91 protein-coding genes and 1 pseudogene (1 of these 92 running past the window's edge) are annotated in these 115,343 nt (G+C 74.4%); 30 read left to right on the top strand and 62 right to left on the bottom strand.

Features of this window, described 5'->3' with window-relative positions:
- Window positions 1-14: the end of an LLM class flavin-dependent oxidoreductase gene (locus ACF1AK_RS29940; RefSeq protein WP_391501964.1), read on the top strand. It extends 1,030 nt beyond the left edge of the window; the window shows 14 of its 1,044 coding nt (coding positions 1,031-1,044); its start codon lies off the left edge, out of view; its stop codon occupies window positions 12-14.
- Window positions 15-81: 67 nt separating this feature from the next.
- Here ACF1AK_RS29940 and ACF1AK_RS29935 read toward each other — a convergent pair whose 3' ends face one another.
- The 7 genes from ACF1AK_RS29935 to ACF1AK_RS29905 form a co-directional block, all read right to left on the bottom strand.
- Window positions 82-1,107 carry an LLM class flavin-dependent oxidoreductase gene (locus ACF1AK_RS29935; protein ID WP_391501963.1) on the bottom strand — a complete coding sequence of 342 codons (1,026 nt, stop codon included), beginning with the start codon at window positions 1,105-1,107 and terminating at the stop codon, window positions 82-84.
- A gap of 70 nt (window positions 1,108-1,177) precedes the next feature.
- Window positions 1,178-2,335: an NtaA/DmoA family FMN-dependent monooxygenase gene (locus tag ACF1AK_RS29930; RefSeq protein WP_391501962.1), complete on the bottom strand. Its 1,158-nt coding sequence runs from the start codon at window positions 2,333-2,335 to the stop codon at window positions 1,178-1,180.
- A complete protein-coding gene (locus tag ACF1AK_RS29925) occupies window positions 2,332-4,020 on the bottom strand; it encodes a dipeptide ABC transporter ATP-binding protein (RefSeq protein WP_391501961.1) in 1,689 nt (562 codons plus the stop codon). Before ACF1AK_RS29925 ends, ACF1AK_RS29930 begins: the two co-directional genes overlap by 4 nt.
- 34 nt (window positions 4,021-4,054) lie before the next feature.
- The gene (locus ACF1AK_RS29920; RefSeq protein ID WP_391501960.1) at window positions 4,055-4,873 is read right to left on the bottom strand and encodes an ABC transporter permease; all 819 of its coding nucleotides are present in this window, start codon (window positions 4,871-4,873) and stop codon (window positions 4,055-4,057) included.
- 9 nt (window positions 4,874-4,882) lie between these two features.
- On the bottom strand, window positions 4,883-5,806 hold the full coding sequence (locus ACF1AK_RS29915; RefSeq protein WP_391501959.1) for an ABC transporter permease: 924 nt from the start codon (window positions 5,804-5,806) through the stop codon (window positions 4,883-4,885).
- Window positions 5,806-7,545, bottom strand: coding sequence for an ABC transporter substrate-binding protein (locus tag ACF1AK_RS29910; protein WP_391501958.1), 1,740 nt, complete (start codon window positions 7,543-7,545; stop codon window positions 5,806-5,808). Before ACF1AK_RS29910 ends, ACF1AK_RS29915 begins: the two co-directional genes overlap by 1 nt.
- Window positions 7,546-7,876: 331 nt before the next feature.
- Window positions 7,877-8,842, bottom strand: coding sequence for an alpha/beta hydrolase (locus tag ACF1AK_RS29905; protein WP_391501957.1), 966 nt, complete (start codon window positions 8,840-8,842; stop codon window positions 7,877-7,879).
- 103 nt (window positions 8,843-8,945) lie between these two features.
- Between ACF1AK_RS29905 and ACF1AK_RS29900 the strand changes: the two genes are divergently transcribed.
- Window positions 8,946-9,608, top strand: a complete 663-nt coding sequence (locus ACF1AK_RS29900) for a TetR/AcrR family transcriptional regulator (RefSeq protein ID WP_391501956.1) — start codon at window positions 8,946-8,948, stop codon at window positions 9,606-9,608.
- A gap of 72 nt (window positions 9,609-9,680) precedes the next feature.
- Here ACF1AK_RS29900 and ACF1AK_RS29895 read toward each other — a convergent pair whose 3' ends face one another.
- On the bottom strand, window positions 9,681-9,833 hold the full coding sequence (locus ACF1AK_RS29895; RefSeq protein ID WP_380288978.1) for a hypothetical protein: 153 nt from the start codon (window positions 9,831-9,833) through the stop codon (window positions 9,681-9,683).
- Window positions 9,834-10,151: 318 nt separating this feature from the next.
- Between ACF1AK_RS29895 and ACF1AK_RS29890 the strand changes: the two genes are divergently transcribed.
- A complete protein-coding gene (locus tag ACF1AK_RS29890) occupies window positions 10,152-10,787 on the top strand; it encodes a phosphatase PAP2 family protein (protein ID WP_391501955.1) in 636 nt (211 codons plus the stop codon).
- Window positions 10,788-10,878: 91 nt separating this feature from the next.
- On the opposite strand, the gene ACF1AK_RS29885 is transcribed toward ACF1AK_RS29890, so the two are convergent.
- From ACF1AK_RS29885 to ACF1AK_RS29745, 29 genes are all read right to left on the bottom strand, one after another.
- Window positions 10,879-12,228 carry a glutamate-1-semialdehyde 2,1-aminomutase gene (locus ACF1AK_RS29885; RefSeq protein WP_391501954.1) on the bottom strand — a complete coding sequence of 450 codons (1,350 nt, stop codon included), beginning with the start codon at window positions 12,226-12,228 and terminating at the stop codon, window positions 10,879-10,881.
- Between the two features lie 7 nt (window positions 12,229-12,235).
- Window positions 12,236-12,787: a dTDP-4-dehydrorhamnose 3,5-epimerase family protein gene (locus ACF1AK_RS29880; RefSeq protein ID WP_391501953.1), complete on the bottom strand. Its 552-nt coding sequence runs from the start codon at window positions 12,785-12,787 to the stop codon at window positions 12,236-12,238.
- On the bottom strand, window positions 12,784-14,040 hold the full coding sequence (locus tag ACF1AK_RS29875; protein ID WP_391501952.1) for a polysaccharide pyruvyl transferase family protein: 1,257 nt from the start codon (window positions 14,038-14,040) through the stop codon (window positions 12,784-12,786). Before ACF1AK_RS29875 ends, ACF1AK_RS29880 begins: the two co-directional genes overlap by 4 nt.
- The gene (locus tag ACF1AK_RS29870; protein ID WP_391501951.1) at window positions 14,037-14,984 is read right to left on the bottom strand and encodes a glycosyltransferase family 2 protein; all 948 of its coding nucleotides are present in this window, start codon (window positions 14,982-14,984) and stop codon (window positions 14,037-14,039) included. The genes ACF1AK_RS29875 and ACF1AK_RS29870 overlap by 4 nt, the downstream gene beginning before the upstream one ends.
- Window positions 14,981-16,327 carry a hypothetical protein gene (locus tag ACF1AK_RS29865; RefSeq protein ID WP_391501950.1) on the bottom strand — a complete coding sequence of 449 codons (1,347 nt, stop codon included), beginning with the start codon at window positions 16,325-16,327 and terminating at the stop codon, window positions 14,981-14,983. The genes ACF1AK_RS29870 and ACF1AK_RS29865 overlap by 4 nt, the downstream gene beginning before the upstream one ends.
- Before the next feature lie 5 nt (window positions 16,328-16,332).
- Complete coding sequence (locus tag ACF1AK_RS29860; RefSeq protein ID WP_391501949.1) at window positions 16,333-17,616, bottom strand: DUF4910 domain-containing protein; 1,284 nt, start codon at window positions 17,614-17,616, stop codon at window positions 16,333-16,335.
- The gene (locus ACF1AK_RS29855) at window positions 17,604-18,629 is read right to left on the bottom strand and encodes an NAD-dependent epimerase/dehydratase family protein (RefSeq protein WP_391501948.1); all 1,026 of its coding nucleotides are present in this window, start codon (window positions 18,627-18,629) and stop codon (window positions 17,604-17,606) included. The genes ACF1AK_RS29860 and ACF1AK_RS29855 overlap by 13 nt, the downstream gene beginning before the upstream one ends.
- 3 nt (window positions 18,630-18,632) lie before the next feature.
- Window positions 18,633-19,280: a PIG-L deacetylase family protein gene (locus tag ACF1AK_RS29850; protein WP_391501947.1), complete on the bottom strand. Its 648-nt coding sequence runs from the start codon at window positions 19,278-19,280 to the stop codon at window positions 18,633-18,635.
- Window positions 19,277-20,107: a glucose-1-phosphate cytidylyltransferase gene (locus ACF1AK_RS29845; protein ID WP_391501946.1), complete on the bottom strand. Its 831-nt coding sequence runs from the start codon at window positions 20,105-20,107 to the stop codon at window positions 19,277-19,279. The genes ACF1AK_RS29850 and ACF1AK_RS29845 overlap by 4 nt, the downstream gene beginning before the upstream one ends.
- Entirely contained in the window at window positions 20,104-21,339 is a 1,236-nt protein-coding gene (locus ACF1AK_RS29840) for a class I SAM-dependent methyltransferase (RefSeq protein ID WP_391501945.1), read from the bottom strand. The genes ACF1AK_RS29845 and ACF1AK_RS29840 overlap by 4 nt, the downstream gene beginning before the upstream one ends.
- On the bottom strand, window positions 21,340-22,614 hold the full coding sequence (locus ACF1AK_RS29835) for a glycosyltransferase (RefSeq protein ID WP_391501944.1): 1,275 nt from the start codon (window positions 22,612-22,614) through the stop codon (window positions 21,340-21,342).
- Between the two features lie 2 nt (window positions 22,615-22,616).
- On the bottom strand, window positions 22,617-23,870 hold the full coding sequence (locus ACF1AK_RS29830; RefSeq protein WP_391501943.1) for an O-antigen ligase domain-containing protein: 1,254 nt from the start codon (window positions 23,868-23,870) through the stop codon (window positions 22,617-22,619).
- Window position 23,871: 1 nt separating this feature from the next.
- A complete protein-coding gene (locus tag ACF1AK_RS29825; protein WP_391501971.1) occupies window positions 23,872-25,401 on the bottom strand; it encodes a right-handed parallel beta-helix repeat-containing protein in 1,530 nt (509 codons plus the stop codon).
- A 47-nt stretch (window positions 25,402-25,448) separates the two neighbouring features.
- A complete protein-coding gene (locus tag ACF1AK_RS29820; RefSeq protein WP_391501942.1) occupies window positions 25,449-27,398 on the bottom strand; it encodes an alginate lyase family protein in 1,950 nt (649 codons plus the stop codon).
- The gene (locus ACF1AK_RS29815) at window positions 27,395-29,590 is read right to left on the bottom strand and encodes a bi-domain-containing oxidoreductase (RefSeq protein ID WP_391501941.1); all 2,196 of its coding nucleotides are present in this window, start codon (window positions 29,588-29,590) and stop codon (window positions 27,395-27,397) included. The genes ACF1AK_RS29820 and ACF1AK_RS29815 overlap by 4 nt, the downstream gene beginning before the upstream one ends.
- Window positions 29,591-29,639: 49 nt before the next feature.
- Window positions 29,640-31,574 (bottom strand): asparagine synthase (glutamine-hydrolyzing), encoded by a 1,935-nt coding sequence (gene asnB, locus ACF1AK_RS29810; protein WP_391501940.1) that lies wholly within the window; start codon window positions 31,572-31,574, stop codon window positions 29,640-29,642.
- 3 nt (window positions 31,575-31,577) lie between these two features.
- Entirely contained in the window at window positions 31,578-33,107 is a 1,530-nt protein-coding gene (locus ACF1AK_RS29805; RefSeq protein ID WP_391501939.1) for a polysaccharide biosynthesis protein, read from the bottom strand.
- Window positions 33,104-34,537 (bottom strand): polysaccharide biosynthesis protein, encoded by a 1,434-nt coding sequence (locus ACF1AK_RS29800; RefSeq protein WP_391501938.1) that lies wholly within the window; start codon window positions 34,535-34,537, stop codon window positions 33,104-33,106. The genes ACF1AK_RS29805 and ACF1AK_RS29800 overlap by 4 nt, the downstream gene beginning before the upstream one ends.
- Window positions 34,534-35,799, bottom strand: coding sequence for a glycosyltransferase family 4 protein (locus ACF1AK_RS29795; RefSeq protein WP_391501937.1), 1,266 nt, complete (start codon window positions 35,797-35,799; stop codon window positions 34,534-34,536). The genes ACF1AK_RS29800 and ACF1AK_RS29795 overlap by 4 nt, the downstream gene beginning before the upstream one ends.
- Window positions 35,789-37,102 (bottom strand): nucleotide sugar dehydrogenase, encoded by a 1,314-nt coding sequence (locus tag ACF1AK_RS29790; protein WP_391501936.1) that lies wholly within the window; start codon window positions 37,100-37,102, stop codon window positions 35,789-35,791. Before ACF1AK_RS29790 ends, ACF1AK_RS29795 begins: the two co-directional genes overlap by 11 nt.
- 175 nt (window positions 37,103-37,277) lie before the next feature.
- Entirely contained in the window at window positions 37,278-38,795 is a 1,518-nt protein-coding gene (locus ACF1AK_RS29785) for a sugar transferase (RefSeq protein ID WP_391501970.1), read from the bottom strand.
- A gap of 639 nt (window positions 38,796-39,434) precedes the next feature.
- Window positions 39,435-40,517, bottom strand: coding sequence for a glycerate kinase (locus ACF1AK_RS29780; RefSeq protein ID WP_391501935.1), 1,083 nt, complete (start codon window positions 40,515-40,517; stop codon window positions 39,435-39,437).
- On the bottom strand, window positions 40,514-41,368 hold the full coding sequence (locus tag ACF1AK_RS29775; protein WP_391501934.1) for a sugar phosphate isomerase/epimerase family protein: 855 nt from the start codon (window positions 41,366-41,368) through the stop codon (window positions 40,514-40,516). Before ACF1AK_RS29775 ends, ACF1AK_RS29780 begins: the two co-directional genes overlap by 4 nt.
- Window positions 41,365-42,513, bottom strand: a complete 1,149-nt coding sequence (locus ACF1AK_RS29770) for a dihydrodipicolinate synthase family protein (RefSeq protein WP_391501933.1) — start codon at window positions 42,511-42,513, stop codon at window positions 41,365-41,367. The genes ACF1AK_RS29775 and ACF1AK_RS29770 overlap by 4 nt, the downstream gene beginning before the upstream one ends.
- A 99-nt stretch (window positions 42,514-42,612) precedes the next feature.
- Window positions 42,613-43,764, bottom strand: coding sequence for a Gfo/Idh/MocA family protein (locus tag ACF1AK_RS29765; RefSeq protein ID WP_391501932.1), 1,152 nt, complete (start codon window positions 43,762-43,764; stop codon window positions 42,613-42,615).
- 98 nt (window positions 43,765-43,862) lie between these two features.
- Window positions 43,863-44,843 carry a hydroxyacid dehydrogenase gene (locus ACF1AK_RS29760; RefSeq protein WP_391501969.1) on the bottom strand — a complete coding sequence of 327 codons (981 nt, stop codon included), beginning with the start codon at window positions 44,841-44,843 and terminating at the stop codon, window positions 43,863-43,865.
- A gap of 143 nt (window positions 44,844-44,986) precedes the next feature.
- Window positions 44,987-45,892 (bottom strand): carbohydrate ABC transporter permease, encoded by a 906-nt coding sequence (locus tag ACF1AK_RS29755; RefSeq protein ID WP_391501931.1) that lies wholly within the window; start codon window positions 45,890-45,892, stop codon window positions 44,987-44,989.
- Window positions 45,889-46,836 carry a carbohydrate ABC transporter permease gene (locus tag ACF1AK_RS29750; RefSeq protein ID WP_391501930.1) on the bottom strand — a complete coding sequence of 316 codons (948 nt, stop codon included), beginning with the start codon at window positions 46,834-46,836 and terminating at the stop codon, window positions 45,889-45,891. The genes ACF1AK_RS29755 and ACF1AK_RS29750 overlap by 4 nt, the downstream gene beginning before the upstream one ends.
- Window positions 46,833-48,182, bottom strand: coding sequence for an ABC transporter substrate-binding protein (locus ACF1AK_RS29745; protein WP_391501929.1), 1,350 nt, complete (start codon window positions 48,180-48,182; stop codon window positions 46,833-46,835). The genes ACF1AK_RS29750 and ACF1AK_RS29745 overlap by 4 nt, the downstream gene beginning before the upstream one ends.
- A 324-nt stretch (window positions 48,183-48,506) precedes the next feature.
- On the opposite strand from ACF1AK_RS29745, the gene ACF1AK_RS29740 reads away from it, so the two are divergent.
- Window positions 48,507-50,438: a DUF2264 domain-containing protein gene (locus tag ACF1AK_RS29740; protein WP_391501928.1), complete on the top strand. Its 1,932-nt coding sequence runs from the start codon at window positions 48,507-48,509 to the stop codon at window positions 50,436-50,438.
- Between the two features lie 336 nt (window positions 50,439-50,774).
- The gene (locus tag ACF1AK_RS29735) at window positions 50,775-51,557 is read left to right on the top strand and encodes a sugar phosphate isomerase/epimerase family protein (protein ID WP_391501927.1); all 783 of its coding nucleotides are present in this window, start codon (window positions 50,775-50,777) and stop codon (window positions 51,555-51,557) included.
- 1,199 nt (window positions 51,558-52,756) lie between these two features.
- Here ACF1AK_RS29735 and ACF1AK_RS29730 read toward each other — a convergent pair.
- Window positions 52,757-53,839: a substrate-binding domain-containing protein gene (locus ACF1AK_RS29730; protein WP_391501926.1), complete on the bottom strand. Its 1,083-nt coding sequence runs from the start codon at window positions 53,837-53,839 to the stop codon at window positions 52,757-52,759.
- Between the two features lie 262 nt (window positions 53,840-54,101).
- Between ACF1AK_RS29730 and ACF1AK_RS29725 the strand changes: the two genes are divergently transcribed.
- Window positions 54,102-55,901: a beta-galactosidase family protein gene (locus tag ACF1AK_RS29725; protein ID WP_391501925.1), complete on the top strand. Its 1,800-nt coding sequence runs from the start codon at window positions 54,102-54,104 to the stop codon at window positions 55,899-55,901.
- Window positions 55,902-56,120: 219 nt separating this feature from the next.
- Window positions 56,121-57,221, top strand: a complete 1,101-nt coding sequence (locus ACF1AK_RS29720; RefSeq protein ID WP_391501924.1) for a substrate-binding domain-containing protein — start codon at window positions 56,121-56,123, stop codon at window positions 57,219-57,221.
- Window positions 57,222-57,278: 57 nt separating this feature from the next.
- Here ACF1AK_RS29720 and ACF1AK_RS29715 read toward each other — a convergent pair whose 3' ends face one another.
- The 5 genes from ACF1AK_RS29715 to ACF1AK_RS29695 all read right to left on the bottom strand — a co-directional run bounded on the left by ACF1AK_RS29715 (window position 57,279) and on the right by ACF1AK_RS29695 (window position 61,986).
- Complete coding sequence (locus tag ACF1AK_RS29715) at window positions 57,279-57,776, bottom strand: GNAT family N-acetyltransferase (protein ID WP_391501923.1); 498 nt, start codon at window positions 57,774-57,776, stop codon at window positions 57,279-57,281.
- Window positions 57,773-59,125: a DUF6271 family protein gene (locus tag ACF1AK_RS29710; RefSeq protein ID WP_391501922.1), complete on the bottom strand. Its 1,353-nt coding sequence runs from the start codon at window positions 59,123-59,125 to the stop codon at window positions 57,773-57,775. Before ACF1AK_RS29710 ends, ACF1AK_RS29715 begins: the two co-directional genes overlap by 4 nt.
- 572 nt (window positions 59,126-59,697) lie before the next feature.
- Window positions 59,698-60,864, bottom strand: coding sequence for an amidohydrolase family protein (locus tag ACF1AK_RS29705; RefSeq protein ID WP_391501921.1), 1,167 nt, complete (start codon window positions 60,862-60,864; stop codon window positions 59,698-59,700).
- Window positions 60,865-60,950: 86 nt separating this feature from the next.
- Window positions 60,951-61,178: a hypothetical protein gene (locus ACF1AK_RS29700; RefSeq protein WP_391501920.1), complete on the bottom strand. Its 228-nt coding sequence runs from the start codon at window positions 61,176-61,178 to the stop codon at window positions 60,951-60,953.
- A 76-nt stretch (window positions 61,179-61,254) separates the two neighbouring features.
- Window positions 61,255-61,986 carry an SDR family NAD(P)-dependent oxidoreductase gene (locus ACF1AK_RS29695; RefSeq protein ID WP_391501919.1) on the bottom strand — a complete coding sequence of 244 codons (732 nt, stop codon included), beginning with the start codon at window positions 61,984-61,986 and terminating at the stop codon, window positions 61,255-61,257.
- A gap of 95 nt (window positions 61,987-62,081) precedes the next feature.
- On the opposite strand from ACF1AK_RS29695, the gene ACF1AK_RS29690 reads away from it, so the two are divergent.
- The 3 genes from ACF1AK_RS29690 to ACF1AK_RS29680 all read left to right on the top strand — a co-directional run bounded on the left by ACF1AK_RS29690 (window position 62,082) and on the right by ACF1AK_RS29680 (window position 64,588).
- Window positions 62,082-62,987, top strand: a complete 906-nt coding sequence (locus ACF1AK_RS29690; RefSeq protein ID WP_391501918.1) for a LysR family transcriptional regulator — start codon at window positions 62,082-62,084, stop codon at window positions 62,985-62,987.
- Between the two features lie 66 nt (window positions 62,988-63,053).
- Window positions 63,054-63,392, top strand: coding sequence for an ArsR/SmtB family transcription factor (locus ACF1AK_RS29685; RefSeq protein WP_391501917.1), 339 nt, complete (start codon window positions 63,054-63,056; stop codon window positions 63,390-63,392).
- On the top strand, window positions 63,389-64,588 hold the full coding sequence (locus ACF1AK_RS29680; RefSeq protein WP_391501916.1) for an MFS transporter: 1,200 nt from the start codon (window positions 63,389-63,391) through the stop codon (window positions 64,586-64,588). Before ACF1AK_RS29685 ends, ACF1AK_RS29680 begins: the two co-directional genes overlap by 4 nt.
- A gap of 165 nt (window positions 64,589-64,753) precedes the next feature.
- Here the strand turns inward: ACF1AK_RS29680 and ACF1AK_RS29675 are convergent, their stop codons facing one another.
- The 5 genes from ACF1AK_RS29675 to ACF1AK_RS29655 form a co-directional block, all read right to left on the bottom strand.
- Complete coding sequence (locus ACF1AK_RS29675; RefSeq protein ID WP_391501915.1) at window positions 64,754-65,092, bottom strand: hypothetical protein; 339 nt, start codon at window positions 65,090-65,092, stop codon at window positions 64,754-64,756.
- Between the two features lie 356 nt (window positions 65,093-65,448).
- A complete protein-coding gene (locus ACF1AK_RS29670; protein ID WP_391501914.1) occupies window positions 65,449-66,150 on the bottom strand; it encodes a FadR/GntR family transcriptional regulator in 702 nt (233 codons plus the stop codon).
- Between the two features lie 75 nt (window positions 66,151-66,225).
- On the bottom strand, window positions 66,226-67,437 hold the full coding sequence (locus ACF1AK_RS29665) for an MFS transporter (RefSeq protein WP_391501913.1): 1,212 nt from the start codon (window positions 67,435-67,437) through the stop codon (window positions 66,226-66,228).
- Window positions 67,434-68,873 (bottom strand): amidase, encoded by a 1,440-nt coding sequence (locus tag ACF1AK_RS29660; RefSeq protein ID WP_391501912.1) that lies wholly within the window; start codon window positions 68,871-68,873, stop codon window positions 67,434-67,436. The genes ACF1AK_RS29665 and ACF1AK_RS29660 overlap by 4 nt, the downstream gene beginning before the upstream one ends.
- A 304-nt stretch (window positions 68,874-69,177) precedes the next feature.
- A complete protein-coding gene (locus ACF1AK_RS29655; protein ID WP_391501911.1) occupies window positions 69,178-70,164 on the bottom strand; it encodes an alpha/beta fold hydrolase in 987 nt (328 codons plus the stop codon).
- A 130-nt stretch (window positions 70,165-70,294) separates the two neighbouring features.
- On the opposite strand from ACF1AK_RS29655, the gene ACF1AK_RS29650 reads away from it, so the two are divergent.
- The gene (locus tag ACF1AK_RS29650) at window positions 70,295-70,900 is read left to right on the top strand and encodes a helix-turn-helix domain-containing protein (protein WP_391501910.1); all 606 of its coding nucleotides are present in this window, start codon (window positions 70,295-70,297) and stop codon (window positions 70,898-70,900) included.
- A gap of 109 nt (window positions 70,901-71,009) precedes the next feature.
- Here ACF1AK_RS29650 and aceE read toward each other — a convergent pair whose 3' ends face one another.
- The 4 genes from aceE to ACF1AK_RS29630 form a co-directional block, all read right to left on the bottom strand.
- Entirely contained in the window at window positions 71,010-73,664 is a 2,655-nt protein-coding gene (aceE, locus tag ACF1AK_RS29645) for a pyruvate dehydrogenase (acetyl-transferring), homodimeric type (RefSeq protein WP_391501909.1), read from the bottom strand.
- 209 nt (window positions 73,665-73,873) lie between these two features.
- Window positions 73,874-74,539, bottom strand: a complete 666-nt coding sequence (locus tag ACF1AK_RS29640; RefSeq protein ID WP_391501908.1) for a GntR family transcriptional regulator — start codon at window positions 74,537-74,539, stop codon at window positions 73,874-73,876.
- A gap of 245 nt (window positions 74,540-74,784) precedes the next feature.
- Complete coding sequence (locus tag ACF1AK_RS29635; RefSeq protein WP_391501907.1) at window positions 74,785-75,453, bottom strand: GntR family transcriptional regulator; 669 nt, start codon at window positions 75,451-75,453, stop codon at window positions 74,785-74,787.
- Window positions 75,450-76,922 (bottom strand): chlorohydrolase family protein, encoded by a 1,473-nt coding sequence (locus tag ACF1AK_RS29630; protein ID WP_391501906.1) that lies wholly within the window; start codon window positions 76,920-76,922, stop codon window positions 75,450-75,452. Before ACF1AK_RS29630 ends, ACF1AK_RS29635 begins: the two co-directional genes overlap by 4 nt.
- Before the next feature lie 394 nt (window positions 76,923-77,316).
- Between ACF1AK_RS29630 and ACF1AK_RS29625 the strand changes: the two genes are divergently transcribed.
- The 7 genes from ACF1AK_RS29625 to ACF1AK_RS29595 all read left to right on the top strand — a co-directional run bounded on the left by ACF1AK_RS29625 (window position 77,317) and on the right by ACF1AK_RS29595 (window position 86,252).
- Window positions 77,317-78,324, top strand: a complete 1,008-nt coding sequence (locus tag ACF1AK_RS29625; protein ID WP_391501968.1) for an ABC transporter permease — start codon at window positions 77,317-77,319, stop codon at window positions 78,322-78,324.
- A gap of 78 nt (window positions 78,325-78,402) precedes the next feature.
- A complete protein-coding gene (locus ACF1AK_RS29620) occupies window positions 78,403-80,124 on the top strand; it encodes an ABC transporter substrate-binding protein (RefSeq protein WP_391501905.1) in 1,722 nt (573 codons plus the stop codon).
- A gap of 87 nt (window positions 80,125-80,211) precedes the next feature.
- Window positions 80,212-81,213, top strand: a complete 1,002-nt coding sequence (locus tag ACF1AK_RS29615; RefSeq protein ID WP_391501904.1) for an ABC transporter permease — start codon at window positions 80,212-80,214, stop codon at window positions 81,211-81,213.
- Window positions 81,213-82,226, top strand: coding sequence for an ABC transporter ATP-binding protein (locus ACF1AK_RS29610; RefSeq protein WP_391501903.1), 1,014 nt, complete (start codon window positions 81,213-81,215; stop codon window positions 82,224-82,226). The genes ACF1AK_RS29615 and ACF1AK_RS29610 overlap by 1 nt, the downstream gene beginning before the upstream one ends.
- Complete coding sequence (locus tag ACF1AK_RS29605) at window positions 82,223-83,194, top strand: ABC transporter ATP-binding protein (RefSeq protein WP_391501902.1); 972 nt, start codon at window positions 82,223-82,225, stop codon at window positions 83,192-83,194. Before ACF1AK_RS29610 ends, ACF1AK_RS29605 begins: the two co-directional genes overlap by 4 nt.
- Before the next feature lie 22 nt (window positions 83,195-83,216).
- Window positions 83,217-84,428: an amidohydrolase family protein gene (locus tag ACF1AK_RS29600; RefSeq protein WP_391501967.1), complete on the top strand. Its 1,212-nt coding sequence runs from the start codon at window positions 83,217-83,219 to the stop codon at window positions 84,426-84,428.
- 771 nt (window positions 84,429-85,199) lie between these two features.
- Window positions 85,200-86,252: a polyprenyl synthetase family protein gene (locus tag ACF1AK_RS29595; RefSeq protein WP_391501901.1), complete on the top strand. Its 1,053-nt coding sequence runs from the start codon at window positions 85,200-85,202 to the stop codon at window positions 86,250-86,252.
- On the opposite strand, the gene ACF1AK_RS29590 is transcribed toward ACF1AK_RS29595, so the two are convergent.
- Complete coding sequence (locus ACF1AK_RS29590) at window positions 86,140-86,754, bottom strand: terpene synthase family protein (RefSeq protein WP_391501966.1); 615 nt, start codon at window positions 86,752-86,754, stop codon at window positions 86,140-86,142. The genes ACF1AK_RS29595 and ACF1AK_RS29590 overlap by 113 nt on opposite strands.
- Before the next feature lie 167 nt (window positions 86,755-86,921).
- Between ACF1AK_RS29590 and ACF1AK_RS29585 the strand changes: the two genes are divergently transcribed.
- Complete coding sequence (locus ACF1AK_RS29585) at window positions 86,922-87,890, top strand: pentalenene synthase (protein WP_391501900.1); 969 nt, start codon at window positions 86,922-86,924, stop codon at window positions 87,888-87,890.
- Window positions 87,891-87,909: 19 nt separating this feature from the next.
- Here ACF1AK_RS29585 and ACF1AK_RS29580 read toward each other — a convergent pair whose 3' ends face one another.
- Together ACF1AK_RS29580 and ACF1AK_RS29575 are read right to left on the bottom strand one after the other, a co-directional pair.
- The gene (locus ACF1AK_RS29580; RefSeq protein WP_391501899.1) at window positions 87,910-89,250 is read right to left on the bottom strand and encodes a cytochrome P450; all 1,341 of its coding nucleotides are present in this window, start codon (window positions 89,248-89,250) and stop codon (window positions 87,910-87,912) included.
- A gap of 94 nt (window positions 89,251-89,344) precedes the next feature.
- Window positions 89,345-89,656 carry a hypothetical protein gene (locus tag ACF1AK_RS29575; protein WP_391501898.1) on the bottom strand — a complete coding sequence of 104 codons (312 nt, stop codon included), beginning with the start codon at window positions 89,654-89,656 and terminating at the stop codon, window positions 89,345-89,347.
- 61 nt (window positions 89,657-89,717) lie between these two features.
- Here ACF1AK_RS29575 and ACF1AK_RS29570 point away from each other — a divergent pair, with 61 nt between their 5' ends.
- Together ACF1AK_RS29570 and ACF1AK_RS29565 are read left to right on the top strand one after the other, a co-directional pair.
- On the top strand, window positions 89,718-90,743 hold the full coding sequence (locus ACF1AK_RS29570) for a pentalenene synthase (protein ID WP_391501897.1): 1,026 nt from the start codon (window positions 89,718-89,720) through the stop codon (window positions 90,741-90,743).
- A gap of 31 nt (window positions 90,744-90,774) precedes the next feature.
- A complete protein-coding gene (locus ACF1AK_RS29565; RefSeq protein ID WP_391501896.1) occupies window positions 90,775-92,082 on the top strand; it encodes a cytochrome P450 in 1,308 nt (435 codons plus the stop codon).
- Window positions 92,083-92,106: 24 nt separating this feature from the next.
- Here ACF1AK_RS29565 and ACF1AK_RS29560 read toward each other — a convergent pair whose 3' ends face one another.
- The 3 genes and pseudogenes from ACF1AK_RS29560 to ACF1AK_RS29550 form a co-directional block, all read right to left on the bottom strand.
- Window positions 92,107-93,252: a hypothetical protein gene (locus ACF1AK_RS29560; RefSeq protein ID WP_391501895.1), complete on the bottom strand. Its 1,146-nt coding sequence runs from the start codon at window positions 93,250-93,252 to the stop codon at window positions 92,107-92,109.
- Window positions 93,253-93,582: 330 nt separating this feature from the next.
- Window positions 93,583-94,479: a mevalonate kinase gene (gene mvk / locus ACF1AK_RS29555; RefSeq protein ID WP_391501894.1), complete on the bottom strand. Its 897-nt coding sequence runs from the start codon at window positions 94,477-94,479 to the stop codon at window positions 93,583-93,585.
- A 35-nt stretch (window positions 94,480-94,514) separates the two neighbouring features.
- Window positions 94,515-95,708: pseudogene (locus ACF1AK_RS29550) on the bottom strand (hydroxymethylglutaryl-CoA reductase, degradative); the annotation flags it as partial.
- A gap of 168 nt (window positions 95,709-95,876) precedes the next feature.
- Here ACF1AK_RS29550 and mvaD point away from each other — a divergent pair.
- Both mvaD and ACF1AK_RS29540 read left to right on the top strand, forming a co-directional pair.
- Complete coding sequence (gene mvaD / locus ACF1AK_RS29545) at window positions 95,877-96,887, top strand: diphosphomevalonate decarboxylase (protein WP_391501893.1); 1,011 nt, start codon at window positions 95,877-95,879, stop codon at window positions 96,885-96,887.
- Window positions 96,888-96,890: 3 nt separating this feature from the next.
- Window positions 96,891-97,958 (top strand): mevalonate kinase, encoded by a 1,068-nt coding sequence (locus tag ACF1AK_RS29540; RefSeq protein ID WP_391501892.1) that lies wholly within the window; start codon window positions 96,891-96,893, stop codon window positions 97,956-97,958.
- A gap of 267 nt (window positions 97,959-98,225) precedes the next feature.
- Here ACF1AK_RS29540 and ACF1AK_RS29535 read toward each other — a convergent pair whose 3' ends face one another.
- Together ACF1AK_RS29535 and ACF1AK_RS29530 are read right to left on the bottom strand one after the other, a co-directional pair.
- Entirely contained in the window at window positions 98,226-99,164 is a 939-nt protein-coding gene (locus ACF1AK_RS29535; protein ID WP_391501891.1) for a hypothetical protein, read from the bottom strand.
- 399 nt (window positions 99,165-99,563) lie between these two features.
- On the bottom strand, window positions 99,564-100,691 hold the full coding sequence (locus ACF1AK_RS29530; protein ID WP_391501890.1) for a hypothetical protein: 1,128 nt from the start codon (window positions 100,689-100,691) through the stop codon (window positions 99,564-99,566).
- A gap of 468 nt (window positions 100,692-101,159) precedes the next feature.
- Between ACF1AK_RS29530 and ACF1AK_RS29525 the strand changes: the two genes are divergently transcribed.
- The 6 genes from ACF1AK_RS29525 (at window position 101,160) to ACF1AK_RS29500 (ending at window position 111,180) form a co-directional block, all read left to right on the top strand.
- A complete protein-coding gene (locus ACF1AK_RS29525; RefSeq protein ID WP_391501889.1) occupies window positions 101,160-101,363 on the top strand; it encodes a DUF5988 family protein in 204 nt (67 codons plus the stop codon).
- A 64-nt stretch (window positions 101,364-101,427) separates the two neighbouring features.
- On the top strand, window positions 101,428-102,894 hold the full coding sequence (locus ACF1AK_RS29520; protein ID WP_391501888.1) for an FAD-dependent oxidoreductase: 1,467 nt from the start codon (window positions 101,428-101,430) through the stop codon (window positions 102,892-102,894).
- A gap of 37 nt (window positions 102,895-102,931) precedes the next feature.
- Window positions 102,932-103,354, top strand: a complete 423-nt coding sequence (locus ACF1AK_RS29515; RefSeq protein WP_391501887.1) for a hypothetical protein — start codon at window positions 102,932-102,934, stop codon at window positions 103,352-103,354.
- A 61-nt stretch (window positions 103,355-103,415) separates the two neighbouring features.
- Complete coding sequence (locus tag ACF1AK_RS29510; RefSeq protein ID WP_391501886.1) at window positions 103,416-106,583, top strand: type I polyketide synthase; 3,168 nt, start codon at window positions 103,416-103,418, stop codon at window positions 106,581-106,583.
- Entirely contained in the window at window positions 106,580-110,578 is a 3,999-nt protein-coding gene (locus ACF1AK_RS29505; RefSeq protein ID WP_391501885.1) for an SDR family NAD(P)-dependent oxidoreductase, read from the top strand. The genes ACF1AK_RS29510 and ACF1AK_RS29505 overlap by 4 nt, the downstream gene beginning before the upstream one ends.
- Window positions 110,579-110,592: 14 nt before the next feature.
- A complete protein-coding gene (locus tag ACF1AK_RS29500) occupies window positions 110,593-111,180 on the top strand; it encodes a carboxymuconolactone decarboxylase family protein (protein WP_391501884.1) in 588 nt (195 codons plus the stop codon).
- Window positions 111,181-111,396: 216 nt separating this feature from the next.
- Here ACF1AK_RS29500 and ACF1AK_RS29495 read toward each other — a convergent pair whose 3' ends face one another.
- Both ACF1AK_RS29495 and ACF1AK_RS29490 read right to left on the bottom strand, forming a co-directional pair.
- Window positions 111,397-113,556 (bottom strand): phosphocholine-specific phospholipase C, encoded by a 2,160-nt coding sequence (locus ACF1AK_RS29495; RefSeq protein ID WP_391501883.1) that lies wholly within the window; start codon window positions 113,554-113,556, stop codon window positions 111,397-111,399.
- A gap of 293 nt (window positions 113,557-113,849) precedes the next feature.
- Complete coding sequence (locus tag ACF1AK_RS29490) at window positions 113,850-114,347, bottom strand: winged helix-turn-helix transcriptional regulator (protein WP_391501882.1); 498 nt, start codon at window positions 114,345-114,347, stop codon at window positions 113,850-113,852.
- A gap of 91 nt (window positions 114,348-114,438) precedes the next feature.
- Here ACF1AK_RS29490 and ACF1AK_RS29485 point away from each other — a divergent pair, with 91 nt between their 5' ends.
- Window positions 114,439-114,936 carry a hypothetical protein gene (locus tag ACF1AK_RS29485; RefSeq protein ID WP_391501881.1) on the top strand — a complete coding sequence of 166 codons (498 nt, stop codon included), beginning with the start codon at window positions 114,439-114,441 and terminating at the stop codon, window positions 114,934-114,936.
- The last annotated feature ends 407 nt before the right edge of the window (window positions 114,937-115,343 follow it).

Raw genomic sequence — 115,343 nt, 5'->3', positions numbered from 1 at the left:
CCGTGCGCCGCTGAGTCCGGGTACGCCGGAGGGGGTGGGACACCGTCACGGTGTCCCACCCCCTCCGGCGTACCCGGACGGTCAGCCGCGGTCCAGACCGGCGAGCTCGGCCAGCCGGCTGTAGGACTCCCGGCGGTCCTGCGGGTCGTAGGTGTTCGCCACCACCATCACCTCGTCGGCGCCGGACTCGGCCACGAAGGCCTTCAGCTTCGCCGCCACCGTGGCCGGGCCGCCGACCACCTCGGACCGCAGGTCGTTCAGCGGCGGGGTGCGCTGGGCCACCTGCTCCGCCGGGGTCGGCCGGTAGGCCAGGGCCTGGTCGACGGGCAGCAGCGGCGAGGGGTTGCCCGTCGCGTGCTGCGCCAGCGCGAGGCGCCACGGCGTGGCCAGCTCGTCGGCGTGCCGGTCGTCCCGGCCCACCACCACGGTCAGCGCCAGGATCGCCCACGGCCGCGCGCCCTCGTGGGCCGGGACGAACTGCTCCCGGTAGCGGCGCAGCGCGGTGAAGGCGTTGACCGGGTTCTGGTAGGCCGCCAGGTACCCGTAACCCAGGCCCAGCCGGGCCGCCGTGCCCGCCGAGGCGGGGCTGCCGCCGAGCAGGAACACCTGCGGCAGCGGCACGTCCCGGGGCACCGCCCTGACCCCGGCCAGCTCGTGGCCCTCCGGGAGCGGGGTGCGCCCCCCGAACGCCAGCAGCTGCGCCAGCTGGCCGTTGAAGACCTCGGGGGCGAGCGAGGACCGCTGGAGCACGGCGGCGGTCGGCCCGTGCTCGGTGCCGGTGGACCGTCCGATGCCGAGGTCGATCCGGCCGGGGTGCAGCGCCTCCAGCGTCTGGAACTGCTCCGCGACGTGCAGCGGCGAGTGGTTGGGCAGCAGCATGCCGCCGGCGCCGATCCGCAGCCGGGTGGTGCGGGCCGCCAGGTGGGCGATGACGATCTCGGGCGCCGAGATGCCCACCGCCGCCTGGGCGTGGTGCTCGGCCACCCAGTACCGGCTGAAGCCCAGCTCCTCGACGTGCACGGCGAGCCGGGTGGCCTCCTGGAGCAGCTCGGCGCTGCCGGTGCCGGCCCGCCGGGGGCCCTGGTCGAGGACGGAGAACGCGGTCATGCCTGTTTCCTCAGGAGTCGGCCCCCGACGCGCCGGGGGCGGATGGATCGGGTGCGGGGAGTGCCGGCGGTCACACGACGGCCGGCGCCGGGTAGGGGTGCGGCACGCCGAAGTGCTCGCGCAGCGTGCTGCCCCGGTAGGCGGAGCGGTAGACCCCGCGCTTCTGCAGGATCGGCACCACCAGCTCGACGAAGGCCGGCAGGCCGTCGGCGAACACGTCCGGCATCAGGGTGAAGCCGTCCGCCGCGCCCGAGACGAACCACTCCTCGGCGACGTCGGCGACCTGCTCGGGAGTGCCGACCGCCTCGATGTGCGCCCCCCGCCAGGGCGCGTGGCCCGCCAGCTCGTCCAGCCGCCGCAGCCGTTCCAGCGCCTCGCGCCGGCTGTCGGCCACGGTGGTCATCAGGCCGGGCAGGATCTTGACCGACCGGGGGTCCCGGCCGTGGCGTTCGGCCCGGGCCCGGACGTCGGCGGCGTAGGCGTGCGCGACGTCCGGCGTCTTGGCCCCGGAGAACACCACATCGGCGGTCCGCCCGGCCAGTTCGCGCCCCGGCTCCGAGGCACCGGCCTGCACCACCAGCGGGTGGCCCTGGGCGGAGGGCGGCAGCGGCAGCGGACCGCGCACGCTGAAGTGCGCCCCCTGGTGGGATATCGGCCGCAGCCGCCGCGGGTCGGTGAAGCGGCCGGTGCGCACGTCCGCCACCAGCGCCTCCGGCTCCCAGCTGCGCCACAGCGCCTTGACGATGTCGACGAACTCCTCGGCGCGCGCGTACCGGTCGGTGCGCGGCGCCAGCCCGGTGCCGCCGAAGTTGGCCGCCACCTGCGGGATGTAGGTGGTGACGGCGTTCCAGCCGGCCCGGCCGCCGCTGAGCACGTCGAGCGACTTGAAGCGGCGGGCGATGTTGTACGGCTCGTTGGAGGTGGTGGAGGCGGTGGCGATCAGGCCGATCCGGGAGGTGGCGCCGGCGATCGCGGTGAGGAGCAGGGTCGGCTCGTGGTAGTACGCGCCGTGCGGGCTGAAGTCGACGTCACCGAAGACCCCGGGGGTGTCGGAGAGGAACACCGCGTCCATCAGGCCGCGTTCGGCGAGCTGCGCGGCGGCCACCCAGGTCTCCACCCGGGCGAAGCCGTACGGATCGGAGCCGGACACCCGCCAGGCGGCGGGGTGCACGCCCATGGCGCTGCCGACCATGTGGAGGTTGAGGTGGAGCTCGCGTTCGGTGCTCATGGGGCCTTCCCGGGTTTCGGGCCGTCCAGTCGGGGGACGGCGTCCAGCAGCTGGCGGGTGTAGGGGTGACGCGGTGCGGTGAGGACCTCGGTGACGTCCCCGGACTCGACGACCTCGCCGTCCTTCATCACCAGCACCTCGTCGGCGAGGTGGCGCACCACGCCGAGGTCGTGGGAGATGAACACGTAGGCGACGCCGAGCTCGGCCCGCAGCTCGGCCAGCAGGTCGAGGACCTGGGCCTGGACCGAGACGTCCAGGGCCGCCACCGGCTCGTCGAGCACGATGATCCGCGGGCGGGGGGCCAGCGCCCGGGCGATCGCCACCCGCTGGCGCTGTCCGCCGGACAGCGCGCGCGGACGGCGGTGCAGCAGGTCCGGGTCCAGCCCCACCTGGGCCATCAGCTCGGCGACCCGGCCGGCCCGCGCGGCCCGGGGCACACCGGTGGCGGCCAGCGGTTCGGCGATGATCCGGGCGACCGGGTAGCGCGGGTCGAAGCTGCTGAGCGGGTCCTGGTGGACGACCTGGATCCGCCGGTGGAGGGCGCGCCGCGCGGCGCCGCGCAGGCCCTCCCAGGACTGCCCGTCCACCTCCACCCGTCCGGCGTCCGGCGCGGCCAGGCCCAGCAGCAGGCGCCCGGTGGTGCTCTTGCCGGAGCCCGACTCGCCCACGATGCCGAGGGTGCGGCCCTCGCGGAGGGTCAGCGAGACGTCCCGGACGGCGGCCACCGGGGCGTGGCCGGGCACGGCGAAGGACTTGCCGAGGCCCTCGGCGCGCAGCACCACCCGTTCGCCGGTGCGCGGGCGGGGCAGCTCGCTGCCCGCGCGCGGCCCGGAGAGCCGGGTGCCGCGCGCGTGCGGCCGGGGCACCGCGGCGAGCAGCCGCCGGGTGTACGGGTGCCCGGGCTCGGCCAGCACCTGGGCGGTGGGGCCCTGTTCGACCACCTCGCCGTCCTTCATCACCAGCACCCGGTCGGCCACCTGCGCCACCACCGCGAGGTCGTGGCTGATCAGCAGCAGGGCCCGGCCGGCCCGGCGCCGCTCGGCGAGCAGCTCCAGGATCTGCGCCTGGACGGTGACGTCCAGGGCGGTGGTCGGCTCGTCGGCGATCAGCAGGGCGGGGTCGGCGGCGAGCGCGGAGGCGATCAGCGCCCGCTGGCGCAGGCCGCCGGACAGCTGGTGCGGGAACTGCCGGGCGCGCAGCTCCGGTTGGGGCACCCCCGCCTCGGCGAGCAGGTGCAGGACCCGCGCGGGCACCTCGGCGCGCGGCACGGTGCGGTGGGCGCGCAGCGCCTCGGCGATCTCGTCGCCGACCCGGCGCAGCGGGTCGAGCGAGACCAGCGCGTCCTGCAGCACGAAGCCGATCCGGCGCCCGCGCAGCGGCCGCCACTGCCGGCCGGTCAGCGCGCCGGCGTCGCGTCCGTCGATCCGGAAGGTCTCGGCGGCGGTGCGCGCGCCGCTCCCCGCCAGCCCGACGAGGCTGCGCGCGGTCACGCTCTTGCCGGAGCCGGACTCGCCGACCAGGGCGACGCTCTCCCCGGCGCCGACGGTGAGCGACAGGCCGCGCACGGCGCTGACCGGGCCGCGCGGGCCGGGGAAGGTGACGGTGAGGCCGCGCACCTCGACGACGGGCGGCGGCGGTGCCTGGGTGCGTCCGGCCGTGGGCTCCGGCCGCAGTTCGGTGCTCATCGGTGCCTCCGGGGGTCTTGTGCACTGCGCCCGTTCATCGCGCCACCCGGCCCTCGGCCCGGTCCTGGAGCCACTGCCCGGCGGCCGAGACGGCGAGCACCGTGACGGTGATCGCCGCGCCCGGGAAGACCGCCGTCCACCAGGCGACCTCGACGTAGTCGCCGCTGCCGGCGAGCATCGCGCCCCACTCGGCGGTGGGGGGCTGCGGGCCGAGTCCCAGGTAGCTCAGCGCGGAGCCGGTGACGATCATGCCGCCGACGCCGATGGTGGCCAGCGCCAGCAGCGGTCCGACGGCGTTCGGCACGATGTGCCGCAGGACCACCTGGAGCCGGGACCAGCCGAGCACGGTGGCCGCCTCGACGTAGTCGGTGCCGCGCACCCGCAGCACCTCGGCGCGCACCAGCCGGGCGTAGCCGGGCAGGGTGACCAGGGCGAGGCCGGCCACCAGGTTGCCGGTGCCGGTGCCCAGCACCGCGACCACCAGCAGCACCAGCAGCACGCCGGGGATGGACATCAGCACGTCCAGCGCCCGGGCGACGACCCCGTCGACGGCCCGCCCGCCCTGGGCGGCCAGGACGCCGACCAGGGTGCCGGCGGCCAGCGCCAGGGCGGAGGCGGACAGGCCGATCAGCAGCGAGGGCCGGGCGCCGTGCACCACCCGGGAGTAGACGTCGCGTCCGTTCTCGTCGGTGCCCATCCAGTGCGCGGCCCCGGGGGGCAGCAGGCTGTCGGCGGGGTCGGCGGCGTCCGGACCGGTGCCGGTGAACAGCCCGGGGGCGAGCGCGGCCAGCAGGAGGAGGGCGCACAGCACGAGCCCCAGGGCGGCGCCGGGCCTGATGCGGGGGATGACCACGGTTCCTCCTCAGCTCTCTCGGGTGCGCAGGCGCGGGTCGATCAGCCGGTAGGACAGGTCGACGGCGGTGTTGACGACGGCGCAGACCAGCCCGGCCACCAGCACGATGCCGATGACCAGCGGCAGGTCCTTGTTGCGGACGGCGGTGACCGCGAGCGTGCCCAGCCCCTGCCGGGAGAAGACCGACTCGACCACCACCGCGCCGCCGATCAGCGAGCCGGTCAGCCAGCCGACCAGGGTGGTGACCGGCAGCAGGCCGTGCCGCAGCGCGTGCCGCAGCCGGACCGCCGCCTCGCCGACGCCCCGGGCGCGGGCCGTGGTGACGAAGGGTTCGTCCAGGGTCTGTTCCAGCCCGCGCCGCAGCACCCGGGCGATCACGGCGGCGGGTGCGGCGGCCAGCGCCAGGGCGGGCAGGACGAGCCCGTCCACCCCCGGCGCCCCGAGCGCGGGGAACCAGCGCAGCCGGAAGGAGAACAGCGCGAGCAGCAGGGTGCCCAGCCAGAAGGCGGGCACCGCGACGCCCAGACCCTCCAGCAGGGCGGCCGGGGTGCGCACCGCGCGCGGGCGCCCGGCGGTCAGCAGGGCCGCCGCCAGGGCCAGGACGACGGTCACCAGCACGGTGGCGGCCAGCAGTTGGAGGGTCGGGCCGAGCTGCTGGCCGATCGCGGTGCGCACCGGCAGGTGCAGCACGTAGGAGTCGCCGAGGTCGCCGCGCAGCACATGGCCGAGGAAGGTCGTGTACTGGAGCGGCAGCGGCCGGTCCAGGCCGTACTCGCGGGTGATCTCGGCGCGCAGCTGGTCGCTGGTGCCGCGCAGGCCGGTGAGCAGGTCGACCGGGTCGCCGGAGGTGAGGTGCAGGGCGAGGAAGGCGACCGTCACCGCGCCCCACAGCACCAGGACGGCGCTGCCGAGGCGGCGGAGGGCGGCGCCCATCACGGCGCGAGCCAGGTGTCGGCGAAGTTGGGGAAGCTCTGCTGCTCGAAGACGACGCCCCGCACCCGGGCCGAGGTGCCGAGCACGTAGGTGTTGTTGAAGACGGGCAGGATCGCCGCGTCGTCGCCGATCTTCTGCTGGACGGCGGTGTACAGGGCCTTCTGCCGCTGCACGTCGGTGGTCGCGAGCGCCTCGGCGAGCTGGGCGTCGACCTGGTCGTCGCGGTAGCGGGCGGCGTTGTTGTCGATCTTGGCGGTGGGGACGTGGGCGCTGCCGAAGACCAGGCGCAGCGCGTCCGGGGAGGAGTTGTTGGCGCTGCTGTTGAGGAGGTCGTAGTCCCCGGCGAGGACGCGCTTGACGTAGGTGCCGGTGTCCAGGTTCTGGTTGCGGATCTCGATGCCGAGGTCCTTGGCGGCGGCCTGGATCTGGGTGGCCAGGGCGGTGTACTGGCCGAAGTACTCGCCGATGTACAGGAAGTCCAGGCTCAGCCGCTTGCCGTCCTTGGTGCGGTAGCCCTCGGCGTCGCGCGCCGTCCAGCCGGCGTCGGCCAGCAGCTTCCCGGCGGCCGCGGCGTCGTAGCCGTACTGGCCGGCGACGCTCGCCGCGTACTGCGGGGTGGAGGGCGAGAGCGCGCCGGTGGCGGCGGGGGAGACGCCGAAGTAGAGCTTCTGGACGATCAGGTGCCAGTCGATGCCGTTGCGCAGCGCCTTGCGCAGCCGGACGTCGGTGAGCGGGCCCTTCTCGGTGTTGGGGTTGAGGCTCCAGGGGACGCCGGGGGAGACGGCGCTGTGCACGCTGAACTTGGGGTCGGCCTTGAGCTTGGCCACGTTGACCGGGGCGATCGCGGCGGCGGCGTCGGCCTGGCCGCTGGTCAGCGCGCCCTGGCGGGAGGCGTTGTCCGGGACGATCCGCACGGTCAGCCGGTCCAGGTGGGCGGCGCCCCGGTTGACGGCGCCGTCGGGGGCCCAGGCGTAGTCGGCGCGGCGCTGGTAGGTGATGCCCTGCTGCGGGGTGAAGCCCTCGGCGCTGGTGAAGGGGCCGGTGCCGACGATCTTCGAGCAGAGCGCCTTGGGGTCGCCGGCCAGCGTGGCGGGCGACTCGATGCCGAGGCTGGGCGAGGCCAGGCCGGTGAGGAAGGAGGAGGCGGGCGCGGCGAGGGTGACCTCGACGGTCTTCGGGTCGACCACCCTCGCCGAGCGGTAGTTCTCGATCAGCTGGGCGGCGCCGGCGGACTTGGTGGCGGGGGCGACCACGTGGTCCAGGTTGGCCTTCACCGCGGCCGCGTCGAAGGCGGTGCCGTCGCTGAAGGTGACGCCCTCGCGCAGGACGAAGGTGTAGGTCTTCTGGTCGTCGGAGATCGTCCAGGACTTCGCCAGCCAGGGCTGGATGGTGCCGCTGTCGTCCTGCCAGACCAGGGAGTCCAGCGCGGCCCGGGAGAACAGGGCGTCGGCCTGGCCCTGGTGGGGGTCGAGGCAGGTCGGGCCGTAGGGGACGGCGAGGGTGAGGGTGCCGCCGTCCACCGGCTTGCCGCCGTCGGCGGCGCCGCTCGGCGTGGTCGCGGAACCGGCGCAGGCGGCGGTCGCCGGGAGCACGGCCAGGGCGGCGGCGAGGCCGAGTCTGGAGCGGAACCTCCGGCTGCGGACGGTGGTTCGGGACCGGCCGCCGGGGGCGGCCGGGGGGCGCGGTGCGGTGCGGGGGAGTGCGGTGGCGGATGTGGCGGTTTCGGGGTGCGACGGCATGACGGGGCTTCTCTCCGAGGCGCGCGGACGGCGGCGGGGCCGCCGGGGACGGGTCGGGGGCGCCGCGAGGGCCGCCGCGCGGCCCGGCCGGTCAGAACGGGCCGGTGGACCGCGCGGGGGCGCAACGCGGCTGGGGACACAGCGCGCTGTCGGTACGGGAGAGGTCGATGGCCCGGCGGGTGGCGGCAAGCAGCAGGCGCATGCCTGGCAGGCCACGCGTGGCGGACACCCCGTACTCCTCGAAGAGCGGCTCCGGAACCGGAGCACCGATGAACGATCGGTTCTCGCCCCTGGAATGACGCGAACGATCAATACTGACCCTGATAGTTAATCAGACTGAACTGGCTTGTTCAATGATTGTCCGGTCCGCGGGATGCAGCGCTCGCCGCAGCGCGTCCGCCTGAGTTGCCAGCGAGTGCCGGCTGATCCCCGCCTGCGGGTCCTTGATGTCGAAGCCGTGGTACGCGCCGGGGAAGACGTGGAGCTCCAGCGGGACCCCGGCCTGGGACAGCCGCAGGCCGAATTCGATCACCTCGTCCCGGGCCACCTCCAGGTCCCCGACCGAGAGGTAGACCGGCGGCAGGCCGTCCAGCCGCTGGGCCCGGGCCGGCGCGGCGTACGGCGGCACGTCCGGGTGGCCGGGCGGCAGCGGGTGCAGATAGGCGGCCCAACCGGCCAGCGAGGAGCGCCGGTTCCACGTCCGCCGGTCCTGGACCAGCCGGCTGGAGGGGGTCAGGTGCCGGTCGTCCAGGACCGGGGCGTGCAGCAGCAGGAGCGTCGGCAGCGCCTCGCCGGTGTCGCGCAGCGCCAGGGTCAGCCCGGTCACCACGGCGGCGCCGGAGCTGCTGCCGGCCAGGGCCACCCGCTCGCCGTCCGCGCCCAGGCCGGCGCCCTCGCGGCGCAGCCAGCGCAGCACGGTGCGGCAGTCCTGCTGGGCGGCGGGGTAGGGGTGGCGCGGCGCCAGCCGGTAGCCGACCGAGACCACGACCGCCCCCGCGCCCTCGGCGTACAGCTCGCACAGCGGGTCGAACCACTCCAGCTGCTCGCCCGCGGTGAAGCCGCCGCCGTGCACGAACACCACGGTCGGCAACGGGAGTCCGGCGGGGGCGGCGTCCGGCCGGGCGGGCAGGTAGACGCGCACCGGCACCGGCGGGGCGTCCGGGTCCTGCGGGTCGTGCGCCACCAGGTTCCGGCGCTCGGGCCCCGCCGCGTCGGGGCGCAGCGGGGCCATGCCCGGCACGGGGGCCACGAAGCCCGCCAGCAGCTCCCGGTCGAGCCGGGGGGAGATGTCTTCCATGAGCGCGCGGTCCTCTTCCTGTCCGGCGGCCGGCGGCCGGCATCAAACTGAACTAAGCAGTTCAGATCAGTTCTACCAGGAGGAGTGCGCTACTGTGAGGAATGTGAACGAACGTGAACTCCCGATGACGGGCCGTGGCCGGATCGACAAGCGCAGCGCCATCCTTGACGCCGCCGTCAAGGTGTTCACGCGCGAGGGCTACGCGCAGGCGGGCATCGACGCCATCGCCGGGGCCGCCGGAGTGGCCAAGCCCACGCTCTACAACCACTTCGGGGACAAGGAGAACCTCTTCAGGGTGGTCATGCGTGACGGCGCCGAGCGCACCGCCAACCGCATCGTCGCCGCGCTGGCCACCCTGCCCGACGACGGGCAGGACCTCGAAGGCGAACTGGAGCGGGTGGCGCACCGCGTGGTGGAGTGTCAGCTCAGTGACGAGGGCTGGGCGCTGCAGCGGCTGCTCTACGCGGAGGCCTCCCGGCTGCCCGACCTCTACGACCAGGTCGTGGCGCGCGGCTCGCAGCCGGTGGTGGACGTTCTGGCCGGGCGGCTGTCCAGCCTGGCGAACCGGGGCCATCTGGAGCTGGACGACCCGGCCGTCGCGGCGGCCCAGTTCATCGCCCTGGTCTCCGGGAACCTGCCCGGGCTCTCGGCCCTCGGTACCCGCCCGGTCGCGCCGTCGGACCTGGACACCGCCGTCCGGACCGGTGTGCAGACCTTCCTGCGGGCCTTCGGTACCGCCCGCCGCCGGTCCGGCCGGCGGGGCTGAGGCGCCCGGGGGTACGGGAGCGCGGCCGGGCACCTGTGCGGTGCGCGCCGGCCGCGAGGTGGCTCCGGTGTGTCAGCCGCCGAGGCGGGCGAGCAGGATGCGTGCCCGGCGGGACTTGGCCTCGGCGCGGTTCTTCAGGTGCAGCGCGTGGGCGAGGCGGTGCTGCTCGGCCTCCCGCATCCGCTCGTTGATGATGGCGCGCGCGGTGTCGAGGTGGTGGTTCATGGCGTTGTTCCCCCTGCCTGCGGGTGACCCGCCGATGGCTTCGGCATCGGCCTCAAGGCCCCCTTGCGCCTATGATTCTACACCAATTTCTGAACGATGGCCGACATTTCACAGCCGTGACGGGTTGTTGTCCTGCTGTTTAAAGGCATGTCGGTTGGTGAGGATTGGGTGTGCCGGGCGTGACCGGCCGTCGTCCTGCGCCGGTAGCATGGGTCCGGCTCCGGGGGGCCGCGAAGTGGGGTGCCGCGCAGGGTTCATGACGGTCGGTCAGGCCGGCGCGGCCGGACTCGATGGGGGGCTCGGATGGGATCGCCTGGAGTGAGCGGCCGGTCCGGGGTGCTGGCCCCGTCGCTGCGGCTCTGGCTCGCGCTGATGGCCGCCTTCGGGGCGCCGGGGGTCGCCCTGCTCGGGGTGGTGTACGGCGGCGAGGGCGGACCCGGCGCGGTGGACGCCCGGATCGGCGCCGCCGTGGACGGCGTGGGGGCGCCCTGGCGGGACGTCGCGCTGGCCGTCGACGCCCTGGGGGAGCCGGTGGGGGCGGTGGTGCTGGTCGCGGCCGCGGTCGCGGGCTGCCTGCTGCTGCGGCAGCCGCGCGCCGCGGTCTTCCTGCTCACCGGCGTCGGCCTGAGCGTGGTGGCGGCGACGCTGCTCAAGCACCTGGTGGGGCGCACCATCCACGGTGCGAACCTCTCCTACCCGAGCGGGCACACCGCCTTCCTCACGGCGTTCACCCTCGTGCTGGCGGTGCTCGCGGCCCGCGACAGGACGGCCGGCCCGCTGCTCGTGGTGGCGGCGGCGCTGCTGGCCGGCGCCGTCATGGGCTGGGCGGAGGTCGCGCTGGGCGCGCACTACCCGACCGACACCCTCGGTGGCTGGTGCACCGCGCTGGCGGTGACACCGGCCACCGGGTGGCTGGTCGACCGGACGACCGGTCGGTGGTACGCGCCGCACTGATCCCCTGCCGAACCGGGCGGCGCGCCCCGGGTGCCGTACCGAGCAGGCCTCACCACAACCGCTTCACGGCGGGTGGTTCACCCCGGACGGCTCAGGCCCGGCGCCGGAAGACGGGCTTCACCGGCCGGCCGGCCAGCCAGGGGGTGGGGTCACCGGCGTCCAGCGCCTTCCGGTAGACGGCGCAGGCCCCGGCCACCACCTCGACGGTGTGGTCGATGTCGGCGTCGTCGAGCGCGCTGCTCACCACGAACGACGGCGCCAGCACGCCGCCCAGCAGGAGCTGGCGCAGGAACAGCGTGCGGTAGGGCTGAGACGGCTGCCGTTCCTCGTCGAGGGTGGCGAAGACCAGGTTGCTCGCCCGGCCCCGGACGACGACGTGGTCCGCGACACCGGCGGCCGCGGCGACTGCCCGGACGCCCGCGGCCAGCCGCTCGCCGAGGGCGTGCAGCCGGGCGGTGACGCCCTCCTCGGTGTAGGTGGCCTGCACGGCCATCGCCGCGGCGAGCGAGTGCGTCTCCGCGCCGTGCGTGGTGGACAGCAGGAACACCCGGTCGCCGGGGTGGCGCAGCCCGCCGCGCTCCATCAGCTCGCGGCGCCCGGCCAGCGCGGAGACGGCGAACCCGTTGCCCAGCGCCTTGCCGAAGGTGGACAGGTCGGGGACGACGCCGTACAGGCCCTGGGCGCCCGCCTCGGACCAGCGCAGGCCGGTGATCATCTCGTCGAAGACCAGCAGGCAGCCGTGCCGGTCCGCCAGCTCGCGCAGCCCGGCGAGGTACCCGGGCGGCGGCTCGCTGTGGCCGGCGGGTTCGAGGATCAGACAGGCGATCTCGTCCCGGTGGCGGGTGAGCAGCTCCTCCGTGGCGGCCAGGTCGCCGTAGGGGAACGTCACGGTGAGCTCGGTGGTCGCGGCGGGGATGCCGGCGGACATCGGCGTGGTGCCGATGAACCAGTCGTCGACGGAGAAGAACGGCTGGTCGCCGCAGACGGCCACCCGCGGGCGCCCGGTGACGGCGCGGGCGAGCCGGACCGCGGCGGTGGTGACGTCGGAGCCGTTCTTCGCGAACTTCACCATCTCGGCGGTCGGCACCGTGGCGAGGAAGCGTTCCGCGGCATCGATCTCCACGACGGACGGCCGGACGAAGTTGCTGCCGCGCTCGATCTCCCGCCGCACCGCCTCGATCACCCGCGGGTGGGCGTGGCCGAGGCTGACCGAGCGCAGGCCGGAGCCGTACTCGACGTAACGGTTGCCGTCGACGTCCCACACATGGGCGCCGCGGCCGTGGCTGATGACCGGGGCCAGGTCCTCGGGGTACTGGTCGTCGCCCTTGGCGTAGGTGTGGGCGCCGCCGGGGATCAGGGCATGCAGCCGCTCGTTCGCCCGCCGCGACGCGGGCCGGCCGGACTCCCCGGAGTGCCGGGCGTGGGTGTCTCGGATGTTCATGCCGGCCTCATCCCTTCCCGTGCCGCAGCACCTCGGCGAGGCTCGGCGCCTCCCGGTCCCGCTTGGACACCGAGGTGGGCGGCAACGGCCAGGGGATGGCGAGTTCGGGGTCGTCGAAGGCGATCGTCACGTCCTCGGCCGGGTCGTGCGGGCGGTCGATCCGGTACGAGACGTCGGCGGTCGCGGTCAGCGCCTGGAATCCGTGGGCGCACCCGGCCGGGACGTACACGCTCGCCTGCGTCTCGCCGGACAGCTCGAAGAAGGCCCGGCCGAGGAAGGTCGGCGAGCCGGGCCGCAGGTCCACCACCACGTCGAAGACCTCCCCGGAGGAACAGCGCACCAGCTTGGCCTCGCCGGCGCCGGAGCGCAGGTGCAGGCCGCGCAGCACGCCCCGCACCGAACGGGACAGGCTGTGCTGGACGAAGGCGCCCGGGTCGAGGCCCACCGAGCGGATCACCTCCGCGTCGAAGGTGCGGCAGAAGAAGCCGCGTTCGTCGGCGTACGGCGTCGGCCGGAACAGGTACGCACCGGCGATCGCCGGGACTTCGGTCGCCCTCATGGAGCCTCCCCTGGAGAGTGGTTGTGGGTCAGGTCGTGGTCGAGGCCGTGGCCGGCCGCCGGGAAGAGGGCCGCGGTCAGGGCGCCGAACTGCCGTTCGAGCTCCCGGGTGGCGGCCAGGTTGCGTTCGGCGAGGGTCCGCCGCAGCTCCGCCGACTGCTTCTCCAGCGTGCGGAACTGCTCGATCAGCCGGTCGGCGTCGACCTCCCGGGCCGGGTGGCAGTACGCGCCCAGCCCCATCCGGGCCATCAGCGCCTCGCTCTTGGCCGCGTAGCTGAGCGCGAGCGTCGGCGTACCGGCCTTCAGCGCGCAGATCAGGTTGTGATACCGGGTCGCCACCACGGTGTCGGCGGCCGCCGTCTCCTCGATCAGGTCGGCCAGCGAGGCCGGCGAGGCCGCGGTGAGCAGCGGCGAGTCCACGGCGGCGAGGATCGAGGCGACCACCGGTTCGTCGACGTCGTCGCCCCACAGCAGCCGCACGGGTCTGCCCTCCTCGACCAGCGCGCGGACGAAGCGGGTCGTGCCGTCGAGGTAGCGCCGGTGGATCTCCTCCGCCCGGGCGCGGTCGTCGTTCCCGCCGTGGAACGCCATGACGCCGACGCAGACCGGTCCCGGCGGGCCCTGCGGCGCGCCCGCCGCCGGCGCCGGCAGGGAGAAGGCGAGGTCCGGGTAGACCTCGTCGCGCCGGGTGTCCACCCCCATCGCCCGCATCGCGTCGCGGGACGGGGCGTCCCGGTACGAGCGGTAGGCGGCCAGCCGCGCCGACCAGCGCACCAGGACCCGGGTGGGCCGGCTGCGGATCCCGGCGGCGCCGACGCTGACCAGCGCGACCCGGGTGCCGAACAGCCGCCCGGAGGCGCAGAGCAGGAACAGCGCGTACGGGAAGCCCCAGGGCCGCAGCGGCAGGGTGGCCTCCAGGACGCCCATGCCCGGCACGATCACCACGTCGTGCCGGCGCACCCAGGCGGCGGTGCGCACGGCGTCGACGATCTTGCCCAGCCCCTTCGCCGCCATCGAGCCCGCCCGCGACGCGGTCCGGTACTCCCCGCGGTACCAGTGCAGCCGGGTCGCGGGGATCCGGAACCGGTCGGTGACCGCCTCCGGTCCGCCGCACAGCGCGTCCACGACGGCCTGCGGATGCTCGGCGCGCAGGTAGCGCAGCACGGCCTCCAGCGAGCCGTCGTTGCCGAGGTTGCCGGAGCCGAGCAGGCCGAACACCCCCACCCGCACCGGGGTTCTGTCCGCCGAGGTCATGCCTGCCTCCCCTCGCGTCCGGCGACCAGTGCGTCCACCGGGACGGCGAGCCGGTCCGGGTCGACGGGCGCCCGGTCCTCGACCCGCTCGCCGGCGCCCGGCCGGACGCGGCTGGCCGCCCAGGCGGCCAGGTGGCGGTAGCAGGCGCGCCGGTCGGCGGGGGACAGCGGCACCCGCCGGATCGTCGCGACGAACCCCCAGACGTACTCGGCGAGCAGCCGCGGCGTCGGGTGCAGCGGGCCCGCCCGGCGCGGGTCCAGGTTGACGCACCGGGAGCGCTTGGAGGGGTTGGCCCGCTCGGCGCGGGTGGGGTGGTCGCGGCGGAAGTACAGCAGCTCCGGCACCTGGTGGAAGGGGCCGCGCAGGCCGATCTCGGCGACGAAGGTGCGGTCCGCGTGGTGGTAGCTGTCGAGCGGCTTCACCCGGCGCAGCACCTCGGCCCGGATCACCCCGTAGAAGTCGTCGCCGCCGGGCTCGAACAGCATGCTGCGGAAGCGCTCCGGCGCGTGCGGCGAGGCGGTGGCGAGCCCGTACTCGTAGGGGACCTTCACCCGGCCGTCGCCGTCGATGACCGCCTGGTCGGCGTGCGCGAGGATCACCTCCGGCCGCTCGTCCAGCGCCTCCACGCAGCGCCGCAGCAGGTCCCGGGCGTAGAGGTCGTCGTGCGAGGCCCACTTGAACAGTTCGCCCCGGCACTCGGCGAACACGCGGTTGTGGTTCGGCGAGGCGCCGATGTTCCGCGGCAGCCGCAGGTAGCGGATGCGGGAGTCCTGCGCGGCGTAGCGGCGGCAGATCTCCTGGGTCGCGTCGGTCGAGGCGTTGTCGGAGATGACCAGCTCGAAGTCCTCGTAGGTCTGGCCGAGCAGGGCGTCGAGCGACTCGGCGAGGTACTCCTCGCCGTTGTAGACGGGCAGCCCGATGCTCAACCGGGGAACCGCGGTCATGGCGTCCTCACTTCGGGGATGTCGTTCTCTGGTTCGGTCATGGGGGCGCGGTGGTGTTCGCGCAGGGCGGCCCGCAACTGCTGCCACCACACGGCCGAGCCGCAGGCGGTGGCGGTGGCCACGCCCCAGGCGGAGCCGGCCGTACCGGCCAGGGCGGCGCCGCCGAGCCCGCCGCCGAGGTAGCAGGCGGAGGCGAACAGCTGGCAGCGCAGGCTGCGCCGGGCCGCGGCGAGCGCCCGCAGCCCGGCCGCCGCGCCGGTGCCCAGGCCCGCGCCGGCGACGCCGAGGGTGGCCGGCACGATCAGTTGGGAGGAGGAGTGCCAGACGTCGCCGAGCACCAGCTCGCCGAGCCGGTCCGGCATCAGCAGCAGCGCGCCGCCCCACAGCAGCGCGGCGGCGGCCTGCCCGCCGCCCAGCCGCAGGCAGAACCCGCCGAGCCGGTGCGAGGCCTGCCGCAGCACCCGGGCCGCCTCCGCCACGGTGACCAGGGACAGGCCCATCAGCAGGGCGAGGAAGGGGCCGAGCAGCAGCTCGGCGCCCCGCACCGTCCCCACCGCGCCGACCCCGGCGATCGCGCCCAGCCCGTACGCCCGCAGCTGGCCGGCGGCGCTGAGGCTGACGTTCTCGACCAGGTACCGGCTGCCGAGGTCGCGCTGCTCGCGCAGCCACCCGCGGGCCCCGGTCACCCGGGGCCGGATGCCGGACTGCAGGAAGCCGTACCCGGCGGCCACCGCGGCGGCGGCGCCCCAGGCCAGCAGGAAGGCGGCCACGGTGCCCACCCGGGCCGCCACGACCATCGCCGGGACGAGCGCGACGCCCTGCACCAGGTCATTGGTGAAGGCCTTCCGCCCGGCGCCGGCGGCGAAGAACGCGAACCGCCGGGAGTCCTGCAGCAGCAGCGCCGGCAGGGCGAGGCCGAGCGAGACGAACGCGGGCCCGATCCGTCCGCCGAGGCCCAGCCCGACCAGCAGGCACCCGGCGCCGAGGGAGGAGCCGATGACCAGCGCCGTCCCCGAGGACCGGGCCGCCGCCGCGCGCCAGAGCGCCTCCGGCACGCCGCTGAACCGCACCATCAGCGGGTCGGTGGCCAGCCCGCGGGCGACGTTGAGCACCAGGCCGTAGGTCAGCCAGGCCAGGCTGAACACGCCGAACGCGGTCACCCCCAGCGAGCGGGCCACGAAGACGCCCACGGCGAAGTTGGTCATGCTGGAGACCGCCTGGTCGGCCAGGCCCCAGGACAGCCGCCCGGCGACGCCCCGTCCGCCCCGTCCGCCCCGTCCGCCGCGCGCGGTCCCCGCGGGCGGCGCCGCCGGCGTCGTGCTGCTCTCCTCCTCGGTGGTCATCGGCGTCAGGCCTTGATCAGCCCGGCGCCGTGCAGGGCGCCGGCCGCGACGGCGACGGCCTCGAACGGCAGCCCGGACCGCTCGGCGACGTCCAGCAGCCCGTGCTCGCCGTCGGAGAGGCTGAGCACCCAGAGCATGGCCAGCTGGGCCTGCTTGGCGTCGCTGCGCCCGCCGAGCGAGTCGTACAGCCCGCGTCGGCCCAACTGCGGTTCGCCGTAGGGGCTGAGGTTGACGTAGCGCCGGTTGCGGTCGAGCACGGCGAACGCCTCCCGGCAGACCGCCAGCGTGTCCGCCATCGCCTCCGGGGAGACAAAGTCCGGGTTGTCCGCCGAGGTGTGGTACTCGGGGTACCCGGCGTACGGGGTCCGGGTGAGCGAGCCGACGCCGAGGTCGAACCCGGGCGAGCAGTACTGCCGCTCGTCGTAGCCGTACGGCGTGAACGCGTTGACGCGGTGCGGGCGTCCGGAGGTGCGCAGGACGTACTGCAGCACCCGGTCGATCTCCGCGTCACCGCGCCGGCTCTGCTTGTACGTCAGCTCGCCCCGGTCCCCCGCGCAGGCCAGCACCAGCCCGTGCCTGACCCGTTCGATCCGCTCCGCGTTGCGGGCCAGCCAGGTGATCGCCCCGATGGTCCCCGGCGCGAAGACGAACCGGTAGGTGTAGTACGGCGTGCGCTCCGCCAGCTCCCGGGCCAGGAAGACCGCCACCGCGACGCCGGCCAGGTTGTCGTTGGCCAGCGAGGGGTGGCAGACGTGGCAGGAGACGATCACCTCGTCGGCGACCTGCCCGGGTACGACGTGCTCGGCGTAGGTCAGGTGGCCGTCGGCGAGCGTGGAGTCGATGCGCACCTCGTACGCGCCGTCCGGCATCGCGTCCAGGGTCTCCTGGGCCAGGCAGAACCCCCACTGCGGCTGGTAGTAGCTGGTGCGGTACGGCACCCAGGACGGGTGGTCGGGCAGGGTGTGCAGGTGGTCGCGCAGCTCGGCCAGCGGCATGACCGCCGACACCGGCACGCTGTAGCCGAGCACGTGCAGGCTGGAGGCGGCGAAGTCGACGACCCGGTGTCCCGTGCCGTCGGCGATGTACGCGTCCCGGATGTTCCACTCCTGCGGCACCGTCCAGTCGAGCACCTGGGTCCCGGTCGGCACCTCGTGCACCTGCAGCGGGAGGTACTCGCCGACGATGTCCAGGGTGGCGCGCACCCCGTCGCCGGTGATGCTCCGGCAGATCGGGTACAGCCGCTCCACCAGCGCGTGCATCGCCTCGCCGTCCGCGGTCACCGGCGCCACCGCAGGGTGTCGTCGACGGTGCCGGCCTCGGACGCCGCACGCAGCACCGCCAGCCGGGTGAAGCGCTGTTCGAAGCCCTCCCGGGTGAGTCCGAACGCGCGGTAGGCGTCCGCGAGTTCGATCGCCCCGCGCTTCACCGTCCACTCGCAGTCGAAGCCGGGCAGCGCGGCCCGGAACCGGGAGAAGTCCACCCGGTAGGACCGCGGGTCGCTGCCGTTCTCCCCGGTGATCCGCACCGTGGCGCCGGCCACCGCCTCGGCGACCTGCGCGGCGATCTCGGCGACGGTGACGTTGTTGGCCTCGCTGCCGATGTTGAACGCCCGGTCGTGCACCGCCTCCCGGGGCGCGGCCAGCGCGGCCGTGAAGGCCCGGGCGATGTCGGCGGCGTGCACCAGCGGGCGCCAGGGCGTGCCGTCGGAGAGCACCAGCACCTCACCGGACAGCAGCGCGTGGCCCACCAGGTTGTTCAGCACGATGTCGGCCCGCAGCCGGGGCGAGTGGCCGAAGGCGGTGGCGTTGCGCATGTACACCGGGCTGAAGTCGCCGTCGGCCAGCTCGTGCAGGTCGTCCTCCACCCGCACCTTGGACTCCGCGTACGGCGTCACCGGGCGCAGCGGGGCGTCCTCGGCCACCAGGTCGTCGCCGCCGGCGGCCCCGTAGACGGAACAGGTCGAGGCGTACAGGAAGCGCCGCACCCCGGCGTCGCGGGCCAGCCGGGCCAGCCGCACGGAGGCGTGGTGGTTGATGTCGTAGGTGAGGTCCGGCGCCAGCGAGCCGAGCGGGTCGTTGGACAGCGCGGCCAGGTGGATCACCGCGTCCACCCCGGCCACGTGCTCGGCCGTGACGTCGCGCAGGTCCACCCGGTGCCCCGGCGGGTCGGCCGGCGCCGGGCCGAGCAGACAGTCCGCGAACAGGCCGGCGTCCAGCCCGACGACCTCGTGCCCCGCGGCCGCCAGGACCGGGGCCATCACGGTGCCCAGATAGCCCTGGTGTCCGGTCAGCAGTACGCGCAAGGTTCAACCCTCCAGATCGAGAACGAGTTTGGCGACGGCGAACGCCTCGGCGTAGCGCGCGTGGCATTCGATGCCGCGGATCCGGGCCAGCCCGAGGAAGGCCTCCCGGTCGTACCAGGGCCGGTGCCGCTGCGAGGGGTAGTGCTCCTGCAGCAGCCGCACCTTCTGCTCGGCGACCTCCGGGGACAGCGGCTGGTACGCCGTCGGGCGGCCGAGGTCGCCGTCCCACTTGACGATCTCGTAGCCGAGCACCAGGTGGTCGCGGAACGCCGTGGTCACCAGCCGGGCCAGGCCGCGGTGGTCCTGGTGGGCGTCCTCGGTGCGCGGGGCGAGGACCAGCTGCGGCTCGGTGCGCCCGCGCAGCTCCTCGACCGCGGCCTTGGCCTCGTCCCAGTGCGCGGGCAGCCGGCCGTCCGGCAGCTTCAGCACGGTCAGGTGCAGCTCGGCGCCCGGGCAGAAGGCGGCGAGCGCGGCCCGCTCCTCCTGCTCCCGCTCGCCCCCGCCGCCGGAGAGCACCAGCGCGTCGACCCGCAGACCCGGGCGCGCCAGGCACATCGCCAGCAGGGTGCCGCCGGCGCCGATGGCGATGTCGTCGCAGTGCGCCCCCAGCGCGACGATCCGCTCCGGGCGCCCGGGCCCGAGCCGGATCACCCGGTCACCGCCCCGGCGCCGCTGCCGCCGCCGGCCGGACCCGCTCCCGCGCCGTCCCGCTCCCACACCGCCCAGGGGCGGTCGCCCCGGGAGTAGGCGAGGTCGAGCGCGGCCCGTTCCTTCACGGTGTCGGTCGGCTTCCAGAAGCCGCGGTGCTGGTGCGCCACCAGCCGGCCGCGCTTGGCCAGCTGGGTGCAGCCGTCGGCCACCAGGTCCCCGTTCTCCGGGATGTGGTCGAAGATCTCCTGACGGAGCACGAAGTAGCCGCCGTTCTCCCACAGCGGCAGTTCGCTCACCGCGGTGATGCCCCCCACCAGGCCGTCCTCGCCCAGCTCCACGCAGTGGAACGAGGACTGCGGCGGCACCACCATCATCGAGGCGCCGGCGTCGCGCCGGGCGAACGCGTCGATCATCTCCGGCAGCGGGGCGTCGGTGAGCACGTCGGCGTAGTTGGCGAGGAACATCTCGTCGCCGTCCAGGTGGTGGCGCACCCGGCGCAGCCGCTCGCCGATCGGCGACTCGATGCCGGTCTGGGCGAAGGTGATCGTCCAGGAGGCGATGTCGGTGGACAGCAGCTCGGTCCGCCCGCCCCGCAGCACGAAGTCGTTGGACGTCGTCTCCTCGTAGTTGAGGAAGAAGTCCTTGATGTGGTGGGCCCCGTAGCCGAGGCACAGGATGAACTCGGTGTGCCCGAAGTACGCGTAGTAGCGCATCACGTGCCAGATCAGCGGCCGCGGGCCGACCATCGCCATCGGCTTGGGCACGTCGTCGGAGGCCCCGCTGCGCATCCGCAGTCCGTAGCCGCCGCAGAACAGGACGACCTTCACGGCTTCACCTCCACGACGGTCAGCTCCGGGACGGGGAAGACCAGCCGGCCGCCCCAGGCGTGCACGTAGGACAGCTGCTCGGTCAGCTCCTCCCGCAGGTTCCACGGGAGGACGAGGACGTAGTCCGGCCGGTCGGTGGCGATCTGCTCGGGCGGCAGGATCGGGATGCGGGTGCCGGGGGTGAACCGGCCGTGCTTGTAGGGGTTGCGGTCGACCGTGTACGGCAGCAGGTCGGGCCGGATGCCGCAGTGGTTGAGCAGGGTGTTGCCCTTGCCCGGCGCGCCGTAGCCGACGACCGTCTCGCCGCGCTCGGCGGCCTCGACGAGGAAGCGCAGCAGGTCCCGGCGGACCTTGGCGACGCGGGCCGAGAACTCGGTGTACCCGGACAGCTCCCGCAGCCCGGCGGCCTTCTCCCGCTCCAGGACGTCGGTCACCCGCGCGGACGGCTCGCCCGCCGCCTCGGCCGGGCGGGCCCACAGCCGGATCGAACCGCCGTGCGTGGGCAGCAGGTCGACGTCCACCAGCGTGAGGCCGCCGCTCTCCAGCGCCCGGGCCGCGGACGCCACCGTGTAGTACTGGAAGTGCTCGTGGTAGATCGTGTCGTACTGGTTCTCCTCGATCAGCGTCAGCAGGTGCTGCACCTCGATCGAGACCCAGCCGTCGTCGGCCACCAGGGCGCGCAGCCCCCGGGTGAACCCGATCACGTCGGGGATGTGCGCGTACACGTTGTTGGCCACCACCAGGTCCGCCGGGCCGTGCTCGGCCCGCACGGCCGCGCCGGTGACCGGGTCCAGGAACTCGGTGAGCGTGGGCACGCCCGCCTCCCGCGCGGCGCCGCCGACGTTCACCGACGGCTCGATGCCGAGGCAGCGGATGCCCCGGTCCACCACGTGCCGCAGCAGGTAGCCGTCGTTGCTGGCCACCTCGACCACGAAGGAGCCGGGGCCGAGGCCCAGCCGCTCCACGGCCCCCGCGACGAAGCCGCGGGCGTGCTCCACCCAGGACGTCGAGTACGAGGAGAAGTAGGCGTACTGGGTGAACGTCTCCTCCGGCGTGATCAGCGGCGGGATCTGGGCGAGCCAGCAGTCGGTGCAGACCCGCAGGTGCAGCGGGTAGGTCTGCTCCGGCCGGTCCAGCTCGTCCGCGGCGAGGAAGCTCTCGCACGGCGGGGTCGCCCCCAGGTCGACGACGCTCCCCAGCGCCGTCGAGCCGCAGAGTCGGCATCGTGTCATCTACTGCCCCCATTTCCTGCCCGCGCGGGTGCCCCGGCGCGGGTCAGCGTTGGTGTTCCCCACCGGCGGCGCGCCGTCGGCGCCGCCGGACCGACCCGCGATCGCGGTGCGGTACCCCTCCACCAGGCGCTCCAGCCCCACGGCCGGGCTGAAGTCCTGGTCGTATCGGTGCCGGGCCGTGCGGCCCATCTCCCGGTTGGCGGCCGGCCCGGCCGTGATCCGGCGCAGGCAGGACGCGAGCGAGTCCGCGTCGCCCGGCCGGTGCAGCAGGCCGCTCACCCCGTCCTCGACGAGCTCGACGAACGCGCCGTGCGCGGCGGCGACGGCCGGGACCCCGGCCGCCATCGCCTCCGCGACCACCAGGCCGAAGGTCTCCCGGGCCATCGAGGGGGCCACCACGGCGACCGAGCGGGCGAGCGCCTGCCGGCACTGCTCCGGGCTGTACAGGCCGGCGTAGCGCACGTCCTCGCGGCCCGCCGCCCAGGCGGTCACCTCGGCCTCCAGCGGGCCCGCGCCCGCGAGCACCAGCGGCACGCCCACGCCGCCGTCCGCCGCGACCGCGTCCCACGCGGCCATCAGCAGCCGCACGCCCTTGGACTCGGTGAGCCGGCCGAGGAAGAGCAGGTGCTCGCCGGCGCCCTCCCGGCGGACGCCCGGCTCGGGCACGAAGTTGTGCTTCACCAGCAGCCGTTCGGCCGGCATCCCGGAGCGCACCAGGAGGTCGCGCTGCGTCGCGGAGATGCAGAAGAACCGCTCCACGCCGGACCACCAGCGCCGCCGGTTGACCGACAGGCTGACCGCGAGCGGCACCGTCGCCAACCGCGAGTCGCGGTAGCAGCCGTGCCGGACGGCGGGCAGCGCCGCCACCGACCCGACGCACTCGGTGCACGGCCGGCCGTCGCGGTGCAGCGTGCCCGGCGGGCAGACCTGGGTGTAGTTGTGCAGTGTGGCGACGACGGGTACCCCGGCGTCGGCGCAGGCGGCGAGGACCGCCGGCGACAGCAGCGGGAAGACGTTGTGGACGTGCACCACGTCCGGTCGCCCGGCGCGCAGCCGGGCGGCGAGCTCCTTGCGCACGCCCGGGTTCCACGGCACGAGCAGCGGCACCGCGACCTTGCCGGGCAGGGACCGGGCGGCGATGTCGTCGCTGCGCCGCTCGAACAGGTCGACCCGGTGGCCGGCCGCCCGGAGCAGCGCCGACTCCTCGTCGACGACCCTGTTCTCCCCGCTCGGCTGCGCCGAGGAGTAGCGGTTGTGCACCACGAGGACGTGCATGGTCAGGTCACCTCCCGGTTCCGCTCCCGGCGGGCGGTGAGCCGCCACGGGAGCGCGGGCGTCGTCAGGGGCGTCGTCGCGGGCGCGGCCGCGGCGGGGGTGGCGAGCAGCGATGCGGCCAGGGCCAGGTGCAGCAGGTACGGCGAGGCGTCGCCGAGCCCGGCCTCGGTGTACGAGGAGAGGGCGACGTAGCTGATCAGGAAGATCGCGCAGGCCCTCGGCAGCGAGGGCGGGCGCAGCAGCGCGACACCGAACAGCACCACCAGGACGGCCGCCACCAGGACGATGCCGGCCTGGCCCTGCTCGTTGTAGACGGCCAGCCAGCTGTTGTCGATCGGCAGCCCGCCGAAGGACTTGTCGCCCAGGCCCACGCCGAACACCCGCTCCGGGAGCGTCCGGGGCGCCGACAGCAGGGCGTCCCAGACCTTGGCCCGGCCGGTGAGGTTGGAGAAGTTCTCCTTGCTCTGCCCGCGCATGAACCACGACTGCAGCGCGGAGGAGAACGCCACCGCGGCCACCGCGGCGCTCACCACCGCCCAGGTGAAGAACCGCCGGGCGGCGGCGCTGGTCAGCAGGAGCGAGCCGATCGCCAGCGCCAGCCCGACGAGCAGGCCGACCGTGGCGGTCCGGGTGTGGGTCATCGCGAGCAGGACGAGCGTGGGCACGATGACCACGGCCGCGCTGGTCCCGGTGGTCTCGCGGCCCAGCAGGAGCAGCACGGTGAGGCCGATGATCACCGCGGAGTACTGGCCGATCTGCGGCGGGGTCAGCGGCCACAGCGCGCCGACCAGCCGCCCGCCGTAGTACTCGGGCATGGCGGTGCCCGGGGAGATGACCAGCCCGGCGGCCACCAGCACGAGCACCCCGAAGTACATCCGGATGTGGGTCCGCACGAACAGCAGGCCGCCCGTCCACCAGCGGCTGAGCAGCCACAGCGTGGCGATGAAGATCGTCAGCCGGGCGCAGCGGAACAGCGCCCCGGCCCCGACCTCCAGGCGCAGGCTGGAGATCAGGCTCGGCACCAGCAGCAGGCTGAGCAGCACCAGGAAGCTGCTGGCCCGCACGCGCAGCCGCAGGTTGAGCGCGAGCGCCAGCGCGAACGCGGAGACCAGCGCGCCCATGGTCGCCATCTGGATCAGCGAGCGGGGCAGCCGGACGATGGTCTTCGCCCCGGCGGAGCCGAGCGTGTTGAGGCCCAGCAGCGCCCAGACGATCCAGACGGCCTTCGGGGTGCCGCGCACCGCGTCCGCGCCCATCTCAACCACCCGCCCGCGGGGCGAAGGTGCTGCCGGTGTCCTGCCGGTAGGGGTCGCCCTGCCACCGCGCGGGGTCGAGCGGCCGGTCCGGGTCGTCGGCGACGAAGCTCCACGGACCCCGGTAGTCGTTGTCGTGCCAGCGGTTGTCCTGCCCGAGGGTGAGCGCCTCGGCCACCCGCTTGCCCTTGTACGGCGACCAGTCCGGATAGGTGCCGTAGTTGGAGAGCACCGCCATCCGGCCGCACTCCGTCGTGCACCCGACCACGGACGGGTCGAGGCTGAAACGGTTGTCGTGGATGTCCACCCGCTGGGTCTTCCACCGGCAGTCGCCGTACAGCGGGGCGGTGCCGATCGCCGGTTCCGCGCAGCTCGCGGTGTCCTTGACCAGCCGGGTGCAGTAGCCGGTCGAGGTGTTGGCCGGGCTGTTGCAGAACCGGTCGGCGTTCTCCCACAGGGTGATCCCGGACCAGTTGTCCTCCAGGACGTTGTGGTGGATCTCGATCCGGTCGGTGCGGGCCGGGACCCGCGGCTCCCCGCCGGACTCCGACAGGTAGACCGCCGCGTAGGGGAAGTTGTCGCCGTCGGCGGTGTGCCCGCGGCCCTCGGCCCAGGTGTTGCGCCGGACGGTGTTGCCCCGGACGACCGCGTTGTAGCTGGTCTCGTAGACCAGCGCGGCACCGTCGTTGGCCTCCAGCAGGTTGTCCTCGATCAGGAAGTCGTTGTTGTTGTTGTCCGCCCACAGCCCGGGTCCCCGGTTGTCGTGCACCCAGTTGCCGCGCACGTCGGCGCCGTCCACGGCCCAGAACTTGATGCCGCCGGTGCAGCCGCAGCCCGGCTGCTGCCGCTCCCAGTCGTCGGTGTTGTTGCCGGTGACCTCGTTGCCCTCCACCACCAGGCCCTTGATGGAGTCACCGGTCTTGTACGCGTTCATGCCGTACTGCCCGTTGCGGCGCAGGCAGCTGGCGCGCAGCTGCTGGTGGGCACCGGCCATCAGCCCGGCGCCGGAGTTGTCCTGGACGGTGGTGTTCTCGATCACCCAGCCGTCGGCCATGTCGTGGTTGACCACGCCCTCGTCGTGCGGCGCGACGAAGCCCTGCACGGTCAGGTGGCGGATGGTGACGCGGGGGGCGGTGCCGCTGAACGCGTAGTTGTTGGTGCGCCGGCCGTCGAGCACCGCGCCCGGCGCGCCGAGGTAGGTGTTGCCCTCCTTGGCCATCACCTGGGCGTAGCGGTCCGGTTGGAGCGTGTGGGTGCCCGGCAGCAGCCAGAACGTGGTGTTCGGGGGGCTGTTCCTGGTCTTCGCGGCCAGGTCGTCGACCACCGCGGGGTCGACCGTCACCGCGCCCGGCGGCGCCGTCGCCGGCCCCGGCGCCGCGTGGTCGCACACCCGGGCCGCGGCCGCCGGCCCGGACGGCGGGGCGGACGACGCGCCGCTCGGCCCCGCCGGGCCGGACGGCGTGCCGGTGCAGCCGGTGACCACCAGCAGCAGGGCCAGGGCCGGCGCCGCCACCCGTGCCACCGCCCGTGCCACCGACGCCCCCCGGGTCCACCTCGTGATCCGCACGCCCCGCCCCTTCCCTAGCCGCCGAACCCGAGGACGGTGACGAACCCCTGCGCGTCGTCGGCGGCACCGGTGCCGACCAGCGTGGTGGCGGGCTCCTTGCGTCCGAAGCCGGGGGAGTACCAGCCCAGCGGCGGTGCACTCTCGCCGCGGTGCGCCCGCCAGGACAGCTGCCCGGGCAGGTCGAGCACGGCGGAGCGGTCCTCGCCGTCCCGGGTCCAGGTCAGCACCGCCCGGTTGCCCGTCAGCTCGGCGGTGACCGCCGGGCCGAGGTGGAACGCCAGGCGCACGGCCCGGCGCGGGCCGCGCACCTCGTCGGTGATCCGCAGCTCCCGGCTCCCGGCGGTCAGCTCCACCCGGCGGCGGTGCACGGTGTCCTGGTAGCCGTCGTGCTCGGCGCACCAGCGGGCCGTCGTCCCGCCGGAGGACTCCGCGGCGAGGACGCGGCTGCGGGCGTGCCGGGTCCACAGGAACGGGCCGCCGGAGACGGACTGGTCGGTGCCGTCCAGCTCCAGGGTGTTGTGGCCCAGCGTCGAGCGGAAGTACCGCCGCCACTCGGGCTGCCCGTGGTAGCAGAACGTCCCCGGGTCGGCGAGCACGTCGACGCCGTCGTGCCGCACCTCCACGGACAGCGCGTCCGCGTGGGCGTGCGCGGCGATGGACAGGAAGCCGTGCGGCCCGCCGTCGCAGCGGCACCAGATATCCTCCCCGCCGCGCAGGACGGTCAGGCCCGCGTCGGGGAAGTGCGCCGGCCGGGCGGCCGGGCGGCGCACCGTGCCGTCCTGGCCGTACGGCCGGACGAGCGCGGCCAGCAGCGGGGTGCGCACATCGCCGCCGCTCACCGCGGGCCACCACGGGAGCCGGCCGAACACGGCCTCCCCGGTGGCCAGCAGCGAGCCCCAGCGGTCGGTGCCCGCGCCGTCCAGCACCAGCCCGTGCCCGTCGTCGGCGTCGCCCTGGCGCGGCGGCCGCAGCCGGTTGTCCACGACGGCCGCGAGCGCGTCGGTCATCCGCAGCAGCACGAGCCGCACGGTCCGGGGGACCGGCACGGCGGCGGCGTCCGCCTCGGCGACCGCGGCCAGGCCGAGTTCCAGGACGAGCCCGTGGTACTCGGTGGCCAGTTCGCGGTTGAGGCCGGAGGGGAAGGTGTTGGCGCGCAGGTTCCGCTCCAGCGACCGCAGCGCGGCGGAGCGCCAGCGCGGCGAGGAGGGGAACCAGCCGAACGCGCAGGCCGCGGCGAACTGCCCGGCGTCCTCGGCGATCACGTGGTTGTTCGCCGAGGACCCCCGGCTGGGGAAGGCGGCCAGCCAGCGCTGGTGGTGCCAGATCTGGTCCAGCGCCACCGGGTTCTCCTCGAACAGCGCGGGCGCGCCCGGCCAGCCGTCGAGCAGCCGGCGCACCCACACCCAGGACAGCAGCCGGATGCCCAGCTCGATGCCGCTGATCCAGTGCACGCCGCGCAGCGGGGGGTTGCCCGCCCACCAGGACCGCAGGTGCCCGGCCACCCGCTCGGCGTACCGCTCGTCCCCGGTGAGCGCGTAGGCGGCGGCGAGCACGGTCAGGTGCTGGTGCCGGGACGGCTCCCAGATCTGCTTGATGTCCCCGACCGCGTCCTCGTCGCGGTACGGCACGTCGAAGGCGTAGCCGGACGGCGCCCGGCGCCCGGTCCTCGGGTCGCGCCACCAGTCGGGGTCGGCCAGGTCGTCGCGCTCCACCCCGAAGTACTCGGCGTGCCCGTCCATCAGCCGGTCCGCCCCGGCGACCAGGCGTTTGACGGCGTCCGGCGGCACCGCGGCGAGTGCCCCGGCGGGCAGCACGGCGGTGAACCGGGCGCCGGCGACGGCCGGGCGGGGCGGCGGCGCCGCGCGCCACCGCCTGCGGCGCACCGCGTCGCCCACCCGGCCCCCGACCTCCCGCGGCCCCATCCGGGACAGCCGCCGCAGGTACCAGCCCGCGCTCATGGTCATCGCGGCCTCGCCAGCGACACCGGCGCGCCGCCGGCCAGCGCGGTCTGCACGGCGAGGGTGGCCGCCGTGGTGGCGACCAGCGACTCCAGCGGCACCGGCATCGGCCCGCCGGTCCGCACGGCCCTGACGAACGCGGCCAGTTCGTTGGACTGGCCCTTGTCCCGGGCCTTGGGCAGCCGCGAGCTGACCCACCGCTTGCCGCCGTACACCGAGGCGCGGACGAAGTCGTCGAGCTTGAGCACCTTGCCGTCGGCGAGCAGGTCCAGGGTCTCCTTGGGGAAGCCGGGCGCGCCGGTGGTGACGTAGCCGAGGGTGGCGGTGGAGCCGTCCGGGTAGCCCAGCACGACCTGGAGGTCCTCGTTGCCGGCCGGCGCGACCGCGTACACCGAGACCGGGTCGGCCCCCAGCAGCCAGCTCGCGGTGTCGATGAAGTGCCCGCCCTCGCCCGCGAACCGCGAACCCTCGGTGCCCTGCTGGAGGTACCAGCTGCCGTGCTGCAGCCGGCCCGCGTTGACCAGGTAGCGCAGGCTCGCCGGGCCGGTCCGGGTGCCGAACCGGCTCCTGGCCTCGCGCAGCAGCGGCGCGAAGCGGCGGTTGAAGCCCACCTGCAGCCGGTCGTTGCCGGACTCCTCCACCGCCGCGAGCACACCGGCCAGTTCGTCCTCGGTGAGGGCCAGCGGCTTCTCCACGAACACGGCCTTGCCGGCGAGCAGCGCCCGGCGGGTCAGCTCGGCGTGCGAGCTGTGCCGGGTGACCACGAACACCGCGTCGATGGCCGGGTCGCCGAGCACGGCGTCGAGGTCGGTGGTGGCCTGGGCGAAGCCGAACTTCCGCTGCGCGTTCGCCGCCGACAGCGCCGTCGTGGTGACGACCGTGGACAGCGCCACGCCCTCGCGGCGGGCCAGGTGCGGCAGCAGCATCGAGGTCGCGTAGTTCCCCGCGCCGACGAACGCCAGCCGCACCGGCGCGCCGGCCGGGCGCACCGGTGCGGACGCCCGGTCGCCGCGCCGCACCTCGGGCACCGCGGGGACCGCCACGGCGGGGGCCTCCGGCGTTCCCGCCGGCGCGCCCCCGGGGTAGCGGAACAGCACGGCCACGGCCTTCAGGTCGCCGTCCTGCAGACGCCGGTAGGTCTCGACGGCGTCGTCGAACTCGGCGACGTGGGAGACCAGCGGCTCCACGTCGACCCGGCCGCGGGCGAGGAGGTCGAGGAAGCACGCCAGGTTGCGGCGCTCGGTCCAGCGCACGTAGCCGATCGGGTAGTCCCGCCCCTGCAGCTCGTACTCCGGGTCGTAGCGCCCGGGGCCGTAGGAGCGGGAGAACCGGACGTCCAGCTCCTTCTCGTAGTACGCGTTCCACGGCAGGTCGAGCCGGCACTTGCCGATGTCCACGACCCGGCCGCGGTCCCGGGCCAGCCGGGCGGCCAGCTCGACGGGCTGGTTGCTGCCGCCGCCGGCCGCCAGGAACACGTGGTCCACGCCGTGACCGCCGGTGAGCTCGGCGACCGCGCCCTCCACCGCGGCGGACCCGGGATCCCCGCAGGCCGCGGCGCCCAGGCGCTCGGCGAGCTCGCAGCGCGCCGGGTCGGGGTCGGCCCCGACGACCCGCACCCCCGCCGCGGTCAGCAGCTGCACCACCAGCTGCCCGATCAGCCCGAGGCCGATGACCAGCGCCACCTCGCCGAGCTGCGGCTCGCCCTGGCGCACGCCCTGCAGGGCGATCGACCCGACGGTGCCGAAGGCCGCGTGCTGCGGCGCGAGGCCGTCCGGCACGGGGGTGTAGAGGTTCTTCGGCACCCAGTTCAGCTCGGCGTGCAGCGCGTGCTCGTTGCCGGCGCAGGCCACCAGGTCGCCGACCTTGACGTCGTCGATCCCGGCGCCGACCTGCTCGACCACCCCGCACAGCGAGTAGCCCAGCGGGGTGTAGGAGTCCAGCTTGCCCATCACCTTGCGGTAGGTGGCGGGCAGCCCGTTGACGGCCACGCTCTGCATGACCTTGGCCACCTGGTCCGGACGCGAGCGGGCCTTGCCCACCATCGACATGCCGGCCTCGGACACCTTCATCAGCTCGGTCCCGGTGGAGATCAGCGAGTAGGCGCTGCGGACCAGCACACCGCCCGGCTTGCACCCCGGCACCGGCACGTCGAGCACCGCCAGCTCGCCGCTCTTGTAGTTCTGCACAACCTGTTTCACCGGAAGTCCCCTTGTTCCTCTGCCGTTGGGTGAGCGCCGCGCCCGGGCGCTACGCCGTCGAATGGGTGCTGTGGCCGGAGCGTGCGGTCGCGCCGCGGTACCAGTGTTCGAGGGTCAGCACGTGCCACAGGTGCTTGGAGTAGTCCTGCTTCCCGGCGGCGTCCTCGGCGACCAGCCGCGCCAGCGCGTCGCGGCGCAGGAAGCCGGAGCGGACCAGCTCGCCGTCGTTCACCACCTCGCGCACCAGCGGTGCCAGGTCCCGGCTCATCCAGGCCCGCAGCGGGGCGCTGAACAGGCCCTTGGGCCGGTACACGATCTCCCGGGGCAGGACCGAGGCGGCCGCCTCCTTGAGCACCGCCTTGCCCTGGCGTCCGACGATCTTGCGGTCGCCCGGCACGGCGAACGCCGCCCTGACCACCTCGACGTCCACGTACGGCACCCGCACCTCGGTGGAGGCGGCCATGCTGGAGCGGTCGGTGTACGCGAGGTTCAGGCCCGGCAGGAACATCCGGGCGTCGCCCAGGCACATCCGGTTGACGAAGTCGTCGAGGTCGTTGTCCTGGTAGACGTCCGCGTGCTCGGTCAGCACGTCGTCGACCGTCCCGGCCAGGTCCGGATCGACCAGGGCGAGCAGCTCCTCCCGGTCGTACATGGTGTAGCTGCGCCGGAACGCGGTCTCCTCCGGGAGCTCGGCGAAGGAGAGGAAGCGCTTGGCGAACCGCACCGAGCGCAGCCCCCGGCGGGCCGTGGCGACCGGCAGCCGGTCCACCGCCGCGGCCAGTCCGCGCCGCAGCGGGCGCGGCACGCGCTGGTAGCGCAGCGCCAGCCGGTTGGCCAGGTGCTTGCGGTAGCCGGCGAACAGCTCGTCGGCGCCCATCCCCGAGAGCATCACCTTGACCCCGGCCTCCCGGGCGGCCGAGCAGATCAGGAAGGTGTTGATCGCGGCGGGGTCGCCGATCGGCTCGTCCAGGTGGTAGGTCATCCGCGGCAGCAGGTCGAGCACGTCCGGGGCGATCTCGATCTCGTGCAGGTCGACGCCGAACCGCCGGGCCACCTGCCGGGCGTAGCGCAGGTCGTCCGGCATCGCCTCGAACCTGGCGTCCTCGGCGCGGAAACCGATGGTGTAGGCGGAGATCCCGGGCCGGTCGCGGGCCGCCAGCGCGGTCAGGTAGCTGGAGTCCAGCCCGCCGGAGAGGAAGGTCGCCACCGGGACGTCCGAGAGCAGGTGACGCCGGGTCGACTCCTCGACGACGGCCGCGAGGTCCGGCAGCTCGCCGGCGCGGGCCCGCTCCCGGCCCTCGGCGGCGACCTCCCGCAGGTGCCAGAACCGGCCGCGCTCCACCCGGCCGTCGGGCCGGCAGCGCAGCCAGCTGCCCGGCGGCAGCTTCTCCGCCTCGCGGAAGGCGCACCGCGAGTCCGGCACCCAGTAGTACAGCAGCGAGGCCACCAGCGCCGCGTGGTCCACCTCCAGCGACCCGCCGGTGGCGGCCGCCAGCGCCTTGAGCTCGGAGGCGAAGACCAGGCCTTCGCCGCGGCGGACCAGGAACAGCGGCTTGATGCCGAGCTGGTCGCGGACGAGCACCAGCTCGCCGGTGCGCTCGTCGAAGACCCCGAACGCGAACATGCCGCGCAGCCGGGGCAGGCAGTCCGTGCCCCAGCGCCGCCACGCCTCCAGCAGCACCTCGGTGTCGGAGGTGCCGCGGAAGCGCACCCCGGCGGCCTTCAGTTCGGCCCGCAGCTCGGGCGCGTTGTACAGCTCGCCGTTGTACGTCAGGACGAGGCCGTCGGAGACCATCGGCTGGGCGCCGGTCTCCGACAGGTCGACGATGGCGAGCCGGCGGTGCCCCAGGTGCACCTCGCCGTCGCCGACGGGATGGCTGTAGCGGCCCGCGCCGTCCGGTCCGCGGTGGGCGAGGGTGTCGGTGAGCAGGTCGGTCACGACCTTCCCGTCCGGCCACCGGTACGTGCCCGCGATGCCACACATGTCCTACCGCACCTCCTGGTCACTGTCCGGGACCCGTGTGGTCCACAAGGTCGTGCGCCCGGTCCGCCGCCGGCCGGTCCCGCTCTGCCGGACCGGCCGCTCGTAGCGCCCGCGCGTCACGATGTGCGGCCGGTCCCAGAGCGTGCCGTCGGTCCGGTCGCGCGGATCGGGGTCGATCAGCACCACGCCGATCACCGCGATGCGCTGGTCGGCGAGCTGACGCGCCACGGTGTGCAGCCACGCGGCGCTGCCGCGCCCGGCCCGCACCACCAGCACGGTCCGCTCGCCCAGGTACCGCAGGTCGCTCCAGGCCGTGCCGGGCGCCACCGAGCCGACGCCGATCCGGCGCTGCGGGGACGGCGCGTCCCCGGCGGGCTCGCCGCGGACCACGGCCGGGCCGTCCGGCGCCGTCCGGCGCCCGGCGAGCTGCGGGCCGGGCAGGCCGTCGACCACCACCACCGGACCCTCCGGCGCCAGCGCGGCCGCGAGGTCCAGGGCGATCGCCGCGGTGCTGCGGGCACAGCCCAGGTCCAGCAGTGACACCGCGTCCGAGGACTCGCGCACGGCGCGGGCCAGGGTCGTGGTGAGCCTGGTCCGGGCCGTGCGGGTCCGTGGGAGCTGCCAGCGCCCGGCCGGCGGCCGGGGCACCCGGCGCAGCTCGGCGATCACCGACGCCCCGAGGTGGGCCGCGATGTCCCGGCGCAGCACCGGGCGGTCCGCCACCACCGCGCCGATCGCGCTCACCGTGAGCCCGAGGACGAGCCCGAGGACGAGCCCGATCGCGGCGTCGGTGGCGGCGGTCCTGGCGAGCGAGCGCGGCACCGCGTGCGGGGCGTCCACGATCTGCGTGCCGGCCACCAGCCGGGGCGTGCCGGTGTGCGCCTCCGCGGCGCGCCGGGTGAAGTCGGTGATCCGCGAGCCGAGTTCGGCCCGGCTGGCGTACAGCGCCTCCAGCCGGGCGGACGCCTTCGGCCCGCTCTGCTGCGGGGTGTCCCCGATCTCCTGGTTGACCTGGGCGAGTTCCTGCTGCATCCGGTCGCGCTGGTCGAGCAGGGACTTCGCCTCGGCGTCCGCGGCCTCGTTGATCCGCCGCACGTGGTCCGCGACGAACGCGTCGGCCAGCGCCTTCGCCCGGGCCACCGCCTCCTCCTCGGTGCGTGCCTTCACGGTGATCTGCAGCAGGTTGTTGGTCAGGCCGAGGCCTCCGTAGTCCGCCAGGAAGTCCACCGGCCTGTCCGCGGACCCGACGGCCTTCAGGGCCGCACCCGCGATCCCCACCGTCTGCAACAGGGCGGCGTCGGTGCGGATCAGGGTGCCGGGATCGTTCGGGGAGTCCGCCTGGTGCGCGACCAGCACCGTGGTCACCGCGCTCGGCGGGGCCGGGCGCAGCACCGCCGCCGCCGTCCCGGCCAGCAGGCCGAGCAGCGCCAGGCAGCACCAGAAGCGCCGGCGCCTGCGCACCGCGACCACCAGTCCCTGGAGGTCGACCAGGGGAGGGGCGGCCGGCGACTCCGGCGTCGTACTCGTCGTCACCCCGTGCCTCTCCCCGTCTCGTCGCCGACCGTGAGCGCCGGCCGGGCGCCGCTCGCGAGCGCCGGCGTGGCACCCTCCGCGAGCGCCGGCGTGCCGCCTTCCGTGAGCGCCGGTGCGGCGCCGTCCGACCGGCGCCCGGACGACCGCTTCGCCCGGTTCCGCACCGCGGCGGCGACGACGACGCCGACGATCTCGTGCCCGGCGTCCGCGCACGCCCCGGCGACGCCGCCGAGCTCCGCCCCGGTCCAGTGGCCCGCGCTCAGCACGACCAGGACCCCGGACTCCTCGTCACGGTCCGGCACCAGCGGCCGGGACACCGGAACCCCGACCACCCGCAGCAGCGGATCGCCCCCCGCCTCGGCGGCGAGCTGCCCGGCCGCCCGGCGGGCCGTCCCGTCGCCGTCCGGGACGACGACCAGCAGCTCCCGGGGGGAGGCCGGCCGCTCCCGCAGACGGGCGCACACCCGCCGGTAGCGGATCCGCCGGCCGGCCTCGTCCCCGGAGGCGTGCGGGACCGGCAGGTCCCACCGGACGTCGGTGCCCAGCAGCCGGCGGACCAGGGCCCGCGGGCCCCCGGCCCCGGACCGCCGCGTCGCGCGGTCCCCGGGGACGTCGACGGTGCCGAGGAGCACCGAGCCCAGCGCCGCGGCGATCTCCGGTTCGGTGCGCAGCCGGCGGCTCGCCCGGGCCGCGGCGAGATGGCCGACGACCGCGAGCAGGAGGAACGCCAGCGCCCCGCCGGCGACGAGTTGCGTCGTCGTCGGCGCGGTCGCCGCCTCCGGCCGGGCGGCCGGTCCCAGCACGACCATGGTGGCCTTGCCGGCCGCCGGGTCGACCTGCTCCAGCTTGCCGACCGCCTCCTGCAGCGCGGTGCGCAGCTTCGCCAGCTCGGTGCGGGTCTGCACGCTCTCCACCGTCTGCCCCGGATTCGCCGAGTCCGCCAACTCGGTGATGCGGCGGCTGGCCTGCGCCACCAGCTGCCGCAGGGCCTGCGGCTGCGAGGCCTCGGCATCGCTGCCGTCGCCCGTGAGCCGGGCGGCGAACGCCACGAACTGCTGCGCCACCTGGTCGGCGAGCTGCTGCGCCTGCTCCGGGGTGTCGCCGGTGCCCGAGACCTTGATGATGTTCCCGTCCGCGGCCGTGGCGCTCACCCGGTCCCGCAGCCCGGCGCCGGTCCAGGGCCGCCCGAGCGTGGCGGCCGCGCGGTCGAGCACCACCGAACTGGTCGCGAGCTGCGCCTGGGTCATCAGCTCGCGTTCCTGCCACGCCCCCGGCAGCAGCACCGAGGCCGCCGTGGAGTACCGCGGCGGGAACAGCAGCGAACTGCCGTAGCCGACGAGCGCACCCACCACGGCGAGGACGGCGAGCAGCCGCCAGCGCCGACGGAGGACGCGGCCGACCATGACCAGGCGTATCGCTTCCTCGCTCAACGGTGCGGCCTCTTCCCGGCCCGGCCCCGGCGGCCGGACGGCCCCGGAGCGCCGTCCCGGCAGGCGGCGTCGTAGGCGGCGAGCAGCGAGCGCTGGGAGTTCCGCCAGGCGAGCGGCCCGTTGATCCGCTCCTGGCCGGTCTTGCCCATCCAGGCGCGCCGGTCCGGGTCGTCCAGCAGCTCCGCGACGAGCTCGGCGAACCGCGACTCGTCGTTGGCCGGCGCGTAGACGGCCGCGTCACCGGCGGAGACCCGGGCCTCGCGCAGGTCGAAGGAGACGATCGGCCGGCCCATGACCATGTACTCCAGGACCTTGTTCATGGTCGACACGTCGTTGAGCGGGTTGCGCGGGTCGGGGGACAGGCAGACGTCCGAGGTGGACAGGTAGCGCGCCAGGTCGGCGTCCGGGATCCGCCCGGTGAACTCCACCTGGTCCGCGAGCCCGAGCCGCCGGGACAGCTCCACCATCGCCTCGAAGGTGTCGCCGGCGCCGATGAACACCGCGTGCCAGTCGGTCCGTCCGACCTCGTCGCGCAGCTTGGCCAGCGCCCGCAGCGCGTAGTCGACGCCGTCCTGGGGGCCCATGACGCCGAGGTAGCACAGCAGATGGGGCTTTCCGCGCTTGAGCTCCGGCTCGGGCTCCACCGGCCGGAACCGCTCGGTGTCGGGCGCGCTGCGCACCACGAAGACGTCCTCCGGCCGCAGGCCGCCACGGCGCAGCGCGGTGTCGCGGTAGCTCTCGTTCGTGGCGAGCACGACGTCCGCGGCCCGGTAGGTCAGCCGTTCCAGCGCGCACACGCCGCGGTAGAGCAGGTCCTCGCCGCGGTCGAACCGGGACAGGTACAGCTCCGGGACGAGGTCGTGCTGGTCGAACACGAACCGGGCGCCGCGCCGCTTCAGCCACAGCGCCGGCAGGAACAGCAGGTCGGGCGGGTTGCAGGCGTGGACCACGTCGACCGGGCCGACCCTGCGGGCCAGCCGGGCCGTGTGCCACAGCGCCGAGCCGTACTCCCGGAGGTAGCCGGCCGGCCCTCCGGTGGCGGCGCGCAACGGGTAGCGGTGGATCCGCACCCCGTCGATCACCGCCTCCGGCTCCGTGTCCCGCTTGCTCCCCCGCGGACAGATGACGTCCACCGTCCAGCCGGCGTCGCGCAGCGTCGTGCACTCCTGCCACACCCGCCGGTCGAACGGCACCGAGAGGTTCTCCACCAGGACCAGCGCGCGACGGCCCCGCCCGTCGCGGCCGGCAGCGTCACCAGGCAAGGCCCACGTACCCCGGCTCGGCCCGGCGCGCGGCGGCGTCGGGCAGGTGGACGAGGTCGACGATCAGCGGGCCGTCCCCGTGCGGCAGCGCCGACAGCACGGCCGGGTCCTTCGTCCCCACCACGCACACCTCGGCGTGGCCGAGCACCTCCTCGACGGAGTCGGTGAGCAGCTGCGCCAGGTGCGGCAGCCTGGTCTCGATGTACTCGCGGTTCGCGCCGAGCAGCCGGGAGAGGTTCACGTTGGGGTCGTGGATCCGCAGGTCGTAGCCCTTGCCGAAGAGCCGCTCCGCCAGCTCGACGAGCGGGCTCTCGCGCAGGTCGTCGGTGCCGGGCTTGAAGGACAGGCCGAACAGGCCCACCCGGCGCTTTCCGGTGCGCTCGACCAACTCCAGGGCGCGCCGCAGGTGTTCGGCGTTGGAGGGCAGCACGTGGGAGAGGATCGGCACCGCGACGTCGGCCCTCTGCGCCGCGTGGACCAGGCTGCGCAGGTCCTTGGGCAGGCAGGAGCCGCCGAAGGCGAAGCCGGGCCGCAGGTAGGCGGGGCTGATGTTCAGCTTGTGGTCGGCCAGGAACACGTCGATCACCTGATGCGAGTCCACCCCGAGCGCCCGGCAGACCGCGCCCAGCTCGTTGGCGAAGCCGATCTTGAGGCCGTGGAAGGCGTTGTCCGCGTACTTGATCGCCTCGGCGGTCGGGACCGGCACCCGGAACACCTCGCCGGGCAGCCCCTCGTAGAGCGCCGCGACGACGTCGCCGCTGTGCGGGTCGAGCTCGCCGATGACGGTCTTGGGCGGGTCGAAGAAGTCCCGCACGCTGGTGCCCTCGCGCAGGAACTCCGGGTTGACCGCGACCCCGAAGTCCACCCCGGCGGTGCCGGCGTACTTCTCCAGGATCGGCACCAGCAGGTTCAGGCAGGTGCCCGGGAGCATGGTGCTGCGGAACACGACGGTCTGCCGCCCGCCCCGCTCGGCCACCGCGGCACCGATCTCCTCGGTGACCCGCTCCAGGTAGGTGGTGCACAGGCTGCCGTTGGGCTCCGACGGGGTGCCCACGCAGACCAGCGACACCTCGCTGCCCATGATCGCCTCGCGGACGTCCGTGGTCGCCCGTAACGTCCCGGCCCGCACGACCTCGGCGATCATCTCGCCGATCCGCTCCTCGACCACCGGGGCCTTGCCGTCGTTGACCAGGTCCACCTTCACCTGGTTGACGTCCACCCCGATGACCTCGTGGCCCAGGCTGGCCAGGCACGCGGCCGACACGCAGCCCACGTAGCCGAGCCCCAGGACACTGACCCTCATGAAACGTTCCTCCCCTCGGGCAGGCCCTTGTGGCCGGCCATCCGCGCGTCGATCGGACGACGCCCCCCACGCACCCCGCGCGCCCCGCGGGTTCCACAAGTCCCACACGTTCCGCATGTTCCGCATGTCCCGTACGTCCCGCACGACGCCCCGGGCGCCCGGCGCCTTCCGCGCATCAGTAGGCCCCCTGCCCCTGGAGCACCGCGCGCAGCGTCTTCCAGAGGATCACCGCGTCCAGGGCGAGCGACCAGTCCTCCACGTACCGCAGGTCCAACCGGACGGCCTCCTCCCACGGAAGGTCGCTGCGCCCGCTGATCTGCCACAGGCCGGTGAGCCCGGGCTTGACGAGCAGCCGCCGCCGGATGTCCGGCCCGTACGCGGCCGACTCCTCCGGCAGCGGCGGCCGCGGACCGACGAGTGACATCGATCCGGCCAACACGTTGAACAGCTGCGGGAGTTCGTCGATCGAGTAGCGCCGCAGCACCCCGCCCACCCTGGTCACCCGCGGATCGCGGCGGAGCTTGAACAGCAGCCCGGCGCCCTCGTTGCGGGCGGCCAGCTCGGCCCTGGCCCGGTCGGCCCCGGCGGTCATGGTGCGGAACTTGACCAGGGTGAACTGCCGGCCGTCCTTGCCGACCCGGGGCTGCCGGTAGAACGCCCCGCCCTCGCTGTCCGCCATCACCAGCAGTCCGACGAACACCATCAGCGGCGCGAACAGGATCAGCAGGATCACCGCGCCCAGCCGGTCGACGACCTCCTTGACCGCCCGCGGCCCCCCGGTGAAGGTCGGCATGCTGACCCGCAGCATCGGGATGCCGAGCACCGCGTCGACGTGCAGGCGCGGTCCGGCGACCTCCATCAGCACCGGGGCCACGACCATCTCCGCGTCGCCGCCCTCCAGGTTCCAGGCCAGCCGCTGCAGCCGGTCCGGCGTCCAGTACGGGTCCGGGGTGATCGCCACCACGCGGAACCCGTCGCGGCGCACGTGGTTGGCGACGTCCGACAGCCGGCCGACCACCGGCACCCCGTCCAGCCGGTCACCGCCCGGCCCGAGCGTGTACGGCGTGCACACCGCCTCGACCTTCCAGCCGAGGTGGGGGAACTTGCGGGTGCGAGCGATCAGGTCGCGCACCGTCGCCGGGCTCCCCGCGGCGAGCACCGGGCGCAGGCACCGGCCCTCGTTGCGCCTGCGGTGCAGCCAGACGCGCAGCAGGTATCGCTCGGTCATGGTGACGGCCGTGATCGCCGGGATCGCCACGAAGATCCAGAGCTTGATGTTGTGCGAGGTGAGGGCGATCCCGCCGAGCGACAGGACGACGGCCGCCGTGAACAGCGCGCGCCCGAGCCGGCGGAACTCCTCGGCACCCTGGCCGAGCACGGCCGGCACCCAGGACCGGGTCACCGCCAGTGAACCCAGCACCAGCAGCTCGGTGCCGAAGGCGAGAATTCCCCATTTCTCGTGCCAGTTGGCGGCGTCCCGGACCCCGAAGAAACCGCCTATCGCCGCCACCACGAATGCGGTGGCCATGGTATCGCTGGTGATCACCGTCCGGCGGTACTGCTGTTCCCAGTCGATCCCCGGCCGGGTGATCTTCCCGCCGGCCGGAGGACGCCGCTGTGCCGATTGCGCCGATTGCGCCGACGGTAACGGGCGGACCGTTTCCCCTTCCCCCTGCTTCGCATTCCGTTCCAGGTCACCCGTGGGTTCGACGTGCTCGCTCCACACGATTCCTCCCCCCGGGAGGCTTGCGCCTCCCGTGCTGCTCCTCCCTAGGGGAGCCCCCGCCCTCCCGTCGTTCCGCGCTGTTCCTGCCGGCGGGAGTCCCCACTCCCGCGCACGCCAAATACCGCTCTCGCAGCGCTTGTTGAACATCCCGCCGAACGTCGGCGGGCTCGCCCCGGCCGGAGCCCCGAGGTGCACGGGGAACTGCCGGCGGGTCGCCCCCTTGCGGCCGGGGCCCCGCGTTCGGGCCCCGGGAATCGATCTCCCCCATACTGCCGCCGGGGACGCGACGGTCCGCCGTCCTCGGCGCCGGACCAGTGGATCAGGAGGGTGTCGCCCGTGTCCGCCGGTGAGCAGTGAAGTCAATCTAGAGCATCCGGGAGCTCCAAAGAGGGGGATATGTGAAACGTGCACTCGAAATTTGACGACGGATCCACCGGACCGCCACCGGTGGCGGCGGCCCGGCGGCGAATGCCCGCGCGGTGACCTGCGGCGACAAAGGTGCGGGAGATCGTCTTGAAATGGCCGGGCGCGGCGTCCGGACGGCCGGGCGGGGCGGGGGATTGGACAAACCTCGCGCGCACCTCGGCCGTCCGGTGCGGGGGCGGCTCAGCCCGCCGCGTGGGTGCGGGCCAGGCGGGCGCCGGCGGCGGTGAGCCAGTGGGCGGCCCGGGCACGGGCGTCGGCCGGATCGCCGGACAGCTCCGTGAGGGTGAGCGCGCCGGGGCCGGTGGCCTCGCCGGCGACGACCCGGGCGGGGACACCGGCGCGCCCGGCGCGGGCGAGCACCTCGCCGACCGCCTTGCCGAGCAGGCTGGTGGCGTCGAAGCGGCCCTCGCCGGTGATCACCAGGCCGGCCCCGGCGAGGGCCCGGTCGAGCCCGGTCAGTTCGGCCACCGCCGCCGCGCCGGGGACCACCCGGGCGTCCCAGGCGGTCATCAGGCCGTACGCGGTGCCGCCCGCCGCGCCCGAGCCGGGGAGCGCCGGGTCGCCCCCGAGCAGCTCGGCGAAGCGGCGCAGCCCCGCCTCCAGGACGGCGACGAGCGCCGGGTCGGCGCCCTTCTGCGGTCCGTAGACCGCGGCCGCTCCGGTGGGGCCGAGCAGCGGGTTGGTGACGTCGGCCAGCAGCCGGACACCGCCCGGCGGCGCGGGGCGCAGGGCGGTGCGGTCGAGCCGGTGGGCCCGGGTGAGGGCGCCGCCGCCGTCCGGGAGGCGGGCGCCGGTGTCGTCCAGCAGGCGCAGGCCGAGGGCGGCCAGCAGCCCGGCGCCGCCGTCGGTGGACGCCGAGCCGCCGAGCGCGACGGTCACCCGCCGCGCCCCGGCGTCCAGCGCGGCGGCGATGGTCTCGCCGGTGCCGCGGGTGCCGGCCGTGAGCGGGGCGAGGGCCCCGCCGAGCAGCGGCAGGCCGCCGGTGTCGGCGAGTTCGACCAGCGCGGTGCCGTCCGCCAGCAGCGCGTAGCGTCCGGTGACCGGCCGTCCGTCGGGGCCGGTGCAGCCGGGGACCGGGTGCACGACGGCGCCGGGGAGGGCCGCCGCGAGCGCGTCGAGGGTGCCCTCCCCGCCGTCGGCCATCGGACGGATCAGCAGTTCGTCGTCCGGCCGCACCGAGCGCCAGCCGGCGGCCAGGGCCAGGGCGGCGTCCCGGGCGGCGACGGTGCCCTTGAAGGAGTCCGGCGCGAGGACGACCCTCACGGCCGGGCCAGGTGGGTGAGGTGGCGCTCGATCAGGGTGCGCAGCGTCAGCTCGCCCGGGGTGTCCCAGATCTGCTGGTTGAAGATCTCGACCTCGATCCAGCCCCGGTACCCGGCGGCGGTGACCAGGTCGGTGAGGGCGCGGAAGTCGATGTGGCCGTCGCCGACGTGACCGCGGCCGAGCAGGGCGTCGGCGGGCAGCGGCAGGGTCCAGTCGCACACCTGGTAGGAGGCGATCCGCTCCTCCCGCCCGGCGCGGGCGATCTGCTCGCGCAGCGCCGGGTCCCACCAGACGTGGTAGCTGTCCACGACGACGCCCACCTGCCGGGCCGGGTGCGGGGCGGCGAGATCGAGCGCCTGGCCCAGGGTGGAGACCACCGCCCGGTCGGCGCAGAACATCGGGTGCAGCGGCTCGATCGCCAGCCGCACGCCGAAGTCGCCCGCGTGCGGAGCGAGTTCGCCCAGCAGGTCGGCGACGGCGGCGCGGGCGCCGACCAGGTCGCGGCTGCCGGCCGGCAGGCCGCCGACGACCAGCACCAGGGTGTCGGTGCCCAGCTCGGCGGCCTCCTCGATCGCCCGGAGGTTGTCGGCGAGCGCGGCCCGGCGCTCCTCGGGCCCGGTGGCGGTGAGGAAGCCGCCCCGGCACAGGCTGCTGACGGCGAGTCCGGCGTCCCGGCAGAGCTTCGCGGAGCGGGCCAGCCCGGTCTCGGCGACCTTGTCGCGCCAGAGCCCGATGGCCGGGATGCCGGCGTCCACGCAGCCGCGCACCGCCTCCGGGAGGCTCCAGCCCCGGGTGGTGATCTGGTTGAGCGACAGCCTGTCCAGGCCGTTCACCGCGGGCGTGCCGCTCATGCCGTCACCCCCGCGACCGCGAGCAGCCGGCGCATCCGGGCGGCCGCGAGGTCCGGGTCGGGGAGGACCCCGGCGGCGTCCGCCAGCCGGAACAGCTCCACCAGGTGGGGCACCGAGCGTCCGCTCTGCGCACCGCCCACCATGGTGAAGTGGTCCTGGTGGCCGGCCAGCCAGGCGAGGAAGACCACCCCGGTCTTGTAGTGGAAGGTCGGTGCGGCGAACAGGTGCCGGGCCAGCGGCACGGTCGGCGCGAAGAGGTCCTCGTAGCGGTCGAGGTCGCCCTCGTCCAGTGCCCGCAGCGCCGCCGCGGCGGTGGCCGCGATCGGGTCGAAGACGCCCAGCAGCGCGTGGCTGTGGCCGAGTTCGTCACCGCGGATCAGCTCGGGGTAGTGGAAGTCGTCGCCCGTGTACATCCGCACCCCGGCCGGCAGGGCGCGGCGCAGGGCGATCTCCCGGCCGGCGTCCAGCAGGGAGACCTTGATGCCCTCGACCCGGTCGGCGTGCGCGCCGATCAGCTCCAGCACGGTGGCGGCGGCCGCGTCGAGGTCGGTGGAGCCCCAGTAGCCGGCGAGCGCGGGGTCGAACATCTCGCCGAGCCAGTGCAGCAGCACCGGCTGCTCGGAGGCGGCGATCAGCCCGCCGTAGACCTCCAGGTAGTCCTCCGGGCCGCGGGCGGCGGCGGCCAGGGCACGGCTGGCCATCAGGATCGGCCGGGCGCCGGCCTCCTGGACCACGGCCAGCTGCTCCTCGTAGGCGGCCCGGACGGCGTCCAGCGGGTGGGGGCCGGGGGCGAGCTGGTCGGTGCCGACGCCGCAGGCCAGCCGGCCGCCGCAGGCGCGGGCCGCGCCGCCGGAGCGGGTGATCAGCTCGCGGGTGGCCGGCCAGTCGAGGCCCATGCCGCGCTGGGCGGTGTCCATCGCGTCGGCGACGCCGAGGCCCAGCGACCACAGGTGGTGGCGGAAGGCGAGGGTGGCGTCCCAGTCGACGGCGGCGGGGGCGCCGGGGGCGTTGTCGCCCAGCGGGTCGGCGACCACGTGGGCGGCGGCGAAGGCCGTCCGCGAGCGGGCGGCGATGGGCGAGGCCGGCAGGGCGGCGGGCTCGCGCAGCCGGATCCGGCCGTGGCCGGGCAGGTCGATCTCGGTCATGGTGTCAGCGCAATCGTCTCGTCGGCGGGCGGCTGCGGGGCGGGCGGTTCCCCGGCGGCCGGGTGCGTGGTGGCCGGCCCGGGTGCGGCCGGCGGGCCGTCACAGGGACAGCTCGGGGACGTCCAGCCGGCGTCCCTCGCGGGCGGAACGCAGGCCGAGCTCGGCGAGCTGCACGCCCTTGGCGCCCTCCAGAAGGTCCCAGTGGTACGGGGATCCGGTGGTCACGTGGCGCAGGAACAGCTCCCACTGCGCCTTGAAGCCGTTGTCGAACTCCTCGTTGTCCGGCACCCGCTGCCACTGCGCGCGGAACGGCTCGGTCGCCGGCAGGTCCGGGTTCCAGACCGGCTTGGGGGTGGCCGCACGGTGCTGGAAGCGGCACTCGCGCAGCCCGGCGACGGCGCTGCCCTCGGTGCCGTCCACCTGGAACTCCACCAGTTCGTCGCGGTCCACCCGGACCGCCCAGGAGGAGTTGATCTGGGCGGTGATGCCGCCCTCCAGCTCGAACACGCCGTACGCGGCGTCGTCGGCGGTGGCCCGGTAGGGCCGCCCGCGCTCGTCGGTGCGCTCGGGGATGTGGGTGGCGGTGTGCGCGTACACCGAGCGGACCGGGGCGATGATGCCGTCCAGCACGTAGCGCCAGTGCGGGAACATGTCGAGGACCATGCCGCCGCCGTCCTCGGCGCGGTAGTTCCAGGACGGCCGCTGGGCCTGCTGCCAGTCGCCCTCGAAGACCCAGTAGCCGAACTCGCCGCGCACCGAGAGGATCCGGCCGAAGAACCCGCCGTCCACCAGCCGCTTGAGCTTGCGCAGGCCGGGGAGGAAGAGCTTGTCCTGCACGGCGCCGTTGCACACCCCGGCGTCGCGGGCCAGGCGGGCGAGGTCGAGCGCGGCCTCCAGCGACTCCGCGGTGGGCTTCTCGGTGTAGATGTGCTTGCCGGCGGCGATCGCGGTGCGCAGCGCGGCCTCCCGGGCGGGGGTGACCTGGGCGTCGAAGTAGACCTCGGCGAGCGGGTGGGCGAGGGCCTCGTCGAGCGAGGTGGTCCAGTGGGTGAGGCCGTGCCGCTCGGCGAGGTCCTTGAGCTTGTCGGCGCTGCGGCCGACCAGGATGGGCTCGGGCCACAGCGTCTCGCCGTCGCCGAGCGGCAGGCCGCCCTGGTCGCGGATGGCCAGGATGGAGCGGACCAGGTGCTGGCGGTAGCCCATCCGGCCGGTGACGCCGTTCATGACGATGCCGATCACCCTGCGGGACATGGGGGTTCTCCGATTCGTTGCTGGTGCGGGGGAGCGCGTGGTGCGGGGGTGGTGGGAGGCGCTGCGCGGGCGCGCGGCCCGGGGGCGCGCGCCGGGGCTCACGCGGTGCGGTGGACGTCCTCGGCGAGGACGGGGTGGGCGAACGGCTGCCCGGCGGTGTAGCGGGCGAGTTCGTCCGCGGCGGCCGCGGCCATCCGGTGCAGCTCGCCGCCGAGGGAGCCGGCCACATGGGGGGTGAGCACGACGTTCGGCAGGTCGTAGAGCGGGGAGTCGGCGGGCAGCACCTCGGGCTCGGTGACGTCGATGACGGCGTCCAGCCGGCCGGAGGCCGTCTCGCGCACCAGCGCCTCCTGGTCGACCAGGGAGCCGCGGGAGGTGTTGACCAGGGTGGCGCCGTCGCGCATCAGCGCGAGCCGGCGGCCGTCGATCATGTGCCGGGTGGCCGGGAGCTCGGGGGCGTGCACGCTCACCACGTCGGAGGCGGCGCACAGCTCGTCCAGCCCGACGGCGCGCGCGCCGAGCCGGGCGGCCTCGGCGGGGTCGACGTAGGGGTCGTGCAGCAGCAGGTCGAGGTCGTGCGGGCGCAGCAGCTCCAGCACCCGCCGGCCGATCCGGGAGGCGCCGACGATGCCGACGGTGCGCCGGTAGTTGCCCGCCGTGGCGTACGCCAGCTGCCAGTCGTACGGGGCGCGGCGGCGCCGGTACTCCTCGCGGATCGGCAGCAGCCGCTTGTTGGCGAGCAGCACGACGGCGACGGTGTACTCGGCGACCGGCAGGGCGTTGGCCCAGGCCGCCGAGGTGACCTGCAGACCGCGGCGCCAGCAGGCGTCGGTGACGTGGTGCTTGACCGAGCCGGCGGCGTGGATGACGGCGGTCAGCCGCGGGGCGGCGGCCAGCACCTCCTCGTCGATCGGCGGGCAGCCCCAGCTGGAGACGATCACCTCGGCGTCGGCGAGTGCCGCGCGGGCCCCGGGGGTGGTGAAGTCGTCCAGGACGAGCGCCGGGTCGAGATCGGCCAGCGCGGTGAGCCGGGCCATGGTGTGCGGGTCGATCAGGCGGCCGGCGAGCTCGCGGTGCATGGCGAGGACGGCGCGGGGGCGGCAGGCTGGCCGGCTGTCGGGCACGGTGGTCTCCCGGTCGGGCGAAGGGGCGGACGCGGTCCCGGCGGCGGTGCCGCTCACGGGGGAGGCGGGGTCGGGGGAGGGGGAGGCGGGGTCCGGGGTCACTTGACGCTCCCCGCGGTCAGACCGGCCTTCCAGTGCCGCTGGAGCAGCACGAACGCGAGCACGAGCGGCACCACGGCGAGCAGCGAGCCGGTGATGACCAGCGGGTAGTACTCGGGGAAGGCCTTGGTCTGGGCGTTCCAGCTGAACAGGCCGAGGCTGACCGGGAAGAGCCGGTTGTCGGAGAGCATCACCAGCGGCAGGAAGAAGTTGTTCCAGATCGCGGTGAACTGGAACAGCAGCACGGTGACGAAGCCGGGCATCACCATCCGCAGCCCGATCGACCAGAAGGTCCGCAGCTCCCCGGCGCCGTCCATCCGGGCGGCCTCCAGGACCTCGTTCGGCACGTAGCCGGCACAGAACACCCGGGCCAGGTAGACGCCGAACGGGTTGACCAGCGAGGGGATGAAGACCGCCCAGAAGGTGTTGACGATGCCGAGCTCGGAGGCCAGCAGGTACATCGGCAGGGCGAGCGCCGTGGTGGGCACCAGCACGCCGAGCAGCACCAGGCCGAACAGCTTCTCCTTGCCGGGGAAGCGGTAGACGTGGAAGGCGTAGCCGGCCGCGACGCACACCAGTGCGCACAGCAGGGAGCCGATCCCGGCGTACAGCAGCGAGTTGAGGTACCAGCGGAAGTAGATGCCGTCGCCGGTGGAGGCCAGGTCGCCCAGGTTCCGCCCGAGCTGGAAGTTGTCGGCCCCCAGGGAGTTGCCGCCGAGCAGGTCGGCGGTGTTCTTGGCGGAGGCGGTGAGCAGCCAGCCGAGCGGCCACAGGGTGTAGAAGGTGGCCAGCAGCAGGGTGCCGTTCACGGCGGCCTTGGAGAGCGTCCAGGGGCGGCGCGGGCGGCCGGAGCGCTCCGGCCGGGCGGGCGGGGCGCTGCTGGGGCGGGTGGCGGTGGTGGTCATGCGTCGGCCTCCCGGCGGCGTTCGGAGCGGCCCCGGGTGAGCCGGGTGACGGCGAAGGAGAGCCCCGCCGCGGCGAGGGCCAGCAGCACCGAGGCGGAGGCGGCGAGGCCGTAGTCGTGGCGCTCGAAGGCGGCCGTGTAGGCGTACATGTTCGGGGTCCAGGAGGAGGTGACGCCCGGCGAGGTGCCGTAGAGGATCATCGGCTCGGTGAACAGCTGGAGCGAGCCGATCACGGTGAACAGGCCGACCATGGCGATCGACGGCCGGATCAGCGGCACCTTGATGCTCAGCGCGGTGCGCAGCGGCCCGGCGCCGTCGACGACGGCGGCCTCCAGCACCGAGCGGTCGATCGCCTGCAGGGCGGCGTAGAAGATGACCAGGTTGTAGCCGGTCCACTGCCACAGCGCCATGTTGACGACGGCGGGCAGCGGGTGGCCGAGCGGGTCGGGCTGCGTCCCGAGGCTCTCCAGCACGTCCAGCACCGGGCTGATGCCCGGGGTGTAGAGGTACATCCACAGCAGGGCGGCGATGATGCCGGGCACGGCGTGCGGGATGAACAGCGTCAGCTGGAAGAAGCGCCGGGCGCGGGCCAGCGTGGAGTCCAGCAGCAGGGCCAGCACCAGCGCCAGGCCGGTCATCAGCGGGATGTAGATCAGGCAGTACTGCGCGGCGGTCAGGAACCCGCCGCGGAACGCCTCGTCGCCCAGGGCCCGGGTGTAGTTGCCGAGCCCGGTGAAGACCGTCTCGGCGTCGCCGAAGCCGAGGCCGTCACGGCGTTCGGTGAACAGGCTGAGCTTGATCGCGTAGCCGATCGGGATCAGCGTGCACGCGGTGAAGAGCACGAGGAACGGGGCGAGCAGCACCGCCGGTGCCCCGTACCGCCCGCGCCGCCGCCGGCCGGCGGCAGCGCGGACGGTACGGCCGGGATGGGTGCCGGTGGTCACTGGGCGACCTTCAGTCCGCGGTTCTTGAGCTCGGCGAGGGTGGCCTGCTGCGCGGTGTCGAGCGCCTGGTCGACGGTGCCGCTCCGGTCGGCGACCTTGCCGAAGGAGTCCTTCAGCGAGCCGTTGGTGAGGCCCATCGCCGGGCCCCAGGTCCAGCCCGGCTTGATCGACTTGGCGGCGTCCGCGTACAGGGCGTAGAGGTCCTGGCCGCCGTAGAAGTCGGTGTTGAAGGCCTGCTTGGCGACCGGCACCAGCTCGGCGGCGGCCGGGTAGGCGGAGGAGGTTCCGGAGGAGATCCGGGCCTTGAAGCCGTCGGCGGTGGTGGTCGCCCAGGTGGCGAACTCGACGGCGGCCTTGGCCTTCTTGCTGTCCTTGGACACGGCGAAGGTGGTGCCGCCGAGCATGCCGCTGGCGGGGGTGCCGTCCCAGCTGGGCATCGGCGCGGCCGCCCAGGTGCCGTTGACCTCGGGGGTGGTGCCGACGTTGGCCTTGAGGACGCCGCCGCCCCAGGTGGCGCCGAGGTAGCCGGCCGTCTCGCCCTTCTGCAGGGACGCGGTCCACTGCTGGCTGAAGGACGGCATGACGCGCACGAGGTCCTCGTCGGCCAGCTTCTGCCAGTACTCGGAGACCTTGCGGGTCTCCGGGCCGGTCAGGTCGGTCTTCCAGGCCTCGTCGGCGGCGGTGAACCAGTGGGCGCCGTTCTGCCAGGCCATCGCCTCGAAGGTGGTCGGGTCGTCGGGGAAGAAGGTGGCGATCCGGGTGTCCGGCTGGGCGGCCTTCAGCTGCTGCGCCGCGGTGCGGAACTCGTCCCACGTCCGGGGCACGGTGATGCCGGCCTTGGCGAAGAGGTCCTTGCGGTAGTAGAAGACCTGGGGCGCGGCGTCCAGCGGCAGGGCCCAGGTGCGGCCGCCGAGCGAGGTGAGCTCGACGGCCTGCGGCAGGTACTTGGCCTTGAGGTCGGCGCCGACGAGCTTGCTGATGTCCTGGACGGCGCCCTGGCTGACGAAGTCCGGCAGCTGCGGGTACTCGACGTTGAAGACATCGGGGGCGTTGCCGGCCTTGACCGCGTTGGAGAGCTTGGCGTAACCGCCGGCGGCGCCCGCCGGGATCTCCTCGAAGGTGACCTGGATGTCCGGGTGGCTCGCGTTGAACGCGGCGACCACGTCCTTGGTGCCCTTCGCCCAGCCCCAGAAGGTCAGGCTGACCGGCTTGCCGTCGTCCGCGGCGGCCCCGGCCCCGTCCCCGCTGCTGCCGCAGGCCGCGAGCAGGGTGACACAGAGCGCGGCGGAGGTGGCGGTGGCGGCGAGGCGGAGGGCTCTGCGCCGGGAGAGGGGGGTCGAGCGCATGGGTGGGCTCCTTACGGCGAGGGTGCGTGGGCCCCTGGACGGTCGGCTCCGACCGGGACCCGCAGAGGGTGGGGGCGATTGGCTGTCATCCTGAGCAGGTCGGCGATCGGAGTCAAGAGATTCGGATCAAATGATCCGACCTGATCGACCGTGGCGACCCCTCGAAGGGGCAGCCTGACCTCCGAGAATGCCGAAAAATCGGGGCATTGGGTCGATCGTGGGGCAACATTACAATCCGATCAAGCCGTCCATTTGATCGCGCCAGCTTGACGAATGATCAGGTGCTGCCTAGATTCCGGCTCACCACCCCATCACGGAGGACCCATGCGCCTGCCCCCGGAGGACCGCGACCTCAGCCCGCACACCGGCTGGACCAGGGAGCACTGGGAGGCGGTCGCCGACGCCCTGCTGACCGCGGTGCGCCCGTACGCGAGCCCCGGCGGTGCGCTGATCGACCTGCCCGGCCCCCGTCCCAGCCGCTCCGGGCGCCGCTCCGACGGCCTGGAGGGCTTCGCCCGCACCTTCCTGCCCGCCGCCCTGCGGGTGGCCGGCGCGGGCGGCGCCGACCCGCACGGCCTGCTGGCGCACTACGCCGCCGGACTCGACGCGGGCACCCGCACCCCCACGGCCGAGCGCGACCTCGCCGACGGCGACCGCGAGTCCTGGCCGCTGATCACCGACCGGGGCCAGGCCATGGTCGAGGCCGCCTCCATCGCCTTCGCGCTGCGCCTCACCCGCCCCTGGCTCTGGGACCGGCTGCCCGGACCCGTGCGCGACCGGGTCGGCCGCTGGCTCGCCGACGCCCTGCACCGGGTGCCCAACGACAACAACTGGTGGCTCTTCCCGCTGTCCGTCGGCGGCTTCCTCGCCGAGGCCGGCATCGCCGAACCCGAGGCCCGCGCGGCGGTCCGCCGCGGGCTGGAGCACATCGACCGCTGGTACCTCGGCGACGGCTGGTACACCGACGGCCGCCCCCGCGCCTTCGACCACTACAACGGCTGGGCCCTGCACCTCTACCCCGTCCTGCACGCCCACCTCGCCGACGACCGGGCCCTGCGGGCCGAGTACGGCGAACGCCTCGCCGCCCACCTGGCCGGCTACGCCCACACCTTCGGGGCCGACGGCGCGCCCCTCCACCAGGGCCGCTCGCTCACCTACCGCTTCGCCGCCACCGCGCCGCTCTGGGCCGGGGCCCTCACCGGCCACACCCCGCTCGCCCCCGGCACCACCCGCCGGCTCGCCTCCGGGGCCCTGCGCCACTTCCTGGACCGCGGCGCCGTCGACGACCGGGGCCTGCTCACCCTCGGCTGGCACGGGCCCGACCTGCGGCTCGTCCAGGTCTATTCCGGCCCCGCCTCCCCGTACTGGGCCGGCAGCGCCTTCCTCGGCCTGCTGCTCCCGCCCGGCCACCCGGTGTGGACCGCCACCGAGGGCCCGGCCCCCGCCGAGGAGCGCGACACCGTGCTCGCCCTGCCCGGGCCCGGGTGGCTGGTGCAGTCCACCGCCGCCGACGGCCTGGTCCGGCTGCACAACCACGGCAGCGACGACCAGCCCGCGGACGCCGTGGGCCCCGACGACCCGCAGTACGCGCGGCTCGCCCACTCCACCGCTACCGGGCCGTCCTTCGAGGGCCCCGCCGACAACCACCTCGCCCTGCTGACCGGCGACGGACCCACCGAACGCGGCCGCGTCCACCCGCTCGGCACCGGCCCCGGCTGGGCCGCCTCCCGCTGGCACCCGCGCGTCGGCGGCCGCGAGGTGCCCGGCGTCACCGTCACCTCGCTCACCCTCGCCCACGGCGCCGAGGAGCTCCGGGCCCACCTGGTCACGGGCGGGGCGGCGGGGACCCCGGTCACCCAGACCGGCTGGGCCGTCGCGGGCACCCGCACCGAGCAGCACCTCGCGGCAGGCGTCCGGGCCGACGGGCGGCTCGTCTCCGAACTGCACGCCCTGCACGGCTTCACCGCCGCCGACAGCGCCGCGGTCCCCGGCGGCACCGCCTTCGGCCCCGAGGCGGCGCTGCCCCGGCTCACCGGCGCACTGCCCGCCACCGGCCCCGCCCTGTTCGCCTGCACCGCCCGGCTCACCGCCGCCGCCCACCCGCCCGCCCTCGCCGACGCCCTCACCCTGGAGGCCCGGCCCGACGAACGGGACCCGCAGGCCGCCGTGCTGACCGTCCGGCCCGCCGGCGCCCCGGCCCTGCGGATCCGGCTGGCGCCGGGCGCGGTCACCGTTCGTCCCGTCGACCAGGAGTGAGCCGCCGTGCCCCTCGCCTCCCTCGGCGTTGCTGCCCGGCCGCCTCGCCTCCCTCGGCGTTGCATGCAGGCTGTGGCCGGGCCGCTGCCCGACCGTGCTGCCGGCCTGCTGGTTCAACCCCGGCCGCTTCTGCGGCCGGCGCCGGGCGCGGTCACGGTTCACCGCGTCGAACGGGGGTGAGCCGCGGTGCCCCTCGCCTCCCTCGGCATTGCGTGCCCGCTGCGCCCGGGTGCCGTCCGGCCGTGCTGCCGTGGCCTGCTGGTTCAACCCTGGCCGCTGCTCCGGCCGGCGCCGGGCGCGGTCACCGTCCGTCCCGTCGACCAGGAGTGAGCCGCCGTGCCCCTCGCCCTCTCCACCCTTGGCCTGCCCGGCATGCCGCTCGACCGCGTCGCGGCCCTCGCGGCCGAGCACGGCTGGCGCGGCCTCGAACTGCGCTGCGCCGACGACCAGCCGGTCCGCCTCGGCCTGGACGCGGACGAGCGCCGGCACACCGCCCGGCTGCTGTCCCGCGCGGGCCTGCTCCCGCTGACCCTCGCCTCCTACGTCGGCGTCGCCGCCCCCGGGCCGGACGCACCGGTTCTTGCCGCGCTGACCACCCACCTGCGGCTGGCCGCCGACCTCGGCTGCCGCTACCTGCGGGTCTTCCCGCACGGCGGCCCCGGCCCGGCGGCCGAGGCCGACGGGCGCGCGGTCCGCAGGCTGTGCGCAGCGGCCCCGCAGGCGGCGGCCCTCGGCGTGCGGATCCTGGTGGAGACCCACGACTCCCACCGGGCCGGCGCCGCCCTGGCACCTCTGCTGCACCGGGTGGACCACCCCGCGGTCGGCGCGCTCTGGGATCTCCTGCACACCTGGCTGGCGGGCGAGACCCCCGACCAGACCCACCGGGCGCTCGGCCCCCACCTGGGATACGTGCAGGTCAAGGATGTCGCCTCGGCGGACGACCTCACCCCGCTGCCGCTCGGCGCGGGCGTGCTGCCGATCGCCGACTGCCTGCGCCTGCTGCCGCCCGGGGCCTGGGCGGCCTGGGAGTACGAGGCCCCCTGGCACCCGGACGCCGCCCCCCTTGCCCCGCAGCTGCGCGCCGGCGCGCGGCGCTTGTCGGCCCTGCTGCCGGGCTGAGGCCTGATCACCTGGCGGCTCCCTCGGCCGGAGGTGACGACGGAGGGAGTGGATCTCCGCGGGAGCAGGTCCTACCGCCCGGCACCCACGCGTGTGGGAGTACGGCCCCCTGATATCCGGACGGCCCCGTCCCTTGCCCCGCAGCCGGGCCGGGGACGGGGCGCCTGTCGGCCTTGCTGCCGGGCTGAGACCCGTCCGATCGATGATCATCCGGCGGTTCCCGGGGCCGGCGGTGTCGACGGGGGCGTGGATCCCCGCGGGAGCACCCCCCCGGCCGCCCACGACCTGGGCGGCCGGGGAGTACGAGGCCCGCGCTACCTGGGCGCCGCACCCTTCACCCCGTAGCTGGGGGCCGGGGCGGGGCGTCTGTCGGCCCTGCTGCCGGGCTGAGGCCTGATCACCTGGCGGTTCCCGGGGCCGGAGGGCGGCCTGGGAGTACGAGGTCTCCGGTACGCGGACGCCCCGTCCCTTGCGCCGCAGCTGGGGGCTGAGGTGTGGCGCCTGTCTGCCTTGCTGCCGGGCCGAGGCCTGATCACCCGGCGGTTCCCGAAGCCGGAGGGCCAACGGGGAGTGGATCTCCGCAGGAGCGCGCCCTGCCGCGCGGCATCAGCGCCCGGGTGGGCGCGATCACGGGCGGCGGGCCCCGGCCCGCGATGGGGAGGCGGACCTCGCCGGCCCGTCCGCCCCGGGCGCGGCCGAACGCCTGGCGCCTTCGCGAGCGGTCCGGAGCCCTGTCCGGACGACTCGGCGGACCGCCGCTCCGCCGCGCTCCCGTTCGCGGGCGCCGCCGGCTGCGGCACCTCCGCCGGCTCCGGCGCTACCCGCGCCGCACCGGCACGCCCGCCCACCGCGCTGCTGACGGCTGGAGAGGGAGAGGAGGAGGCTGTCGCCGAACTCGCCGCGGGCCACCGCCCGACCGCCCGGACCGGGTGACCCGCTCCAGGCGCTCGGTGGAGTAGCCGTGGACCGAGAGAACGCCGCCGCGGGGGCGAACACCACGGCCGTCATCGCCGGCCCGGCCGGGACCACGGCCGGGACCCCGACCAGGCCGGGCAGGTCGGCGCCCGCGCCGAACAGCACGCGGCGGCCGGGGGACAGCCGTCCGGCCCCCGAGGGCGAAGCCGAGCGTCACCCCGTGGCCGGGAACGGATCCGCCAACCCGCCCCGCCCCGCCCCGTGGCGCGGGCGGGGCGGACCCCTCAGCCGAGGGCGCCGCAGGAGGCGCGCACGTGCAGGACGGGCAGCAGGGCCGTGCGGTGCACCGGGAGCTCGTCGCCCACCGCCAGCCGGCGCAGCAGCACGTCGACCGCCGCCCCGCCGACCGCGCGCTTGGGCGGGGCGACGGCGGTCAGCGGGGGCGCGGCGAGTGCGGCGAAGACGTCGTCGTAGGCGACCAGCGCCACGTCCGAGGGCACCGCCAGGCCGTGCGCGCGCAGCAGTGGCGGCAGCCGCAGCGCGTCCTGGTCGTTGTGGACGAGCACCGCCCGCGTTCCGGCGCGCACGGCCTCGGCGATCCGCGCCACCAGCAGTTCGGGGTCGGCCGGTACGCTGCCGGGCCCGAGCGTGTCCAGCGCGGGCAGTGCGGGCAGCCCGAGCAGCCGGGTGCCCTCGCGGTACCCGGCCCGCACCTCGGCGGCCGTCCAGGAGTCGCCCCGGGCGGCCAGCAGTACGCTCCCGTGGCCGAGCCCGGCCAGGTGGCGCAGGGCGCTCAGCACTCCGTGGCGGTGGTCGGAGGCCACGGTGTCCAGCCCGGACCCCGGACCGTCCGGGGTGGGGGAGCGGCGTTCCACCAGCACAGCGGGCACCGGCAGGGTGTCCAGCCAGGCGTAGTCCTCGGCGGCCCGGCCGGGGAGCAGGCCCGGGGCCAGCAGCAGGCCCTCGGCGCCGGACTCCAGCAGGCGTTCGGCCTGCAGCCGGTCGCCGCCCGCGCCGTACGGGGCGATGCCGAGGACCAGCCGGGCCCCGGCGGCGGTGGCGGCGGCCCGGGCGCCGGCGATCACCTCGTCGAAGTAGGACCCGACCGAGGGCACCAGCAGGCCGAGGGCGCGGCCCTCGCCGGGGCCGGGGGCGGCCGGTGCCCCGGTGGCGTCCGGGCGCTCCAGGGAGACGAAGCCGTGGGAGCGGGAGAGACGGCCGGCGTCGGCGAGCGCGGCGATGTCGCGGCGGACCGTCACGGCCGGGATGCCCAGGCGTTCGGCCAGCTCCGTGAGGCGGACCCGCCCGCCGAGCTCGCCGACGGCCGACACGATCAGTCTGCGGCGCTCTTCCCCCGAAATGGCCATCGTGGCCTCCCCATGTCGTGCCCGCCGAAGCGTCGTCCGGAAGCGGTCAGCCGATGATTTTCCGATCGAAGAGTATCGTTCGATCGAAAATTGATCAATAATACCCAGGGCTGTCGATCGATTGACCGTGCGATCACCAAGCTCCTAGGGTGACCCCGGTGGCCGCCGCCGATCCGCCCGCAGCCACCCGCGCAGCCGTGCGCCCGGACCCACCGAGGTCCCCACGCCCCTCGCTCCCGCTCCCCTCCCGCGGAGGACCCCGATGGCCGACCAGGCCCCCCACCCCGCCCTCACCACCGACGGCGACACCTTCCTGCGCGGCGGACGTCCGCACCGGATCGTCTCCGCCGCCGTCCACTACTTCCGCATCCGCCCCGAACAGTGGACCGACCGCCTCACCCGGCTGCGCGCCATGGGCGTCAACACCGTCGAGACCTACGTCGCCTGGAACTTCCACCAGCCCACGCCCGACCACGCCGACTTCACCGGCGACCGCGACCTCGCCGCCTTCGTGCGCGCGGCCGGCGACCTCGGGCTCGACGTCATCGTCCGCCCCGGCCCGTACATCTGCGCCGAATGGGAGTTCGGCGGCCTCCCCGGCTGGCTGCTCGCCGACCCCGCGATGCGGCTGCGCCGTCTGGACCCGCCCTTCCTCGCCGCCGTGGACGCCTGGTTCGACCACCTGGTGCCGGTGCTGCTCCCGCTGCTCTCCTCCCACGGCGGTCCGGTGGTCGCCGTCGCCGTGGAGAACGAGTACGGCAGCTACGGCAACGACACCGCCTACCTCGAACACCTCCGGGACGCCCTGGTCTCCCGGGGCGTGGACGTCCTGCTGTTCACCGCCGACGGCGCCGAGGACGGCTTCCAGCTCGGCGGCCGGGTGCCCGGGCTCCTCACCACAGGAACCTTCGGATCCCGCCCCGAGGAGTCCCTCGCCTGCCTGCGCCGCCACCAGCCGGTCGGCCCGCTGGTCACCATGGAGTACTGGTGCGGCTGGTTCGACCACTGGGGCACCGCGCACCACGTGCGCGACGCCGCGGACGCCGCCGCCGTGCTCGACGCCCAGCTCGCGGCCGGCGCCTCGGTCAACCTGTACATGGGCCACGGCGGCACCAACTTCGGCTGGTGGAACGGCGCCAACCACGACGGCACCACCTACCAGCCGGACGTCACCAGCTACGACTACGACGCCCCGGTCGGCGAGGCCGGTGAACTCACCGAGAAGTTCCACCTCTTCCGCGAGGTGATCGAACGCCACCTCGGCCCCAACCCGCACCCGCTGCCGCCGCTGCCCGCCCGCCTCGCCCCCCGCACCGCCCCCGTCAGCGCGAGCCGCCCGCTGCTCGGCGCCGGCGGCGCCCTCGCCGAACTCTCCACCGTGCACCACCTCCCCGAGCCCCGCCCGATGGAGGAGCTCGGCCAGAACTTCGGCCTCATCCACTACCGCACCCGGCTGCGCGGCCCGCTCGCCCACGGCGACCTGCGGGTGGACGGCCTGGCCGACCGCGCGCAGGTCTTCCTCGACGGCGAGCCCCTCGGCGTCCTCGACCGCGACCACCCCGCGCAGGCCCTGCCGCTGCGGGTCCCCGAGGGCGGCGCCGTGCTGGACCTGCTCGTCGAGAACCAGGGCCGGATCAACTACGGGCCGCTGCTGCACGACCGCAAGGGCATCACCGGCGGCGTCCGGGTGGACCGGCAGTACCAGTTCGGCTGGGAGGTGCGCCCGCTGCCCCTCGACGACCCGACGGCCCTCGCCCTCGGCGAGCCGTCCACCGCCGACGGGCCTGCCTTCCACCGGGCCGAACTGACCGTCGACGCTCCCGCCGACGGCTTCCTCGCCCTGCCCGGCTTCACCAAGGGCATGGTCTGGCTCAACGGCTTCGCGCTCGGCCGCTACTGGGAGATCGGCCCGCAGCGCACCCTCTACGCCCCGGCGCCGCTCTGGCGGGCCGGCGCCAACGAGCTGCTGATCCTCGAACTCCACCGCCCGGGCGACCGCGTCGAACTGGTGGAGGGCCCCGACCTCGGCCCCGTCGTCCCCGAGGAGCGGTACGGCTCCTGACCCTCCCGGCCCCGTCCGCCCCGCGGGCACGCGCCGCGCCGCGGCCCGTGTCCGCGGGGCCGTCCCGGCCTCCGGTGACGGGTGGTAGGTTCCTGTCCACCTCGACAGGCCTCCGACGGGCCGTCGACGGAGCTCCGACCGAGCTTCGACCGAGCTTCGACAGGGCCACAACAGGGCCACGACAGGGCCTCGAAAGGCCGCCCACCGACAGGGAGTGCCATGCCGATCCCGGCGGACGATCGCCGTGCCCGCATCCTCGACACGGTGCGCGCCCTGGGCACCGTCCGGGTGGTGGACCTCGCCGAGCGGCTGGGCCTGCCCGCCGTCACCGTCCGCCGGGACGTCGCGGCCCTCGCCGACGCGGGCCGGCTCCGCCGTACGCACGGTTCCGTCTCGTTCGGCGGGCCCGCGCCGGACGGTCCCGCGTCCGGCGCTCCCGGATCCGTCTCCGCTCCGGCCCCCGCGCCGGACCGCCCCGCCGAGGCCGTCACCCTGGGTCTGCTCGTGCCCGCCGTGGTGCAGTACTTCGACGAGGTGATCACCGGAGCGCGCACCGCCGCCGCCGGAGCCGGTGTCCACCTGGTCCTCGGCATCTCCTCCTACGAGGCCAGCGCCGACCGCGTCCAGGTCGACCAGCTGCTCGCCTCCGGTGTTCAGGGCCTGCTGCTCGCCCCGAACTGGAGCGCCGCCGACCGCCCGGAGGATCACGCCTGGGTGGCCGGACTCCCCGTCCCCGCCGTCCTGCTGGAGCGCCGCCCGGCCCCCGGCAGCCCCGCCGCCGCCCTCGACGCGGTCGGCTCCGACCACCGGCACGGCGTTCTGCTCGCCCTGCGTCACCTCGCCGGCCTCGGCCACCGCAGGGTGGCGCTGGCGGCCCGCACCGACACCTGGACGGCCCATCAGGTCCGCCAGGGCTACGCCGAGGCCTGCCGGACGCTCGACCTGCCCGCCGAGCCCGTGATCGACGTCCTCACCCCGGCCGCCGGGGTCGACGAGGTCGCGGCCCGGCTGGCCGGAGCCGTCGCCGGCGGCCTCGGCGCCGCGCTCGTCCACAACGACCAGGACGCCCTGCAACTGCTGCCCCTGCTGCGGGCCAGGGGCGTGCGGGTCCCGGGGGACCTCGCGCTGGTCAGCTACGACGACGTGTTCGCCGCCCTCGGTGCCCCGCCGCTGACCGCGGTGGCCCCGCCCAAACGCGCCGTGGGCGCCGCCGCGGTGGACCTCCTGGTGCGGCGGCTGGGCGCCGGCGGCAGCGCCCTGCCGGTGCACCACCTGGAGCTGCTGCCGGACCTGACGGTGCGCGAGTCCTCCGGCGGCTGACCGCCCCGGTCCCGCCACCGCCGCTGCCACTGCCGCCGCCGGTGAACGGGCCCGGCGTCAGTGCACCGGCATCGACATGTAGACCGCCCGCCGCCCGTAGGACGCGGGGACCGCCACCTCCCGGTGCGCGCGGTAGCCGATGAGCCGCAGCAGGATGTCCGCCCCGCGCACCGCGACCATCGAGATCCGTTCGAAGCCCAGTTCCTCCGCCCGCGCCCGGAAGTACCGCATGAACCCCAGCGCGACCTCCCGGCCGCGCAGGTCCTCGGCGATCACCAGGTCGTGCACGTGCAGGTTGCCCGATTCGAACGCGGCGTCCTCCGGCTGCCCGAGGTCCGGGCAGCGCAGCGGCGGGTACGGCAGGCTCAGCAGATAGCCGCGGACCGTGCCGTCCTGCTCCAGCACGAAGCAGGTCTCCGGCGAGCCGAGGGCGCGGGACTGCAGGGCCTCCCGGCCCTCCGACAGGCCGTCGGCCGCGTAGGCGGCGTACTCCAGCGCGACCACGGCGTCCCAGTCCTCGTCGGTGAGCTGCCGGATCACGAAGTCCTCGCTCACCCGGCCGCCCCGACCACGCCGTCCGCCGCGGCCGCACCCGGGCGCAGGCCCTCCGCGCGGGCGGCGGCCACCATCCCCGCCCAGGCCTCCACCAGCACCGCCCAGCGCCGGGCGTCCTCCTGCGCCTCGTCCAGCAGCTGCTGCCGCCGCCCGGCCACCACGTCGGCGAGCTCGGCGTACTTGCCGCCCAGCTTGCGGTAGGAGCGGTCCAGCACGTCCAGGCAGTGCTCGTTCCCGGCCCGGTCCCAGTCGACGCTGCCCCGCACCAGTGCGAGGATCGGCTCGACCTTCAGCCCGTGCCGCTCGTCCAGCAGGTCACGGCCGAGGTCGATCATCCCGCCGTAGACCGGGTACAGGTACAGCATCGAGAGCAGGAGCTTCACGAACCCCATCTGGTAGGGGATGAAGCCGGCCCCGGTGCGGCGCTCGGGCGTGTAATAGTTGACGATGTGGCGGTTGTGGACGACGCCCGGCATCCGGGAGTGGACCAGCGCGTGCAGCAGGGCGTAGTCGCAGCCCAGGGTCTCGGTCGAGGGCAGCAGCGGCAGCACCTCGTACGCCCGGTGGTCCAGCGCGACGTTGCACATGAAGACGTCCCAGATGTCCGGCACGCCGAGGACCGAGTGGTCGGCGGTGAACGGCTCGGTGCCGGTGCCCTTGAAGGACATGTCCACCATCGCGTCGCGGTCCTCGTCCGGCCAGACCGGCGGGGTCCACAGCCGCACCACCTCGCGGTAGACCTCCGGGTCCAGCTCGCGGATCTCGCCGATGTCCACGTTGAGTTCGCCCATGAACGAGCCGCTGACCAGCATCACCGGCTTGTCCGCGTCGGCCGGGTCGAGCTCGGAGCGGGTCACCCCGGCCACCGCCTCCCCGGCCGGGCGGCCGATCGACAGCAGCTCGTGGTGGATCGGGAAGACCTTCCGGCCGTCGAGGACCTGGAAGTCGGCGTCGTCGTTGCGCAGGTGCACCGAGGTGCAGCCGAGGGCCGCCGCGCCCAGGAACACCCGGTTGACGCAGGACCCGTACGCGACGGCCCGCGGCACCATCATCTCCAGCAGCAGCCCGGGATCGGCGGCACCGGAGCGCTCCGCCACCCGCCGGAAGAACTCCCGCTGCTGCGCCTCGCCGAGGTGGTGCACGAACACCCCGGCGGCCGGCGCCAGCGAGGCCACGGCATCCGCGTTCTTCACGAACCCGCCGGCATCGGTGGCATCGGTGGTGTCGAGGATGAGCAGGTGGACCTCGGCCCCGAACGTCTCGACGGCGTACGCCGCCTCCTCGGCGAGGTCCACGATGGTGCCCGGGCAGGACCGCATGGTGGGCAGGGCGAGGCAGACTCGTTGCATGGGCGTTCTCCGTCTGGTCGTCAAAGTCGTTACACCGATGGCGTCTTCGGGGTCGGCGGTGGGGTGGGTCTCCGCACCGAGTGCGCGACGGCTCGCTCGGCGGAGCCGCGAGGTCCGCTCAAAGCCGTTGTGAAGTGGTCGAGTTGAGGAGGCCGGTGAGTCCCGGGCAGGATCGGTGCCGGGTCACGGGGCTCCGCCGGACTCACCTGGACGACCTCGTTTCACCACCGTGGACTAGACCAACTCCGGTGTCAACGGAGATCGTTCGGCGACCGCCCGGCTCCCCCCGACACTGCCCTAACGGGCACCCGCCCCTGCCCGCGCACCGGGCACCCGCGGCGATCGCGCTCCGCGCCCCGGACGTGGCCGGCTCCCGGTTCCGGGCATCCTCGGCGGCATGGGGGCGCGGGCACCCGCCGCACCGGCTCCCGGCAGCGCGGCCGGCACCGTGTGCCGGGTCGACGCCTCGTCACCCGGCGGACCGGGCCCGCGGTGCTGCCGGCGCCTTCCGGTCCAGCGCCGCGGGGAGGTGCCGCTCCCGGGCGGGCCCCAGGGGTTCGCAGGCGTCCGGGTCAGGCATGCGGCAGTCCGTAGAGGCGCTGCGCGTTGGTGCGTCCGATCATCGTCGCGACGCGGACGGCGTCGGCCTCGGCCCACTCGCCCTCCTCGACCCAGGCCCCGAGTGCCCGGGACATGCCGCGCCGCCAGAGCACGGCGCCCAGGTGGTGCAGTTCGGGCGGCCCCCAGGCGTCGGAGGAGTACAGCACCTTGGTGAAGGGGGCGAGTTCGAGGCTCTCGGCGACGACGGCGGTGGAGGCGGCGCCCGTGTGGTTCACCCCGAGACCGACGTCGAAGTAGACGTGCGGGAACACCTGGGCGAGGAACCCGGCGTTGCGGTGGAACGGGTAGCAGTGCAGCAGCACGACATCGGTCCCGGCGCCCTCGATCTCCTTGAGCCAGGGCATCAGCAGCAGCGGGTCGCACCGCCGCAGATCCAGGTCGGGATCGCCGTACCCGGCGTGCAGTTGCAGGGGCAGCCCGGTGTCCACGCCGGTCCACAGCGCCATGCGCAGCAGCACCGGGTCGGTCACGCGGACGGGGGCGCCCGCCGCCGGCTCGCGCAGCCAGGCACCGGCCGCCCGTTCCACCTCCCCGGCGGAGGGCCGGGCGGGGGCGAAGTCGAAGCCGTGGCGGTAGGCGATGATCGACTTGAGGCCGACCGCCGTTGCGGTGGCCCCGGCGAGCGCCGTCCGGAAGTCCTCGGCGAGGCGCGCGGCGCTGCTGGTCGGCGCGACGTCCTCAAGGACGGTCTCCAGGCGCACGATCTCGGAGAACCGGGCGGGCAGGCGCTCGGCGAGCGTGCCGGGCGACAGCAGTTCGTCGCTCTTGAAGCCGGTGTCCAGCAGCCAGTCGCTGACGCCGGCCGCGCCGAGGAAGAGGTCGGACAGCTCGGCCGGGGTGCGCTCGGACCGCGCGCTCCAGTACGCCTCCGCCGACGCGTGCGGGGGCAGGCCGAGCAGCGGTGCGCAGTGGCGGCGAATCGCGAACCCGATCTGCGAGTCGAACTGGGTGGCCCCGGCCGGGAGGGGGCGGTCGGATTCGGTGATCAGCGTCTCGAACCGCTCCCGGGTCACCGGCGAGGCGAGCGGTGCGTGGACGTGGTGGTCGACCAGCGGCAGCGCGGCGATGCGGCGGCGCAGGTCGGTGGGCATCTGCTCCGTGGACCTCTGCTCAGACATGGTCAAGAGTGTGCAGGACGGAACCCCTGTCCCGTTCGAGGGCAGCGCCGGGCCCGGCCTGCGCGGCCGGTCCCGGGGGGGCGGGGTCAGCTGCTCGACGGGGTATGGGGTCCGGTGCCGGAGAGCGCGGTGGTGGAGATGTCCGCCATCGCCGTCACGGCCCGCCGGCGGTCCAGAGCCGGGTCCAGGCGGTGCTGGACGTTGATGCCCAGGGTGCCGCCGAGCAGGGCCGCCGCGACGGCGTCCTGATCGGCGACGTGCGCGCCGGTCGTGCACAGGTGGTCGGCGTACAGCGTGCGGATCTTGGCGCACACGACTCCCACGCCCCCGGCGGAGTCCCCTCGGCACCGATCCCGCGGGGACCCGCGCGGGTGGTGGCCGCCGTGCCGTTCACCAGGGCACGACGCCGGCGTCCTCGAAGAACCGGCCGGTCGGGCCGTCGTCGGGCAGCGTCGCGAGTCGGACGGCGATGGCCGCGCCCTGTTCGGGGGTGCGCACGCCCTGGAAGTCGTTGAGGCCGGTCGCGACGTAGCCGGGGCAGCAGGCGTTGATCAGGATGTTCGTGGCGCTCAGCTCCCGGGCGTACTGGAGGGTGACGGCATTCAGGAACGTCTTCGACGGCGCGTACGCCACGGCCAGCGGCCCGGGAGCCGGCCCGCCGGCGGTCCCCGACTGCCGGGTGAGGGAGCCGACACTGCTGGACACGTTCACGATCCGCGGTGAGGCGGAGCGGCGCAGCAGCGGCATCATCGCGTTGGTGACCCGGACGACGCCGATGACGTTGGTCTCCACGACCGTGCGGATGGTGGCGGGGTCGACCCGGGTGGGCTCCTGGGGCGCGCCGCCGGCGACGGCGGCGTTGTTGACGAGCACGTCGAGGCGCCCGGCCCGTTCCTCGACCAGCCGTGCGGCGGCGGTCGCGCTCGCGTCGTCGGTGACGTCCAGCGGGACGCCGAACGCGTCGACGCCGGCCGCGCGCAGTCCCTCCACCGCGGCCCCGCGGCGCTGCTCGTCGCGCGCGCCGACGCCGACGCTCCAGCCGAGGGCGCCCAGGCCCGCGGCGATCTCGTAGCCGATTCCCTTGTTCGCGCCGGTGACCAGCGCGACCGTTCGTTCGCTCATGGGGACCATGCTGCGCCCGGGCCACGGAGGGGGTCCAAGACCGATCGGGTGGGCGGCGATACCGTCCGGGTATCGGTCCGGAGTACCGTGCCCGGATGGAGACCAGGGAACTGCGCTACTTCGTCGCTGTCGCCGAGGAGTTGCACTTCGGGCGCGCCGCGCAGCGGCTCGGGATCGCACAGCCGCCGCTGTCCCGGGCGATCCAGCAGCTCGAACGCCGGCTCGGCGCGGCGCTGCTGGACCGGACCGGACGCACCGTCACGCTGACCGAGGCCGGCGCGGTGCTGCTGGCCGAGGGCCGGGCGGCCCTCGACGCGGTCGCAGCGGCCGAGCGCCGGACCCGCCGCGCGGCGCTTCCCCCGGCCGGCCGCCCCGGCCTGGTCCTGGTCGCCAAGGCCAGTGCCTCCCGCGAACTGCTGGCGGACCTCCTGGACGCGTACGCCGCCGAACCCGGCGCGGTCCCCGTCGACGTCGTCCTGTGCGGCCCGGCCGAGCAGGAGCGGCTTCTGCGCGACGGCCGGGCCGACGTGGCGCTGCTGCACCGGCCGTTCGACTCGACGGCGGGGTTCCACACCGAGGAACTCGGTACCGAGGGCCAGGTCGTGGTCCTGCCGGCCGGGCATCCGCTCACCGCCCGGACCGAGCTGCAGATGGCCGACATCATCGGGCTGCCCGGCCTGCCCCTGCCTCGCTGGCCCGACCCCGACGGCAGCTACCCGCCCGGCCCGGGACCCCAGGTCCGCGACCACGCGCAGCTGTTGCAGCTCGTCGCGCTCGGCCGCGCCTGCGCGCTCTCACCGGAGTCGGGCCGGTCCCATCTGCACGGTGACCTCGCCGCCGTGCCCGTGCTGGACGCCCCGAAGGTCACCACCGTGATCGCCTGGCCGCCGCACAGCCGGTCCAGGGCCGTCGCCGACCTCGTCCGGACGGCGACCGGCCTCCGGCAGCCGGAGCGCCCGCCGGGCTCCTCGGCCGGACACGCGGCAGCGCGGCCGGCTTGATCGTTCGAGAATCCCCGCACTATGATCGTGCGGGAATAGTCGAACGATTCAAGGGGGCGGGTGCCGATGGCGCCGTCACGGGTGTATGCGCATCCCGGAGTTGACGAGATCGCGATCCCGCGGGTGCTCTTCGCGCTGAGCGAGCCGCTGCGGCTGTCCATGGTGCGGATGCTCGCGGAGCGCGGCGAGGTGGACAGCATCGAGCTGGGGCCGGACCTGCCGCGGTCGACGCTCACGCACCACACCGGCCTGCTGCGCGAATCCGGGGTGGTGTTCGTGCGCGCCGAAGGGCGCAAGTGCATGATCCGGCTGCGCCGCGAGGACCTCGAAGCGCGGTTCCCGGGTCTGATCGGCACGGTCCTCAACGGGTACCAGGAGGCCGCGTCCGCCGAGGAGGACGCGTGATCCGCCGTGTCTGGCCCCTGGTCGCGGCCGCGATCGCGCTGGGAGTCGATGCCTACGTCCTCGCCGGAGTGCTGCCCGGGATCGCCGACTCGCTCGCCACGACGGTCGCCGCGGTCGGCCTGGGCGTGACGGCCTTCACCGCGGCCTACGCCCTGGCCGGGCCGTTGCTGTCGGGCACGCTGGTCCGGGGGAGTACCGCCCGGGCGCTGCTGATCGCGCTGGGCGTGTTCAACCTCGGCAACCTCGTGACCGCGCTCGCGCCGGGGATCGAGGTCTTCCTCGCCTCACGAGTGATCACGGGCGCCGGTGCCGGCGTGCTCACCGCGGTGGCCACCGCGGCCGCCGCCGCGATGGCCGCCGACCACGAACGGGGGCGCGCCACGGCCATGGTGACCTTCGGGCTGTCCACCGGGACGGTCGCCGGAGTGCCGGTCGGCATGGTCGTCGGCCACCAGCTGAACTGGCGCTGGACGATGGGCCTGGTCGTCGCCGTCGGCCTCCTCGGCATGGGAGCGCTGGCCGTCAGGGCGCGGACCATCCCGGCACTGCCCGCTTCACACGGTCCCGCCTTCACGGTGCTGAGGTCGTCGAGGACCCTCATCGGCGTCACCGCCGCGTTCCTCCTCGGCGTGGCCAGCCTCGGGCTCTACACCTACCTGCTGCCCATGGCCGAGGCCCGCGGGCTGCAGGGCTGGGGCTTCGCGCTGGTGTGGGCCTGGGGCGCCGGCGGAGTCGCCGGATCCGCCCTGATCGGCAGACCGCTGGACGCCCACGGGCCCCGCACGCTGCTCATCGTCCTGCCCGCCGCGCTGCTCGGGAGCTTCGCCGCCCTGTGGCTCTTCACCTCCCCGGCCGTGTGGCTCGCCGCCGCGGCGTGCTGGGGAGCGGTGGGATGGGCGAGCGTCCCGACCCTGCAGCAGGCCCTGACCGGGGACCGGCCCGAGCAGGCGATGCCGGTCGTCGCGTTCCAGATGGCCGCGATGTACCTCGGCTCCGCCGCGGGCGCCGCGGCGGGCAGCGCGCTGCTCGCCGGCCACGTCGATCCGGGCGACCTGCCGGCCTGGGCGCTGGTGCCCGCGGCTCTGGCCCTGCTCCTCACCGGGCGGCTCGGCCTCGTCGGGCTCCGGCCTCCCGCCCGGCACGGCGTCACGCCCCTCGGGTGCGAGGCCGCCGGCCGGGGCCTGCCCGGCGGGTGAGGCGGCGTCCTCCGCCAGGGGCCCGGGGCGCCGGCCGGGATGCCGGCGCGCCGGCAGCGCCGCCGCGGGCCCGGCGCCGGTCCGGGCGGCGTTGCCGGTTCCCCCCTCACACCGATGCCGGCGGGACGCCCGGGGCGGCTCGACGGGCGGGTGGGAGGGGCGCGTTCACCGCTGGTTGGCCTTGCCGCTGACGACGCGGTCGCCGGAGTTGCAGGAGGCCGTGGACGAGCTGCTGTTCGCCCACACCCAGGGCCCTTCGACGGTGTACTCCTGGCCGCTGGAGAGGGCCTTGCAGGTCGCCTCGGCCTGCACCTGGTCGGTGTTGGACGCGAAGATGCAAGAGGCGATCGCGCCTTGGGGGTCCCGGTCGGTCACGAGGATCACGAAACACGCGGCGGCCGGGGTCGGTACGTCCTCGGCGGACGCGGACGGCGCGGTGGCGGCCACCATGCCCCAGGCGAGGGTGAGGACGGCGGCGCAGGAAGCGGTGCGCTTGGAGAACATCAGGGTCAACCTCCGGGTCGGGGCGTCCTGGACGGACACCCGGAAAACAGGTGTACGAAGCGTTCCCGTCCGCCCCCTGCGGGTATCGACCCGTTCGCATGAGGCCGCAGCCGGCCCGAGGGGCCGGCACCCGGACGGGCGAGCCGGCCGGCCAGGGCGGTAGGAGCTCCGTGGCCGCGGTGAGCGCAGCCGCCGAGCCGGGCGAGCGCTTCCGCACGCCTCGAACCCCGCCGTCGCCCGGCCCCGGCCCCTCCGAAACCCCTTGGACGGCACGGGGAGCGGCTTGCCGGCCGGTTCCCTGCCCGCCCGGTCACCGGGTCAGCCGGGGCCGGGACCCCGGTCCCCGTGGGCCGCGCTCACCGTGGCCCGACGCCCCCGGCGCGCAGCCTGTCCAGGGTGCGGTCCAGATTGCTGCGGGTCGCCTCGATGGCGGCGTCCGGGTCCCCGGCGGCGATCGCCTCGACCAGCAGATGGTGCGCGTGGTCGATCGCGTGCCGTTCCTCGCCGCCGTGCAGGTCGGTGTCGGCCAGCAGATGCGCGGCCGCCGCGCGCAGGGCGTCGACGAACGAGTCGAAGAGCCGGACCAGCACCGGGTTGCGCGCGGCCTGCACCACCCGGCGGTGCAGGTCCAGGTCCGCCTCGACGAGCTCGGCGAGGCCGGCGGCCGCGTCGCGGGCGGCCAGCGCCTCCCGCAACGCGGTCACGTCCTCCGGTGTGCGTCGCCGCGCGGCCAGCCGGCCTGCTTCCACCTCCAGCGCCGCGCGGACCTCGTACACGTCGAAGACCGCCGAGCGGCGCAGTTCCTGGTCGAACCCGGAGACGGGGGAGGTCGCCGCGACATAGGTGCCCGAGCCGTGCCTGGCGCGCAGTTGACCATCGGCGATCAGGACCCGGACCGCCTCGCGCGAGGTGGTCCGGCCGACGCCGAGCAGTCGGCTCAGCTCCACCTCGCCCGGGAGTTTGGAGCCGACCGGCCACTCGCCGGTGCCGATCAGGCGGCGGAGCTCGGCGACGGCCTCCTCGACCAGGGAGCGATGGCGTACCGGTCGAACAGTCATGGGACGACCCTACAGGCCCGACGGGCCCGGGACCGCGCCCCGGGCCCGCCTGCCGGCCGGGCCGGGGCCCCTTCCTCAGGCCACCGGGTTCCCGGCCGGTTCGGGCGCCGCTTCCGGTGCCGCCGCCGGCACCGGCAGCACCCGGTCGTGCAGACGGAGCGCGCAGGCGAGTGCGACCAGCAGCACGCCGACCAGCAGCCCGAGCACCGTGCGCAGTCCGTACGTGTCGGCCAGCCGTCCGAGCGCCGGTGCGGCGAGTCCGCCCACCGACATGGCGAGCCCCAGGGTCAGCCCGCTGGCGGTGCCGGGCCGGGTGGGCAGGTAGTCCTGGGCCAGCGTCACCTGAGGGGCGAACGGCAGGAACATGGTCAGTCCGAACAGCACCGCGCCCGCCACGGCCACGACCGCGGACGGGGCGAACGCCACCGCGGCGAGTGCGGGGACGGCCAGCAGGTACCCGGCGCGGATCGGCGCGAGCCGCCCGTACCGGTCGCCCAGCCAGCCCCCGAGGAGGGTGCCGACCGCCCCGGCCAGGGTGAGGAGGGTGAGCGCCGTGGCGCCCACGCCCGTCGAGGCGTGCAGCTCGCGCTGGATGTGCAACGCGAGCATCGAGGTGACCGTCACGTACGGCACCGACCAGCCGACGGTGGCCGCGGCCAGGCGTCCGAACGCCCGCCAGTCGTCCCGGTGCCCGCTCGCCCCCGCGCCCCGCACCGCCGGCGGGACCGCCGGCGAGTGCCCCCGTCGCCGCAGCCAGGGGCCCTGCGCGGCCCAGAGCGTCGCGGCCACCAGGGCGGGTACGGCCAGCAGCCAACTGCCCGTCAGGCCGAACGAGCCGACCACGAGGGTGACCAGTGCGGGCGCCAGTGAGGCGCCCAGCGTTCCGCCGACCGAGAACAGGCTCATCGCCCGCTGGGACTGTCCGCCCGCGGCCCGGGCCTGGTGGGTGGCGGCCGGGTGGTAGGCGGCGATGCCGGTCCCGGCGAGGGCGACGCAGAGCCAGGTGACCAGGTAGCTGTCGGCCAGTCCCGCGCAGGTGAGCCCGCCCGCGGCGGTGAGGAAGCCGGCCGGGATGAGCCAGCCGCGGTGGCGGCGGTCCACCAGCAGGCCGAACAGCGGCTGCACCACGCTGGACAGGCCGCTGGCCGCCAGTGCGATGCCCGAGACGGCGGTGTAGCTGTAGTGCCGTTCGGCCATCAGGAAGGGCAGCAGGGCCGGGACCGCGCCCTGGTACAGGTCGTTGACGACGTGGGTGCCGGTCAGGAAGGCCAGCTGGCCGCGCTTCACCGCGCCCTCCGCCCGGCTCGCTCCGCCACCGGCCGGGCGGCGTGGCGCGGCCAGGGCCGGGCCCGTTCCAGCTGGGCGCCGAGGGAGAGCAGGACGTCCTCCCGGTGGAGCCTGCCGGTCAGCATCACACCCACCGGCAGGCCGTCCGGCGTCCGGTGCAGCGGCAGGCTGATCGACGGCTGCCCGGTGAGGTTCGCCAGGGGGGTGCGCGGGGTGTGCGCGAGCATCCGGAGGTAGGTGCGCTCCGGATCGGCGGGGTCGACCAAGGAGCCGACGGGCAGCGGCGGTTGGTCCGTGGTCGGGCTCAGCACGGCGTCGAACCCGGCATAGCGGTGGCAGAGGGCGCGGGCGGTGGCCGACAGCGACGCCGTCGCCGCGTACAGCCGTACGGCGCTGTGCTCGCCGCCCCGGGCCCGCAGCCAGCGGGTGAGCGGCAGCAGACGTTCCTCCCGCTCGGGAGGCACCGGCACCGCGGCGGCCAGCACGCTCCACAGCACGGTGAAGTCCGCCATGTACTCGGCGGGGTCGAACGGCGGGGCCTCCTCCACCCGGTGGCCGAGTCCGGCGAGCAGGTCGGCGGTGCGACGGCAGGCCGAGGCGGCCTCGGGGTGCTGGCCGGGGGCCGGCGGCAGCACTCCGATCCTCAGGACGCCGGGTTCCCGTTCGGCGCAGGCCCGGAAGTGGCCGGGCGGCGGGGCGGGCAGGGCGGCGGCGTCGCCCGGCGTGCTGCCGGCCATGACGTCCAGCAGCAGGGCGGCGTCCGCCACCGTCCTGGCCAGCGGTCCGGCGGTGGCCAGCCCCAGCGCGTCCGTCGCGGGGGCGGGTGTCACCCGGCCCCGGCTCGGCTTGAGGCCGACCACCCCGCAGGCCGCGGCCGGGATCCGGACGGAGCCGCCGCCGTCGCTGCCCAGGGCCCCGGCGGCCAGTCCCGCGGCCACCGAGACCGCGGCCCCGCCGCTGGAGCCGCCCGCGCCGCGCGTGAGGTCGTCCGGGCAGCGTGCGGTGGCGAAGGCCGTCTCGGTGTAGGCGGAGCAGCCGAACTCGGCGGCAGTGGTGGTGCCCAGCAGGACGGCGCCGGCCGCTCGCAGGGTGCCCACGACGGCGGCGTCGGCCGGTGCCGTCCGGTCGTCGAAGGCTGCCGAGCCCGCCGTGAACGGCAGTCCGGCGACCGGCCAGGTGTCCTTCACCGAGAGCGGCACCCCGAGCAGTGGCGGCAGGCCCCCGTCCTGGCCGTCCCCTGCGACGGCCAGCCGGGCCTCGACGGCGGCGGCGGCCCGCCGGGCGCCGGGTGCGTCGACGGTGCGGTAGGCGCCCAGCGCGCTGTTCAGCTCGTCGATCCGGCGCAGGTGGTGGTCGACCAGCTCGGTCGGCGAGACGGTGCGGTCACGGATCGCCGCGGCCTGTTCGGTCAGTGTCAGGTCATGAAGGTCTGTCATGATCACCCCTAAACTCCTCAGGTCCTCTGAGGACTTTGCCACCGTAGAGGGTGACCGAGCCGGAAAGCAAGGCAAGCCTTACCCGGGCTCGCTCAGGCGCCCCCGGCGCCCTTGCTCCCCCCGGCGCCCTTGCTCCCCCCGCGGCTCGCCCGACACCGGGGCCGCCGGCGGGGGCCTTCCGTCACCGGGACGGATCCGGCCCGGCGCCGCCGCTTCCCCGCCCGTCGGCGCGAGCGGTGCCTCGGCGCGGATGGTCCCGGGTGTGCGATGCCGGCGGAAGCCGGTGCGGTGCTCGGCGCCCGGGTCAGTCCCGGAGGGTGGCGAGCCAGTCGGTCAGCAGCCGGTTGACCTCGTCGGGGCGCTCCTGCTGGATCCAGTGGCCGCAGCCGTCCAGGAGGTGGGAGGCGGTCAGGCCGGGGAGGGTGGTGCGGTGGGCGTCGATGGCGTCGGACATCCAGGTGGTGGAGGCGTCCAGGGTCCCGCCGATGAACAGGGACGGCTGCCTGATCGGGGCTCCGCGGTGCGGGGCGAGGTCCTCCCAGTCCCGGTCCAGGTTCCGGTAGCGGTTGAGTGCGCCGGTGAACCCCGTGCGCTCGAACTCCGCGGCGTAGAAGTCGAGGTCGCCCTCGCCCAGCCAGGCCGGGAGGACGTCCGCGGGGAAGCGGTCGCGCAGCCGGCCGCCGGGGGTGACGAAGTGCGGGTCGGGTTCGTGCGGTGCGGGCATGGTGTCGGCGGACAGGGCCGCGTAGAAGCCCGCGAGCCAGCCCCGGACGTCGGGCTCCATCTCCGCCTCGGCGCGGCCGGGCTCCTGGAAGTAGGAGACGTAGAACTCCTGCCCGGGCCCCCCGACCCGGCTGAAGACGTCGGTGGGGCGGGGGCCGCCGGGCGGTGCGTACGGGACGCTCAGCAGGCCGACGGCCCGGAAGACCCCGGGGTGGAGCAGGGCGGAGGCGGCGGCGATGGTGGAGCCCCAGTCGTGGCCGACGACCACCGCCGCTTCCTCGCCGAGGGCGCGTACGACGGCGGCGTTGTCCTCCACCAGGTCGAGCATCCGGTAGGCGTCGGCCGCCTCCGGCTTGGAGGAGCGGCCGTAGCCGCGCACGTCGATCGCCACCGCCCGGTAGCCGGCCGCGGCCAGGGCCGGGAGTTGGCGGCGCCAGGAGTACCAGGACTCGGGGAAGCCGTGCACGAGCAGGACGAGCGGGCCGGTGCCCTGCTCGACCAGGTGCAGGCGCCCGGCCGGGGTCCGGACGGTGCGGTGGCGGAACCCGGCGGTCGGCTGGGGCTGCATGGGCTTCTCCTCGGTTCGCGGTGGAGGCGGTGTCCCGTCGATCCTGCGGCGTGGCACCCGCTCGGCGCGACGACGCTTGCCGATCTGGCAAACTTGCAGCGCAGGGCGGTGCGACGCGAGGAGGGCGAAGGTGGCAGCCGACGACGCCGACGGCGCGCCGACCGCGATGGGCCCCCGGCTGCGGGCCGCGCGCGAACGCCGCGGCGCGACGCTCGCCGCCGTCGGCCGCGCCACCGGCATCTCCATCAGCACGCTGTCCCGGATCGAGACCGGCCGGCGCGCGCCCACGCTGGACGTGCTGCTGCGCCTTGCCGAGGAGTACGGCGCCTCCCTGGACGAACTGGCCGGCCGGACGCCCGTCCCCGCGGCCGGGCCGCGCGCCAGGGAGCCGCTGAGCTTCGGCGACGACAAGGCGGTGCTGCCGCTGACCCGGTACGTCGGCGGCCTGCACGCCCACAAGCACGTCCTGCCCGCCCTCGACGGCCCGCCGGCGCGGCCCCGCCAGGTCTCCCACGACGGCTACGAGTGGCTGTGCGTCCTGTACGGGCGGCTGTGGCTGGCGCTCGCCGACCAGGACCTCGTCCTGACCCCCGGCGAGGTCGCCGAGTTCGACACCAGGACCCCGCACGGAACGGCCAACGCGGGCCCGGGCGGCCCGGTGGAGTACGTCGTCATGTTCGGGCCGCAGGGCGAGCGGCTGCGGCAGCGCACCCCGCCGGCACCGTCTCCCCGCTGATGGACGCGCGCTCAAGCCCCGGCAGGGCTCCGGCCGCACCGGGTGCCCGCGTCGGGCCCGGGCCGACCGGGGCCGAACCGCGGCCGGCCCGGCGCCCGGGCCGGGAAGCTCAGCTCCCTCCCGTCAGGCCGTAGCGCCGGGCGGCCAGTTCGGGCACATCCGGCTCGACGTCGCCGCGGGCGGCGAGCGTGCGCAGGGCGTGCACGACGATGGACCCGGGGTCGACGCCGAAGTGCCGGCGGGCGTTGTCCCGGTTGTCGGAGAGGCCGAAGCCGTCGGTGCCCAGCGAGGTCCACTGCTGCGGCACCCAGGGGGCGATCTGGTCCGGAACGGCGCGCATCCAGTCGGACACCGCGACGACCGGCCCCGGGGCACCGGCCAGCGCCTCGGTGACGTACGGAGTGCGGCCCCGGGCCTCGGCCTCCATGGCGTCCCGGCGCAGCAGGGTCCAGGAGGGGGCGGACCACACGTCGGCGGCGACGTTCCAGTCGGTGGCGAGCAGTTCCTGGGCCCGCAGGATCCAGTGGATCGCCGTGCCGGAGGCGAGGAGTTGCAGGCGCGGAACGTCTGCGGCGGCCGCGGCGGCGGGCCGGTAGCGGTAGAGGCCGCGCAGGATGCCCTCCTCGACGCCCTCGGCCTGCGGCATCGGCGGCTGGACCCGGGTCTCGTTGTAGACGGTGAGGTAGTAGAAGACGTCCTCGGGGCTCTCGCCGTGCATCCGCCGCAGCCCCTCGCGGACGATCACGCCGACCTCGTAGGCGAAGGCGGGATCGTAGGGCAGGCAGGCCGGGTTGGTGGAGGCGATGAGGTGCGAGTGGCCGTCGGCGTGCTGGAGGCCCTCGCCGGTCATGGTGGTGCGTCCCGCGGTGGCGCCCACCACGAAACCGCGGCCCAACTGGTCGGCGAGCGCCCAGAACTGATCGGCCGTGCGCTGCCAGCCGAACATCGAGTAGAAGATGTAGAAGGGGATCATCGGCTCGCCGTGCGTCGCGTACGAGGTCGCGGCGGCGGTGAAGGAGGCGAGCGAACCGGCCTCCGTGATGCCCTCGTTGAGGATCTGGCCGTCGGTGGACTCCTTGTAGTACAGGAGCTGGTCCCGGTCGACGGGCTCGTACGTCTGGCCCTTGGGGGAGTAGATGCCGGCGGACGGGAAGAGCGACTCCATGCCGAAGGTGCGGGCCTCGTCCGGGACGACGGGTACCCAGCGCGGGCCCGTGCCCTGCTCCCGCATCAGGTCCTTGACCAGGCGGACGAAGGCCATGGTGGTGGCGATCGGCTGGGTGCCCGAGCCCTTGGCGAGGGCGGCGAACGGCCGGTCCGAGGGGGCGGGGAGCGGCCGGGCGACGACCCGGCGGGCCGGGGCCGGGCCGCCGAGCGCCCGCCGGCGCTCCTGGAGGTAGGCGACCTCCTCGGAATCGGCGCCCGGATGGGCGTACGGGACCAGGCCGTCACCCAGCCGGGCGTCGGGGATGGGCAGGCCGAGGAGGTCGCGCATGACGCGGAACTCCTTGCCGGACAGCTTCTTCATCTGGTGGTTGGCGTTGCGCGACTCGAAGCCGGGGCCGAGCGTCCAGCCCTTGACCGTCTGGACCATGACGACGGTGGGCGCCCCGTGGTGGTCGAGCGCGGCCCGGTAGGCGGCGTGGATCTTGCGCGGTTCGTGTCCGCCGCGCGAGGTGCCGACGATCCGGGCGAGGTCCTCGTCGCCGTAGGGGCGGGCGAGCCCGGCGAGCGCCCCGGTGAACAGGCGCTCGCGGATGTAGGCGCCGTCGCGGGCGGCGAAGGTCTGCAACTGCCCGTCGGGCAGGGTCTCCAGGGCGTCGAGCAGCAGGCCGTCGGCGTCGGCGGCGAGCAGGCCGTCCCACTCCACGCCCCAGGGCACCTTGACGACGTTCCAGCCCGCCGCGCGGAACTGGGCCTCCAGTTCCTGCATGATCTTGAAGTTGCCGCGGACCGGGCCGTCGAGGCGCTGCAGGTTGCAGTTGACGACGAAGGTGAGGTTGTCGAGCTCCTCGCGCGCGGCCAGCGAGAGGGCCGCCGTGGCCTCCGGCTCGTCCATCTCGCCGTCGCCCAGGAACGCCCACACGTGGCTTCGGCCGGTGTCCTTGATCCCGCGGTGGTGCAGGTAGCGGTTGAAGCGGGCCTGGTAGATCGCCGAGAGCGGGCCGAGTCCCATGGACACGGTCGGGAACTCCCACAGCCAGGGCAGCCGCCGCGGGTGCGGGTAGGAGGGCAGTCCGCCGCCGCCCGCCTCCATCCGGAAGCGGTCCAACTCGGCTTCGTTCAGCCGCCCTTCGAGGAAGGCGCGGGCGTAGACACCGGGCGAGGCGTGGCCCTGGACGTAGAGCTGGTCGCCGCTGCCGTCCCCCTCCTTGCCCTGGAAGAAGTGCTGGAAGCCGACCTCGTAGAGCCAGGCGGCCGAGGCGTAGGTGGCCATGTGCCCGCCCAGGCCGCCGCGTTCGTTGCCGCGGGTGACCATGACGGCGGCGTTCCACCGGTTCCACGCCGTGATCCGCGCTTCTATCGCCTCGTCGCCGGGGTAGGCGGGTTCGGCGGCGGTCGGAATGGTGTTGATGTACGGGGTGACGGACGGTGGCGGCAGTGGAACGCCGGCGCGGCGTGCGTGGTCGACGACCCGTCGCAGCAGTCGCGCGGTGCGCTGCGGCCCGACGGCGCCGACCGCGCCGTCCACCGAGGCGAGCCATTCGGCGACCTCCTGCGGGTCGGGTTCGGGCAGCTGGTCGAGCTGGTGGTGCGCGGACATGGGTGTGCCCTTCCGTGGTGCGGGCCGACCGGAAGCGGGTGGCGCCCCTGGCGGTCGGCTCGGTGGGACTACTGCTGGCCCGGAAATGCTCAATGATCGATCAAATATTACAGCCGCAAGGAGCGGCCCCTCCCCGGGCGGCCGGGGGCCGGGGGTGGGGGGTGGGGTGGGGTGGGGAAACGGGTTCCGCCGGGCAGGGGCCGCCGGCGTCAGGTGCTCCTCGGCTCGCGCGCGTAGTCCATGACGTGCCGTTCCATCAGGCGCCCCAGGTGGGTGTCGCCGCGCAGCAGGCCCTCGGCGATCTCCTCGTGGTCCTCCGCGTTGTCGTGCAGCTCCGTGCGCAGCCACCGCAGCGAGAGGCGGGTCCACACCTCCACGCCCAGGCCGTCCCAGTGCCGGATGAGCACCGGATTCCCGCAGGCGTGGACGATGGCGCGGTGGAAGGCCACGCCGTGCAGGGCCTGGCCGTCGGCGTCCCCCTCGACGGCCGCGCGGCGCATCGCGAGCAGGTGCTCCTCCAGGACGGCGGTGTTCCCGGCCAGCCGGGGGGCGGCCAGCATGACGGCACGGCGCTCCAGGGCGGCGCGCACGACGTACACGTCCCGCAGCTGATCCACGGTGAGCTCCTGGACGCGGGCGCCCTTGTTGGGGCTGGAGGTCACGAGCTCCATGGCCTCCAGCTCGCGCAGGGCCTCGCGGACCGGAGCCTGGCTGGTGCCCAGTTCCACCGCGACCCGGCGCTCGACGATGCGGTCCCCGGGTTCCCAGCGGCCGGCCACCAGGCCTTCGAGGATGAAGGCGCGCACGTGTTCGTGCAGGGGGGCCCGCTCCAGCGGGAGGCCTGGGGGGCTCGTGGGGCTCGTGGGTGCCGGCAACTCGACTCTCCTTCGCTCACCGGATGAGCAATGATCGATCACCTGCCATGATACTCGACCCGCTCGACCCGCTCGACCCGCTCGACCCGCTCGACCTGCTCGACCCGCTCGACCCACCTGGCCCGCACGGCCGCCCGCCTCGCCGGCGAGGAGATCGGACCGCGCGGCCCCCTCGGGACCGAAGCGGCCCGCCGCCCCGCCGACGACCTCGGGAACGAGTGATCACCCGATGGCCCCGCGCCTTCTCAGGCGGGCGGGAGCACCTCCGCGAGCGCCTGGAGCACCGGTTCGCGGCGTACGTCGATGTGGGCGTAGGCGAGTGCTTCGGCGAGTTTGGGCCGGCCGGAGTAGATGACGCGGCAGATCTCCCGGTGTTCCGCGCAGTGCAGACGCGGGCCCGCCTCGGTGGAGGTGAGGCGGAACAGCCAGTGCATGAGGCCGAGCGAGGGCTGGAGGGAGGCCTGCAGCAGCCGATTGCCGGTCATGGTGATGATCTCGGCGTGGAAGGCGGTGTTCGCGGCGGCGATGTCGGCGGCGTCGTTGCGCCGTGTCGCGTCCTCGGCCCGGTCCATGACCTGCTGCAGCCCGGGATGCCGGTATCCCTGGGCGCAGCGCTCGGTGGCGCGGCCCGCGGCGAACACCTCCAGGCTCAGCCGCAGGTCGAACAGCTCGTCGACGTCCCGGAGGGTGAGCCGGCGCACGGTGGCGCCGCGCCGCGGCTCGGTGACGACCAGGCCCTCCGCGGCGAGCCGCACGAGCGCCTCGCGCACCGGGATGCGGGAGACGCCGAAGGCCTCGGAGAGCTCGCGCTCGCGCAGCCGGCTTCCCTGCGGGTAGTCGCCCGCGTGGATCCCGGCGCGGATGAACGCCTCGGCGCGGTCCACATGGGTCGAGGGGGCGGGTTCTTCGGTCATGCCTGGATCCGGAAGTCGGGGAAGGTGGGGGGGAAGAGGGTGTCGGCGTTCCGGCGCAGGATGTCGCGTTCGCTGTAGGCCGCCCGCATCCTATCGAAGAGGCGCTGGGCCTCCCGCTTGAGGGCCGGGAGGTCGAGGCCGGGCAGCGCGCGGTCCACGAGCACCGGCCGGCCCGCGACGACGGAGTGGGTCGCCTGCCGGGCGGTGCCGCTGAGCAGGAAGGTGCGCACGGGGTCGTCCTGGACGCCGTCGCGGATGTCCGCCACGTCGAAGGCGACGAGGTCGGCCTGGGCGCCGGGTTCGAGCCGTCCCAGGTCGGCGCGGCCCAGCGCGCGGGCGCCGCCGAGGGTCGCGGCCTCGACGTAGTGCTCGGCGGGGGCGGCGTCGAACCGCCCGTCGACGAGCTTCGCGAGGTGCACGCCGGTGTCCATCCCGCGGATCAGGTCGGGCGGGAAGGAGTCGGTGCCGAGGCAGAGGTTCACGCCGGCGGCCCGGTACGCGCCGAAGGAATGCAGGACGGAGCCGTACCGCAGCGAGGTCAGCGGGCAGTGCACGACGGACACGCCGGCCCGGGCCAGCCGGTGCAGGTCGCCGCGGTCCTCGCCGTACACGTCCGGGTGGCGGTCGATGACCATGGTGTGGGGGATGAGCAGCCGGGTGTCGAACAGGCCGGTCCGCTCGATGAGTTCGATGGGCGTCATGCCGTGCAGGCGCTGGACCAGCTCGCGTTCCACGGTGCCCTGCAGGGCGTGCAGCCGCACGAGGACGTCACGGCGTCCGGCGATCTCCGCCGTCTCGCGGAGCAGTTCCGCGGTCAGGGTCTCGATGCGGCACGGCAGCAGGACGCCGGTCAGCAGCGGGTCGGCGAGCCGGTCGAGGTGGTCGAGGAAGCGGACGGCGTCGCGCAGGCCGGAGCGGCCGCGTGCCTCGTCGAAGGCCACGCCCCGGCCGCCGTCCGGCAGTGCCACGTTGACGCCGGAGCGGTAGGCGGGCCCGAGGTAGCCGCGCAGCCCGATGCGGCGCGAGGTCTCGGCCATCGCCACGAGTTCCTCGTACGGCTCGGCCCAGGAGCTGTGCACCTCGGAGGCGATCGGCATGTAGGTGGTGATGCCGTGCAGGGCCAGCTGCGCCAGGGCGAACTCGCGGACGGTGCGCCGCTCGTCGGGGGTGAGGACATCGTGGCGGCGGTGGTCGAAGTAGTCCTGGGACCACTGCAGCCCCCCGCCCACGGCGGGGCCGTGCCAGGAGTCGAGGACGAGGTGGTCGATGTCCGTGAGGGCGTCCAGGTCGATCAGGCCGGGCATCACGAGCGAGTCGCCGAGGTCCAGATCGACGTCGACCGGGCCGTCGTAGTGCCGGCCGACGTGGACGATGACGTCGTCCTCCCACACCACCTCCCCGTCGCGCAGCAGCGCGTGGCCGCCGTTCTGGTGGGCGAGTACGTGACGGGCGCGCCAACGCGTGCGCATAGGACCTCCTGAGGCCGGTCGGAATGCGGACAACCTAAGGGCTGGCATACCAAATGCGGAAGACGTCGGCTGCCGCGACACGATCGAGACCTGGGGTGCGAGGTGTCCTCGGCCGGCCCGAGAGCGCGTCACCGGCCAGCGTATCCGCAGGTGAGCGCGGTCATCTTCGGTCGGGGAGGCGTCCTGTGGGCCGCGCCAGGTGCGCGGCGGAACTTTTTGGTCGCTGTCGGGTCTGGTGGCGAATCCTGATTTCGGTATACCGTCCGGACACCCGCTCGGTATACCGTCCGGGTCACCCCCCACTCCAGAGCGCCGGAGGACCGACGTGTTGGACCCCCATGAGCCGCCGAGCCGGACGCCCCCCGCCGCCGCGTCGGCGCCCACCGCCGAGCAGGTGGCCACGCTCTCCCCACCGCCCGCCCCGACAGCCGCCGGACCCTCCGCGGAGCCGGCCGGCGCGCGCACCCTCCTCGGTACCGCCTGGCTGCGCATCCGTCGCAGCCGCGTCGCCGTGGGCGCGCTGGCCGTCGTGGCCCTGATCATGCTGTTCGCGATCCTGGCTCCCCTGCTGACCTCCCTGGAGGGCCAGGACCCGTACACCTCCCTGACCGGGCCCGACTACCTCGACGAGGTCGACACCCCGGGCCTGCCGCTGCCGTACTACCGGTTCCCGTCCCCGGACCACTGGCTGGGCCTCGAACCGGGCCTGGGCCGCGACCTCTTCGCGCGGATGGCCCACGGCGCCCGGATCTCGCTGGTCATCGCGCTGCTGTCCACCCTGGTGTCGGTGTTCCTCGGCACCGTGATCGGTGCCGCCGCCGGGTACTTCGGCGGCAAGGTCGACATGGTGATCAGCCGCGTGATGGACCTGTTCCTGGCCTTCCCGCACCTGCTGCTCGTCCTGTCGCTGACCCCGATCCTGCAGTCCCGCCTGGGCGGCACCGCGCTGGACTCCGGAAGCCTGCTGCCGGTCGCCTCCCTGGTGATCATCCTGGGCTTCTTCGGCTGGGCCTATCTGGCCCGCGTGGTGCGGGGACAGGTGCTGTCCCTCCGCGAGCAGGAGTTCGTGGAGGCCGCCCGCGCCTACGGTGCGTCCCGGCGCAGCATCATCTTCCGGCAGATCATCCCGAACGTGATGGGTGTCGTGCTGGTCTACGCGACCATGCTGATCCCCACCAACATCACCGCGGAAGCGGCCCTGTCCTTCCTGGGCGTCGGCGTCAAGGACCCGACCCCGTCCTGGGGACAGATCCTCAACGCGGCCCAGGCCGGCAACTGGTACCTGTCCGACCCCTGGTTCCTGGCCGTCCCGGCGGGCGCACTCGTGATCACGGTGCTGGCCTTCAACCTGCTCGGCGACGCCGTCCGTGACGCGCTGGACCCCAAGTCCTCCCGCCACTGACCCCCCTTCCCTCCGCTTCGGTCCCCCCTCGAAGCGTTCGACGTCCCTCCCACCCCCACCCTCCCCGAGGAGACGCAAGTGCAGCGACGTATCGCAGCCGCGATTGCCCTGACCCTGGCCACCGCGACGGTCCTGACCGCCTGCAGCGGCAGCAAGCCCGCCCCCGGTTCCGGCGCCACCGGCGCGGCGGCCGGCACCTTCGACCCCGTGCACGTCGGCAAGGGCTTCGACACCAAGGGCGGCAACGTCAACGTCCTGATGTCCACGGACTTCCAGACGCTGGACCCCGGCAACAGCAACTACGTGCAGACCGCCAACGTCGGCCAGCTGTACTACCGCACGCTGACCATGGCCAAGGAGGCGGCGGGAGCGCCGCCCACGATCGTGCCGGACCTCGCCACCGACCTCGGCACGCACTCCGAGGACGGCCTGACCTGGACGTACACCCTGAGAGAGGGGCTGAAGTTCGAGGACGGCACCCCGATCACCAGCAAGGACATCAAGTACGGCGTCGAACGCACCTACGCCCGTGACGTCTACACCCAGGCGCCGCAGGAGCTCAACTCCGCGCTCGCCGACGACACCTACAAGGGCCCTTACAGCGGCGCCGAGTTCAAGGGCATCGACACCCCGGACGACCGCACGGTGGTCTTCCACCTCAAGCAGCCCTTCGCCGAGTTCCCGGCGCTGGTCTCCCGCTCCAACACGGCGCCGGTGCCCAAGGGCGCGGACACCAAGCTCGACTACACCAACCACCCCGTCTCCTCCGGCCCGTACAAGATCAAGTCGTACCAGCGCGGCCGGTCGCTGCACCTGGTCCGCAACGAGCAGTGGGACGCGGCCACCGACCCCAACCGGCCGGCCCTGCCGGACACGTTCACCTTCACCCTCTCCACCGCCCAGGCCACCATCAGCCAGCAGCTCATCGCCGACTCCGATCCGACGGCCCTCACCCTGGACAGCAACGGCGGGCTCCAGGTGTCCGACGCCGCGCAGCTCAACACGCCCGAGGTGAAGAAGCGCACCGCGTCCGGCCTCCTCGGCTGCACCGACGTCCTGGACCTCAACACCACGACGATCACGGACCCGCAGGTCCGCAAGGCCATCGCGCTGTCCATCGACCGCAGCGCCATGCACCTGCAGTACGGCGGCAGCCGGTTCGGCGCGCTCGCCCAGTCGTACATCAACCCCGCACAGCGCGGCTACGTCGAGCAGCACACCGACCTGGACCCGTCCGGCAAGCCGAAGCCGGAGGAGGCCAAGAAGCTGCTGGAGGGCAGGACCTTCCCGAAGAAGCTGGTGTACGGCTACGCCGACAGCAGCCCCCGCTACAAGAACATCGGCACGACGCTCCAGCAGAACCTCAAGCAGATCGGCATCGACCTGGAGCTGCGCCCCATCCCGGCGGCCAACTACTTCACGACCCTCGCCGGTGAGCAGATGCCCGACATCGCCCGCAGCGGCTGGTGCGGCGGCGCCGACAGCGGCTCGGTCCGTACCACGATCGACCCGAACCTCGGCCCGAGCGTGGACGGCACGACCTACGGCTTCTCCAACATCCCGCGCTACTACAACCCGGAGGTCTCCCGGGCCATGTACGAGCTGCGGGGCACCAACGGCACCAGCGAGGAGCTGGGCAGGAAGTGGGCGACCCTGTTCGACCGCGCCATGCAGGACTACCCGCTGGTCCCGCTCGTGCGCACCTACACCAACAGCGTCGTCGGCTCGAAGATCCGCGGTGCGCAGGTGGGCTACTTCTTCGGCGGCATCGACCTGTCGACCGTCGGGGTCGAGCACTGACGCCCCCCTCGCCCGACGCGACCACCCGCCCCCGCCGCACCCGAGAGGTACCACGGTGAGTTCCCTGCGAGCCAACAGGCCACACCCATGACCGGATTCCTGCTGCGGCGCTCCGCCGCGATGATCGCCCTGCTGCTCGTCATCAGCTTCGTGACGTTCAGCCTGTTCCAGCTCGGTCCCGCCGACCCGGCCGCGGCGGCCTGCGGCCAGGAGTGCACCCCGGCCCGGGTGGCCGAGGCCCGGGTCGCCCTGGGGATGGACAAGCCGTTCCTCACCCAGTACGCCGACTACCTGTCCGGCCTGCTGCACGACCGGATGATCGGGGCCCCCGGCACCCGGACCCTCTGCGAGTGGCCGTGCCTCGGCAAGTCGTTCCAGACCAACGAGAACGTCACGGCCGTCCTCGCGCGGGCCCTGCCCTACACCCTGTCCGTGGCGGGCGGCGCGATCGTGCTGTGGACCGTGGCCGGTGTGGGCCTCGGCCTGCTGGCCGCGCTGCGCAAGGGCCGGTTCACCGACAAGCTGATCGTGGGCGCCGCCTCGGTCGGCGTGTCCCTGCCCATCCCGGTGACGGGCCTGTTGCTGCTGCTGGTCTTCGTCAGCACCCTGCACGTGCTGCCGTTCACCACCAACGCCATCACCTCGCCGTTCGGCGCCGCCGGCCCGGGGGCCTGGTTCCTCAACTACCTGCTGCCCTGGGTGGCGCTGGCGGTGCTGTTCAGCGCCCAGTACATCCGCGTCACCCGGAGCAGCATGCTGGAGACCTTCGGCGAGGACTTCATGCGCACGGCGCGGGCCAAGGGCCTCGCGCGGCTGGGCATCGTCCTGCGCCACGGCGCGCGGGCCGGCCTCACCCCCGTCGTCACCATGCTCGGACTCGACATCGGCCTGCTCCTCGGCGGCGCCGTCCTCACCGAGCAGATCTTCTCCGTCCCCGGGGTCGGGTTCACCGCGGTGCACGCCGCACAGTCGGGCGACCTGCCGGTGATCATGGCCATCACGATGGTGGCCGCGTTCTTCATCATCGTCTCCAATGTGGTGGTCGACGCCGTCTACGCGGTCATCGACCCGCGAGTGAAGGCTGTCTGATGACCACACCACCCACCGCGCCCCTGCTGGACATCCGCGATCTGCGGGTGACCTTCCCGACCGACGACGGCCTCGTCCACGCGGTCAACGGCATGGACCTGACGCTGTCGCGCGGGGAGACCGTCGGCATCGTCGGTGAATCCGGCTCCGGCAAGACCGTCACGAGCCAGGCACTCATGGGCCTGCTCAAGGACACCTCCGCCGCCGTCACCGGGCAGATCCTGCTCGACGGGCAGGACCTCAACGCGCTGAGCGAGGCGCGGATGCGGGCCTACCGGGGCAAGAAGATCGCGATGATCTTCCAGGACCCGCTGTCCGCGATGCACCCCTTCTATCCGGTCGGCGTGCAGATCGCCGAGGCCTACCGGGTGCACAACACCGTGACGAGGAAGGCCGCGGCGGCCGTCGCCGTCGACATGCTGGGCCGGGTCGGCATCCCCGACCCCCGCAAGCGCTACCACGCCTACCCGCACGAGTTCTCCGGCGGCATGCGCCAGCGCGCGATGATCGCCATGGCCCTGGTCTGCGAACCCGAGCTGCTGATCGCCGACGAGCCCACGACCGCGCTGGACGTGACCGTGCAGGCGCAGATCCTCGACCTGCTCGGCGAACTGCAGGCCGAGACCGGGACGGCGGTGATCCTGGTGACCCACGACCTCGGTGTGGTCGCCGAGGTGTGCCACCAGGTCGTGGTGATGTACGGCGGGCTCTGCGTCGAGCGCGCCACCGTCGCCGACCTGTTCAGGGCGCCCCGGCACCCGTACACCCAGGGCCTGTTGGCCTCGATGCCGTCGCTGACGGGCGCCGGCGAGCGGCTCCGCCCGATCCCGGGCTTCCCGCCCTCGCTGCTGGCCCTGCCCGGGGGCTGCCTGTTCGCCGACCGGTGCCCGCACACCGGCCTGGTGCCCGACGGCGCCTGCCGCACCCGCCGGCCGGACCTGGCCGGCCCCGGGGCGCACCCGTCGCGCTGCCACCTGACCCACCCGCAACCGGCCCGAGAGGTGGTCCGATGACGCCGTTGCTCAAGGTGACCGACCTGACGAAGCACTTCCCGGTCCGCTCCGGCCTCCTCCGCCCCGGCGCCGGCGTCAAGGCCGTGGACCGCGTCAGCTTCTCGGTCGACGCCGGCCGGACCCTCGGCCTGGTGGGGGAGTCGGGCTGCGGCAAGTCCACCACCGGACGCATGCTGATGCGGCTGCTGGAACCCACCTCCGGCAGCATCCGGCTGGACGGCCGGGAGATCTCCGAACTGCGCCGCTCCGAGCTCCAGGAGTACCGGCGGCAGGTGCAGATGGTCTTCCAGAACCCGTCCTCCTCGCTCAATCCGCGCCAGTCCGTGGGCAGCGCGATCGCCGCCCCGCTGCTGGCCCAGCGGATCACCCCGCGCGGCGGCGTCAAGGCCGCGGTACGGGACCTGATGGACCGGGTCGGCCTGCGCCCCGACCACTACAACCGCTTCCCGCACGAGTTCTCCGGCGGCCAGAAGCAGCGGGTGGGCATCGCCCGGGCCCTCGCCCTGGGGCCGCGGCTGATCATCTGCGACGAACCGGTCTCCGCGCTGGACGTCTCGGTGCAGGCCCAGGTGATCAACCTCCTGGAGGACATCCAGCGCGACACCGGCGTGGCCTACGTGTTCATCGCCCACGACCTGTCCGTGGTCAAGCACTTCGCCCACCAGGTGGCGGTGATGTACCTGGGCCGGATCATGGAGCACGGCGACACCCGCGAGGTGTTCGACGCTCCGCGGCACCCCTACACCCAGGCGCTGTTGTCGGCGGTGCCGCACGCGGACCCGGCCGCGGACCGCAGCGGGCGCATCCGCCTGACCGGCGACCTGCCCAGCCCCACCGACCCCCCCTCCGGCTGCGTGTTCCGCTCGCGCTGCCACCTGCGGCCGCGCCTCGACCCGGAACGCGGGCGCCTGTGCGCCGACAGCGTGCCGAGCGGCGCCGTCGCCTGCCACCACACCACCGCAAGCTGACAACAGGAAGGTGACGACTACCGTGCTGATCCGCAACGCCCGCCCTTGGGGCGGCGAGCCCAGCGACGTGGAGATCTCCGGCTCGCGCATCGCCGCGATCCGCCCGCACGACCCCGCGGCCGAGCCGGCGGGGGAGGTGGTCGAGGGCCGCGGCAGGTTGCTGCTGCCGTCGTTCAGCGATGTGCACGTCCACCTCGACTCGACCAGGATCGGCCTGCCGTTCAGGCCGCACAGCGGCGGCCCGGGCGTCTGGGCGATGACGATGAACGACCGGGAGAACTGGCGTTCGGCCGAGGTGCCGCTCCCCGAGCGCGTCGCCGGGACGCTGGAGCGGATGATCGCCCGCGGGACGACCCGGGTGCGCTCGTACGCGCAGGTCGACGTGGACTGCAAGCTGGAGAAGTTCGAGGCCGTGGTGGCCGCGAAGGAGAAGTTCGCGGACCGGGCCGACGTCCAGATCATGACCTTCCCGCAGGCCGGCATCCTGCGTGAGGAGGGCACCGTCGACTACCTGGAGGCCTCGCTGAAGGCGGGCGCGGAGGTCATGGGCGGCATCGACCCCTGCTCCCTGGACCGCGACCCCCGGCGGCATCTGGACATCGTGTTCGGCCTGGCCGAGAAGTACCAGGTCGAGGTCGACATCCATCTGCACGAGCCCGGTCATCTGGGCGTGTTCTCCACCGACCTGGTCATCGAACGCACCCGGACCCTCGGCATGCAGGGCAAGGTCACGATGTCGCACGCCTACGAGCTCGGCTCGGTCGGCGAGTCCGTCAGCCGCCGCCTCATCGACGAGTTCGCCGAACTCGACATCGCCATGGCCACCGTGGCGCCGTCCGGCCGCGGGCACCTGTCGCCGGCGGACCTGGTGGAGGCGGGGGTGCGGATCGGCCTCGGCGAGGACGGCCAACGCGACTACTGGAGCCCCTACGGCAACTGCGACATGCTCGACCGCACCTGGCAGCTGGCCTTCACCAACAACTTCCGGCGCGACGACCTGATCGAGATGTCCCTGGCGGTCGCGACCCTCGGCGGGGCCTCGATCATGAGCCACGAGGTGCCCCGCCTGAAGGGGATCACCGACCGGCCCGGCCTCGCGGCCGGCGACCGCGCCGACCTCCTGCTGGTCGACGGCGAGACCCCGACCAGCGCGGTCATGGACCGCGGCACCGACCGCACGGTCCTGCACGACGGGAGGGTCGTCGCCGACCAGCTGTCCCTGACGGCCGCCTGACCGGCCGAAGGAGCGGCCCCGCCGAGGCCCCGTCCGGACCGGACGGAGCCTCGGCGGGGCCGCGCGCGTCTTCCGGTGCGGGCGCGGGACCGGCGTACCCGACGCGGGGGGGGCGGTGACGACGAGGAGGAGCAGCAGCGCGGTGAGGCCGAACTCGTGCGCGGCGCCGCGCAGGGCGTGCGGTGGCGGGGGAGGGGCCGGGGAGGGCTCGTCCTTGTGCCGAAGCGCGGTAGGCGTCACCAAGGCAGGCTTGTTGTCACCGAGGCCAACGGGGGATCGGACAGGACCTTGCCCTGAGCGGGCGGGAGGGTCGCCTCGGTATGGGGCGACGGCGGGATCGACGGCCGTGGTGCCAGCGCCGCGGGGACGGAGCCTGCGGGCAGTATGTAGTTGCGCTAGCGGCATACGCTTGCAAGCTGGTATGTGACAGGAGGCGGCCTGCGTGGTCGCCACGGATCCCGCGCTCACCGCTCTCGCTGGCGGCCGGCTGCCGTGCCGCTCCGCCCCGGACGCGCCGTGCTCGGCGCCGTATGAGGTTCCGGTCGAGGTCCGTAGTGTCGGCTTCCCGGTTCGGGTCCCGGTTGAGAGGGTAGAAACGGAATGGCTGTCGCCCTGTTCGGTGTGCTCGACAGCGAGGCGCACGGGGTGAACGGCTGCTCCCGTGGAATCTGGTGACCTTCCGTGGCTTGCGACGGACCACCTCGCGCCATGCGCGTACCGCCGGCCAGGCCGGCGTCGCGAAGCCGGTGGCGGCGACCTGACCTGGACCTCGTGCGGCGTCGGGTAGACGGGGTCCTCGACGCGTTCGTCGACGCCAAGGCGTCCGCCGCCCGCGCGAAGGGGCTGCCCGACGACGTGCCCGTGGCCCTGTCCGACTTCCTGCGGGCGGGCGGCAAGCGGATCCGTCCGCTGCTGTGCGTGCTGGGTTGGCAGGCGGGCGGGGGTGTCGGCGAGCGGGGACTGGGGCAGGCCGTCCAGGTGGGTGCCGCGCTGGAGATGTTCCACGCCTTCTGCCTGGTCCATGACGACGTCATGGACCGCTCCGACACCCGGCGCGGGCGGCCCACTGTGCACCGCGCTCTGGCCGCCCGCTACCGCACGGGCCGCACCCGGGAGCTGGCCGACACCGTCGGCACCAGCGCCGCGATCCTCGCCGGGGACCTCGCACTGCTGTGGTCCGACGAGATCCTCCAGGCCGCCGAACCGGGCCTCGAACCGGCACAGGCGGCCCGCCTGCGGCCGCTCGTCGCCCTCATGCGGGAGGAGGTGATGTACGGCCAGTGCCTCGACCTGCTCGCCACCGGCCTGCCCACCCCCGACACCGGCCCGGCCCTGACCGTCATCCGCTACAAGACCGCCAAGTACACCTGCGAGCGGCCCCTGCAGATCGGCGCCGCGCTCGCCGGGGCCGACGGGCCTCTCCACCGCGCGCTGAGCGCATTCGCCCTGCCGCTGGGAGAGGCCTTCCAGCTGCGTGACGACGTCCTCGGCGCCTTCGGCCACCCCCAGCAGACGGGCAAGCCCGCGCTGGACGACCTGCGCGAAGGCAAGCACACCGTCCTCGTCAGCCTCGCCCTCCAGGCCGCCACTCCGGCCCAGGCGCCGCTGCTGCACGCCCTCTACGGCAACCCCCGCCTGGGCGAGGAGGACGCCGAAACCCTGCGCGCCCTGCTGCGCGACACCGGCGCGGACCGGGCCGTCGAGCACATGATCACCGACCGGTGCGCACAGGCGGTGACCGTCCTGGACGGCCTCCCCGTCCCCGCCGTGGTACGGGAGCAGCTGCGCGCCCTCGCCGACAGGATCGCGTGGCGCACGGCCTGACGGCGGGCGGACCGAAGCGGGGGATGTCGCAGGCCCGGCGGTTGTGGGCGCCGAGCCAGTTGCGGTTCGCGTCGATCCACCGGTCGAGGACGTCCCCCCGCCCGGGGGTGAGGTGCAGGTGGTCCGCCAGGTCGCGCACCCGCGCAGCGGCGGCGGGGAAGCCCTCGGCGAGCCGCGAGGCGAGAGCGTCGACCTGGTCGAGCGCCGCTCGTGGGGACACCCCGGCCGTGCGGGCGAGGAGGAGGACGGCGTTCATGCCCTCGCCGCGGGCCTGCTCCTTCTCCAGGGAGGAGATGTCGTTGGACAAGACGATCAGGTCGGTGCACAGCTCACCGAGCGTCTGCAGGGCGCTCTGGTGCCGGAGGAACGCGGGGATCTCGTAGCCCGAGACCCGTTCGATCATGTCCTGGCAGGGCCGGTAGCCGACGACGTGGCGGCGCAGCGCCAGGTAGTCGTCCAGCGTCCCGGGCGGGTGGTGGGCGCGGTCGACGTTCTCACGCAGGAGGTGACCGTCCGGTTCCGGGCCCCGGCCCGGAACCGGACGCGGGCGACCGGAGCCGGTCGCTGTGCGACGATCGAATCAGGGTGTCATCGATCCGGAGCCGCCCGGACACCGTCGGGTGCCGCCCCGTCCAGGGTGGGCCGACGCGCTCCGGCAGGGAGGCCGCCGTGCCGCAGGATGTCGAGTTCGCGCTTCCCTGGCCGTTGCGGAGCAGCCCCCACCTGCCGCGCGCCCGTGACCACACCCTCGCCTGGCTGGAGAAGTACGGCCTGCTGGACGGGCGGACGTTCACCCCCGCCAGGTTCGCCGACTGGCGACTGGCCGAACTCGCCGCGTTCTTCTTCCCGGAGGCGACGGAGGAGGGGCTGGAACTGGCCGGTGATCTGATGGGCTGGTACTTCGCCCCGTTCGACGACCGGTTCGACGGCTCGCTGGGGCAGCGCCCGCAGCAGGCGGCCGCCGTCTGCGAGGAACTCGCCGGGGTGCTGCTGCCGGGCGGGACGCCGGGGGCGGGCGCGTCGGGGACGGTTCGCGCGCTGGCCGACATCTGGCGGCGCAGCTGCCGGGGGATGAGCGAGGCGTGGCGTGTGCGGGCCGCCTACGACTGGCATGGCTACCTGGCCGCGCACCTCGCGGAGACGGTGGACCGCCACCACGGGCGGGTGATGGGCGCGGGCGAGTGCGTGCGCAGGCGGGCCTTCGCCACGTCCTCCTTCGTGGTGATCGACATGATCGAGCGGGTGGGCGGGTTCGAGGTCCCGGCCCTGGTGTGGCACGCCCCGGTGCTCGGCGAGCTGCGGAGGCTCACGGCGGAGGTCATCGGGATGTCCAACGACCTGTGCTCGGTGGAGAAGGAGGCGGCGGCGGGGGACGAGGGGAACAACCTGCTCCTCGTCCTGGAGCGGGAGCGCGGGATGGGCAGGGCGGAGGCGGTCGAGGAGGTGGTCGCAGCGATCGCGCGCCGCGTCGCTCGGTTCGCCGTGGTGGAGGAGCGGGTGGCCGACCTCGGCTGCGTGCTCTCCGAGGACGGGGCCGCGGGCGTGCGGCGCCTGGTGACCGGGCTGCACGACCTGGTGCGCGGCGACTACGCGTGGGAGCGGATGTCGGGCCGCTACCGGAGCGCGCCCGCCCGGTGACCCCGGCGGCCGCCGGCCGTCAGGACCGTTCGGCCAGGCGCATCGGCAGGTGTGCGGGCCGCAGCGTGGTGGACAGCGCGCACCGGAGGGGCCGGTCCGTGACGGGGAGCAGCCGCCATCGGGCGGTGATTGCCGCGAGCGCCAGGACGGCCTCGGTGCGCGCGAAGCGCTCGCCGATGCACATCCGGGCCCCGGCACCGAAGGGGAGGTAGGCGTTGCGCGGGGCGAGGGGGTCCAGCCAGCGGTCGGGGCGGAAGTCGTCGGGGGCCTCGTAGAGGTCAGGGCGCCGGTGGATGAGGTACGGGCTGTAGGCGACCATGGTGCCGGCCGGCAGCCGGACCGCGCCGATCCCGCTGTCGGCGGTCAGGGTGCGGGTGAACAGCCAGCCGGGCGGATAGAGGCGCAGGGTTTCGGTGATCACCCGCCCGGCGAGTTCGAGTGCGGGCAGGTGCTCGAAGGTGACCGGGCCCTGGGCCCGTACGCGGTCCACCTCCTCGTGCAGGCGCCGTTCGACGTCGGGGGCGCGGGCGAGGAGCGCCAGCGTGAAGGCGAGGGTGCCGGCGATGGGATCGGCTCCGGTGACGAAGAACGTGACCACCTCGTCGGTGAGTTCCTCGTCGCTCAGGGCCGGGCCGTCCTGCGGGGCGGTCTCGGGGTCGTGGGCGGCCATCAGGGTGCCCAGCAGGTCGTCGTGCCTGCCCGGGTCGCGCCGGCGCGCCGCGATGATCGCCTCCACCGAGCGGCGCAGGTGCGTACGGGCCCGCCGGTAGCGCCGGGCGGACGGGGTGGGCAGCCGCGCCAGCGGCGCCGGCGCGATCACCTGACGGATGAGGCCGCCCATGATGTCGCCCAGGTCGCGCAGCATCTCCCTCGTGACGGGCACGGGCAGCGAGGCGGAGAACATGGTGGCGAGGGCGACCCGGGCGGTCAGCGTGGTCAGCTCGGCGGGCACGTCGATGACCCGGCCGTCCCGCCACGAGTCCGCCGTCTCCTCGGTCAGGTCCGTCATGGCGGCCGCGTAGCCGGGGAACCGTTCCCCGTCGAAGGCGGGCCTGCACAGCCGCCGCTGGCGCCGGTGCAGGCTGTGCGGGCAGGTGCCGAGCCCGTTGCCCAGGACCTCGCGCAGGCGCTCGAACAGCGGTCCGCCCTTGTCGAACGTCTCGTCGTGCACCAGGACGTGCCGGACCAGGTCGGGGTCACACACCATCACCACCGTCCGCGGGCCCAGGCGCAGCCGGACCAGAGCCCCGTCGGCGGGCAGTGACGCGACGAAGCGCAGCGGATCGCGGATCAGGGCCGGCGCGTGCCCCAGCAGCGGGACACACCCGGCGGCCAGTGGAACAGACGCGATACCGTCCATACCTACCTTCTCCCCGCATCCCGGGCCCGCAGTCCTCACGGGCCGCGCGGGGGGTCAGGCTTGGGATTCGGCGGCCCCGCGCCGGAGCAGCGCGTCAGGGGGTGGGCGTGGGGGCCGCGTCGACGCCGCTGACGAACGCCCCGTAGCCGGCGGCGCGCAGCGCGGCGGCTACGGCCTCCTCGACGACAGCCAGGCCCTCCGCCCGCCGGCCTTCCTCGCCCAGGTCGACGGAAAGGCTGCTGAGGACGCCGACGAGGTCGGGCAGGTAGGCATCCGGGTTGCCCTCGGTCGGGACGGCCCCGCGGACCCGCCCCGTGCGTGATTCACGGCGGCCTGTGTCCCGGGACGGTGCCTCCCTGGCGGGAATCGGCCCGTGATGCTTGGCTGGATGGTGTGCGAAGGTCATCGCCCGCCGCGCACCGCGCGCCCTCATCCGCGAGGTGACGCGGCCCGCGGGAGGAGTTGCCATGCCGCAGGACATCTCCATGCACCTACCGTTCCCGGTGCGGATCAACCCCGACGCCGCAAGGGTCGCCGAGGAGGAGATGCAGTGGCTGCTCGACTTCGGCCTGCTGCGCTCCCCCGAGGCGGTGCGGCGCCACCGCAACGGCGGCTACACGGAGCTGGGAGTCCGATTCCATCCGGCCGCCACGGGCGAGGGCCTGGCCCTCGCCATCGAGCAGCAGAGCTGGTTCTTCCTGTTCGACGACCAGTTCGACGGTCCGCGGGGCGACGACCCGGTCCAGGCACAGGCCCTGGTCGGCGCGGTGCAGGAAGTCCTGCGGCGGCGCGGGGGGCCGGACGGGCGGTTGCGGGCCCCGATCGTGGCGGCCTTCGCCGATCTGTGGACACGTTCCCTCAGCGGCATGTCCGATCGCTGGCGCAGCCGGGCCGAGCAGCACTGGCACCAGTACCTGGAGAGCTACGTGGCGGAGGCCCGCCGTCGAAGCCGCGGCGAGGCCCCGACCGAGGCCGACTACCTGCCGGAGCGCCGCCGCTCGATCGGAGTGCAGCCGACCCTCGACATGGCGGAGCGGGCCGGGCACTACGAGGTCCCGCACCGGGCGTTCACCAGCGCTCCGGTGGCGGCCATGCGGCAACTCGTCGCCGATTTCGTCATCCTGGACAACGACCTGGTCTCCCTTGAGAAGGAGGAGGCGCGCGGAGACCCGCACAACCTCGTGCTCGTCCTGCGACGCGAACGGGGACTCTCCCGCGACGCGGCCATCGAGGAGGTCAGCAGGATGCGCGCCGACTGCGTCGAACGGTTCACCGCCCTGGAGGACCGGCTTCCACAGGAGTGCGACCGCCTGGGGCTCACGGCGGTGGAGCGGGACCTCCTCGACCGCTACCGGCACGACGCCCTGCGCTCACTGATCCGGGGAGTCCACGACTGGGCCCAGCAGGCCGGCCGCTACACCGCCGCACACATCATCCCGGCCGAACGCCCCGGCTACCTCGACGACCTCGGGGAGCCGCCGGGCGGCACCTGACCACCTCGTCCTGACCCATCCGGAGGCGAAGATGCCCGGGACCCTCCCGGTGATCGGCGACGTCTGGCCCCTGCTGCGTGACCCGATCGGCTTCCTGGCCGACCTGCCCCGCCACGGCGACCTGGCGCGGCTGCGACTGGGCCCCATGTCCGTGTCCGTGGTCTGCACCCCCGACCTCGCCCAGCAGGTGCTCAGGGACGACCGCACCTTCGACAAGGGCGGCCCCTTCTTCGACCGGATGCGCGACCTCCTCGGCGAGGCCGTCGCCACCTGCCCGCACAGCCGGCACCGGCGCCTGCGGCGACTGGTTCAGCCGGCCTTCCGCGACGAGCAACTGCGCCGCTACCGGCCGGTGATGCGCGCGGAGGCCGAACGCCTCACGGACTCCTGGAGCGACGGACAGCGCATCGACGTCATGGCCGCGACGATGGCCTACACCACACGCGTCGCGCTACGCACCCTGTTCTCGGTCTCCCTCACCGAAGAGCGCCTCACCGCCGCGGTGTCCGACATCGAGACCTGGGTCGCCGGCGTACCCCTGCAGATGCTGCTGCCGCCCGGGGCCGGCCGTCTGCCGCTGCCCGCCAACCGGCACTACCGGGACGCCATCGCGGGCCTGCGCGCCACCATCGCGAGCGCCGTCGAGGAACGGCGCGGCCGCCCGCTCGACGCGGAGGAACCGGACCTGCTCGCGAGCATGATCATCACGCAGGACTCCGCGGACCGGAGCGGGCGCCTGAGCGACACCGAGCTCATCGATCACGCGGCGACGTTCCTGGCCGCCGGAACGGAGACCAGCGCGACCGCCCTGGCCTGGATGTTCCACCTGCTCGCGCTCCACCCACAGGTACAGTGCGACCTGCGGACGGAGCTCGCCGGGCAGGAGAGACGCGCGGCGGACCGGCCCGGCCACGACGACGGCTCACTGTGCCACCGGGTCGTCCTCGAAGCCCTGCGACTGCACGCGCCGGCCTGGCTGCTGACCCGCACCGTCACCGAGCACACGATCCTGGACGGTATCCCGTTCGAGGAGGGCGCCGTCGTCGCCTACAGCCCCTACCCCCTGCACCGCGACGCCGCGTACTTCCCCGATCCGCGCGCCTTCCGCCCGGACCGGTGGACCGACAGGACACCCGAACCGGGCACCTTCCTCACCTTCGGCGGCGGCCCGCGCTCCTGCGTGGGCCACCGGTTCGCCATGCTCGAACTCACCGCCGCGCTGCGCGCCGTCGTCGCGGCCTGGGAACTCCAGCCCCTCGACGCCGGGCCGCCGCGGCCCCGTCTGGGAGCCACCCTCGCGCCCCGCGGCCTACGGCTGCGCGTGCGCGCACACACGTGAACGAACGGCGAAGGCGCCGGGCGACTACGGCCGACGGGCCGCCACTCCGTCCGGCACGGGCTGCCACCACCCGGCGAGGTCGGAGTACGGCAGCGGGCGGGGGTCGGTGGTCGAGGGGGTGTCCGTGCGCACGGGGTGGAAGTCGGCCCAGAGGGTCTTGTCCGGGGGGCCGTTGAGGGGGTTGATGTACCGCAGGCTCCCCGCCGACATGTCGATGTTCGCCGCGATCAGCCGGCCGAGGTCGGTGACGTAGCGTCGCTGGGGCGCGGTGAGGGAGGGCAGGACGCTGTCGGCGAGGTGCGTGTAGCGCAGCATGACCCGGTCACGCAGGGCCACGGCCTCGGTGACCGCGGCCTGCGCCGGGCACCGGTGCTCGGCGGCGACGATGTCGACCAGGTTGATGCAGGGGGATTCGGTGAGGGTCTCCTTGTAGTGGGAGAACAGGTCGTTGTCCCAGGCGATGATCGTGCAGGCCATTTCCTTGAGCGCGCGGACCTCGGGCCGGGCGAGGTCGTCGGCGGTGAGCCGGTAGCCCCCGATGATCTCGGACAGGGCGACGTACATCTGGACTCCGCCGTCAGGGGTGCGCAGGGTGAGGTAGTCGGCCAGGGTGGGGAGCCGTCGCCGATGGTGCAGGTCCCGGTTCCAGCACGTGGCCAGGAGGTACTCCCTGAAGGCGGCGGTCCACCGCTGGGTCTGCGCGGGTGTGGCGAGGAGCGCGATGCGGTCGCGGACGGCCATCAGGGACTCGACCCAGGGATCGGGTGGGAGGAGGTTCGCCCCCGGGACTTCCAGCATCCGGAGCAGCTTTCCCGCCACTTCCGCGAGCTGTCCCGCGGAGGTGATCCGCGGGGCCGTGCCCTGCCCCTCTCCGGCGCGCAGGCCGGGAAAGTCGTTCCCGTCGACGGCCACGTCGTCGTAGAGGGTCCACTGGACGAAGTCGGCCATGACCTGGACCCGGTCGGTGTCCCCGTCGGGGAAGGCCCGGCACGCCATTTCGGGGAAGTGGCTGCCCCGTAGGTAGGCCAGACCCTGCGGGGTGGGGAACAGGCCGTATCCGCGTAGCCAGTCGATGGACCGGCGGTCGATCAGCTCGGACTCGGGGTGCAGCGCAGGCGGCACCGGGCAGAAGAACGGCGGAATCTTCAGCGGTGCGGTTTCGCAGGACATCGACCCGACCCCTTTTCTCGTCACCCGCTTGGACGGCGCCGGCAGCGGCCCCGGCCGTTCCCCCCTCGTCCCTTCGGCCGGCCACCGGAGGAACGGGGCCGGGAGCACGGCGGTTTTTGTCCTCCTCAAGTGTGTCCGCCATGAACTCCGCCGCGCGACCTCGGCGGCGAGCACGCAACTGGTTCCGTGCCTCCTCCGAGGCGGAGAGGGAGTCCAGCGAGGCCAGGGCCTGCCTGTACCGGTCGGTGCGGAGCAGCTCGCCGCACTACTGCGGGGCGAGGTCCCTGGCGACGGAGCGGAGGTTCGGCGGCCCGGGGCCGGAGCAGCGCGTCAGGGGGTGGGCGGGAGGGCCGCGTCGACGCGGCTGACGAACACCCCGTAGCCGGCGGCGCGCAGCGCGGAGGCGACGGTCGGGGCGTTGCGGGGGGCGAGCGCGACGACGGCGCCGCCGCCGCCCGCTCCGGTGAGTTTGGCCCCGAGGGCGCCGGCCGCGCGTGCGGTGGCGATCGCGTGGTCGAGGGCCGGGGTGGACAGGCCCAGGTCCGCCAGTGGTTGCTGGGCCTCGTCCATGAGGGCGCCCAGGGCGGCGAGGTCGCCCGTGCGCAGGGCCTCGCGCCCGGCCGCGGCGAGGTCGCCGAGACGGGCGAAGTGCCGGTCCACGGCCTCGGGCCGGGCCTCGGCGCGTCGGCGGACCTCGCGGACCTGGTGGGCGGTGGAGCGCTGTTGCGCCGTCGTCGCCACCACCAGGTCGAACGGCCGCCCGACCGGCAGCAGTGTCGCGCGGGGGCGGGCCGTGCGCTGGAACCAGACGGTTCCGCCGAGCGCGACGGCCGCCACGTCGAGCCCGGAGGAGGCGCCGTGGAAGGCGGCCTCCACCGCCCCGGCCCGTTCCAGGAGTTCGGAGCGGTCGAGTTCGTTCCGGGAGAGGTCCGCGAGGGTGCCGAGCAGGGTGAGGCTGAGGGCGGCGGAGCTGCCGAGGCCGCGGCCGGCCTGGAGGTCGGACTCGATGCGGAGGGTGACCCGGTGGGCAGCGAGGGAGAAGTAGGCCGCCGCCGTGCCGACGGCGGCGGCGAGGCGCCGCCCGTCCTCCGATGCCGGTGGCGGGTCCGCCGCCGGGGCGCCGGGTCCGTCGTCGCACAGGGTGGCGGTGAGGGTGAGGCGCAGGTCGATCGGTGTCGCGATGGCGGGCTGGCCGTAGCCGACCGCGTGCTCCCCGAAGAGGATCACCTTCCCCGGAGCGCTCCGTGTGCTCGTACGGAACGTCACGGGGCGGGACCCTGGGGAACCGGGGGACCCGGTTGCCCGCCGGTGCGCCGGTGGAGCGCCATGTGGCCGTGCTGGATGCCCTCGTCGGCGAGGGCGCGCAGCGCGGCGAGGTTCTGGGCCAGGCCCACGGCCGCCATCACGGAGGCCAGTTCGCGGGCGCCCGTGACGCCGAGGAGGCGCAGGGACAGGCCGGCCCGGGGGTTGCCGTTGATCCGGGCGCCGACGGTGCCGACGGCGAGGGGGATCTCGATCCGGCCGTGGAGGCGGTCGTCGGCGTATCGCCAGGTGGCGAGTGGCTGGTAGCTGCCGTCGTGGGCGGCGTAGGCGTGGGCGCCGGCTTCGATGGCCCGCCAGTCCTGGCCGGTCGCCAGGGCGACGGAGTCGATGCCGTTCATGATGCCCTTGTTGTGGGTGGTCGCCCGGTGGGGGCTGTGCGTGGCGAGGTCGCAGGCCTGGGCGATGCGGCGGGCCACGTCGGCGCCGGTGCGTTCGCGGGTGCGCAGCAGTTCCTGCGGGAGGGTGGCGGTGGCGCGGGCGAGGCGGCGGTCGGCGAGGTTGGAGACGATGCGGATGTTGGCGGTGCCTCCGGTCACGTCGACGATGTGCGGGGCCATCGCCTCGACGAGGGTGTTGACGGCGTTGGCGCCCATGGCGTCGCCGACGTCGGCTTCGAGGTGGACGAGCAGGGTTCCGTCGGGCAGCACGGTGGCGGTGACCGCGCGGGCTCCGCAGCCGCGGGCGGTCATCCGGGGCTGGAGCGCGCGTGCCTCCTCGACCAGCCGGGGGGCGGTCTGCTTGAGGCGGGCCGCGGCCGTCTCGGGGTCGGGGAGGTCGATGACGTGGATCTGGCCCGTCATCAGGGAGGGGTCGGCCTCGGCCTGGATGCCTCCGCTGTCCCGGATGAGGCGGGCGGCGTACGAGGCGGCGGCCACGATGGAGGGTTCCTCCGTCACCATCGGGACGAGGTGGTCGCGCCCGTTGACCAGGAAATTGACGGCCACACCGTAGGGTAAAGAAAAAATGCCGACGGCGTTTTCGATCATAAGATCGGCTTGGGTCAGTTCGAGGGGCGTGTCACTCGCGAGTGCGAGACGGTCGGAGGCCGACAGTCCGACGCATTCAGCGACGGCGTGCTGACGTTCTTGCAGGGGAAGCCGGTAGAAACCCGGCAGCCGGGAAGTCATGGCTCTCTCTTCCCTGGAGAAGCGCGAAAACGCGGTGTTCCCATGTTACTGCCGATGTATGCCATCGGGGGGCGAAATCCCTCCGCCGGTTTCGGTGCCCGGTCCGCGGGTGCATCATCGATCTATGGCAGGGTTCGTGCGCGTGCTGCCTCCGACCGCCGTCCGGAGTTGGCCGTGATCTGGGCCGTGGCCAACGCGAACGTCGCCCTGGTGAAGTACTGGGGCAGGGCGCCGGGGGACGACCACCAGCCGGCGGGCACCAGCCTGTCGCTGACGCTCGACGGCCTCGTCTCGGGCGCCCGCGTCGAGGAGCGGCCCGACGCGGGCGCCGACCACGTCGCCTGGGTCCCGCCCGGGCCCGTGGGGGACCTGCGGCGCTTCGTGGCCCTGGCCCGCGGGCGCCTGGGCATCGAGCGCCCGGTCGACGTCCTCATCACGTCGAACTTCCCCGTCGCCGCCGGGCTGGCCTCCTCGGCCTCCGCCTACGCCGCGCTGACCACGGCGCTGGCGGCGCTCGCGACCGACATCCCGTCCGCCGACCGGCTCGCCGCGATCGCTCGGCGCGGCTCCGGCTCCGCGTGCCGCTCGCTGCTCGGCGGATTCGTCCAGTGGCGCCCCGGCGAGGAGGCCGGCGCCGTCACCCAGATCGCACCGCCGGAGCACTGGCCCCTGGCGGTGCTCGCCGCGGTGACCGACAACGGCCCCAAGCGCGTGCCGTCCCGCGAGGGCATGCGCCGCACCCGGGACACCTCGCCCTACTTCGACGCCTGGCTCCGCGTGGGCGCGGCGGACCTCGACGCCGCCCGGGCGGCCGTTCGCTCCCGCGACCTCCACGCCCTCGGCACGGCGGCCGAACGCAACGCCCTGCGCATGCACGCCGCCGCGCTGGGCGCCGACCCGCCCCTGCTGTACTGGGAGGCCACGACCGTCGCCGTGATCCGCGAGGTCTGGCGGCTGCGCGAGGACGGCACGCCGGCGTACTTCACCATCGACGCCGGCCCGCAGGTCAAAGTGCTCTGCGAACCCGCCGACTCCCCGCGCGTCGAGCGGGCTCTCGCCGACGTCCCGGGCGTCGTGCGCATCCTGCGCTCACGCCCCGGCGGCCCGCCCAGGACCCTCCGGGAGCCCCCCGCCTGGGCCGTACACGCAACCCTCGGGGCGCCCCCCGTGGGCGAGGAGGCGTGAGCCATGGGCGAGGTGGCGGTGTTCGCGCCGGGCAGCCTGTTCGTCGTCGGGGAGTACGCCGTCCTCCACGGCGGGCGGGCGCTGCTCGCCGCCGTCGACTCCGGCATCGAGTGCCGCACCGAGCCCCGGGCGGACGGCTGGTGGCTCAGCGCACCCGACCTCGGCGTCGACGGCCCGCCGCAGGACGTGCCCTCCCACGCGGGCGCCCACCTGCTGGTCGACGCCGTCCGCGCCGGGCGCACGGCGTTCCCCGGCCCCGGGCCGCTGCGGGTCACGGTCCGCGGCCACGGTTGGGGAGCCGGCCGCAAGCTCGGCCTCGGCACCAGCGCGGCGAGCGCCGTCGCCGTCCTCGGCGCCCTCGCGGCCACCGCCGGGCACGACCTGTCCTCGACGCCCCTGCGCCGAACCCTGCTGCCGACCGCCGTCGACGTCCACCGCGCCCACCAGCACGGCCGCGGCAGCGGCGCCGACGTCGCCGCCAGTGTCCACGGCGGATGGGTCGAGTACTGCACGGCCGACGGGATCCCGCGGGCCCGGCCTGCCGCGGTCCCGCCCGGGCTACGGCTCGCCGCGGCCTGGAGCAGGATCGCCTGCTCCACCCCGGACGCCATCGACCGGTTCCACCGGACGGGCGGGCAGAACGAGGTGAACGGCGTCCTGGACGCCCTGGCGCGGGAACTCGACCGTTTCTGGGCGGCCGCGCGCGACGCGAACGAGGTCGCGTTCCTCCGCTCGGTCCGCGCATACGGCACGCTGCTGGAGGAGATGGCCCGCCGCCTCGCGCCGCCGCAGGCCGCCGAGTGGATGGCCCGGCTGACGCGCGCAGCGGCCGACCGCGGCGCGAGCGCCAAGAGCTCCGGCGCCGTGGGCGGGGACTGCGTCATTGCCCTCGCCACCGACGGCGCACCGCTCGCCGGCGCCCGCGCGGCATGGCGGCGCCTCGGCGCCGTCCCACTCGACCTCGCCCCCGACCCCCACGGCCTGCGGGCCCTCCCGCCGGACGGGAAGAGCGGGACGCCCGAGCCGCCGCGCACCGAACAACGAACAGGCTCACAGCACGCCGGAGGATGACCATGGGCAATCGCGACAGGACGGCTGCCGCGGGAGAACGGTGAGTTCGCGGACCTGGCCGGGAGCGCGTTCACCCTCACCACCGCCGTCGACTACGCCGACGCCTCGGACGACTGCGGGGCCGGCGGCCGGGAGGTCGACGTGAGGGCCGCCTCCGAGGGGATGGGCGCGCTGGCCGGCCGCGCACTGCGGAAGACCTGCTGTAGGTGGGTGGGCAGCAGCCCCCGTGGCGGCAGAGGGCCCACGACCAAGTGAACCCGGCCGCTCCTAGGAAGCGGCGTAACGCAGGCCGCGGCTGCGTGACCGCGCGATCCAGCCCACGTTGCCCGCGTGGCACGCTCGGACCGCGGTGGCGACGGCCGGGTGCCTCGCTCCGAGACCCGCGAGGTGATCGCCCAACTTCTGCTCGTGCTGATGGAACAGGGCCACGGCGGTGTCGATGGCGCGTTGGCGGCCGAGGCCCTGGGAGCGTTCGATGACCGGCACGATGTGCGCCCACTCGGTGATCTCCGCGCGCCTGGCATTGACCATGGACAGGTCGAGTGCGATGCCGACGGCCGCCGCGCTGTGCCGCACGGCGTGCCGAAAGTCCTCGGTGCTGGCGGCGGCGCACAGCTGAGGGCCCAGCTCCGGCATGGCGTATCCGGCCAGCGAGTGCACGGCCCGGACCGCGTCGTTGCGGGACCGCAGATCGAGATACCGCGCGACCGAGAGCACCTCATGGCCGATCTCCACGAATCGCATCGTGCGCACCGAGTCGAGCCACGCCAGCATCTCCTCCACGCACAGCTGGTGGACGCACGGTTCCCACGCGTGGGGCGCGAAGAGGTCGGCGAAGGGCTGGAACTCGGGGCCGGCCACTGGCCGTCCGAGCACGGCGTCGGCACAGGCGCCGAGGAGCGTCTCGATGCGACCGGCGTCCACGGAATCGTCCATCAGGTCGTCGACGAACGCCCAACTGCTGGAGAAGCGGGACAGCAGCTTGAGGCGGCCCACCTGTCCGCGAGGGAAGACCTCGCACATGTAGTCGGCCCCGACATGGATGTAGTCTCCGCGGACTTCGTCGTAGCCCGTGCGCGCGAGGGGGTTGAGGACCGTCTCGACGAACCGGGCGTCGTCGGCCCGGACAGCCGGACAGCCGGGGTGCAACCGAGAGGAATACACGCTGGTCAAGGCTGGCACGTGGTAGGTCCTGTGGTCCTTCACGGTGTCCGTCCTCGCTGTTCCGCGTGCCGGACCGCCCCGGGGGCGGTCCGCCACCGTCATGTGTCCCAGCGTACGCGCGTCGGGACAGCCGGGCGGGCTCGCCAGCCACTGGCGGTCAGTGCCCGGCCCCTGCCGGGGGTGCGGCGCAGGTCGGGGCTGTGGTGGGTGATGGCGCGATACAGGCAGCGGTCGTCCTGGAGGCGGTGGAGGATGCGCCGGGCGAGGAGTCAGACGGCCCGCCGACCGGGTCGGCGGGGGCGTCGGCTATTCCCGTCACCCGGTTCCGGGCCGGGAATGCGGGTGGGGGAAGAAGGCCGGGACATCCCGCCATCACGGACGAAACCGCCGGGCACCCTGCCGCCGTCGGCCGCGGTGGCCCACCGGTGTGCGGTGGGTGGTTCAGCGCCGGGTGGGGTGGGCCGTGAGCGTGGACGCGGCGCGGTCGGGGAGGGCGTCGAGGTGGTCGCGCCACCGGGTGCGGCAAGCGGGGCAGAGTTCCACCCCGCCGAACTTCTCGGTCGCCTCGGCTCCGTAGGAGGTCCGGCGGAGGCACTGCGGGCACTTGTCGTGTTCGGCGCCGTCGAGGATCTCGGCCATCCCCGGAAACAGGATGCGGTCCGCTTGGCGCATGACCGCGTCGTAGCGCTCCTTGTCCCTCGGAGGGACGGCACCCGCGTCGACGCGGTACCAGAGTTTGGTGTTCCGCCGGGCCTGGGTGACCACATCGGCTGTTTCCGGTCGGCCGATCGTGAGGCCGTCCTCCACGAATCGGTATCGGCGCATCATCAGATGGATCGGTCCACCGACGACTCGGGCGAAGTTGACAGCGGAGCGTCCGGCGGTGGAGTGGGCCCACCGCGCGTCCAGTTCCCACAGCGTTTCACGGAAGGAGCGGTACGTGCTCTCGCGTGCGTCTGCGCCGGCGTAGGCGAAGGTGTTGTGGATCTCTCCTTCGGCGCGGTGTTTGTGGTAGGCGACGGCGTCGTAGAGCCCACTGCTGATCTCGGTGATCAGGCGATTCTCGTCCTCGGTGAGCCAGGCGTCGTCGTCGTTGCAGGCGATCGCGGCGGCGATGTAGAAACGAAACATGCCGTCGCAGTCGCGCAACCGGAACCAGTGCTGGGGCGAGTGGGCCAGTGCCTCGACGTAGCGGCGCATCAGTTCGGTGTCGCGTCGGCCCGATGCCTTCTCGGTCGACATGAGCAGGGAGGCCCGGTACTCGCGGGCCATGTCGTCGTGCACCTCGCTGCCACCGAAGAGAGTGTCGAGGAGGTCGTCGACGTCGTAGCCGAGGACGGGGCCCTCGGAGAGCACGTCCACCATCTCCCCGAACACTTCGGCCACGACGGCGATGCCGCAGAGCCGGGCCAGGGCGACGTAGCGGTCCCAGTTGGTGAACTCGGGAACGATGCACCGGTTGTACTCCCATGCGTGCCCCAGAGTCTCGGCTCGCTGGTCGGGGCTCAGGGCGGAAGCCCGGAGGTCGTTTTCGAGGTCGTCGGGGTAGCACCATTTTTCCTTCGGCATAAGGGTCTCCATCGGAGCGGTTGCGTCCCGGTCGCTGCTTGTACCCCCGTGCGTCGCGCCGATCCCGCGACGTCATCGATCGTGGCGCGGTCGTCGTCCCGGTTCCATCACCCCCTTGACACGGCTCATTCGGGACGGAATGGTTGTTTTCGTACATCCTAACTAATTGTCGACAAAGTGTGACGCCGCAGAGTCAACGCTCTCCCTCTGCTTCAGAAATCCCTGCCGGCGAACCGACGGTCGTTCGACGAACCGGGCGACGTGGCTCCCGAGGTCGCCCAGCGGACGCGTCGGGGTGCCAACGCGCCCGAGACACCAGCGGGTTCGCCCCGCGCCGGGCGGGATGAGCCCCGACGGCAGTGCGGGATTCGACCCGCACCGGCTCGAATCAGCGCATCCGGGCCCCGCGGTGTGAGCACTGGCCGACACCCTCGTGACCCGCTGGATCCTCATCTGAGGGAACGAACGATGGACAGATTCGCCGCGCCCCACCTCGTCGGGGGCCCGCAGGAGCTTCTGCGGACTCCGCCGACGCCCGTCCGCGAGGACGCCGACCGGCTGACGTACCGCTGGCGCAACGGCTACGAGCACTACGAACGCGAGGAGCGCACCGCCGACCCCCCGTCCGAACCGACATACCGGTGGACCTACCACACGACGATCGCCGAATGACCTGCCCGGCAGGCCCCGGCCGGACTCCTCACCAGGCCACCACGACCGAAAAGGGGGCCATCCGGTGGAGACTTCCCCCGTCCTCGTCGTCGGCGCGGGCCCCTGTGGGCTCACCGTGGCCTGCGAACTGCTGCGTCACGGTGTGGCGGTCCGCGTCGTCGACGCTCTCCCCCAGCCCCCGCCCGGCTCCCGGTCCATCCTGCTGTGGCCGCCCCAGCACGCCGTCCTCGCCGACCACGGGGTCCTCGACGAAGCGCTCGCGCTCGGCAGACGCCCGGAAGCCTTCGCGTACAGCAGCGGCCCCCGCCGCCTGGCCCGCTTCCGCTTCACTTCCGGCACCGACCCCCTGATCCTTCCCCAGCACCACACCGACCGGCTCCTGGAGAAGGCCCTCGCCGCCCGGGGTGTGCACGTCGAACGCGACCTGCGGGCCACCACCGTCGCCCAGACACCCGATGCGGTCCGCATCACCCTCATGGACGGGAACGGCAGGACCAGCACCGTCGCCACGCCATGGCTGCTCGGCGCCGACGGCGTCCACTCCACCGTCCGCGCCGCCGTCGGCTGCCACACGGACCGCACCCGCGCCCGCACCCGCTTCCTCCTGGCCGAGGGCTCTCTCGCCCCCGCCCCGGCGGTCACCGACATCGAGTACGTCCTCACTCCGCAGGGGGCGCTCCTCATCGCGCCGCTGCCCGACGGTTCGTACCGGGTCGCGGGAAACGTGGACGCGGCCACCGAGCCCGGCCCCGAGGACGTGCGGGCACTCCTGAAGCGCAGCCACCGCGGCCTGTCCGTGGGAGACCTCACCGTGCTGACCCAGTTCACCTCGGAGGAGTCCCTCACCCGCACGATGCGCGCCGGCCGCGTCTTCCTCCTCGGGGACGCTGCCCACACGCACTACCCGGTCGGCGGCCAGGGCGCGAACCTCGGCATGCAGGACGCCAGGAACCTGGCGTGGAAGCTCGCCGGCGTCATCCACGGGACGCTGCCCGCCGGCATCCTCGACACCTACGACACCGAGCGCCGGGCCGCCGCGCGGCACGTACTGCACATGACCGGCCTGGTCGCCCGTGTCGCCCTGCTCGGAAAGCCCTGGAGCAGCGCCCGCGACCTCGCGCTGAAGGCGGCCGCGGCGTTCCCGGCCGTCCAGAGCCGGTACACCACCGAACTCGCCGGCCTCAGGATCCGGTATCCCCGCACCGCGCTCGGCGCGCCGCCGCCCGAACGGCCCCGGCGGCCGGGACGGCTGTCACCCGCCTCGGCGGTGGCCAGGCCCTGCCCCGACTGGGCCCGCCCACAGGGACCCGCCACCTCCTACCGGCTCGTCACACGCGGCGCGGCCCGCTCGCCGCTGCGGGCCCGCGCCGAGGAACTCGCGCGCAAACACCCCGCCACCATCCACCAACACCTGAGCGGACCGGCCGACCAGTGCCTCCTCGTCCGACCGGACGGCTACACCGCCGTCGCCGCGGACACCGCGGGCCTGGACGACGTGTCCCGCCTGCTGGACCGCTTGGCCGCCCGATGACCACCCCTCTCCGCCGCTGTGGGACAACGGAGGAACGATGAACATCCCGGCAGAACGGGACAGACCCAGCCGCAGCCGGGCGCATGCCGTGTGCGCCGACGATCTCGAAGCGTACCTGTCGTGCTTCGCCGGCGACCTGCGCGTGGAGGACCTCGCCACGGAGACCGTGGTGGAGGACAAGCCCGGGCTCCGCCGGGCCGGAGAACCCTGGTTCACCTCGTTCCACGATCACCGACTCACCCTCGACGGCTACCTCGTGGGGGAGAACGGCGACATCGGCACCCCATGGACGCTCGCCGCCACAGTGGTCGGACACTTCCCCCGCCTCACCGAGAACGCCGTGATGGGCCGCCGCTTCACGAAACACGGACTGAGCGTCTTCACCTTCTCGCCTGACGGGCGCTTCCGCACCGAGGTCGCCTACTGGAATCCCGCCATCCTCGTCCGACAGATCACCTGACCGGCCCGCGCCACATCGCCGACCCAGGCCGACGATCGCGTCCGCGAAAGGAGCGGTCCTGATGCCGACCGAATCGTCCACGACTGCGGCGCCCGGCGAGCGGACGCGGGCCCCGATCGCCGTCATGGGGATGGACTGCCGATTCACCGGGCCCGCGACCTCCCCGGAGGGGCTCTGGCGGATGCTGGCGGCGGGCGAGCACTCGGCCAGGGAGCTGCCGCAGGACCGCGGGTGGAAGCTGGAGGGGCTCTACGACCCGGACCACACCGTCGAGGGCACCACGTACCTGCGGGCGGCGGGCTTCCTCGACGACGTGGCGGGCTTCGACGCCGAGGTGTTCGGGATCGGCCCGCGCGAGGCGTCCGCGATGGACCCGCAGCAGCGGCTGCTGCTGGAGAGCACCTGGCACGCCCTGGAGCGGGCTCGCATCGCCCCGAGGAGCCTGCGCGGAAGCCGCACCGGCGTCTACGTGGGGATGAACGACAGCGGCTACGGTCAGTTGACCGGCAACGCCCCGGCCGGACTTGAGAGTTACCTCCTCACGGGTACGCAGGCCAGCGTGGCCTCGGGCCGGATCGCCTACGCCCTCGGGCTGAACGGCCCGGCGATCACGGTGGACACCGCCTGCTCGTCCTCCCTGGTGGCCCTGCACCTCGCCGTGCAGGCGCTGAGGGCAGGCGATTGCGACGTGGCCATCGCCGCCGGCGCCACCGTGATCGCCTCGCCCGAGCAGCTGAAGTGGTTCTCCCGGCTGAAGGTCTACGCCGCGGACGGGCGGTGCAAGGCCTTCGCCGCCGAGGCGGACGGCTTCGCCCCGGCCGAGGGCGTCGCGGCGGTGGTGCTGATGCCATGGGAGCGCGCTCGGGCCGCCGGGTACCCGGTGCTCGCCCTGGTGCGCGGCAGTGCGATCAACCAGGACGGCGCGAGTGACCGGCTGACGACCCCGAGCGGGCCGGCCCAGCAGGCCGTCATCCTCGCCGCGCTGGGCGACGCCGGCCTGGAACCGGGGGACATCGGGGTGGTCGAGGCACACGGCCCGGGGACCCGCGCGGGGGACCCGGTCGAGGCGGCGTCGCTCCAGGCCTGCTACGGCCGTCACCGCACACCCGAGGATCCGCTGTGGATCGGCTCGGTGAAGACGAACATCGGGCACACGACCGCCGTCGCGGGCCTGGCCGGCGTGGTGAAGATGGTGCTGGCCCTCCAGCACGAGCACCTGCCCGCCACCCTGCACGCGCAGAACCCCACCCCGGCCGTCGACTGGAGCGCGGGCACGATGCGGCTGTTGCGCGAGCCGCGGCCCTGGCCGCGCGGGCCGCGCCCGCGCCGGGCCGGGGTCCTGGCGTACGGCATCAGCGGCACCAACGCGCACGTGGTGCTGGAGGAGCCGCCCGCCGAGCCACCGACCGCCGCCCCCGCGCGGGCGCCCGGAGGACACAGGAGTGGGAGCGGCGGGGCCTGGAAGGACGGGACCGACCTCTTGCTGTGGCCGCTGTCCGGAGCCGGCGAGGAGGGCCTGCGGGCCCAGGCCGCCCGCCTGGCGCGGTATGTCCGCGAGACGCCCGCGGTCGAACCCGCCGACGTGGCCTGGTCCCTGGCGACGACACGCAGCCCGCTCCCGTACCGCGGCCTCGCCGTCGGCGGCGGTGTCGACGAGCTGCTGGACGGGCTCGACGGCCTCGCCCGGGGGGAGGCGTCCACCGCAGCGGTGACCGGAAAGGCCCTGCCCGGCACGGCCCCCGTCTTCGTCTTCCCCGGCCAGGGCGCCCAGTGGCCGGGCATGGCCGCGGCGCTGCTGGAGGCCTCGCCCGCCTTCGCGTCCGCGCTGCGCGCCTGCGGCGCGGCCCTGCGCCCGTGGCTCGATGCCGACATCGTGGACGTCGCGTGCGGATCGCCCGGCGCACCGCCCCTGGATCGGGCCGAGTACGTCCAGCCCGCCCTGTTCGCCGTGTACGTGGCGCTCGCCGAGCTGTGGCGCGCGCACGGTGTAAGGCCCGCGGCGGTGATCGGGCACAGCCAGGGCGAGATCGCCGCCGCGCACGTCGCCGGGGTGCTGTCCCTGAAGGAGGCGGCCCGCGTCGTCGCGCTGCGCAGCCGGGCCCTGAGACACCTCACCTCCCGGGGAGGGATGGCCTCCCTGGCCGCTCCCGCCGCAACGGCCGCGCTCCTGATCGCCCCCTGGGCGGGCCGGGTGGAGGTGGCGGTGGAGAACGGCCCGGCGGCGACCGTAGTGGCCGGGGACACCGACGCCCTCGCCGAGGTCCTGGAGGGCTGCGCCCGCGAGGGTGTGCACGCCCGGCGGCTGCCCGTCGACTACGCCTCCCACAGCCCGCACATGGAGGCCGTCCGCGAGGAGGTACTCGCGCTGCTGGGGGACGTGGCGTGCGGGCCCGGCCACATCCCGGTGTTCTCCGCGACGCTGGGTCGCCGCGTCGACCACGCCGTGCTGGACGCCGGGTACTGGTACCGCAACCTGCGGGAGACGGTGCGCTTCGACGCGGCCGTGCGGGAGGCGGTGGCCGCCGGGCACCGGCAGTTCGTCGAGGTGTCCCCGCATCCGGTCTTGGCCGCGGCCGTGGGCGACATCCTGGCCGACGCCGGCGTCGAGGGCGCGGTGGTGCCCACCCTGTACCGGGACCAGGGCGGTGCGAGGGCCTTCGCCACCGCGCTCGCCCGTGCCAACGCCTGTGACATGCGGTTGGACTGGGGCGCCCTGTACCCCGGGGCGCGCACCGTGGACCTTCCCGTCCACGCCTTCCAGCACCGCCGCCACTGGCTGCCGGCAGAGCCGACCGACGCCGGTCTGCGGGACGCGGGCCTGGCGCCCCTCGGCCACCCCTGGCTCGCCGCGGCGCTCGACCTGCCGGACGGCGGCACCGTGTTCACGGGAAGCCTGTCGCTGTCCGAACATCCCTGGCTCGGCGGCCACGTCGTGCACGGCACGGTCCTGCTGCCCGCCACCGGCGTGCTGGAACTGCTGCTCCGCGCGGCAGATCGGCTCGGCTGCGAGCGCCTGGAGGACATCGTCCTCCGGGCGCCGCTCGCGCTGCCCTCCCGCGGCGCCGTCGACATCCGGGTGAGCTGCGCTCCCCGGGCATCCGACCGCCACGCGCTGACACTGCACTCCCGTGGGGCTCTCGGAGGTTGGACGTGCCACGCGCAGGCCACCGGCGCGGGGGCCGTCGAGACGGAAACAAGGATGACGGACCGAGGAAGTGAGAACACATGACTCCCTGGCCGCCCGCTTCGGCGGAAGAGGTTCCCGTGGAAAGTCTCTACCAGGACCTTCACGCACGCGGTTACGTCTACGGCCCGGAGTTCCGGCTCCACGCCCTGTGGCGCGACGACGCCAGGTTCCACGGCGAGATCGGCGAGATCGCGCCGAGCGACCGTGGCGGCGCCGACGCGGCCCGGTTCCAGCTCCACCCGGCGCTCATGGACGCAGCCCTGCACCCCGTCCTCCTCGCTCTGCGGCAGACGGAGGCCCGGGAAGCACAGGAGGCGGACGGGGAACACCGAACGCTCCTCCCGCACTCCATCGGCTCGGTGCGGCTGTACACCCGCGGGGCCGGTGCCCTGCGCTCCACCGTGACCGCCACGGCGGCCGGCGGCTTCGACATCCGCGTCACCGACCTCGCGGGACGGACCGTGGCCGTCGTCCACGACCTCCAGCTACGGGCCACCACGACCCGGGCCCTGCGCGCGGCACTCGCCGCCGCCGAGCCCAGCGTCTTCCGGATCGCCTGGCGGCCGCTGGCCGCACCCGCCACCTCGCAGGACGGCTCCCGGTGGGCCGTCGTCGGGCCCGGCCGGGGCCTGCCGGGAGCTGCGCGCTTCGCCGACCCCGCCGGCCTGGCGCAGGCGCTGGCCGCCGGAGCCGCCGCGCCCGACGCCGTCCTGCTCGACCGGCGCGCCGCCCAGGACGGCCGCGGCACCCCCGTACGGGCCGACGACGTCCACCGGCGCCTGTCCGCGCTGCTGGACGATCTGCAGCGGCACCTGGCGGACCAGCGGCTCCGCGGGACACGGCTCGTGGTCCTGGTCCGGGGTGCCCACAGCGTCCGGTTCGGAGACGTGGTGAGCGACCTGCCCGCCGCCGCCTGTGCCGGACTGATCCGCACGGCGCAACGCGAGAACCCGGGCCGGTGCCAGCTGGTCGACCTCGACGACGGCCCGGTGCCGATCCCCGCGCTGGCCGCGGCAATCGCCGGCGGCCACCCGACCGTCGCCGTACGCGCGGGCACCGCCTACGTGCCCCGCCTGGTCCTCCCCGACGACGGCGACCTGGTCCCGCTGCCCACCGACGGCAGGCCCTGGCGGCTGACCCCCTCGCGCGACCGCACCCTGGACGGTGTCGCGGCCGTGCCGGCCCCGGACGTCCTCGCGCCGCTGGAGCCCGATCAGGTCCGCATCCGGGTCCACGCCAGTGGGCTGAACTTCCGCGATCCGATGATCGCGCTCGGCAGGGTGGACGGCACGTCCCTCGGGTGCGAGGTCGCCGGGGAGGTGGTGGCCGTCGGAGCGCGGGTGTCCGGCGTGCGGATCGGCGACCGGGTCGCGGCCCTCACCGGCCGCGGGTGCCGGGAGGGCCTGCACGCCTCCCTGGCGGTGGTCGACCGCCGCGCGGTCCTGCCGGTGCCCGCCCACTGGAGCGACCAGCAGGCCGCCGGGGTCACCAGCGTCTTCGTCACCGCGTACGAGGCGCTGGTCGACCGGGCCGCGGTGCGCAGGGGCGAGAAGGTGCTGATCCATGCCGCCGCCGGCGGATTCGGCATGGCGGCCGTCCAGTTGGCCTCCCATCTGGGCGCCGAGGTCCATGCCACCGCCGGCCGGTCCAAATGGGCCCTGGTGGAGTCCCTCGGAATCCCCGCGCACCGGATCGCCGACTCGCGGAATCTGGACTTCGAGGAGCGGCTGCGCTCGGCGACCGGCGGCACGGGGTTCGACGTGGTCGTCGGCAGCCTGGCGGGTGACTTCGTGGACGCCTCACTGCGGCTACTGCGTCCGGGCGGCCGCTACGTCGAGCTGGGCAAGACCGACGTCAGACAGGCCGAGGCCGTCAATACCCGGTATCCGGGCATCGCCTACCACGTCGTGGACCTGCTCAACGTGCCGCCCGACCGCGTGGGAGCGACGGTCGGGAAGCTGGAGGCGCTGTTCGCCACCGGGGCCCTGCGGCCGCTGCCCACCCGGTCCTGGAACGTCCGCCACGCCCGCCCGGCCATGCGGTACCTCAGCCAGGGCCGCTCCACCGGCAAGCTGGTCCTCACCCAAGGGCCCGAGCGGCTCGGCCCGGCCGGCACCGTCCTGATCACCGGCGGGACCGGGACGCTCGGCGCGGAACTGGCACGGCACCTGGTCACCACCCACGGCGTGCGCCGTCTGGTCCTCGTCGGCCGCCGTGGTGCCGCGGCCCCGCACGCCCGGCGGCTCGCCGACGAGCTGTCGGCACTCGGGGCCGCCGTCGAACTGCCGGCCTGCGACGCGGCCGACCGCGCGGCGCTCGCCGAGGTCCTCGCAGCCGTCCCGGCAGCGCACCCGCTGAGTGCCGTCGTCCACGCGGCGGGCGTCCTCGACGACTGCCTGGTCACCGACCTGACCCCGCAACGGCTGCGGACCGTGCTGCGCGCCAAGGTCGAGGCCGCCCTCAACCTGCACGAGCTGACCCTCCACAGCGGCCTGCGGGCCTTCGTCCTCTACTCCTCCATGAGCAGCCTCGTGGGCTACCCGGGCCAGGCCAACTACGCGGCCGCCAACGCCTTCCTCGACGCGCTGGCCCACCACCGCCGCGCCCTCGGGCTGACCGCCACCTCCATCGACTGGGGACTGTGGGAGCAGACGAGCGACATGACCGCCCATCTGACGCGCACCGACCTGAGCCGGGTCGAGCGCCACGGCCTGCTGCCCCTGCCGACGGCACGCGCCCTGGCCGGCTTCGACCTGGCCCTGGAACTGGACGAACCCCAGCTGGCCGTGGCGCCCGTGCCGAGGAAGGCGGCGGGGGAGGCGCTTCCCGACCTCTTCACCGACCTCCTGGCGCACGTCCCGCGACACGGCGCGGGACCGGACACGGCGTCCGACGGGGGCGTCACGGCGGAGCACGTCCCCGCGGAGGCGGCCCGGCTGCTGCGCCTGGCGCCCGACCGGCGTGCCGAGCGGCTCGTCGCCCTCGTCCGCGCCCACACGGCCACCGTCCTGGGGCACCCCGGTCCCGAGGCGGTCGCCGCCGAAACGCCGTTCCGTGACGCCGGACTCGACTCCCTCGCGTCCACCGAACTCCGCAACCGGCTCGGCGCCGCCCTGGGCACCCGGCTGACGGCGACGGCCGTCTTCGACCACCCCACCCCCGTCGCACTGGCCGACCACCTGGACCGGCTGCTCACCGCCGCCGGCCCCGCCATCGTGTCCCCCGGCCAACGCCACGCCCGGCCGGACGGGGACGACGGCGACCTCGTCACCTCCTTCCTCGACGCCTGCAGGTCCCGCCAGTACGAGCGGGCGATCCGGCCGGTGGAGCTGCGGGCCCGGCGACGCCCCGTCTTCCGCACCGCCGCCGAGGCTCCGAAGCACCGTCCCCTCCTGCTCACCGACGGTCCGGACCTCCCGGCAGTGGTGTGCGTGCCCGGCATCGGGTCCCCGCCGGACGCCTCCCCCTTCACCGGGCTGGCCTCCGGATTCACCGGACGGCGCGCCGTCCGGGCCCTGGTGGCCCCGGGCTACCGGGACGGCGAACTCCTGCCCGCCTCCCTCGATCTGCTCCTGGACCTCTGGGCCGAGGAACTGGCCGCCCCGCCGACCGCCGACCGCGTCGTCCTGCTCGGTCACTCCTCCGGCGGCTGGTTCGCCCACGCCCTGGCCGAGCGGCTGCGCGAACGCGACGCGCCCGCCGCCGCGCTGGTCCTCCTCGACACGCTCCCCCCGGGCACCCGGTCCCACCCCCTCATCGAGGAGGCCGCGTTCCGCGTCGCCGACCACGCGAGCGCCGACTTCCCCACCGCCCCGGCCCTGACGGCCGGGATCGCCTACCGCGACCTGATCGCGAACTGGAGCCCGGCGGTCGGCATCGCCCCGACGCTGGTCCTCCGTCCCCGGGACAGCTCCGCGGGCCTCCCCTGGCCCTTCCCCCACCACGCAGTCGACGTGCCCGGCGATCACTTCTCCGTCCTCGACCGGCACGCCGAACCTGCCGCCGCCGCCCTGCAGACCTGGCTGGACTCCCCGTGAAGGAACGCACACCGATGCCCCCGGACGACACCCCCGCACGACGGATCGCCCCCCTGCCCGCGGACCGCTGGGACGAGCGGGACCGCGCCCTCGCCGCTCGCGTACCCGAGGTCCTCGGCCCCGGCGTACCCAATGTCGTCGGCACGCTGCTGCACCACCCCGACCTGCTGGAGGCCCTTGCCCCGTTCTCGCTCTTCCTGTTGACGCGCGGGCGCCTCCCGCACCGCGAACGCGAACTGCTGATCCTGTCCACCGTCTTCCTCGCCGGGGCCCGGTACGAGTGGAGCCGCCACGTCCCGCTCGCCAGGAACGCGGGCCTGCGGAACACGGAGATCCGGCGCATCCCGCGCGGACCAGGGGATCCGGCGTGGTCGGACCAGGACCGCCACCTGCTCCGGGCCGCGCACGAACTCCACCGCGACGCCCGCCTGTCCGAGCAGACCTGGCAGGCCCTCGCTGCCCGGTATGACCACGCCGGGATGATCGAGATCACCATGCTGGCCGGCCACTACCGGATGTTCGCCTACCTCCTGAACTCCGCCGGAACGGAACTCGATCCCGGGTTCACACCGGAGGCCATGGACTCCTCCGAAGGGGAGTAGCGGACCCAATGACCACCAGCCCGACGGACACCGCGCGGGTCGCGCCGCAGCGGCTCCCGGTCGTCGGACACGCGCTGCCCCTGGTGCGGGACACCCTGCCCTTCCTGCGCTCCCTGCACGCGGCGGGGGACCTCGTCCGCGTGGACATCGGACCACTGCCGGTGTACTTCGTCACCACCCCCGTCCTCTTCCACCAGGTGCTGGTGAACCTGTGGTTCACCCATGGCCGGACGGCCGGGCGGTCGTCGGTCCGGTCCGGCCGGCGCGGAGGAGGGTCTGGCCGAAGGCGGGGTCGCTGGTGCTGGGCCGGCCGGTCTCGACGTGTCCGGCGAGGCGGCGCCGGAAGGCCGGGTCGAGGTCGCTGGTGATCGTGGCGTCGTACCACCGGTGGCTGTCCCGGCAGTCGAGCCGGTGGAGGATCTGCTCGCCGGCGGCGAGCTCCACGGTGTCGTCCTGGTCGCGGTAGGCGTCGTGGAGGGTCAGGCGGACGGCGGCGCCGGTGCGGTTCGTCAGCCGGAGGGCCAGGCAGCCGTCCTCCTCGTCGGTGCGGTGCCGGGCCGTCACCTCGACCTCGGGCCGGCCCTGCGCGGGGTTCCCGGCGAACTCCCGCAGGAAGCCGGCGGGCCCGTGCACATGGAAGTCGTAGGCGCCGGCCGGGCGCCAGGTGTCGGTGAGTTCCCGGTCCGGCTCGACGGTGTAGGTCCAGGGGCCGTAGTCGCCGGTGTGGGAGGTGACGTGGAAGGCGGCGCCGGCCCGGCCGTGGTTGCTGAAGGAGAGGCGCAGCTCACCGTCGCGAACGAGGGCGTGGGCCTCCAGGTCGTAGGGCAGGGCCCTTGCCCGGCGCAGCCCCGTTTCCTGCTGCGGCAGTTCGGAGGTGTCGGGCCGGGGGAGCCCGACCTCCTTCTCCTGGCACTGCGGTGGCAGGTAGGCGGCGGTGCTGGGCAGGGGCGGCAGGTCGGTGGTGCGCTGGGCGAAGTCGAACGCCGAGGTCAGGTCGCCGCAGACGGTGCGCCGCCACGGGGTGATCTGGTCCTCGCGGACGTGGAAGCGCTGTTCGACGAAGCGGATGAGGGAGGTGTGGTCGAACACCTCGGAGCAGACCCATCCGCCCCTGCTCCACGGCGAGACGACGAAGGCCGGTACCCGGGGACCGAGGCCGAAGGGGCCGGGCAGTCCGTCGGGGCCGTGGTAGAACTCCTCCGCGACCGACACCGTGGAGCGGCCCTGGCCGGCGTTCTCGGGCGGGTAGGGCGGGACGACGTGGTCGAAGAAGCCGCCGTTCTCGTCGTAGGTGATGATCAGGGCCGTCCTGCTCCAGACCGCGGGGTCCGAGGTGAGGGCGTCGATGACCTTGGAGACGTACCAGGCACCGTAGTTGGGCGGGGAGATGGGGTGCTCGTTGAAGATCTCCGGGGCGGCGATCCAGGAGACCTGGGGCAGCCTGCCGGACTGGACGTCGGAGCGCAGGATCGAGAACAGCCCGTCGAAGTCGGGGAGGTTGCCCTCGCCCCGGTCGATGCGGGTGCCCGTCCGGGCCTTCTCGTACAGCGCACTGCCGGGCCGGGCCTCCTGGTACGCCTCGAAGTGCAGGAGCGAGTTGTCGCCGTAGTTGCCGATGCAGGCGTTGCCCTCGACCCAGCCCCAGGCCTGGTCGAGCGTCAGGCCACGGCCCACGTCCTGGTAGACCTTCCAGGAGACGCCGTGCTGCTCCAGCCGCTCGGGGTAGGTGGGCCAGCGGCGGGCGGGGGAGGTCTTCGCGTCGTAGTTGTCGATGACGGGGCCGCCGCCCCGGCCCCGGGCGTCCACGCAGCCGGTCCACATGTAGTAGCGGTTCGGGTCGGTCCAGCCGTTGAGTGAGCAGTGGTAGGAGTCGCAGACGGTGAAGGCGTCGGCCAGCCGGCGGTGGAAGGGGATGTCGTCGTCCTCGAAGTGGGCCATGGTGACGTAGTCCTTGGACCGCACCCACCGGTCGTACCGGCCGCCGTTGAACGCCTCGTGGCCGCTGTCCCAGTCGTGCGGGATGTCCTCGAAGGAGGTCAGGCCCAGCGGTTGTCCGTCGACCGGCGTCGGACGGTACGGCACGACGACGCCGCCGCCCTGCTCCGGACCCTGTTCCTGGTACCACACCGCCCGGCGGCTGGGCAGGACCAGCGGGCGGGGGTCGCCGAAGCCGCGCACACCGCGCATGGTCCCCAGGTAGTGGTCGAAGGAGCGGTTCTCCTGCATGAGGATGACGATGTGGTCCACGTCCTCGATCGTGCCGGTGCGGTAGTGCGGATCGATGTCCGCCGCCCGCGCGATGCTCGCTCCCAGCATGGACAGTGCCGCGGTCCCCCCGAGCATTCTCAAGAACCCGCGCCGGTCGTAACCAGTCATCGAACCGTCCCTTCCCGTGAACCGTGAGCCGCTCCCGAAGTGGTAGCGCCGTCACGGGACTTCCGGGCCGCTGCCGCGCGGTCGGCTCACCCGGGTGGCGGACCGCCGTCACCGCAGAAACCTTCCGTCAATGCCGAACCACCACCCCCGGACACGTGTCCCCCCGCAGGTCATGGAACCCGGCACGATCGTCCTGGTCCACGGCTTCCGGAGGTGGGCGCGTCGTCTCCTGGCGGTCCTGCGGCAGGCCGGGGAGGCCGCCGGGAACGTCTCGCGGACCTGCCGGTACCTGTCTAGCGGGGATCCGGGTCCAGGAAGCGGACGCCCGGTCCGGGGGCGCGGTAGACGGCTTCCGGGGGCAGGCCGGTGTGTCCCGCACCGCATTCGAGAACGACCCTCACCGGCTCCTCGCAGGGGGTGCCGTCGTCGGCGGTTCGGTGCCGGACGATGACCGACGGCCCCTGCGGGTCGGCGAGGTACTTGTCACCCCATTCCAGCAGGGCGACCAGCGTCGGCCGCAGGTCCTGGCCCTGCTCGGTGAGGTGGTACTCGAAGCGCTGTCGATCGCCGGGCTCCTGGTAGGGGACGCGTCGCATCACCCCGGACGCCACGAGGGTGTCGAGCCGGGTGGCCAGGAGGTTGCTCGCGATGCCGAGGCGGGACCGGAACTCTCCGAACCGGCGGGCGCCGTCCAGGGCCTCGCGCACGATCAGCAGCGACCAGCGTTCGCCCACCGCCGCGAGGGCACGGGCCACCGAACAGTTCACGGGGTCGATCCGCCGATTCTCCACGGACCGATCGTACCCACCTGGGTTGACAATCTCCACTCACCCTCCTTAGGCTCCGGCACCTAAGTTGAAAAAATAAACCCAGGAGTCGGTCATGCCCATGCTCGACGTGTACATCCCCGACGGTGCGCTCCAGCCCGATGCCGAGGCGGAACTGCTGAACCGGATCACCGAGATCCTGATCCGCTACGAGGGATTCGACCCTGCCGACCCGGTGACCCGCTCCGTCTCCTGGGTCTTCCTGCACCGGCCGGTCGCCGTCCACGTCGGCGGAGCGCGCGCGGACGCACCGCGCTACAAGGTCGTCCCTTCCGTCCCGGAGGGACAGCTCGACGAGACGGCGCGCGCGGGTGTCATCGCCGACGTCACCGAGGCGATCCTGGATGCCGAGAACGGTGCCTGGCCCCGCGATGCCGGCCGGATCTGGGTGTTCCCCACCGAGATCCCCGAGGGCCACTGGGGCGGGTACGGGCAGGTCAGGCCGCTCGCGACGATCCTCAGCCGGCTCACCGGGCACGACGCCGAGCAGGCCCGTGGGCTCGCCGCCCGGCGCATCGCCGCCAGCCGGGCCGAACACACCCGCCTGCCGTAGTCGGTGCCCTCGTGCCGGGGACCGGCCTCGACTGCCCCGGTCCAGCGGCTCGGCTCGACGGCTCGGCAGGCCGACCGGGGGATCGATCGGTTGTCGGCAGTTCCGCCGGGCCGTCTCCTGGAGCCGATCCTTCAGGTGGTCGTGGGGCGTCGTCCAGGAGTGCGCCTGCTCCGCGCCGTGATCGTCGACGGAGGCTTCGCGGAATACCGGCCGCACCGCACCGCACCGCGCCGCACCGCATCGCACCGGACGCCGGCGCCGGCGTCACCCCCGGCCCCGGGGCGACGGCGGCGCCGGACAGTCCGGGCGTGCCCCCCGGGGGGGGGGGGGGGGGGGGGGGGGGGGCCCGCGGGGGGGGGGACGGGGCGGACGGGCGGGGGGCGTCGCCGGGCCCCGGTGGGTCGGCC

Origin of the sequence: Kitasatospora sp. NPDC015120 (assembly GCF_043080305.1) — a bacterium.
Taxonomy (GTDB): domain Bacteria; phylum Actinomycetota; class Actinomycetes; order Streptomycetales; family Streptomycetaceae; genus Kitasatospora.
This window is presented reverse-complemented; position numbering and strand designations above follow the sequence as displayed.

Bases quoted from the DNA above. Each gene is read 5' to 3' on its own strand.
- ACF1AK_RS29765 (WP_391501932.1), bottom strand. From the start codon at position 43,764: ATGTCCCGCAGGGTGATCGGCATCGTCATGAACGGCGTCACCGGCCGG.
- asnB (WP_391501940.1), bottom strand. From the start codon at position 31,574: ATGTGTGGCATCGCGGGCACGTACCGGTGGCCGGACGGGAAGGTCGTG.
- ACF1AK_RS29530 (WP_391501890.1), bottom strand. From the start codon at position 100,691: ATGCCGAAGGAAAAATGGTGCTACCCCGACGACCTCGAAAACGACCTC.
- ACF1AK_RS29840 (WP_391501945.1), bottom strand. From the start codon at position 21,339: ATGACACGATGCCGACTCTGCGGCTCGACGGCGCTGGGGAGCGTCGTC.
- ACF1AK_RS29615 (WP_391501904.1), top strand. From the start codon at position 80,212: ATGACCGGATTCCTGCTGCGGCGCTCCGCCGCGATGATCGCCCTGCTG.
- ACF1AK_RS29775 (WP_391501934.1), bottom strand. From the start codon at position 41,368: ATGAGCGGCACGCCCGCGGTGAACGGCCTGGACAGGCTGTCGCTCAAC.
- ACF1AK_RS29525 (WP_391501889.1), top strand. From the start codon at position 101,160: ATGGACAGATTCGCCGCGCCCCACCTCGTCGGGGGCCCGCAGGAGCTT.
- ACF1AK_RS29880 (WP_391501953.1), bottom strand. From the start codon at position 12,787: ATGAGGGCGACCGAAGTCCCGGCGATCGCCGGTGCGTACCTGTTCCGG.
- ACF1AK_RS29790 (WP_391501936.1), bottom strand. From the start codon at position 37,102: ATGAGGGTCAGTGTCCTGGGGCTCGGCTACGTGGGCTGCGTGTCGGCC.
- ACF1AK_RS29910 (WP_391501958.1), bottom strand. From the start codon at position 7,545: ATGCCGTCGCACCCCGAAACCGCCACATCCGCCACCGCACTCCCCCGC.
- ACF1AK_RS29710 (WP_391501922.1), bottom strand. From the start codon at position 59,125: ATGCAACGAGTCTGCCTCGCCCTGCCCACCATGCGGTCCTGCCCGGGC.
- ACF1AK_RS29905 (WP_391501957.1), bottom strand. From the start codon at position 8,842: ATGGAAGACATCTCCCCCCGGCTCGACCGGGAGCTGCTGGCGGGCTTC.
- ACF1AK_RS29685 (WP_391501917.1), top strand. From the start codon at position 63,054: ATGGCGCCGTCACGGGTGTATGCGCATCCCGGAGTTGACGAGATCGCG.
- ACF1AK_RS29745 (WP_391501929.1), bottom strand. From the start codon at position 48,182: ATGCGCTCGACCCCCCTCTCCCGGCGCAGAGCCCTCCGCCTCGCCGCC.
- ACF1AK_RS29540 (WP_391501892.1), top strand. From the start codon at position 96,891: ATGGGCGAGGTGGCGGTGTTCGCGCCGGGCAGCCTGTTCGTCGTCGGG.
- ACF1AK_RS29560 (WP_391501895.1), bottom strand. From the start codon at position 93,252: ATGTCCTGCGAAACCGCACCGCTGAAGATTCCGCCGTTCTTCTGCCCG.
- ACF1AK_RS29770 (WP_391501933.1), bottom strand. From the start codon at position 42,513: ATGACCGAGATCGACCTGCCCGGCCACGGCCGGATCCGGCTGCGCGAG.
- ACF1AK_RS29885 (WP_391501954.1), bottom strand. From the start codon at position 12,228: ATGAACATCCGAGACACCCACGCCCGGCACTCCGGGGAGTCCGGCCGG.
- ACF1AK_RS29505 (WP_391501885.1), top strand. From the start codon at position 106,580: ATGACTCCCTGGCCGCCCGCTTCGGCGGAAGAGGTTCCCGTGGAAAGT.
- ACF1AK_RS29935 (WP_391501963.1), bottom strand. From the start codon at position 1,107: ATGACCGCGTTCTCCGTCCTCGACCAGGGCCCCCGGCGGGCCGGCACC.
- ACF1AK_RS29635 (WP_391501907.1), bottom strand. From the start codon at position 75,453: ATGACCGAAGAACCCGCCCCCTCGACCCATGTGGACCGCGCCGAGGCG.
- aceE (WP_391501909.1), bottom strand. From the start codon at position 73,664: ATGTCCGCGCACCACCAGCTCGACCAGCTGCCCGAACCCGACCCGCAG.
- ACF1AK_RS29605 (WP_391501902.1), top strand. From the start codon at position 82,223: ATGACGCCGTTGCTCAAGGTGACCGACCTGACGAAGCACTTCCCGGTC.
- ACF1AK_RS29730 (WP_391501926.1), bottom strand. From the start codon at position 53,839: ATGGCCATTTCGGGGGAAGAGCGCCGCAGACTGATCGTGTCGGCCGTC.
- ACF1AK_RS29675 (WP_391501915.1), bottom strand. From the start codon at position 65,092: ATGTTCTCCAAGCGCACCGCTTCCTGCGCCGCCGTCCTCACCCTCGCC.
- ACF1AK_RS29630 (WP_391501906.1), bottom strand. From the start codon at position 76,922: ATGCGCACGCGTTGGCGCGCCCGTCACGTACTCGCCCACCAGAACGGC.
- ACF1AK_RS29660 (WP_391501912.1), bottom strand. From the start codon at position 68,873: ATGACAGACCTTCATGACCTGACACTGACCGAACAGGCCGCGGCGATC.
- ACF1AK_RS29930 (WP_391501962.1), bottom strand. From the start codon at position 2,335: ATGAGCACCGAACGCGAGCTCCACCTCAACCTCCACATGGTCGGCAGC.
- ACF1AK_RS29690 (WP_391501918.1), top strand. From the start codon at position 62,082: ATGGAGACCAGGGAACTGCGCTACTTCGTCGCTGTCGCCGAGGAGTTG.
- ACF1AK_RS29915 (WP_391501959.1), bottom strand. From the start codon at position 5,806: ATGGGCGCCGCCCTCCGCCGCCTCGGCAGCGCCGTCCTGGTGCTGTGG.
- ACF1AK_RS29580 (WP_391501899.1), bottom strand. From the start codon at position 89,250: ATGGACGGTATCGCGTCTGTTCCACTGGCCGCCGGGTGTGTCCCGCTG.
- ACF1AK_RS29670 (WP_391501914.1), bottom strand. From the start codon at position 66,150: ATGACTGTTCGACCGGTACGCCATCGCTCCCTGGTCGAGGAGGCCGTC.
- ACF1AK_RS29485 (WP_391501881.1), top strand. From the start codon at position 114,439: ATGCCCATGCTCGACGTGTACATCCCCGACGGTGCGCTCCAGCCCGAT.
- ACF1AK_RS29740 (WP_391501928.1), top strand. From the start codon at position 48,507: ATGCGCCTGCCCCCGGAGGACCGCGACCTCAGCCCGCACACCGGCTGG.
- ACF1AK_RS29830 (WP_391501943.1), bottom strand. From the start codon at position 23,870: ATGGGCGCGGACGCGGTGCGCGGCACCCCGAAGGCCGTCTGGATCGTC.
- ACF1AK_RS29565 (WP_391501896.1), top strand. From the start codon at position 90,775: ATGCCCGGGACCCTCCCGGTGATCGGCGACGTCTGGCCCCTGCTGCGT.
- ACF1AK_RS29895 (WP_380288978.1), bottom strand. From the start codon at position 9,833: ATGAACCACCACCTCGACACCGCGCGCGCCATCATCAACGAGCGGATG.
- ACF1AK_RS29705 (WP_391501921.1), bottom strand. From the start codon at position 60,864: ATGTCTGAGCAGAGGTCCACGGAGCAGATGCCCACCGACCTGCGCCGC.
- ACF1AK_RS29575 (WP_391501898.1), bottom strand. From the start codon at position 89,656: ATGACCTTCGCACACCATCCAGCCAAGCATCACGGGCCGATTCCCGCC.
- ACF1AK_RS29865 (WP_391501950.1), bottom strand. From the start codon at position 16,327: ATGACCACCGAGGAGGAGAGCAGCACGACGCCGGCGGCGCCGCCCGCG.
- ACF1AK_RS29500 (WP_391501884.1), top strand. From the start codon at position 110,593: ATGCCCCCGGACGACACCCCCGCACGACGGATCGCCCCCCTGCCCGCG.
- ACF1AK_RS29610 (WP_391501903.1), top strand. From the start codon at position 81,213: ATGACCACACCACCCACCGCGCCCCTGCTGGACATCCGCGATCTGCGG.
- ACF1AK_RS29515 (WP_391501887.1), top strand. From the start codon at position 102,932: ATGAACATCCCGGCAGAACGGGACAGACCCAGCCGCAGCCGGGCGCAT.
- ACF1AK_RS29760 (WP_391501969.1), bottom strand. From the start codon at position 44,843: ATGCACCGCGAGCTCGCCGGCCGCCTGATCGACCCGCACACCATGGCC.
- ACF1AK_RS29655 (WP_391501911.1), bottom strand. From the start codon at position 70,164: ATGCAGCCCCAGCCGACCGCCGGGTTCCGCCACCGCACCGTCCGGACC.
- ACF1AK_RS29755 (WP_391501931.1), bottom strand. From the start codon at position 45,892: ATGACCACCACCGCCACCCGCCCCAGCAGCGCCCCGCCCGCCCGGCCG.
- ACF1AK_RS29720 (WP_391501924.1), top strand. From the start codon at position 56,121: ATGCCGATCCCGGCGGACGATCGCCGTGCCCGCATCCTCGACACGGTG.
- ACF1AK_RS29495 (WP_391501883.1), bottom strand. From the start codon at position 113,556: ATGACTGGTTACGACCGGCGCGGGTTCTTGAGAATGCTCGGGGGGACC.
- ACF1AK_RS29925 (WP_391501961.1), bottom strand. From the start codon at position 4,020: ATGAGCACCGAACTGCGGCCGGAGCCCACGGCCGGACGCACCCAGGCA.
- ACF1AK_RS29820 (WP_391501942.1), bottom strand. From the start codon at position 27,398: ATGACCATGAGCGCGGGCTGGTACCTGCGGCGGCTGTCCCGGATGGGG.
- ACF1AK_RS29725 (WP_391501925.1), top strand. From the start codon at position 54,102: ATGGCCGACCAGGCCCCCCACCCCGCCCTCACCACCGACGGCGACACC.
- ACF1AK_RS29875 (WP_391501952.1), bottom strand. From the start codon at position 14,040: ATGACCTCGGCGGACAGAACCCCGGTGCGGGTGGGGGTGTTCGGCCTG.
- ACF1AK_RS29835 (WP_391501944.1), bottom strand. From the start codon at position 22,614: ATGCACGTCCTCGTGGTGCACAACCGCTACTCCTCGGCGCAGCCGAGC.
- ACF1AK_RS29570 (WP_391501897.1), top strand. From the start codon at position 89,718: ATGCCGCAGGACATCTCCATGCACCTACCGTTCCCGGTGCGGATCAAC.
- ACF1AK_RS29510 (WP_391501886.1), top strand. From the start codon at position 103,416: ATGCCGACCGAATCGTCCACGACTGCGGCGCCCGGCGAGCGGACGCGG.
- ACF1AK_RS29695 (WP_391501919.1), bottom strand. From the start codon at position 61,986: ATGAGCGAACGAACGGTCGCGCTGGTCACCGGCGCGAACAAGGGAATC.
- ACF1AK_RS29870 (WP_391501951.1), bottom strand. From the start codon at position 14,984: ATGACCGCGGTTCCCCGGTTGAGCATCGGGCTGCCCGTCTACAACGGC.